The following is a 115,343-nucleotide window of genomic DNA, read 5'->3' on the forward strand; positions in this document are numbered from 1 at the left end:
ACAATGACTGCATCGTAAAATATTTTTTCTCCCTTCTCGCTAGTAACTAAATAAGTTCCGTCGTCTTGGGGTTCAATTTTTGAAACGCCGTTCTTGAATTTCATATTTTTGCGAAGACCAAAATGCTCTACATAATCTACGAAATATTTTTGTATAGGTTCATGGTTTGGATAATCCGCATACCAATCAGGCATAGGATAATCCCTGTATTCCATTCTATCTCGATGAGTATTTATATGTAATGATTTATAAATATTACTTATACCGTTGTCGTTTTTAAATCTCCAGTTACCTCCTACATCGCTTCCTTTTTCGTAACAGTCGTAAGGGATTCCTTTGTCCTGCAATGATTTACAAACAGTGATTCCACTAGAGCCGGCGCCAATAACGCAGACTTTCGGCAACTCTTGCATATAGTTCTCCGATCTTTTTATGAGGTTGATAAAACGAATTAGTAGTAGAAGTTTTTCGAACGCATAGTCAAGTCCGAAAATGGATTGAGTTAATAAATCGATATGTTTAGGTCGGACGTATGAAGACAGAAGAGAAAACAAATGTTCATTTTGATTACGACTATATCGTAGTAGGTTCAGGCTTTGGCGGAAGTGTTTCCGCAATGAGATTAAGCCAAAAAGGGTATTCTGTCTTAGTAATCGAGTCCGGCAAACGATGGACTGCTAAAGAATTTCCTAAAACGAATTGGTCTGTTCACAAATATTTATGGATGCCTAGATTAGGTTTTTACGGGATCCAAAGATTGAATCTTTTAAAAGATTTTTTTCTAGTTAGTGGTGCAGGAGTGGGCGGAGGTTCTTTGGTATATGCAAACACACTTTACGTTCCTTCTGAAAAAACATTAAATCATCCTACATATAAAAAGATCGGTGGCAAAGATGGAATGCTTCCTTTTTATAAAGTTGCTTCCAGAATGTTGGGAGTTGTTCAAAATCCACACTTAGATAAATCGGATGCTATTTTAAAAGAGATCGCGCAAGAAATGGGAAGAGGAGAGACTTTCTCACCAACTCCTGTTGGAGTATTCTTCGGTGAAAAACAAGGACAAACAGTAAAAGATCCTTTTTTCTTGGGTGAAGGTCCTGAAAGAACTACATGCAATCTTTGCGGAGGTTGTATGGTAGGATGTCGTTTTAATTCTAAAAACACATTAGATAAAAATTATCTATTTTTTGCGGAGAAGTTAGGGACTAAAGTCCTTCCTGAAACAAAAGTAACTGATCTAGTACCATTAAATGAATATGGAGAACCAGATCCGAATGCAAGTGGAGAATTTGGTTATCAACTTTCTACTAGGTCTACGACTGGTTGGTTCGGCTCTCCCAAAAGAAAATTTAAAGCTAAATCTGTTGTACTTTCTGCTGCAGTGATGGGAACTGTAGGTTTACTTTTGCGTTCTAGGGAAGCAGGACATATGAGACGTCTTTCTAATCGTTTAGGAGATGATGTTCGTACGAATAGTGAAACAGTTTTGGGAGTTACTAAGTTCGGAAAGGACGTGGATTTTTCTAGAGGAGTTGCAATCACTTCTTCTATTCATCCTGATGAACACACTCATATAGAGCCGGTTCGTTATTCAAGGGGTTCTGATTTTTTCGGGGCTCTGGCGAGTGTTCTAACTGATGGCGGAGGTTTCTTTCCTAGACCTCTTAAATATTTTTTCACAATGTTCACTCAGCCAATTTACTTTTTGAAAGCATCTTGGCCTTTCGGGTTTGCTAAAAATTCTCTCATTCTTCTCGTCATGCAGACCTTGGACAATAAGGTAAAGTTGGTTAGAACAAGAAGAATGTCCTGGCCTTTCGAAAAGTCCATGACATCTGCTATTAGTTCAGGGGAGAAGGTACCTTCTTATATTCCAATCGCAAATCAAACAGCAAGAAAGGTCGCTAAGAAGATAGGAGGAATTCCTAGAAGTTCTTTAAATGATGTTCTTCTGAATGCTCCTATCACAGGTCATATCATGGGCGGTTGCGTGATGGGCTCGGACCCAGAAGAAGGTGTGATCGATTTTGAAAATAAGGTTTACGGTTATAAAAATCTAAGAGTTTGCGATAGCTCTATGATCCCTGTGAATCTTGGAGTAAACCCTTCCCTTTCTATAACTGCAATGACTGAAAGAGCAATGTCAATGATCCCTCCAAAAGAAAATAAGTCTGTATCTAATTTTGAATTCGAGAAACAATTTGGGATCACATCTGTGGTCTTTCCTAAAATCTGATCCGAAAACGATAGACCTAGACTTCATGAAAGAAAATTCTCTCCGTATCGGGTATCACCGATCCGGAGAAGGATTTTGGGCTTATTAAAAGAAAGTTTAAAGGATTTTTTTCAAACCAAAAAAGATTGGATCTCTTTCGGGGGAGTGTTCCTTCTATTTTTAATTTTTTGGTCTTATAATTATTCCTTTCGATTTGCTCCACTTTTTACTCAGGCTTTAAAAGATAACCAGATCGGTTTAAGTCTATTTTACTTTTTATTCTTTGCCGCTGGTGCATTGGTTATCTATCCGATCGTTCTCGCGTTTTATGGAAGACTAAACGAATTCAAACCTTCTATTCCTTTGATCTTAGGTTTTGTAGTAGTCCTTGCGATTGTATGTTCTGCAAGGATCAGGGACTCTGAGTTATTCAGATGGGCTGGCTCTTCTTCCATAGAAATTGCAATGCTTACTATTAACTATGTGGGAACCATTCTTGCATATATTGTATTACCAATAGCTTGGATTATTGTACGCAAAAATTCTCCAGATCGATTTTTAGGTTTAAGTAAGTCTCCAAAGTTCGGAGAAGTATTATTCTTATTAGGATTGATGCTTCCTATAATCGCGATCGCATCCTTCTCTCTTTCTTTTCTCTCGGTATACCCTAGATTTGCAGGAAGACTATCAGATGGTTATTTGATCTATCCTCCTGCTTTGTGGATCATTCTATTCGAAATTTCTTATGCACTAGACTTTGCAGTTTTAGAAACTTTTTTCAGAGGGTTTATGGTTTTTCCTCTGGCTTCCAGAGTGGGAAGTAAACCTGCAGTTTTGGGAATGGCATTCATGTATGGCTTATTACATTTTACAAAACCCCAATATGAAGCATTAGGTTCTTTTTTTGGTGGTTTTATACTAGGAATGATCTCTTATAGGACTAAATCAGTATATGCAGGAATTTTGATACATATAGGGGTTGCTTTGGCAATGGAACTTGCCGCTACTTTACAGTTTTTATATTTTATGGAGTAAATATTCTCCGGTTCAGGTAGAAACCGGAGAAATCGAAATTTCAGATACGGATCGTGTATCCTATATTATAGAAGAAAATCACATGAACTATATGTTGCTGCTGGTAATGATCCACTAAGGCCCTTTTTACTGCAGGATCATCCGACAAAGAAGATATATAGTTAATGATCAAATCATTCTTATATCCGTAAGCTTTAGCAGGATCAATCGTTAATCCGTCATTTGAATTACTATCGGGATATGCTCCTATATTCGGAGTGTAGGTTGGATTATCGACCAGAGCAGGTGTTGCTCTATACATCATATTGGCTGCAAAGAAAAATTTTCCAAAATCAAATTGAAGTCTTGGGCTGATATCACTGATCCCTTTTTTTCGATCTGTGTTATCATTTACTTCTGCGTAACCTAAAACTAAACTAGGAGTGATCCTAAAAGTTTCTCCTTTAAAAAATTCATGAGAAACAGTTAGACGATAGTTATGTGTTCCTTGAAAAGTCCCACCGTAATCGTTTAACATTTTATTATTAATCGAGAACTGAGGATTAAGCCATTCCCAAAAAGGAGCCTTCCATCCGATCACCCAATATCCTCTCATTACATAAGTAGGATCGTTTTGGTTGATGAATAAAAACCCAGCGGAGAATGTACCAAGTTTGGTCTCATGATCATACATCGCTCTTGTGAATAGATAATCAAAGAGTCCGTTTTTTTCTTTCCTAGTCTTTACTTCATTTGGATCGAATTGTAAAGTTCCTGTGGCAAGAGACTTATCTAACAGATAAGTTTGATCAGGACCACCAGGAGTGGATTGTAATCTCATATCCGTATCGGTATTACTTCTATCAACCAAAGGGTTCATAACGGTAAGCCCAAGTTTAAATTGTTTAGGCAAACCTAGGATTTCCACACTGGTAGTTAGAAAATAAGCTTCGTAAAAATCTTTATAAGACTTTCCGTTCCTTCTTGCCTGTCTTTCTCCGAATAGATCGGAACCTTGGAAGGCTCCATCATTAGACAAAGACTGAGAAAGTAAGATAGAATGTTCCGGAAGTGAGTCCTTGGGAGAAGGAGCTTTGACCGCTCCTGTAGGAACACTTTCGTCGGAGGCAAATTCCGGAACGGTATCCGGAGCATCTTCCGAGATTTGTTTTATTTTATCCTTGCGGATTCTATATATGACTCCGTCTGGGTCGACCACCTCTATCTCGGTTTCTGTTTCTTTTTGAACGGAAACTTTTTTGAAAATACGACCCGCATTCATTTGGATCGTAACTGCTAAAATTGATTCGAGAGGTAAGGCGAGGATCAGTAGGAGGATTGAGGAAATACCTAAAATTCTTCCCATATAACCATTATCCAAAATTGGGGGAGTTTCTTCAATACACATACATTTGTAATCATTTATTTACTAATCCCTTAATTGATGTATAACATTCTTTATTTTCAGAATTGCCATGAACTTTTTCATTTCCTAAGAGTCCCACGAAGATTTGATCCTTAAACTATTTTGTATTTTTAACTAATAGAAAATTCGGTTTTCAGCAACGTAATAAAGATCTATCTTTGGAGAAAGAGCTTCTTTCAGGCAAAAATATGATCCAACTCAATCGACCTTCTTTATTCAAAAATTCTAATTTTTATTCAGGAGAATGGAGAACCTTCTCAAAGACAATCCCAGTATTTGATCCAGCAACAGGTGAGAAGATTGGAGAAGTTCCAGATCTTCCAAGAGAAGAAGTAAGAAAAGTTTTGGAGTTTGCAGAGAAATCCCAAAAAGAATGGGCTAAGACGATCGCTAAACAAAGAGCTAGATTTCTCAGGAACTGGGCAGATCTAATGATCCAAAATAAAGAAGACCTAGCAAAAATTATGACCTGGGAACAGGGAAAACCTTTGGCAGAATCCAGAGGTGAGATTGATTACGCTGCTTCTTATTTGGAATGGTTTTCAGAAGAAGCAAAACGTGCTTATGGAGATTTGATCCCCACTCACAGAAAAGAACTTAGATTGATGGCTTGGAAAGAGCCAGTAGGCGTTACTGGAATTTTAACACCATGGAATTTTCCTTCTTCCATGATCACTCGAAAAATAGGACCTGCACTTGCAGCAGGATGTGTCGTGATCTCTAAACCTTCTGAACTTACTCCATATTCTGCCATTGCGTTAGCTGTTCTTGCGGAAGAAGCAGGAATTCCCTCAGGAGTTTTCCAAGTTATTACTGGGCAACCTGAACCGATCGCAAACGAATTTTTAGAAAACAAAATTGTTCGTAAGATCAGTTTTACAGGTTCTACAAGAGTCGGAAAAATACTTTTGGAAAAATCAGCAAACCAAGTGAAAAGAATTTCTTTAGAATTAGGAGGTAATGCTCCATTTATAGTATTCGCGGATGCAAATATAAAAGAAGCAATACGTGGAGGAATTCTTTCAAAATTTCGTAATGCAGGACAAACCTGCGTATGCACGAACAGATTTTTGGTAGAAGAAAAGATCGCAGAAGAATTCGCTCACGGTTTAGCGGAAGAAGTTTCCAAATTCAAAGTAGGAAATGGTTTTGAAGAAGGAGTTAATATTGGCCCTTTAATTCATTCTGCCGCAGTTAAAAAAGTAGACTCTCATCTAAAGGACGCCATCGAAAAAGGAGGAAAACTTTTGGTGGGAGGGAAACCTCATTCTCTTGGTAGGAACTTCTACGAACCGAGCGTTCTCTCGGGAATTTCCGAAAAATCATTATGTTTTCAAGAAGAAACATTCGGTCCTCTTGCACCTATTAAAAGTTTCAAAACGGAAGAGGAAGCATTACAAATTGCAAACGCAAGCGACGTAGGTTTAGCATCTTACGTATATACAAACGATTCTGCCAGGATCTGGAGAATTTCAGAAGCATTAGAAGCTGGGATGGTGTCTGTAAACGAAGGTATTCTATCAACGGAGCAAGTACCTTTTGGAGGAGTAAAAGAGTCCGGTATGGGTAGAGAAGGTTCTAAATATGGGATAGAAGAATACCAGGAAATAAAATATATCTGCTGGGGCGGACAAGGTTAATCTTAAAAACTTCGAATTCTCATTGTTAGTTTTAGTAAAAAACTTTCGTCTTCTGAGTTCGGACTTCTTTTCGCATTTTTCTTGACGTAGTTGTCCTTCGGATCAATTTCTTAGGCTGCTATTTTATGGACCCTTTTTATTTTAACTTTTACTTCTTCGGATCCTTACTCGCTTCCTTATTTTCTTTGTACGTTTCCTTTTTCTTTCTGACCATCAAGGACAGAAGTAAGGCGGCATTTCATCTAGGTCTTTCGAGTTTATCAACAACCATATTTCATTTTGGTTACTTGGTAGCCTTTTGCTCTCCTGAAGACTGGACGATCTTTCATAGGTGGATCGTGATCCCATTCCCGATGGTGGGGTACACTCAGCTTTTTATCTTCTTCTTTTATTTCCCAACTCCTAAAAAAGAAAAGTTAGGACTGACTTTGTATGCGGTCTTGTATGCAGGAGTTATAACCTTAGCAATCTTCTATATTATGCTTTCTTTAAAGTCTACTCGAAGTTTCGTAATGGGTAGTCATTATTGGGATTTTGAAACTCATTTATTCTACAAAGTTTTTTCTCTTATAGTTTTCCTTTACAACTTCATCTTTTTGATCGCAGCGATTTGGAGAGCGATCGTTGAAAAAGGAGGGGAGAGAAGGTCCGTAATTTATATCACTCTTGCTTATCTGACAATTACACTTTTACCAGGCATTACAAATGCTTTAAGTAGAGAAGGTACTGTTTCTAGAGCAGTATATCAACAAACAGCGGACATTCTTCTTGTAGCAGGATTATTTTTAATTCTGATCGTTTATGTAAATGCAACCAAAGAAAGAACCACAATCTTAAGCAGGATTGTGGGAGTGAGTATGGCAACATTCCTTCTCGCTTTTCAGCTGGTGGGATTTGCAATATTAAACGGATATGATTCTTCTTTCGATCTAATCAAAAAAGAAGAAGCGAAACTGGTCGTATTACAGGGAGAAACTCCGAACGGATTCGCATATTTGACTTCTTATGATCCAAACGAAAATCAATTTCTAACTGAAAGAGGTTTTAAGGACCCAAGATTCGATTCTGAAGATAGATTAGAGATAAAATTCTTTTATATTTCTAAAAATCTTACGAGTTTAGGAAGGCTCCCAGCAAGTACAAGATTAGAAAGATCCAAAACTATTTTAGAAAATTCTCCCAAAGAATTTTATGCATACCAAGACGGACTGAAACAATTTTTAGAATCTAAGGGTAGTGATTCAGTTTCTGACGAAGATGTACGAGAATTTTTCAGATATCTGAACAAAAAATTAAAAGTAGTTCGAAGTAAATATTCTCATTTACCTTCTAAATCAGATGCTCCTGCAATTTATAAACTTTTAAAATCGGAAGAAGTTGGGCTCTCCGCAATTTTAGAAAAAGTCAAGGTAAAGGCAGAAGCTGATCTTAAGGCAGATATATCAGAGTCGGACTTGGATAAAACGATACTTCTACCCTTAACTCCGATCAGAGAAGTGGGAGAACGGATCTATAGAGGAACGAAATATTATAAAGTAGGAGATGATAAGCCGCAATACTATGTTTCCTACCTGGTTGTACATCCTACAAACGGGAATGTATACGAAGTAGGTTTTACTTACATATCCTTCAGAACATTCATACATGAACCTGCGTTAATCTTGGTTGTATGTTTACTTGCAATCATGTTGGTGATTAGTTTGGGATTCAGATTTTTCTTCCAAAATGCTCTAATCAAACCTATGGACGAAGTCGTCGTAGGTTTAACTGAAGTAAATTCAGGAAATTTGGATTATAGACTTGAACCAAGGGTAGAAGACGAGATTGGATTTATCGCAAGATCATTCAACAGAATGGCAAGGTCCATCCAAGCAGCACGAAAAAGATTAGAACAATACGCTAATGAGTTAGAGGAAAAAGTAAAAGAACGAACCAAGGAATTGGAACAAACCTTGGGAGAAGTACAAGAACTCAAACAACAACAGGATGGAGACTATTTCTTAACTTCTCTTTTGATCAAACCTTTAGGTGCAAACAAGGCAGTTCATGAAAACGTAAAGGTAGATTTTTTACTAGAACAAAAGAAAAAATTCACATTCAGAAGATATCATGATGAGATCGGTGGAGACTTAAACATCTCCAATCATATAGATTTATTGGGAAGATCTTATACTGTATTTTTGAACGCTGATGCAATGGGAAAATCCATGCAAGGTGCTGGCGGTGCTCTAGTTCTTGGATCTGTTTTTGAATCTATAATAGAAAGAACCAGACTTGCCGATAATATGAAAAATCAGTCTCCGGAACGTTGGTTGAAAAATGCGTTTACGGAACTTCATAAGGTTTTCGAAAGTTTCGACGGTTCCATGTTGGTTTCTTCGGTAATGGGTCTTGTAGACGACGAAGTTGGTATTTTATATTTTATTAATGCAGAACACCCTTGGACAGTTCTATACAGGGATGGAATTGCAAGCTTCATAGAAGATGAGTTGATGTTCCGAAAATTAGGAACCACTGGAATGGAAGGTCGTATTTTTATCAAAACCTTCCAATTAGAACCTGGAGATGTGATCATTGCTGGCTCCGACGGTAGAGACGATATTTTGATCGGGACAGACGCAGATGGGGGAAGGATTATCAATGATGACGAAAAACTTTTCCTAAGGATCGTGGAAGAAGGTAGAGGTGACCTAGGTGGAATTTATAATTGTATTACAGGTAGGGGACCTCTTACTGATGACCTTTCTCTTATCAGACTCTCTTTTAAAGAAGATGATTCAGATCAAAAAGTTCACGATGAGCAAAAACAAAAAATAAAAGAACTACTTAATAGAGCTAAGGAAACTTCTCAAAACAAAGATGTCTCAGAGGCTATTACTTATCTGGAAGAAGCGGAGAATTTAGACAGTCGCATTCCAGAAGTTAAGAAAAATTTCGTAAAATTGTTCTTAAAGCTCAAGGATTATTCCAAAGCAGCACATTACGCAGAAGACTACTTGAATATCAAACCTGTAGATAAGGAAATTTTGTATGTAGCTTCCTTTGCCGCAAGAAAGGCGGGGCAGTTAAAAAAGGCCTTAGACTTTGGAGAAAGATTGAGATTAAGAGAGCCGGATCATTTCAAAAATCTAATGAATCTGGCTCAAGTATATATCGCTTTAAAAAATTATGAAAGAGCAATGTCTATGGTCCAATCTGCTCTTCATATAGAACCTGAAAACGAAGCGGTGCTTAGGATCAGAGATGTTCTTAGGAAAAATTGGCGTCAGTAGTAGACTTATACTGCTGACTAATATCAACTTCTAAGCTTTGTCCCTTAGAATATGAAATTAAAATGTGAGTTTTTGCTCACTTTATAAAAAATAAGATCGATTCTATGCGCCTTCGGTTTGAATTTAGAGTATTCTTTGAATAAAACCAAACATTATTGGGGGCTCCAATGAATGATGAACGAACCATGGAAAAGATCGCCGCGTTAGGTCCTTTGACTATTAACCGGATCCGCATAGGATTAGTTTTTCTAATTTTAGCCTCTTTAGCTGCTTCTTGGGAACAAAGTTCCTTCGAACAAAATATGGCTTACCTAGGGGGAACGATCTCAATGGCGATCGTCTCTCTGGTGAATTTATTCTTTTCTTATCGAAATGGAAAGATCCCGAAATCGCTTGGGATGATCTCAGTCATTTTAGATATATTAATACTTGCGAGTGTTATGTTTTTCGCCGCTTCTACGGATAAGAACATGTCTTCGGGTATCATTAGACAAATTATATTATATGCGATTAATGTAATATTGATCGTTTATTCGGGATTACTCTTAACTCCAAGATTTGTAGTTATTGCAGGAATTGTATCGGCAGTTGCACAAGGTGCAGTAATATTAAATTGTTATCTTCATGGAGTTGTATTTTCAGAAGAGCCATTAGAAGTACTTTCTCCAGGATTTGCCTCCACCTCTGAACAAATTTTAAAACTAATTTTTCTGATCGTGATCGCTTTTATAGTGAGAAGTGTAATTAACATATTCGGACTTATGCGAGATGCGGAAGAAGAAAAATTAAACACCATCATTGTATCCGGAAATGAATTGAAAAAAAGTAAGGAAAGAATGGATTCTGCTGCAGTATCGCTAAGAGAAAAATCCAGATCTTTAAGAAACTTCTCTAATGAATTTTTCGATGTGATCAATAATCACGCGGCCTCTTTCGATGAGATAGGAAGTACTTTAAGCGAATTTTTATCCCAGATAGAAAGTGCTGCCTCAAGCGTTAAGGATCAATTCGGAAGAATAGAATTGCTCGTAAAAGAAAGCCAAAATTTAAGATCTTTGATCGATAAGATTTCGGGTTATTCTTCTGAGTTAAATGATCGTATCCATTCTGTTTTGAATACAGGAAAAGAAGTGACTGAATTTGTTTCAGGACTTTCTGAATCTTTGGAATCCCTTGGAGAATCTTTCCGTTCTGTGGGAGAGGTTACAGTAATCATGGCCGATGTTGCAGATCGTACCAATTTACTTTCTTTAAATGCTTCGATAGAAGCAGCAAGGGCAGGAGTTGCAGGAAGAGGTTTCGCAGTGGTTGCGACTGAAGTTTCTAAACTCGCAGAAAGCAGCGGTCAAAATGCTGCAAGGATCTCTAAAATAATAGGTGAGTCGAATGATTACGTAGACAAAGGAAGAAATCGAGCCTTGGTGACTTCAGAAAAAGTCAAAAACCAAGAGGATCAGTTTGCTGCGTTCTTAGGTAGATTCAATGAATTGAATGGACTTCTTGAAGACCAAATCAAAATAAACGACCAATTTTTAGCCAGTCTCTCCGAGTTACGTAAACTTTCTGCAGGAATTGAGACTTCTTCAAACGAACAAAACTCAGGGGCTTCTATGATACTGGGAGCGATATCTGAATTGCAGGGTTCAATGGATTCTTTATTGAGAAAGAGTGAACTTTTATCTGATACAATAAGGGTATTGGAAGAAGAAGCCGAGCTCCTCGGAAAAGAACATTGATCTATATCAGCTGAATGGTCGGATATATTAGGGACTTATTAAATAAAGGGCAACGTTAACTTTCTTTTGCAATAAATTTTCCACGAATAAAATCCGAAAAAGGATCGATTTATTGGCCCTTTTACCGTCTTGGATATTAGTTAATAAAAATGTTCCTAAGGCGGGTTTTTCTAATATGGTAGCACGTTCCGAAACGGAAAAAATTCTCGCTCAAGGTCCGATCACAATCAATCGAATCAGATTCGGACTGACATTACTCTATTTTGCTTCCATAGCCATGGGGTACAAGAGAAGTACCCTATTCCAAAACTCGCTCTATATTATAGGGACTTCCGTGATGGTGATGTATGTCACTTATACCTTCCTTAAAAATAGATTTGGAAGCGGGGTATCCCCCTTTTTGGGAAAAGTTTTTATAGTGGCCGATGTGGTCGTTCTTTGTTTGGTAATGATTGGCGCGACCACAGAGGACGCAAAGCTTGCTTCGAATGTTATCAAACAAGTAGTCCTATATACTATTAATGTTATTTATATAGTTTATGCGGGACTTTTACTTTCTCCTAGATTTGTATATCTGACTGGGTTCTTAACTATTCTTTGCCAAAGTTTAGTAACCGTGAATGCAGCTTATACCGGAGTAGTCTTTACGGAAGATAGTATTGTTTCCATAACTCCTGGTTATGCTGCAATGTCTGAACAGATCACCAAGATGTTATTCTTAATGACCACTGCATTTATTGTAGTAGCGGTAATCCGGATCTTTTTACAGTTAAAGAGTGTAGAAGAGGAAAAATCCCAAGCTATCGAAAAGTCCAAAGAAGATCTGGAACACGGCAGGATCAGAATGACTGAGTCCGCTGTTTCCTTAAAAGAGAATTCCAAAAAGTTAAAAGACTTCTCCGATGATTTTTCGGAAGTGATCAGCAATCATGCTGCTTCTTTCGAAGAGATCAGTTCCACAATGGAAGAATTTTTAGCTCAAACGGAACAATCGACAGAAACAGTTAAAGACCAATTCACAAAGATTGAAGGATTATTGGGAGAAAGTAGAAATCTTAATACTCTAATTGATCGTATCTCCGGACACTCCGACGATTTGAATCGTAATATGGATATAGTTTTAGATGCAGGAAAAGCAGTAAGTGAATTCGTAGATGGTCTTAGAACTTCTTTAGAATCTTTAGGAAGTTCCTTCCGCTCCGTGGGCGAAGTAAATCAGATCATGTCTGATGTTGCAGATAGGACCAACCTTCTATCCTTGAACGCATCTATCGAAGCGGCAAGAGCCGGTGCCGCAGGAAGAGGATTTGCAGTTGTCGCAACAGAAGTTTCTAAACTTGCAGAAAGTAGTTCTGAGAACGCAGATCGTATTTCTAAAATTATAAACGAAAGTACGAAATATGTACAAGACGGACAAAAATCTGCTCATACTGCAAATGAGAAAGTGAAAGAGCAAGATACTTTGTTCACAAACTTTTTAGATAGTTTTAAACAACTGAATCAATTATTGAGCGAACAGAAAACAGTGAACGAACGTTTTCTGAACAGTCTTTCAGTTTTAAGAAATTTATCTTCTGATATTGAAACTGGTTCAAAAGAACAATCCCTTGGAGCGAATGCAATCATGACATCAGTATCTTCTTTGCAAAGTTCTATGGATTCTTTGTTAAGAAAGAGTGAAATGTTAGCGGAAACTATTAAAATTCTGGAAACGGAAGCCCAAACATTGGCTTCGAAAGGTTAGTCGTACTTCCGATAAAATTTCCGAACTAGTTTGTATAGAAAAATCTTGAATTCTAAACACTAGGGATTAGAAAAGTCGCTCCATGATTTATTTTAACTCATGGGCGATCTCTTCGCTCATCTGTTCCATCTTTACCTTTATCATTTTTGCTTTTTTAGCTGCGTTAAAGAAGAAAGCGAATTATACTAGCGCGTTCTCTTATCTTTTTCTTTTCGTATTTTTGATCAATTTCGGGTTCTTTTTTTCTGCGATCTTTCCTTATCCAGAAGCTGCGTATCATAGAATTATCACTGGTCCTGCGGCAGCATTTGGTACAATCTTTCTTTGTATATTCGCTTACTTATATCCCAGAAACGATCATCCTAAAGAAGCTAAGTACGTGATTGGATCTCTTCTTGGGATCTCTTTAATTACGATCTCTTATTCTTACTTTCAAATCTTTACAAATAAGCCGTTATTTCATTTTGCAGGACAGATCTATAATTATCAGCAAAAGGTGGGTAATATTCTAGCAGTATCACTTCTTGCTTTTCTCTTGGTTATGATCTTTATCCAGGTCCGAAAAATTATCAGGGCAGATAAGGAAGAAAGAAAAGCATTAGTTCAGATGTCCTTGGGAATGGACGTCACATACTTAGTCCCAGTGGTTTCTAATCTTTTGTTTAGAGAAGGTGTGATCACTTTTAATGCATTCCAACAATTATACGTTGGTTTTATGATCTTAGGATATTTTACTCTGACTATATTATTCATTAATAATACAGTAGATAAAACTTCTTTTATGACTAAGATTATCGGGATTACTGTGGCGACTTGTTTGGTTTTTGCTCAGGCATTTTCTACAGTAGTGAACTTGAAAAATGAATCTTTATTTGATGAGATCAGTATTAAAGAAGCTCAAGCATTTTTGAATACTGGCAAATCAGAAGGTTCGTCGATTGCGTATGCAGTTTCTTTAGGGGATTCTTCAAATAAACCTAAGATTTTGATAAAATCTGCAGGTATAGAGCCTAATTTAAATCTGGCTCAAAAGGAAATTTTAGAAAATAGAAAGTCCGGGAATTTCCTGAAAAGAACTCCCACTACAAATCTTCCAAAAACAACTTCAGTAGATTACGTTCCTTCTCCAAATGATCTATTCTATTCTTATTATTTAAGAGACGAACTGGGAGAAAGAACTCTTCTTGTAGCGTTTCCCTATCTACATTACAGAAAGTTTTTGGATGAAACGAATAGTTGGTTGGTGTTCTTAACTCTTTCTCTTGTGTTCGTGATCTTAGTTTTGTTCCCATTCTTCTTCAATCGAAGTTTGGTACGTCCTCTGAACACTTTGATCCGAGGAGTGGGAGAAGTAAATTTAGGAAATCTTACAATCCGAATTCCAGTACTCGTCCAGGATGAGATAGGTTATCTTTCTGAATCTTTCAACAAGATGGTGGGAAGTATTCTGGAAGGAAGAACAAAGTTAGAAGAGTATGCAGACACTTTGGAAGAGAAGGTCGATGCTCGTACGAAAGAAGTTACCGAAAAAATGGAAGAGATCCAGTCGCTCAAGGTGCAGCAGGACGGAGATTATTTTTTAACTTCTCTATTAAGCAAACCTTTGATGACGAATTGGAATCGTTCTTCTTCGGTTACGACTAACTTTTACATAGAACAAAAGAAAAAATTCGTTTTTAAGAGTAAAGAATCGGAGATCGGAGGAGATATTTGTATCAGCGGAAATCTTCTATTCGGTTCTGAAAAAGAAAGATGGTCTGTGTTCTTAAACGGAGACGCGATGGGAAAATCCATGCAAGGAGCAGGAGGAGCCATCGTACTCGGAACGGCTATAAACAATATTATGGCTAGATCTGCGAGCCAAGGAAAGGTTTTAAATATTTCGCCAGAAGACTGGGTTAGAGAATCTTATCGAGAGTTGGATGATATTTTTAGAACGTTCGACGGAGTAATGATGGCTTCTGCTATTCTTGGTCTCATAAATGAAAAAACCGGAAAGATGTACTATTTTAATGCGGAACATCCTTGGGCAGTACTTCTTCGAGATGGAAAAGCATCTTTCTTAGAAAGAGAATTAACTCTTCGTAAACTAGGTTCTCCTTCTGAGATGAGTTTTAGAATTTTGGAATTCGATCTGATGCCTGGAGATATTCTTTATGTAGGCTCAGACGGAAGAGACGATATCAATTTAACCGAAGATGGTGTGAATTGGATCATGAACTCTGACGAAAATATGTTTCTCAAAACGGTTGAGGAATCAAAAGGAGATCTGGATAATTTAGTAGATCGTATCCATAGTTTGGGTGCATTATCAGACGACCTTTCTCTAATACGCATTGGATTCCATGAAAAACTTTCTCCGAATATTACTGAATCTAAAACTGGAATTCCTGAATCTATACTAAGAAAATATACCGAGGCCAAAGCCCTATTACAACAAAGAGAGATCGGAACTGCAGTAGTATTATTGGAAGAAGCATTACATTCTGTCCCTTCTTTCAAAGCAGCCGCAAGATTATTGGGACAAGTTTATTATGATAGAAAGGAGTATGATCCTTCTTCTCGATGGCTTGAAAAATATCTAGAGTTTGATTCAGATTCTCCCAATATCTGGTTCTTACTTTCTGTATGTTATAAACATTTAAAAGAATACTCTAAGTCTAGCCAAGCGGCGGAGAAGGTCCGTATCTCCCAACCTCATCGTCTTGCGAACTTGATCAACCTTACGGATAATTATAGATTATTAGGTCGCTTTAGAGAGGCGCGTTCGATCTTAGAAGCAGCAGAGTCCATAGATGGAGAAAGCCCTGGAGTCAGAAAGCTGGACGAACTATTGAAATCGAAGGGCTACTAAAACAAATTTAGATTGTGGAATCGGCCATTTCACAATGTTTTGTAAAAAAGACCCTATTAGAAACCGGCTCGACTCCCGTTTTCTAACATTCGAGGTGCCACAATGGCTAATTTATACTATGATAAAGATACGGACCTTTCCGTATTAAAAGGAAAGACCATCGCCGTAATCGGATACGGAAGCCAAGGTCACGCACAAGCTCAGAACATGAAAGATTCCGGACTGAAAGTTATTATCGGTCTAAAAGAAGGATCTAAATCCAAGAAAGAAGCTGAAGAAGCTGGTTTCGAAGTATTCTCCGTTTCTGAAGCAGCTAAAAAAGCAGACATTATCCAAATCCTTGCTCCAGACGAGATCCAAGGCGACATCTATAAAGCAGATATCGAGCCTAACCTGAAAGACGGAGATGCATTAGTTTTCTCTCATGGATTCAATATCCATTTCGAATTCATCCAACCTCCTAAAACTGTAGACGTTTACATGGTCGCTCCAAAAGGACCAGGACACTTGGTTCGTAGAGTATACGTAGAAGGTGGTGGTGTTCCTTGTTTGATCGCTGTAAACCAAGACGCAACTGGAACAGCAAAACAAAGAGCACTTGCTCACGCAGCCGGAGTAGGCGGAGGAAGAGCAGGGATCCTTGAAACTACTTTCAGAGAAGAAACTGAAACTGACCTTTTCGGAGAGCAAGTAGTTCTTTGCGGTGGTCTTTCTAATTTGATCATGGCTGGTTTCGAAACTCTTACTGAAGCTGGTTACGATCCTGAGATCGCTTACTTCGAATGTTTACACGAAGTTAAATTGATCACTGATCTGATCTACGAAGGTGGATTAGCTCGTATGCGTTATTCCATTTCCGGAACTGCAGAATACGGAGACTATGTTTCTGGACCTCGTATCATTGATGCTGGCGTTAAAGCACGTATGAAAGATGTTCTTGCTGATATCCAAAAAGCAAACGGCTCCAAGTTCGCAAAAGCTTGGATCGCAGAAACAAAAGCTGGTTATCCTGAGTTCAATAAAATGAGAGAGAAAAATGCAGGACACCCTATCGAAGACGTAGGTAAAAAATTACGCAGCATGATGAAATGGCTGAGTAAATAATAAAATCCTAATACTTGGATTTAAAGGGCCGGAATTTTCCGGCCTTTTTTATTTGGTAAACTTACTAATATCTTCTCGCCCCGTACGTAATTAAAAAGATCCCTAAAAACCCATAGTTGTTCGAAAACAGGAACGGATTGCCGGGAACATAATTGGAAATTTCTTGCTCAAAGTCTTAAAATCGTTCTAAGTTTGGAAAAAAAATCAGAAAATCATAGGTCATAAGTCCGGTACTCGCTCTAGGAAGGTATCTATCCTTAGGGCAAAAAAATAATGACAAAGCCTAGCTTTTTGCTATTTTGAGACACCCAAGCCAGGAGGCTCTGATTGAAATCCTTAATTTCCATAATCGGAATTTCCCTCTTTTTATTTTCTACAGATGTATTCGCACAGAAAAGGTTCGGCCTTATCTTCGGATCCAACTATAAAGGAAACAAAGCCGGAATCCCTGAATTAAATCTTTGTGAGGCTGACGCCAAATATCTACACGATGAGATCAAACGTGTAGGAAAATTCGATGAGATCAAAATTGTTTTGGGCCAAGATGTAACCAAAAACAATATACAGAAAGAAATTAAGGCTCTTGCTTCCAAAGCAAAAGCGGATGATACAGTATTTCTTTATTTCTCAGGTCACGGCGCTTTTCAAAGAGATGAAAAAGCAAAGAACGGAATGAGAAACCTGATCATCTGTTATGATAGGCCTCACCTTTCCGATGATGAGTTAAATGATTATCTAGAAGGTATCAAATCTCCTAAAACGGTTTTCGTTTTCGACTGCTGCTTCTCCGGAGGTATTGCTAAAAAAGGAAAGGCAACTAGAGGTTCTGCTAACGTTCCAATTCCAGAAGGAAGTGATGGAACAGTTAAACAAGACTCTCAGGACTTTTTCTTCCAAGATAAGGCGATCATTTCCAGCGCGGATGATAACCAAACTGCGATCGAAGTCGGCGGAACAATCAATCATGGGATCTTTACTTATAATTTCGGAAAGGCTCTTTCTAGTGGAGACTTAAACCAGGACAATGTGATCACTGCACTCGAAGCCTTCTTCGCTTCTAAAGATGAAACAGTAAATATGGCTAAAAAGTATGATCACGAACAAGTGCCTCAGATTTCGGGTAACGCGTCAGGTATCTTCTTAGCTGGAGAAAAAAAGCCTGATCCTCCAAAACCTGTAGAGCCTGTTAAACCTCCTGTAAATCCTACTCCTATTCCGGATGTTCAACCTCCTAAACCAGAGCCTGAAACTCCAGTTGTTACAAACGAAGAACCTCCAGTTGTTCCTACAAATCTGAAAGGTGACTTAGTTATTAAAACAACTATCATCCAAGATAGAGCTTATGCTGTGTCTGATCTTCCTCCAGAAATACGTATCACTTCTGGTAAGAAGAGAGTGGGAAATCGTTCTATCAGAGTACTTATCGACGATAAGGAAGTGGATAAGACGATCACTACTGAATCTTCCAATTATTGGGGAGCAGTCAAAAGAATGGGGAAACTCATTCCGGGTGCGACTTATACTTTAACTGTAAAAGGTGTACCAGCAGGTGTTCATAAGGTAACCATCCAAGCGGATGATTATCCAGAAGTCCAAAAGACCCAGGCAGTTCTTCCGAATAAGAGAAACGATCTGGAAGTAGTAACATCTATGACAGGTTACGGAGCGATCCGAGGAAAAGTATTCTACAGAACCTTGGATAACCCTGTGCTTAACCAGCCGATCTTTATGCCTACGATTACAAGCGTAAGCGGTATCCAAAAATTGAATACTGACCAAAACGGTAACTTCTGGTTTACAAATTTAAAACCGGGAGAGTATGAGATCAAGGCTACATTCGCAGAAGATCTAAACTTGAATAATGCTGATATTAAGGTGAGAGAGGGAGAAGTAACTGAAGTGGATATTATCCTGAATGTGAAACTTCCATCTACTAAAACCAAATATTAAGAACAGAATATTTAGTTTTCAGGAAGAGAGCCTCTCGAGAGATCGAGGGGCTTTTTTTGTTCCTGGTTTGGGTTTTAATCTTTTTGGAAACTATTCCATTGTTTGGAATTGATTCTTCTTTTGCGAATTTCGACTAGGATTTTCATTTGTCTTCTATCTAACAAATTCCCAGCTTTTAGACCGGATTCCGGTAAAGCAGTGTCGTTTGTAAGATTAGCAAAGGTTTTTCCGATTTTTGCAAAGGAACTCCGTAGATCCGGATCCATTTCGGGATATATCATAAATCGCCTCCGTGCGACCCCATTCGGGAAAAAAGGGAGAAAGTTCCGGGTTTCCATCCTTGGAAAGGAAGCTTTCTCCCAAACTGTACTTCGGGACTTTGCGAAAATACTTGAGATATTTTTTTTCTTGTACGAAAAGAAAGTGCGGAGTAAATTCGGTAAAATGCAGATCCGTCTGGAAAATAAGACTGGCAAAAGATCGGGAAGATTCGTCGTGTACGAGTACGGAACCGATCTATTCGGCTATGTCTACGTGGACAAATTTTTGGGCCGCGATAGAGGCAAAATGGTCTCCACATGGTTGATGCAAGATGTAGGTTCTTTGGTTCGTCTTTTGGACCATGAAATATACAAAAGAGAGACTGAAAACTACGAGAACGTTACTTTAGCGGTATGAACGCCCCTCATAGGGTCCGCCGACTTGGATCCCAAATTTCCCGCCTGGGAAGGATCATCCAAAAAGAAGAATCCACTCTTTCCCTATTATCCACTTTCAGAATACTTTCCTTCTTATTCTTTCTTTCTTGGATCGTTGGAGTTTATCTTCTCCGTACTTTATCTGATCTATATTATTTACCTTCGATCCTTATTTTAGCTGTATTCTATCGTTTATTATCAGCGTACCAAAAGAGAAGAGAGAAGATCAGAAGGTTACATGTCTGGACAGATTTCCTAACAGCACAGATCTCCAGGATCCAATTGGATGGAAAACATTATCCAAAATCTAAAAGAGAATATTATAAAAATCTGGTATTAGAGACAGGGCTTCCTTCTTGGACCAAAGATTTGGATTTTTTAGGGGAGAAGGGTGTCTTTTCCAGAATAGACACCACTATTATCCAAAAAGGAACTTCTAAATTTTTAGAATACTTCTTAGAAACTCCCGAAGAATCAAAGGTTATCGCGAGACAAACTGCAATCATTGGTCTTTCTAAAAGAGCGAAAGTTCTACAAAAGTTGCTCAGACAATTTAGATTATATGAGGCTTCCTTTCCGGCTAGAAGAGAAGGAGAAGAAGAAAAACTTCCTTCTTATATTCCTAAGATCGGAAATTTGCAGCCAGAACGTTCTGAAAAGAATAAGATAGATTTTCCATTTAATCTATTTGAAGAAGAGCCAAATGATTTTTGGAAATCTTCTTTTGGAAAAGTTTCAGATGTACTCAGAGTTTTATTTCCTATTTGGCTAACTCTTGTGTGGCTTTCAGTATTAGGAAGTCTTCTATTCGGACAGACCTGGGGATTCGGGATATTCATTCTTCATTCTGCATTTTTTGGATCTTATAGAAATAGATCCTTAAGAATGTTACAACCAATTGCAGAAGATTCTGAAACACTAGAGGAATTAGGAAAACTTCTACTCTACATACGTTCTTCTAATCTTTCCGGGACAAAAGGAGAGATCTTTTTATCCAATTGGAAGAAGAAGGATCTCAAAAACTCTTGGAAACAATTTCTAAAAATTTCCAATCTAGCTGCTTATACTCAATCGCCTTTAGCTCATGCATTATTAAATATTCTATTCTTCTTTGATCTTTGGATCTGGAGAAGGTATACATCTTGGTGGAATAAGGACGGTGCTTCTTTAAAGGCATCTATGTCGGACCTTGCTGAATTGGATGCCTTACTTCCACTTGCGAACTTGAGCTGGATAGAACCTGGATTTACTTTTCCTAAATTAGAAAAATCAAATACAACAATCCATGCGAAAGACTTAGTGCATCCATTGATCCCTGCCGACAAAAGAGTGTCGAATGATCTGGAGCCTATGCAACCAGGGAAACTTCTTCTTTTAACCGGATCGAATATGTCTGGAAAAACCACATACTTAAGAGCATTGGGAATTTCAGGAATATTTGCAATGGCAGGAGGACCTGTACCTGCTTCTGAATTTATAACTCCTATCTTAGAAGTACATTCCAGTATCAGAAACGAAGACTCTGTAGAAGAAGGGATCTCTTTCTTTTATGCGGAAGTCAGACGCCTCGGAAAAATATTACAAGAAGTGAAAAATTCCCAAAAAGGAAAATTAGTACTATTAGACGAGATCCTAAAAGGTACGAATTCTAGAGAAAGAACAATCGCCTGCAAAGGGATTTTGAAGAAGTTAAGACAGTACGGTGTGTTCGGAATTATTACAACTCATGATCTGGAATTAGCAGATTTACCTGAACTTTCTTTATTTCACTTCAGAGAAGAAATCGAGAATGGCAAGATGACTTTCGATTATAAGATCAGATCCGGTATAGTTCAATCCAGTAATGCTCTGGAAGTTTTAAGATTAGAAGGTTTGGACCTGGATTAAATCAGACTTGGGTTGGTAGCCAGTATCCCTGTTTTTTGTCTTGCCCGACAGGCTCTTTAAAATTCTAATCAATTGGAAAAGATGAAACGTTTACCAAGCAATCTTAAATTGATCGGCGGCTATGCCATCTACTTTGTTCTCATTCTAATCCTTTATAAGGCAGCTTTTCTTTGGGTGTATTCCTATAGATTAGAGGGCGCAGCAACCAAGGATGTTTTGTGGGCGATCTTGGTAGGACTTAGGTTCGATATCTCAGTGATCGGAATGATCTTAGGACCATTCGCTTTTCTTTCCTGTCTTCCATATATAAATCGATTCAAGTTTTTCAATTTTTTCTGGGGATATTTTCCAATCTTGATCAGTGTTTGGATGCTTTCACATTTGATCGCCGATATAGTTTATTTCGAGAATGCGAACAAACATATTGGTTACGAAGGTTTCGTATTTATTGGAAAGGATATGGGTGTGATCTTAAAATCAGCCTTTGAACAAAATCCTTTCTTAGCCGTAGTTGCTTCTCTTTTAATTTTGGTATTTTTACCGTTATCCACTTATCTTTTCTTAAAATTTAATCCTTACAAACACGAACCTGAGTCCTGGAAAAGGGACTCTATTCTTTCTTTTGTAGTTTTAGTATTAGCTGTTTTTGCGATCCGAGGAGGAGTTCAAGAAACTCCTTTAAGAGCTAGTAATGCAATTGTTTCAGGACATTCTTTCGTAAACAATATTGCATTGAATGGTGTATTCACTTCTATTATGGATTTGAAAAGTCAATCCATTCCGAATTATTTAAAATTAGAAACTAAAGAATCAGTTCGTATCGTAAGAGAAGAAATCTCTTACGATGGTGCTGAATTCGTCGGAAAAAAATATCCTTTATTAAGAAAACAGAAACAAACCAATAACGGAAAACCTCCGAATATAGTTTTAATCCTTCTTGAAAACTGGACCGGGAAATTTATAGATCCGATAAGCGATGGAAAAGTTTTCGGAAAAGAACTCACCCCTAATTTTAATAAACTTTTAAGAAAAGGAAGATTTTATACCAGATTTTTTGCCTCCGGTGGAAGAACAACGAATGGTATGATGTCCATCCTGACGGGATTACCGGATCGGCCTGGATTGACTGTTGTTCGCACTCATCAAGTACTGGGAAATTTTTCCGGGATAGGAAATATTTTCAAAGGTTTAGGATACGATACATTCTTCGTAACCGGCGGAGATTTAAGTTTTGATAATAAAGCCACTCTAATGCCTCATTGGGGATTCGATTCTGTTCTGGGCGAAAAAGAGATCGCTAAGTTGAACAGATTTAAGATCGGAGCCTGGGGTTATGATGATGCAGATGTACTTCAGGTGCTGCACGAAAAAATTTCAGAATCCAAAAAACCTTTCTTAGGAGTTTCTCTAACCTTATCTACACATTATCCTTATCGTGCTCCAGATCCTAAATTTAGGATCTTTAAAGAAGACGAGAGAGACTTTGAATATCTAAATGTGTATCATTATGCGGATTGGGCCCTTAGAGATTTTATGGATCGTGCTGAAAAATCTAAATACTTTGATAATACGATCTTTGTATTTGTAGCGGATCATACTCACCATCGTTATTTAGATTATTATGAAGACAGAAATATTCCATTTTTAATATATTCTCCAGGGAGAATTTTACCTGCTATCGATGATCGAGATGCTTCTCAATTGGATGTAATTCCTACTATTTTGAGCATGGTTGGTAAAGAGGCCTACTTCTCTGCTATGGGAAGAAATTTGCTCGCTCCTAAAAAAACAGAGTCTGCTTACTTTGCTTACGGGAATTTGATCGGTTGGATTGAGTCTGATCTATTCTATATCCATTTCGTGGATGGAAATCGTAACTTAAAGTATTCTGCGAAAGGTCCAAGGCAAGAAGTAAGTCTTTGTGATATTCAACCAAAGATCTGTGATTCACATTTTAATAAGGCTAGAGCATTCTTGAATCTTAGCCATGAATTGATGAATCAAAATTTGGTATTTCCAACTAAGGAAGAATTAGAACGAAAAGAATATTGATTATTTCTCTTTTTGTTTTTTATCAGATTCGGGACTGCCACCACCGAATAGACCGGTAACGCCGTCCCAAAGATCTCTTACATATTCTCCGATCACGGAACCGGCTACTCCACCAGCGTAAGGTCCGCCAAGAGGAATTAAATAAGGCCCTAATAAAGTCATACCTGTATACACACTTCCAAGCCAGATAGGATCTACATAAGGTATACTCTTTCCGAATGTTCCTGCGTAGATAATAGGGATCTGCAAACCTTTGCCTATATACTTTCCTCCAAGACGAAGATGTAATCTCATATCTATCTTTTGATCAAAGCCTACCGTACCCTTCCCATCCACATCCATTCCACTGTTCTCAATCTCCAGCTTCATGTTGGGGAAGTACATCTCATTGCCAGAAATTTTTACGTCAGATCTAAGAGCTTCGAATTTTAATTCTCTACCATCCACACCTTTGAATGTGATAATTTTACCGACGGTATTCAAAACTGGCACCATGAAGTTTGCGTAACCTACTAGCTCTCCATTTTTAATCGTGATATTCCCGATCCCTTTCATGTTTGCGAAAAGTTCGGTCACAGAATCTCTGGAATGATTTTTTATCTGCGTTTCAAAGGAGAACCAACTGGAAAGTTCGCCTTCCATAATTTTCTCGGATAGGTAAGGAAGAAGGACCTTATCCACCTGAAGTCTATGAGCATCTCCCTCTACTTCTATTTTTGGAATATCAGGATATATTTTAGCTTTTCCTAATATTTCTCCATTATAAATATATGCGTGGAAATTTGGGATAGAAAGAAGCGGATCCACATACTTTGCTTCCATTTTGATATGAGCAAATCTATGTTTGAACGCGAAGATATTATTCAATTCTCCGGTAAAATAGAAGATACCTGGAGGAGAATTTGGATCGAAAAGATCTTCTCTGACTTGGAATAGCTTTCCTAATTTTAAAAGATTATGATAGTCTCCATAATCTGCCTTGATATCGAACTGGCCTAAACTTCTGTTTTTCCAATTCACACTTCCTTTTGCAGTGGCCTTTGCCACTCCTTCCCAAACTGTTTCTATAAAGGGAAAAACTACTTTTTTATTGATCAAATCCAGATCAAAATCTACGTTCAATCTGATATTTCCGAAAAGAAGCCCGCCTTTATATGCAAGATCCTTAATTTGGTTTCTGACTTTAAATCTGAATATAGTACCTTCTTCTTTTACTACTTCTGTTCTTCCTGAAAGTTTTGTTTTAGAGAAGTCTCCAGCTGGAAAAATATTAAATATTCCTCTAAGCAATGAAAGTGAAAGTTCTTCCGTTTTTAAGATTGCGCTGAATTGTAATTTTTCCCAATTCACTGGGAAGTTTTGTAAGCCGCCCGTCATTTCTAGATCGATAGGTTGATCGTCTATACTTCCTTGGAATAAAAGATCCACATCCTTCCCATAAAATGAAACGGAGACCTGGGACTTTTTGAAATATACTATATATTTTTTATCGTGGCTTTGTTCGTTATATACTAATGTGAAATTATCTATTTCAATATTTTTCAAACTAATAGCAAGAAAGTCCTCAGTAGAAAATCCGATCCGAGAATTTACATCATCCAAAAGTTCTTTTACATTGCTCTTCTGTTCTGTTTCCTTCTTCTTTCCATTCAAATATTCTACTATATCAAAAGATCCATCCTTTCTTCTTTCTAGATGAAGGGAGCCGCCATTAATGGAAACATCTCGGATCTCTATCATTCTTTTGATCAAGCCAAACCACGAGATATCTATATCTACTTTGTCGCTGACTGCGATCAGTACATTGTCCTTTCTGATCTCAATTTGATTTAGTTCGATCCCCGGGAATGGAAGAAGATACAGATCCGAGTCTGCGACTTTGATATTAAGACCGGTTGAAATTCTGAGACGATCTAGTATAAATTCTTTATATACGTCTTTTCTTTGAACGAAAGGGATATAGACGATCAGTATGAATAATAATACAAAAAATCCGAGAGCAGAGATATAGCGGATCTTATTCTCTTCTAAATACCGATTGAGTACATCCCAGGAGCGCATTTTATTTTCCGTCCGGAAAATGACAATAGGACTTATGACCTTCGCCTAGATTTTTCCATTCCGGAGTTGTTTCGGAACAGATCTCTTTTGCAATTGGGCAACGAGTATGGAAATGACAACCTTTCGGCTTTTTTAATATACTTGGCACTTCTCCTTGGAGAGGAGTTTTTCGGATCTTACGATTTTCTACCTCGAATATAGCTCCGAATAATGCCTTTGTATAGGGATGAGAAGGTTTTTCTGCGATCTGTGATTTAGTTCCGATCTCTACGATCTTTCCCAAATACATAACTGCGATCTTATCTGAGATAGATTTAACGATTCCCAAATCATGAGAGATGAACAAATAAGAAAGTCCAAAGTCTGCTTTCAACTTTTGTAATAGAAGAAGAACTTGAGCTTGGTTGGATACATCCAGAGCAGAGACTGCTTCATCGAAAAGTATAAATTCAGGTTTTAGGATGAGTGCTCTTGCAATTGCGATCCTTTGTCTTTGCCCTCCCGAAAATTCATGAGGATATCTATTTAGGATGTCGGGAGAGAGCCCTACTTTTTCCAGAATATCGGAAGCTTCCTTTTCTGCTTGTTCGTCCGTATAATTTTCGTGGATAAACAATCCTTCCGTTAAAATATCTTTAATATTTCTTCTTGGGTTCAACGAGGAATAGGGATCTTGGAATACAATTTGGATTTGTTTTCTAAATGGCAAAAATTCTTTTTCTTTTATATCTAAAATCTCTTTTCCTTTGAAAAATATAGATCCTGAATCTGATTTTAGAAGTCTGAGTATCGCTCTACCTAATGTGGATTTGCCGCAGCCAGATTCTCCTACTAGGCTGAAGGTTTCTCCTTCTTCCATTTCTAAATTTACGTTTTCTACAGCTTTAATTACTGATTTTCTTCCACCGAAAAAACCTTCTTTTCCGTAACTTACATTCAGATCTTTGATCTCTAAAAGTTTCATCCCGCAAGCTCCTTCTTCTCGTTTAAGAAACATGCTGAAAGATGTGCGGACCCATTCGTATTTTTTAATATAGGTTTTATTGTATTACAGTGGGAGAAAACGAAATCACACCTGTCGGAATAATGACAACCTTTAGGATAATTTCCGGGAGAAGGTAATCTTCCCTCTATAGGTTTAAAAACTCCAGTCTGAGAAAAATGAGAAGGTAAAGAATCTAAAAGATCTTTTGTATAAGGGTGATTCGGCTCATCCAAAACTTGGTCCACTGTTCCGAGTTCAGCAATTCTTCCTGCATACAATACACAGATCCGATCAGCAATATGGCTGACTAAACCAAAATCATGTGAGATGAATAATACAGATAAGTTCATCTTTTCTTTGAGTCTTAGCAGAAGTTCCACCAACTGGGCTTGGACTGTAACATCCAAAGCAGAAGTAGGTTCATCCGCAATCAGAAGTTCCGGATCGCACATCAACGCCATCCCGATCCCAACCCTTTGTAAGATACCTCCGCTCAACTGATGAGGATAACAATTCATCCTTAATTTTATATCTGTAATTCCTACTGCCCCAAGAAGATATTCGGCTTTATCTTCCGCTTCTTTACGGGTCCCGAGTCCATGTGCTAAAAATCCTTCTGTCATTTGGTCTTTTATTTTGCTTAAAGGATTTAAAGCGGAGAAGGGTTCCTGGAATACGTATGAGATTTTTTTACCTCGGATCTTTCTTAAAGTTTCTGAGTCTGCTTGAAGAAGGTCTGTTCCTTGAAATATTACTTTTCCATTCGAATATCTAAAAGATTCGTTAGGAAGTAATTTTGTGACCGCCGCAGAACATACAGATTTTCCACAACCTGATTCTCCTACGAGTGCAAGAACTTCTCCTTTACGGATCTCGAAATTGATATCTTCCAATAATGGTACGAACTTTCCTTCTTTAGAAAGTTCTAGATTTAAATTAGATACTTGGAGAATAGCTTCCGAATTCATTCGTACGTTACCTTCTCCTTAGAATCAAAAGAATCACGGATACCTTCTCCTATAAAAGAAGAAAGAAGAATGGTCGCTGCCAAAGACAAAGAAGGAAATGCGATCAACCACCAAGCTCTAAGATTATCTCTTCCTTGGCTGATCATTTCTCCCCAAGAAGGATTTGGTGCTGGAATTCCGTAACCTAAAAAGTCCAGAGCGCTCAAAATAGAAATCGAGCTGATAAGGGCAAAAGGTAAGAAGGTCACAAGTGGAGTGATCGCATTCGGGAGAATATGATTTTTCATAATACTCCAAGAACTAGCGCCTAACGCTTTTGCTGCATCCACATATGTGAGAGACTTGGATCTATAAAATTCTCCTCTCATATATGTGCTGATCCCTATCCAGCTTAATGCGGAATAAGTGATCCCGAGTACAATAAATCCTCGGCCGAAAAAGGAACCCATGATAAGGATCAAATATAAGAATGGGATAGAGGATAATATTTCTATGATCCTTTGTGTGATGATATCTGTTCTTTTTCCATAATATCCTTGGATCCCGCCTACAATTGTTCCAAAGATAAATTCTATAATTACTAATATTAGTCCGAAACTCATAGAATTTCTGTACGCATAAAAGATACGAGTGAACACATCTCTTCCTCTATCATCAGTTCCTAACCAATGTTTTAGGCTAGGAGAAGAAGGTGGATTTTCGTCATTATCGATTGTTTCTAAATTGTCTTCGTTATATCCGTACGGAACTGGTGGAAATAAGATCCAGTTATCATCATCTTCTTGGAATTCTTCTCTCAATTTTAGTTTTTTGTAATTTACCGGAGAATATTCGGATCCTCCGAAATCCTTATCCGTATAACGGAAGAAGATAGGGAATTTCCAGGAATCATCATAAGAAACAATCCAAGGCTGATTATTTGCAAGTATTGGTGCAAATAAAGAAATGATATAAGAAGTCCCTAAAATCCAAAGAGAGATCCATGCCTTTGTATTGGATCTAAATTTTTCGAACCTTCTTTTAGCTAAAGAGTTCATGCTTCGAAATTGATCCTTGGGTCGATGATTACATAACAAAGATCTGAGATAATATTTCCGATTAATGATAGAAAACTTTGGATCAGTAGTAATCCCATCATCAGGTTTGTATCTCTTTCTGTGACCGCCTGGAAACCAAGTAACCCGATCCCATCTATGCTGAATACTAACTCGATAATCAAAGATCCTGCTAAAACCAAACTTAGATTAGAGCCGAAACCAGTGGCAATCGGGATCAGACTGTTCCTGAAAGCATGTTTGTAAATTGCATCTTTAAAAGATAAACCTTTGGAGATTGCAGTTCTAATATACTCTTTAGAGATTTGGTCTAAGAGAGAGTTTTTCATTAAAAGAGTGAGCATTGCAAAAGATCCGGAAACATAACAAAGTACCGGTAAGAACATATGCTCTGCTCTATCTATGATCTTTTCGAAAAAATCCAGGTCATCGTAATTATCAGAATATTCATGGCCTAGAGGAAATACGGAAAATACTTCTCCGGAAGAGAATAGATATAATAATAACATGGAAAGTGCGAATACAGGGATCGAGTATGCAATCAATATGATGATACTTGTTGCACTATCGAATGTTTGTCCACTTTGGATCGCTTTACGAATTCCTAATGGAATACATATCAAATAAGAAAGTAGAAACCCTGAAAGACCGAATGTAAGAGATACAGGAATTTTCTCAAAGATGAGTTCGTTTACAGGACGAGAATGTAATCTAGATTCTCCCAAATCTAAACTTGCCACATCCCATAACCAGTAAAGGTATGCAATTGGAAGAGGTTTGTCTAAACGAAGTTTTTGTTTTAGTATGTCTATCTCTTCGTTGTTGATTAAAGAAGACCTAGCTCCATCTTCATTGCCGTATCCTCTTAGCTTTGCGATCTCTCTTTCTAAGGGTCCGCCCGGAGCCAAATGGGATAAAATAAATACAAGGAATGTGATTCCGAGGATCGTGGGAATGATCAGAAAGATCCTTTTTAAAAAATAATTTCTCATTCTGATAAAAGTCCGTTATAAATCGAATCCCTCTTCGGGCATCGAACAATTTTCCATACCGTTTGCCAGGGATAAAGGTTTTTTCTCCGGCCTAAATCGGCAATTAACGGAAAGGTTTTAATTCCAGGTAACCTTTTCCTTTTACGGATTTTCCTTCGATATCTCCACCGACTTTAACTGCACCTTCCCAATAAATTAGTCCAGTGCTAGATCTTGCGTCGAATTCCTGCTCTTCGAATTTGGGCGAGATATTCAGGTTAAATCGTTCGGAAATTAATTTCCATCGTAATTTATAGGAATTTCCGGTTTGGTCACTTTTCCAGGTCTTATCTTCCGGAACAAATTTCAGATCGTTTTCATTTTCTAAAGATGTTACTTTTCCTTCAGGAGACCGATAGGTCCCGAAAGTTTCCACATCTCCAGATCTGTTCTTAAAATTGAAAGCCATGATATCGGAACCATCTTCCATTTGGATACAGATCCAGTCCCAGGAAATATCTTTGGAAGAAAGATCGAATGCTGCCTCGGTTCCTTCTGGACTACTCCATTCATGGTCCATCCAGCTTGTGCCGGATTTTACATGATATTCTTTTCCTTCTAGATAAAGAGAACCCTTGGTTTCTAAACGAGGAATGCTATAATAATTGGAGAAAAATTTAGGATTCTTTCTGCTCTTGAGAGACTTTCCGTTTTTGCCATGGGTAAGTATATTTTTTGATTTGGTGCTTAGTTCTAATTCTAAACCAAATCCAGAATCAGTTCTTGGAAAAGCAGAGATCCTAAAATCCGCGGGACCTGTAACTTCCATACGATAGTCACCGCTCCATAAATTGCTTTTGTCTTGGCCTGCTACTCCACCTAATTCTCTTTCGATGGTTTGTGAGATCTTATGTTTTTCATCTTCCAGATCAGAGATCGCAAAGTGAACTGGATACAATGCAACTTTCGGCCCGAGGTAAGCTCGGAAGAAACTTAACTCATATCCTAATTCTTTACCTTCTTCCGTATCCAAGATACCAATGAAATAACACCATTCTACTCTGTATCCTTTATGGAAAAAGTGGTCTTGGGGAAATTTAAAACTTTTACCTTGGCTTTCTTTTAGATCGGTTTTAGGAGCGGCGAATCCGTTTCCGCTCGAGATTAAAAGTATAGAAGAGAACAGAACTGAAACTAGGATCCCGGAGGTTCTATTTGGTCTTGCGACTCTATTTGTTAAAAATTGGAAGGGCATAAATCGTCCTTATTATTCTGTCGGACAAAGTCCTGAGAAATTAGACCCGACCATGGTTTCTTTTTCTTTTTAAGTATTCAATCGATTCGTTTTTTTTATTTTTAGATTCGGAGAAGATCCTAAAATTTGAAATAAGTGGGAAGATCTTCGGATCTGTTTTTAAACACGGGATTGATTTTATGGCGAATCCTAAACCCAGAAGCGAGAGACAAAAAGTCAAAAAATTCCTACAATACGTATTCGCGAGAATATTGGTAGGCGCCCTTTCTATTTTCCCTTACGTCCTTAGGGGAAAGATCCTATTTCATATCATTCGATTCCTGGCCAAAACGACAGGTGCGACCAAAAAAAGGATCGAAAGACATATACGGACTGCATTCCCTCAAATATCTGAATTAGAGATACAAGAGTACATTTTTCATAATCTCAGAAATCTTTCCCATATGGCTAATGAGTTCTGCGAAGAACCTAGAATGAACAAAAAGTTTATAGATAAATGGGTGACCTTCTTACCGGATAAAGAAACTCATACTCGCCTATTTGAGAAGGGTGGGATCTTAGTTTTAGGTCATTTGGGAAATTGGGAAACCATGGGAGTTTCCATTTGTTATACAGCTCCTAAAAACGATCTATACGTATTCGCAAAAAGACAATCCAATCCTTGGTCCAACGCTTGGATCGAAAAAAACAGAGCTTCTCAAAGAATTAAATTGGTTTATACGGATGAAAGTCCTAGAAAGGCTCTGACTTTGTTGAAGCAAGGAAAGTTAGTCGCCTTTATTTCGGACCAAGACGCAGGTATTACCGGCTCCTTCTTTCCTTTTTTGGGAAATATGGCTTCTACATTTTTAGGACCTGCAACATTCTCCAGAATGACTGACGTTCCAATCTTATTCTGCAGTAGTTGGTATGATAAAACCGGGAAATTATATTTTCATGTAGAAGAATTCGAAAGACCAGATCTGGATCCTAAAAAGGACCCAGAACTTTGGGAGAGAGAATTCACTTACAAGTGGGTAAAACGTTTAGAAGAAGAAGTTTATAAACATCCAGGTGATTATTTCTGGCTGCATAGACGTTGGCATACTAAACCAGAGAACAAAGAAGAGTTAGATAAGTTCTGGAAAGAATTTAAATCTTCTTCCCAAAGATCTAAAGTTTAATTAAAAAGCTGTCGGCTTAAGAGAATTTCTTTTTAGTTCTGCAGTTTCTAGATCTTCTTCCGAAGCACTGTATTGTAAACCTTGGGATGTGAATAATTCCACACAAACACCGCAGTCTTTTACTACTTCTCTAAAATGGATCTTGTTCTCTTCACTTGCTTCTGCCCAAAGATCTTTTAACTCTTTCGGATCTTTAGAAAGATCGAATAGACGTTCTTTGGAAGGATTGGAGTTCAGATTCATTATATAATGATAATTTCCCTTAATATAACTGATCCCAACTTTGTACAAAGAGATCTCATTATTATTAGTGATAATGATCCTGCGATCTCCATAAATATCTCTGAGTAAGGATTTACCTTCCAGATTTGCAGAATATTTTTTGACTGCTGGATTGTTTTCCAGATTTAAAATATCAATGAAGGTCGGAATTAGATCTGTATTTGCTACAGGTCTTTCTGTGTTTCTACGTATAGCTTGCAGATTCACTGATTCTTTTAAAGAATTCGGGATATAAACCAACATGGGGATGGCAACAGTTTCTACATAATTGCTATCTATATGTCCCAGGTAATCGTGTTCAAAAAGAGATTCGCCGTGATCAGAAGTAAAGATCACTACAGTATTCTCTAAGAAACCTTCTTTTTTAAGATAAGCGTAAACATCCTCTAAAAGGCCATCCATATGACGAACAGAGTTATCATATTGGTCCGGAACTGAATCTACTGCAAAAAAATTGGATTCTTCTGGGACTATGTATGGAAAGTGATTCGTATTGAAGTGTAAAACTCCCGCGAATCTTTTACCTGACTTCTTAAATCCAGTAAGATGCTTTTTGAATTCTTTTACAGTTTCTCTATCATCAATCCCGATATCGTTGAATACTTTTAAGCCGCTTTTTTCTTTATCCCAAAGGAAATCAATCCCTGAGTTTTTGAAAAATCCTTCGAAGTTATTCCACTGAAGATTATGGCTAGTAATATAGAATGTAGAAAGCCCTGCAGATTTTCCATACTCCCAGAACAATGGATAAGTATGAGTCATCGGAACGGGTTGAGAAGGAGAAACCCCAGTTAATATACTCGGAAAAGATAGAAGAGTGGAACTTGAATTTGAATACGCCTTTTTAAATAAGAAGTATTGGCTGCGGTCCGCGGTTTGGGCGAATTTAGACATGAAAGGAGTGGTGTTTCTTTCGTAACCGTATACTCCTAAACTTCCTTTTCTCAAACTTTCAGTTACTACGAATAGAACATTGAATCCAGGATTGGAACTTACTTGAGGAAGTCTCGGCTTGTTCCTGGATTGTAAACCGGCAGATCCTAGACTGTCTCCCGTTAGGTGGTTGTATAAGTTTCTCCAAACGAATGCGATCGTGTTAGTATCTGAAACATATACTTGGTCATTAAATCTAGTATTATTATGTAAGAATCCGCTGATCGCTAAAAATACGATTACAACTCCAATTCGTACAGGTGTTTGGAATCTGTATTTTAAAGGTTCCTTAATTGTAGTGAACCAAAGAGAAGCACCTAACACTGCAAAAGTTAGAAGTCCGAAAATCAAAGAGGATTTAGTAAATCCACCTGCTACGATCGTCCAGCTATTCAAAGGTTCGTGGAATATAAAAGAGAACACGAAGAAGTTAGGCATGATCCCGGTATACGCGTAGTATCCGTAAGAACCTAATAATGTTCCGACATAAAAAGATAAGATCAGAGAGAATACTATATAATACGCAATCTTAGATTTTTGTTGGTATAATATTCTGAGAAGGATGATCGCTGTAGAATATAAAATTACTGAATAGATGAATGAGAGAAAATAAAATCCCCACTGTAAAGGTTTGAATGTAGGTAATATCTCATCTCTAACGATGATGTCCGAAATTAATATTACTGCAGGCAGGACCCAGACAGAATAACGGGAGAATAGCTCTAGTATATTTTTTTTATTTATAGTTCCCATCTTTATCCAAAATTCCTAAGGATATGTAATTCGTCAATTACACCAATTATATCATACCTTCTCAATGACTAAAAAGAAAGTTATAAAAAATGAATATTAGACCGACGTTCAGTTGTGATTAAGATCGATTCTAAATCTTTCTTCTAAATTTTAAATAGAACGAATCCAATAAAAAAATATTAAGATCGAGTCTCAATCGAATACTTGGAGTTAGACGTGCATTGAAGAAGGATCGTTGAGTTTTTTGAAAGAGTATACAATGAGTGTATAAAAAGTTTTGAAAATACTTAGAAAGTTTTTTTGAAGAAGTTTTTTGCTAATTGTGCAAGTTGAAGTGAAGAAGGTTCATCTCTTTTTATTAACTCTGTTCGTTGCTGGCGACTCTAGTTACTGATCCTTTTCGCTATAAATTATTTCATCCTACAAATTGATCCTAGTCTCTTCTGCTACAGGTGCCCATAATTTTTGCGACATAACTAAACGGCTCATATTCTATAATTTAAAATAGGCAGTAAATTCGGCAGAGAACTAAGATTTTCGAAGTAAATCATAGATTTTCTATATTCTACAAAAATTCTGTATTCTGTACCGGCTCTGGTGGGAACCTTGTAATATAGCATCAACTATACTTTACAAATAGTCCAATATATAAAACTTTGGTACATTATATTGGTCACTCTCAATTTGGGTCAGTCCAATAGTAAAAGGTTCGATTTCGATGAGTCCATCCGATCTGGAAGCAAAATTAAAAGGCCTGAGCTTAGAAGATTCTTTGGCAAAAATTTCCCAGGAGTTTCCGGGACAAGCGGTGTTCTCCACCAGTTTCGGTCTGGAAGATCAGGTAGTAACTCACGCAATTTATTCCCAAAATTTGGACATTCGTATCTTTACTTTGGATACAGGAAGATTGTTCACAGAAACTTACGAGCTTCATAAGCGTACAAATGGAATGTATGGTAAACGTATCCAAACATTCTTCCCAGATGCACAAGCTGTAGAAGATCTTATCAATGAGAAGGGCCCTGATTCCTTCTACGATTCTATAGAAAATAGAAAAGAATGTTGTCATATTCGCAAAGTTGTCCCTTTGAACAGAGCTTTAGAGGGAGCAAAAATTTGGATCACCGGAATTCGTAACGATCAATCCGGTTCCAGAGAAAATTTAACCAAAGTGGAGTTGGATGCAGGACGGGATATTTTGAAATTCCATCCTATTCTGGATTGGTCTTGGGAGAAAGTACAACAGTACGTCCAAGATAAACATATTCCATACAATCCTCTTCATGATAAGGGATATCCCAGTATCGGATGCGCTCCTTGTACGAGAGCGGTCATGGCGGGCGAAGATTTTAGAGCCGGCCGTTGGTGGTGGGAGAATGAATCCACGAAAGAATGCGGATTGCATTGGGTGGATGGAAAACTGGTAAGAAAAAAAGGATCAGAAGTATGACGACTAGAACTCGATTGTCGCATCTCCAACAATTAGAGGCGGAATCCATTTATATACTTAGGGAAGTTGCCGCTCAATTTGAAAGACCTGCGCTTTTATTTTCAGGGGGGAAGGACTCGATCACTTTAGTGCATCTCGCACTCAAAGCATTCCGTCCAGGAAAATTCCCATTTCCTTTGGTACATATTGATACTGGCCATAACTTTCCGGAAGCATTACAATTTCGTGATGATCTTGCGAATCGTATCGGAGAAAAACTGATCGTTAGATACGTTCAGGATTCTATAGACCAAGGAAAAGCTGTAGAGGAAAAAGGAAAATTCCCGAGCAGGAACGCAATTCAAACAGTTACATTATTAGATACTATTGAAGAATTCAAATTTGATGCATGTATAGGCGGAGCAAGAAGGGACGAAGAAAAAGCACGCGCGAAAGAAAGAGTATTCTCCGTGCGCGATGAGTTCGGAAGCTGGGATCCTAAACTGCAAAGACCAGAACTTTGGAATATTTATAACGGAAAGATCCATGTAGGAGAGAACGTAAGAGTTTTCCCTATCAGTAACTGGACTGAGTTGGATGTTTGGGAATATATTAAATCTGAAAATATCCCACTTCCTTCATTATATTTTTCTCATAGAAGACAGATTGTCTGGAGGGAGAATGTAGTATTCCCTGTTTCAGAATTTGTTACCTTAGATTCTTCCGATAAGGTAGAAGAGAAAACTGTACGCTTTAGAACTGTGGGAGACATGACTTGCACTGCAGCGGTCGAATCTGAAGCAAATTCCTTAGACGATATTATTCGTGAGATCCAAACTTCCAGAACAACTGAAAGGGGATCCAGATTGGACGATAAACGTTCGGAAGCTGCAATGGAAGAACGTAAAAGAGGCGGTTACTTCTGATGGACTTATTACGTTTTATTACTGCAGGAAGTGTAGACGACGGAAAATCCACATTGATCGGTCGTCTTCTATACGATAGCAAATCGGTATTCCAAGATCAGTTAGAAGCGATTGAAAAAACAGGCCAAGTAAATGGTCAGATAAATTTAGCTCTTCTTACAGATGGACTTAAGGCAGAAAGAGAACAAGGTATCACAATTGATGTGGCCTATAAATATTTCTCCACTCCTAAAAGAAAGTTTATCATCGCAGATGCTCCTGGGCATATCCAATATACTCGAAACATGGTGACTGGCGCTTCTAATTCTGAGCTTGCAATTATTCTGATCGATTCCCGTAAGGGAGTGATCGAACAAACTTTCAGACATTCGTATATAGCTTCTCTATTAAAAATCCCTCATGTAGTTATCTGCGTGAATAAAATGGACTTAGTGGATTTTTCCAAAGAACGTTTTGAAGAGATCGTAGAAGATTATAAAAACTTTGCTTCCGATCTAGATTTTAAAGGATTGGAGTTCATACCAATTTCTGCTCTGAACGGGGATAATGTTGTAGATGTTTCTCCAAACATGACTTGGTGGAAAGGTAAAACTCTTCTGGGTTATTTAGAAGATCTAGAGATCGAAGTAGATGAGACAAAACACGAGCCTAGATTCCCAGTTCAATATGTGATCCGTCCTCAAACGGAAGAACATCATGATTATAGAGGATATGCAGGCCAGGTCAGAAGCGGCGTTTTCAAAAAGGGAGACGAGATAGCAGTTCTTCCGAGTGGATTACGCTCAAAGATCAAATCGATTCTAACTTACGAAAGAGAAGTAGAAGAAGCTTTTGCTCCAATGTCTGTTACAATTCTTTTGGAAGACGAAATAGATATTAGCCGCGGTGATATGATCGTAACCGATAAACACCAACCGGTTGTTTCTCAAGATCTGGAAGCTGAACTTTGTTGGATGGATGCCAAGTCTTTAGTTCCTGGAAATAAATATCTTTTAAGACAAACTACAGGTTCAGTAAAATCTGCGGTTAAAGAAATTTCCTTTAGGATCGATATTCAAACTCACGAAAAATTAGAATCTTCTCAACTAGCTCTGAACGAGATCGGAAGGATCAAGATCAGAACTGCGAAACCAATCGCATTCGATAATTATTCTGAAAATCGTGGAACAGGAAGTTTCGTTTTGGTAGATGAAGGTACAAATAATACCGTAGGCGCCGGAATGATCGTTGGAACCTACTGATCTAATTTGATGAATACCGAAGTGGGAAAAGTATATTTGGTGGGTGCAGGTCCCGGAAATCCGGAACTAATGACCTTAAAAGCCCTGAGAATATTAGAAAAAGCGGAAGTAATTCTGTACGACGCTTTATTAGATTCTTCCTTTTTGGAATATTTTCCTTCTTCTGCACTTGTTCATTATGTTGGAAAAAGGGCAGGGCAACACTCCGCTACTCAAGAAGAGATCCAAGAACTGATCGTTCGATATTCTCTCCAAGGTAAAACCGTAGTACGTTTGAAAGGAGGGGATCCTTTTGTATTCGGTAGAGGCGGAGAAGAATTACTCACTTTAAGAAAACATAAAATTCCTTACGAGATCATTCCTGGCGTGAGCGCATTGAGTGCTGGATCTTCTGGTGCAGGTTTTCCTTTGACTCATAGAGGATTGTCTAGACAGGTTTTGATCATGGACGGTCATACTGTTCTGCAAGAAGATACAGATTGGAAATGGTTTGCAGAGTTCAAAGGTACAATCGCTCTATTTATGGGAACTTCTTCCATCGTACAAATCTCTAAAAATTTGATCGATAACGGAGCTTCTTCTCTTGTTCCAGTAGCTTTGGTAGAAAATGCAAGTTTGAAAAACCAAAAGACAACTGTGACCAGCTTAGGCAGAATTATAGAAGAAGGTTTATCCAAACAAAGTTCCGGACCTGGAATTATTTATATAGGCCCTGTTGTTCATCTGATTGGAGAAAATCCTGAAATAGATATCCAAGGATTTGCTTCCCAGGGAGAAGAAGTATGAATCAACTTCTTCCAGTTTTTATAAAATTAGAAAATAAAAAGGTGTTAGTAGTGGGCGGAGGAAATGTCGCTCTCGAAAAACTTCAACATCTAAAAGATACTGGCTGTATACTTACAGTTATCTCTAAAGAATTCAAATCGGAAACGGTTCGTTTGCTTTCTTCCATCAAAGATACAAAAATAGAAACAAGAGAAGTTAACGTTTCTGATCTGGATGGTTTCGATCTAGTATATTCTGCTACGAACGATAGACAGACCAATCGTGATTTGGTGGAATACGCCAAACAAAAAAAGATCTGGATCAATTGTGCAGACGATCCTTCTCTTTGTGATTTTTATTCTTCTGCATATTTTGATAGGGGACCGATCCGAGTGGCGGTTTCTACCCAAGGAGGGTTTGCTGGACTTGCAGGGACCATCCGCACCATTCTTGAGGAGATCCTTCCTAAGGATCATGACCAAGAGTTAGAAAATTTATTAGAAATCCGTAATTTAAGTAAGAGTAAACTGGGAGATCCAGAAAAAAGAAAAGCGGCTCTCAAATTTCTTCTTGGAGAGTTTAAAGAGAAATATCTCTCCACGGATACGAAATCATAGGAAGCTAATCCAAAAGGACGAATACGATCGATGTCAGAACAAAAAGAACTTAGCGAAGTCGAGCATATTAAAACCGCCTCTAAGGGACTAAGAGGAAAGATCGGTACAGCTATCGAAACAGGTGCAGATGGTTTCGAAGAAGACGATAAACAATTGATCAAATTCCACGGGATGTACCAACAAAAGGACAGAGACCGTAGAAAAGATGAAGCTGGAGAATTTATAGAGAACCCAACCTCTTTTATGATCCGAGGTAGGATCCCAGGTGGAAGACTTACTTCGGACCAATATATGGTTTGGGACGATATGGCGGATCAATTTGGTGGTGGGGCATTACGTTTAACTACTAGACAATCTATCCAAATGCATACGATCCTTCTTAAGGATCTAAGACCGATCATGCAAGCAGTCCATAAGGTGAATCTTTCCACCATGGGAGCATGCGGTGACGTTGTGCGTAACGTGACTCAAGCTTTGAATCCTTGGGGAAACAAAGAGCTCGACCAATTGGATCCAATTGCTCAGTTAATGTCTGATCATTTTAAATATAAGAGTAATGCATACGCTGAACTTTGGTTAGGTGAAAGCCAGCTTAATAAAGAGGACGAACCAGATCCGATTTATGGAACTACTTATCTTCCTAGAAAGTTCAAGATTGCAGTTACTCTTGCAGGAAATAACTCAGTCGATATTTATACTAACGATATGGGATTTGCAGCCACTTTAGACGCGAATGGTAAGATAGACGGTTATTTCGCTTTTGCGGGTGGCGGACTCGGAATGACTCACAATAAACCTGAGACATATCCTAGAGCTGCTGACTTACTTGGTTGGTTCCCTGAAAAAGATCTGATTGCAGTTGCAGAAGGTATCGTAACTTCTCATAGAGATTTTGGAGATCGTACAAATCGTAAACATGCTCGTTTGAAATATGTTTTAGCGGAGAAGGGTGTGGAATGGTTCCGCGCCGAAGTAGAACGTAGATCTGGTGCAAAATTTGATATCGATCGTAAACTTCCTAAATGGGAAACTCCAAACTATCTTGGATGGACAGAAAGAACAGACGGAACTCTTGCATTAGGATTCCATACTCTTTCTGGAAGGATCAAAGACTTTCCTGAAAAACCATTAAAGACTGCTTTGAAAGATATTATTTCTAGTTTTAAACTGAGCGTGCAGGTAACTGCGGATCAAGACTTAGTTTTGATGGGGATCAAAAAAGAAGATAAAGAGAAATTAGAATCTAAATTAAAAGAATATAATATTAATCCGGCTTCTCCTAAACCTTTGTATGACCGTGCACTTGCTTGTCCTGCACTTCCTACCTGCGGTTTAGCATTGACCGAGTCTGAAAGGACTTTCCCTCTACTATTGGAATCTATCCAAAAAGTACTCGATAAATTGGATCTGAATGATCGAGCTCCTATTGTGAGAATGACTGGATGTCCTAACGGTTGTGCAAGACCTTATTCTGCAGAAATCGGGATCGTAGGCCAACAGGCTGGAGGAAAATATTCCTTATTCTTTGGAGGAAATCCAGAAGGAACTAAAGTTGGCGATTATGTTGCTAAGAAGGTTCCATTTGCAGACATTCCTGTCCAACTTGAGAAAGCATTTGAAGTTTGGAAAAAAGAAGGAAATCCGAATGAAAGATTCGGAGACTTCGCTGCTCGATATTCCTTAGACAAGTTCAGGGAATTGCTAGGGGCAATGTAGTTTCAGTTTTTTGGTTAGATCCTATCAGAAAATTATTACGTAATAGTTTTCTGATAGGAACTAAAAAAACATTTCTAGAGTTTCGAACTTCCATTTCCAAACTTTTTGGGAAGAAAATCCTGCAAGTAAAACTCCTGATCCGTACTGCAAAGCAGAAGTAATAGATCCCAATTTATCCGAAGTATTATCCATTAAAGAAAAACTAATATCTCCTTCTTCATTCATAGAAAGAACATAAGCTAATTCTCCTTCTAAGGGTCGAAAGAAGAATGGAAGTGCAGCAATTGCCTTTTTTAACATTGGATAATTTTGTATCTTATCGATTGCGATATGTCTGGGAGAAGATAACGCGATCCAAAAATTTCTCTGAGAGTCTGAACTGATCAGCGCCGGGCTTCCAGGAAGACTTGTAATCAAGAACTGATCCTTGCCCGCCTTCTTCCCTTTTAACCAAATACGAGAAACACGATGCCTATACTTTTCTCCAAAGACCAGAAAGTCCTCGGAAGAAGATAAACTGATCCCAGTTGGATGATAAAGATCTTCCAAAACTGTTTTTACTTCTTGGGTTTTTGGCTCGTAAGAAAGAATTCTACCATTAGGTTTAGATTCTAATTCTTCCAAATAAGAATCTTCGTAAGAAAACTTTCTGCTGGCTTCAGTGAAATAAACTGTTCCATCGGATCCGATATCCAGACCGTATAGATTGGTTAATGGATTTCCTTCCGAATCTTCTCGAAGCAGTACATTCTCATTTCCTTTGGAATCATAAAATGCGAGTCCAAGTCCTGAAACGCAGGCTACTAAATTTTCTTTTCCATCAAATACTATCCCCAATACTCTTCCGGAAGTTTTAGCGAATAGTTCCGTTTGCCCATCAGTCTTGATCTTGTATATATTCCCATCAGAAGAACCTGTATAAATAGATCCTTTAGAATCAACTGCAAGGCCGAAAGGTTTTTCTATTGGAGACTTTTCGTTTACTACATTAGAGATAAATAATATATCTCTTTCTTCTTGGCGGATAATATCATCGGAATCATAATCTGTTGGATCTGTTTTTGTCCAACCGAACAGAATAAGGATCCCAAAAATTAAGAGGACGAGAATAGAAGGAATAAGTATCCTAATTGCTGGATTAGAAATAGATCTATGGAGCATCAGACATGACCCTTAAAAATGGGCCTTTGTCTCAAACTATTTCTTAACACTTCAAAATGTAAATGAAATCCGGTGGCTCTTCCGCTCATTCCGACTTCTCCGATCAATTGTCCTTTTTTGACCCTTGTACCAGGAGCTACCAATAATTTGCTTAAATGTCCGTACTTGGTTTCGTAACCCAATCCGTGTTTTAAAACGATTAAGCTTCCGTAGCCGCCTCTTGTTCCTGAAAAGGAAACTTCTCCTTCTGCGGACGCATACACTGGCGTTCCTTCCTCAGCTGCTAGATCAATTCCACCGTGGAAAGTATCCTTTTTAGTAAAGGGATCTTTTCTTCTTCCGAACTTGGAACTTACTCTTCCTTCTTCCGCTAATGGATCTGAGAATACTAATCCATAAAAAAAGTTCTTCTCTTCTTTAGGCAGTCCTCTTCCTGGAACGAACCAGGATTTTCTTAGGTCATCATAGTATAAGAATTTAGAAGAGATCCGAAAACGGGCCGCGACTTTTTTGCGAGTAGATTCGTCTGGAGAATGTTCTTCAGAATCGTAAACTCCTCTCATGTTCGGGATCAAAAGTTCCATCCCAGGATAGATGTCTTGGGGGGATGCTAATTCGTTTACAGAGGAAAGAGTGTCCAAGTCCATTCCGGTCCTGGCCATGATCTTAAAAAAAGTATCCTTGGGTCCTACTTTGTAGACTAGAAACCTAAGATGTACCAGATCTTTTTGATCTAAGTTGGAAACTGAAATTTGAAGGTTATATTTTATCTCTTCTCTGACTCGGATGATCTTAGTATCTGAATATTCTAAACTTTTTAAGGGAAGGCGATCGTAAACCGCTTGGACCTCGTTTAGAGAGACTAGTATGAGTGCGGATAATAAAATGAAATGTCTTTTGAAGGAAGGCATATCTTTTCTCTAGTCGGCAGATTATAAAAAAACAATGACGCAAAAAATCCCCCATAAATGATTGGAAGGGCCCCTTGGAATGGATTTAGAAAAGGAAGATCAAAAACCCGCACCCGGCAGAGACGTTCTACTTATGGGTCTGATCCAGGTTTTAGTACTGTTCATCGGTATGTATTCCTATATGAGGATCACCCGATTCCAAGTGGAGAGCACCTTATCTCTCAAAACCCCCAAACAAAATTTTGTTAAAGCAAAAGAAGTCGTAAACACAGTTCCTTCCAAAGTGGTTTGGAACGAACCCGCCTCCGCAGAAAAAGCAGTTAGAGAATATACTGAGTTCGTAGTTACTAAGCGCCCTTGGTTATTGTCTTTGGACAGGATTATCTGGGGATTATGTTTTCTAGTTCCTTCTTACTTTTTTATTCGAAAGATAGCTAAAATAGAAACTGCAGAATTTACTGATTCAGTAAATGGCAAGGAAATATTAGCAGGTTTTGCAACTGGGTTCGCTACATTCTGTTTTGTGAATGTAGCTAGTAGTCTGATCTTCTTTATTATAGGTAAACCCCAATCAAATTATTTGGAAATCATCCTTACTAAAAATCTTTTCTTAAATTGGAAATTATTGGGATGGACCTTACTTGCAATTGCATTCGGAGCAGGGGTTTTTGAGGAATTTTTCTTTAGAGGGTTTTTGCTAAAATACTTTAAAGAAAAAAACTTAGGCTCTATGGGGCTTATCATCACTTCTTTTATTTTTGGAGTGGTACATTTTAACGGAGGATCTTATGTGGCTCCGATCCTTCTTATATTTGTGGGATTTTCATTCGGAATTTCTTATTTAAAAACCGGTAATATATGGGTGCCAGTGACTGCACATATCACTTATAATGCATCTATGCTTTTAGCCGGATTTCTACTTGGTGATCGGATCTCTTAATGAACATGCAAAAAAGTTTTCAACATAAAACCCTAAAACTTCTATTCGTATTTTTCTTTTTGTCTTCATTCTCCTCTATATACGCCGGAGAAGTTTTCGAATTAGAAGGTGATCCGGGTGAGAATGACACAAGACTTCTCTCCGCGTTAAATCGTTTAACTTATGATAGAATATTATCCAACCAAAACACAAAAGGTTTTGCTTTCAGATATACTTCTAAATGGTATTCTCCCTTACAGCTGGATGTATTCGTATTAGGACTCGCTAAAAGAGAGAAGATGAGTTTGATCAGGATCGAATCTCCTAAAAAAGGAGCCGAAAGAGTTTTTAGGAATTTTCTACAAGAAGAGCTTACTAAAAAAGAATTAACCGGCGGGCTCACAAATTATACTGATGTTTCGGAAGACGCAAAATTCGAACCATATCGTAAAAGTTATTTTTGGAGTGAGTCTTTAGCCATTGTCCAACCAGCTGCATCCGTTTTTTATAACTCTTACAAATCTCCTGTCTATGGAGGTTCTGATAGACTCAAAAGTATGTTTGGTTATATAGGTTTGGATCTTTTGCTCGCAGGGATAGGGTATTATTACGCAACTACCACCATGGAAAAAAATAGCGCACTTGAAACTTACTTTTTAAAGCCTACTCCTTCTGGAAACGTTTTGGATTCTCCAGGAGCACCTGTGTTTATCGGTTTATTGGTGCTTCCTAGATTGTATAGAATGATCGGCGGTTGGCAAGATACTTACACTCATAATCGGATCATGGAGATTTCGGTTTCTAAATCGTTTTAAGGATTTGTTATGATCGGAAATATCCTCACAGAATTCCGACAAAGATCAATTGTATCTTATTTTACAATTAAGGGCAGAAGGTCTTTATATCTATATTGTGTTCTGACAGGGATTGTTTCCGGTTTAGGTGCCCTTCTTTTTTCTAGGGCGCTTGCTTGGGCAGAATATATTTCTTTAGAATCTATATCAGGTTTACATAATACACATTCAGGTGGAGAATATTTTGTTTCTCTGGAACCTATCGGCTTAATTTATTTAGGAAGATGGGTTCTTTTAGTTCTTCCTATCTTAGGAGGGCTGATCGCGGGTTTAGTTATATGGAAATTCTCTCCTGATTCTGCAGGCACTGGAACAGATTCATTAATAGATTCTTTTCATAATAAAGAAGGTAAGGTAGATCCGAAAGTTCCTTTAATCAAGTCGATCGCTACCATTTTTACATTATCCTCCGGCGGAAGTGGAGGGAAAGAAGGTCCCATCTCTCTAATTGGTGCGGGATTCGGTTCCTTAGTCGCAAATCTTACTAAAGCAGGAGCAAGAGCAAGGCGTACATTATTGCTCGCAGGAACTGCAGGTGGACTTGGTGCAATCTTTCATGCTCCATTAGGGGGAGCGTTAACTTCCGTAGAGATGATGTACAGAGAAGATATAGAAAGTGATACATTGGTTCCATGTATCATATCATCTGTGACCGCATTCTTAACATATTCTTCCTTTAATGGATTTGGTTCTGTTTATAAGGTTCCTGAGATAGGATTTATTGAATATAAGGAACTCATCTTTTATTTATTTTTAGGGATCCTGTGTTATATGAATGGAGCCTTTTTAATTAAGGCATTTCAATTTATACAAGAATGGTCCAAGTCATTAAAACTTCCTATGTGGATCAAGCCAGCGTTAGGTGGAATTCCTGTAGGTATCATTGGTTATTTTTTACCAGAAGTTCTCGGAACTGGAGCAGGTGTATTACAAGATGTATTAGAAGGAAGTTTTAAATTTCCGAATTATACCTCTTATCTAAATCAGGATCTACAGATTATATTCTTCTTCTTACTTCTCGCGCTTTTAAAAATTATCACAACTTCATTTACGATTGGAAGTGGGGGATCTGCAGGAATGTTTGGTCCTTCTTTATTTATAGGTGGAATGTTAGGAGCAGCACTTGGAACATTTGCGAAATTAGTTTTAGGTTATCAAGTCTCAGTCGCTTCTTTCGTGCTCGTTGGAATGGGAGCTTTTTATGCAGGAATCGCGAGTGCTCCGATCGCAGGAATGGTGATGATCTGCGAGATCATAGGAAGTTATTCACTTCTTCCCCCTTTGATGATTGTTTCGATCATCAGTTTTGTTCTTTCGCATAAATTGAATTTATATAAAAGCCAGAAGAACACTCGCTTTCAATCTCCTGCTCATGACTGGGATATGAACAGAGATTTGTTAGAAGGTATCCTCATCCAAGATATTCGGGGCAAGCTCAGAAATATTGCGGAGGTCAAAACTTCTGCCCTTCTTTCTAAGTTGGAAGAAGAAGCACTCAAGATCAATGCAAGCGATTATATTGTATTGGAAGAGAATGGAAACTATTTCGGGATGATTTCCTTACGTACAAGCCGCTTATTTTTAGAGGGTAGGGACCTCACTCAGAACTTAATCCTTGTGAAAGATGTGACCGATACTTCCATTCTTCCGATTTCTTCCAGTACAAACCTAGCAACCGCGTTCAAAACTCTCTTGGATATGGGGATGGATAAGATTCCTGTGGAAGAGAATGGAAAATATTTGGGATATTTACGTTATGCTGACATCATTTCGATATATTTTGAAAAGACTAGGTCCACAAAGCCTGTTCCAGGCGCTTAAACTAAGTTTTTAGATCCTTCTTCAAAACCTAAAAATATATGTAGCGTTCATTCTTTTACAATAATCGGTGTTTATCTTCTAATTTTATCTATTTTTGATACTTTATGCCATAAAATGACCAATGGCTCATTTTTTGATTTTAGTGGACAATTTTAAGCTTTCCGCTAAGATACGGAAAATTTTTAAAAAATAACTGATGTGTAATAAAGAGATCAGCCAATTCTAGATGGGTTAGAGTAAGTTATGGAATTGGTTCAAAGCAGGAAGGAAAATGCGAAACAGAGTTTCTAGTCAAAAAATTATCTCCGGGTCGAGGATTATCCTCGCAGTTTTGGGGATATTAGGGGTCGGCACTTCGGAGCTGACTGCCGGTAGTTACGGGGATATTTATGGTGCCCATGCGGGTGCAGCCGGGATGGCGGGTGCAGTTACTGCTACAGTGAACAACTCATCTGCGGTTTTCTATAATGTTGCCGGTTTGGGAAGATTGAATGAAGCAGATTTGTTCATCGCTCAATGGGATCAAAAGGAAAAAGAGAAAGAAGCAGCAGCCAATGGAGAAGTTCCTAAGGATGCAAATGGGAATCCTATTCCTCAGGAAGGTCCTTTACTTAACACCGAACCTCAAACAGAGGAAGGTGGAGTCCCTCCTAAATGGTATAAAAAAGCTTGGTTTAATTTCAGAGATGGCTTTGCGAATATGGGAAAGGGGATGTTCACATATCAGCCTCTTCTCCGCCCGAACCGTCCTTATCATGAAGTGTCTTTTTTAGGAACTTACGCGAACCCTACATTAAAGAATAACGCGCCTAAGAACGAGAACACTAAAAACCCTGACGACAGTTATGTTGGTTTGGGTTTTACAATGAACCTAAACGAAATTTTCGATATAGGTAGAACGATCCGTTTCGGATTGAACGCTATCGTTCCTGCTTCCGGGAACTTGATGGTTGTGAACGATCAGAACCCTACTGTTCCTAGATACCTTCAATCAGGAAAAAGTAATGAACGTCCTACCATCATGGCTGGGGTCGGTGTGGAACTTTGGAAAGATCGTCTTTTTGCCGGCGTTGGTATCACTGCACTTGCAGGCGGTTCCGGTGCAATCTTGTTAAAAGACGTTCCGATCTCTCCAGATCCGGTACAGGCAAACTCACAAGTAGTTCTAACTTTAAAACCGATCATCAATCCAACTTATGGACTTCAATTTACTTATGGTAAATGGAGTGCTGGGGTTTCCTATAAAAGAGAAACTTATTTGTCTGCGGACCCGATTCCTGCTCGCGCTCAGACTACTCTTTTAGGGATCCAATTGGATTTCGATCTTGCTTTGTTGGATCAGTACAACCCAAGAGTTTGGTCTTACGGTATTGGATTCAGACCTTCAGAAAAACTTTTATTAAATGTGGATGTGAACAGAGAGATCTGGAGTTTGTATAAACTTTCTAGAATTAAGGAAAAATATTCCGAGCCTCTAGATTTTCATGACACTACAAACGTTCGTATGGGAGCAGAGTATGCTTTCCGTCCTTTCTTGAAGTTCAGAGCAGGTCTTGGAAAAAGACCTACCCCTGTTCCTCATTATGCGGGAGCAAACAACTGGATGGATAATGATCGTATGATCTACTCCATTGGTGTTTCCTATATTTTCAATGGAAGAAACTTTGCATTCTTGAAAGACAGATTGAAAAACCCTGTGATTTTCGATTTGGCTCTCACGAACCAACAGCTAAGAAGTGTGGAAGTTAATAAATATCTTCCAACAGAAAGAAATCCAAACTATAATTACGGCGGATATATCTGGTCCGTAAACTTCTCTGTAAGCTTATTCTTCTAACCTTTTTCCCTTTCCTGGGAAAATGAAATAACATCTGTTATCTAATAGCTCCATCTGAGGCGGAATTCGAAAACCGCCTCGGTTCTTTTTCTTGACCGAATGATCGCTACAGAGATAGTCGAAACTCGGTAATAGAGATGGAAAAGAATATAATTGAACTGATCACTCCCGTATTTTTCGTTTTGATAGTAGTAGAACTACTATATTCAGTGTTTGGAGACAAACCGTTCTATCGTTTTAAGGACTCTATCAATAATCTTTCGGCTGGGATCTTCATGCAGATCTTTACCGTGTTCATCACTTTGGCATTGATGGCAGTGTATTCCTGGGTATATGCAAAATTTGGAATATTGAATATTTCAAATGATTCCTGGATAGGCTGGGTCTTTTGTTTCGTTCTCGCGGACTTTTTCTATTATTGGTATCATAGATTCGGACACGAGATCAATATTTTCTGGGCTTCTCATGTGGCTCACCACCAAAGTGAAGATTATAATTTTACAGTGGCTTTAAGACAAGGGGTCACTCAAAATACATTCTCACTTCCTTTTTATCTTCCTTTAGCATTGATGGGATTCCCGCCTATCATGTTCCTTCTTTGTATCCAGATCAATTTTGCTTATCAATTCTGGCTTCATACTAGAGCGATCCCTAAATTAGGGATTTTTGAATGGGTATTCAACACTCCTTCTCAACATAGAGTACATCACGGAAGAGATCCTAAATATATAGATAAAAATTACGCGGGTACACTTGCTATTTGGGATAGAATGTTCGGATCTTATAAAGAGGAAGAAGAAGAGCCAATCTTTGGAATAGTAAAACCAATGCAGACCTGGAGTCCTGTTTGGACACAATTCCATTATTTTGAAGAGTTATTCCATCTTTCTTTGAAAACCAAAAGCTGGAAGGATAAATTTTTAGTTTGGATCAAACCTCCAGGTTGGAAGCCAAAAGATCTGGGAGAATCAGTGGTTCCTCCTGAGATCGATAGATCTACTTACGAAAAATTTAATACTCATATTCCTTATACATTATTAGCATATTCTATCACTCAGTTCTTTTTCGGACTAGGTGCTTCGATGGTTTATCTGGAATTCAAAAAAGAATTACCTTTGTTTGAAATGTGCGCTTTAGGTTTTTATGTTCTTTGGACTCTTTGGAATATAGGTGCGATCTTCGAGCTGAAAACTTCTGGTTTCGTTTCTGAGCTGATCCGTCTGGCTTCTATTGCTGCATTAACTTATGTATATCCTTTCGATTTTACTCATGTCGAAAAATTGACTGCTGTTCTACCTGTAGAGACTTTACAATATCTTCCTGAGTTAATGAAGCAGGTTGCATTGATCTCATTCTTTGTATTGGGAGGCTTTTTGGTTTCTCAAAAAAGGTTTTTCAGTATCAAAGGATATACGCCTAAAACAGTTTAGTTCCGGATTTTTGAGCTAGTTTTTAGAGTTAAAAGCGCCTTTTCATCGAAGGCGCTTTTTTTATGGCCGTGAAAATAAATTGACGAACTATGTTTGGACAAGTATCCACATAGAACCTATGATTTCTCGTTTTTCTTCCTCGGTTCTTGCGGCATCCTTTCTGATTTTGTTAGGGACTAATTTTTACGCCCAAGAATCGGATCCATCGGCAAGTGATACACCTACAGCCATTACGGAAGAGGAGAAGGCTTCTAAGTCTCCTGTTTCCGTTTCTTATGCAAGAATTGATTCTGTTCTATTGTATTCCGACTTAGTCTATGTCACAAGGCAATCTGAGGTCAAACTTCCCGCAGGAGTTTCAGAAGTTTTATTGGGAGAAGTCCCAATTGCTTCCTTAGATAAGAGTGTGATCATCACATTCACTGATCCGAATAAAAAATTTAAGATCAAAGGGATCCGAGTCTCTGAAAAAGCCTCCAGAAGAAAAAAATCCCAAGAAGCAGAAGAGTTAGAAAAAAGAAAAGAAGGTCTACTCTTAGCTTTAAGCACAAAGTCTAGAGAAGTCCAAGATCTTTTGGATTGGGAAGCTTCTATCAAATCAATTAAACCTGCAATCCGAGAACAAGACGGAGTAGTGGAGAAGATTGATTCAGAAAATTTTTCTTCCTTTCGTAAAACATATGCTGAACTAGCTGAAGATAATACAAAACTTAGATTAGCTAAGCTAGAAGAATTAGATCGTATCCGAGAAGAATTTTATATTGTAACTACTAAGATCGCTCATCTTGCAGAAGGGGATACTCTTCGTAGGAAAGAGATTCGATTGGATGTGGAATCTGATTCCGCAAATGTATTTCCTTTTGAATATAAATATTTGATCCGAGGAGCGAACTGGTATCCTCGTTACACATTGGAGTTAAATTCAAACGGGCAGGAAGCGGAGTTAGGTTGGCACGCATTAGTTCGTAACGAAACTGGAGAAGATTGGAAAAACGTTCGATTAGAATTTTCCACCGCAAATCCAAACCAAGACATAGACTTGCCCGAGTATAGAGAATACAGGATAGCTTCTAAAGAAGTAGCAGTATATTCAGGAGACGAAGATTATTCTCCTGCTGATAAGGAGTATGACGCTCCTTCTAAACCTTCTGCAAATGCTGGTAGCAATGTATTCCAAAGTAAAAAGGAATCCAAGAAAAAAGCTCCTGCACCAAAAGTTTCTCAAAGAAGTAAAGCAGAAGATAGAATTGATGATGTCCAATATCAGGAAAAGAATGATAGTCCTTTAATGCAATCCCGCGCATTGATAGAAGGAAATTATAAAGATAGATCCAATTCAATTCGTGTAGAAGAGAATATGAATAGGCTCCAAGGAGAACTTGCGAGCCAAAAATATTCATTCGACCAAGGCTCTTACGAAGAATCCATTCGATATGGAAAAGAAGCACTCCGCAGATTTTCAGGTTTAAGAGAAAGTTCCAGAAAAGAACTGAAAGAACTCGAAAACGAAGTGCAAAATCTTCTAAATAGATCTTCTCAATTGAGCTCAGATAAAAAATATTCTAACCAATTGATCGCTCCAGGTATTTCTTCCGAAGGATTTGATTTCAGGTATATTGCTCAATCTAGAGAGAAAATTCCTTCTGATAGAACATTGAATCGAGTATTTCTTCGTAAAAGGAATATCACAGTTCGTCCTGGTTATGAAACTTCTCCTCTTACAAACGATGGAGTTTTTTTGAATGTGGTTTCTTCTAACACGGAAAGAGAACCTTTGCTTGCGGGGCCTCTGGAAATTTACTCTGGAGAAAATCTTTTAGGAACTACTACTGTCTCTACTTTGAAACCAGGCCAAGAGATCAAAATGGAGCTTGGACCTGATAGAGATATCAAGGTGGAAAGAAAACAAGAGAAACTGGATGATAAGTCCGGGATCATTTCTCGCAAAAAGAATATCCGCTATAGAGTTACCATATCCATCAAAAACAATAAACGTAGAGCGGTTCCAGTTCGGTTGATTGATCGTATTCCTTATACGAATGATGATAGTGTAAAAGTAGAATGGTCTGCGGGCGCTGACACTCCTAAATCCAAAACGGAAGATGGAATTCTGACCTATGAATTCGAAATTGGTGCGAACTCCCGCAAAACAATTCAGTTTGAATACACGGTCTCCTATCCAGCAGACAATATTCTGAGAGAAACTCCTGGTTCGGATTCTTATTGAGGCTTATCATGAAAAATTATAAAAATTTAATGTATTCTTCTTTTGTTCGATTCTCTGTGATTTTTATCTTAGTTTCTTTTCCAGTGTTTGGAAAGGAATTGAACCTTCCTATTAAAGAGGTAACTGTTCATCAGGGGACAGCCCAGATTTTAAGATCCGGAAGAGTACAACTCGAACCTGGAACAAACAAGATCGAGATCTCTTATTTGCCAGTTTCTCTTTTAGAAGAAACATTAACAGCGGCGGTAACTTCTCCTCAGGTAGAGGTCACAGGTTCCAGAACTTGGAAAGAAGAAGGTACTGCTGCTTCTAATCCAGAAGTCGCTCTTCTTCAGAAAAAAGTTCAGCAATTAGAAAAGGACCTAGAAAGTTTATTAGCAAAAGAGAATGATCTAAAAGCAGAAAAGGATCTACTCGCAGAGATGCGCCGAAAGGTTTCCGATGTTGTGGGCCGCAATCTTCTGTATGGAAGGATAGAAGGAGATGGAAAAAACTGGGGGACTTATCTCAAAAAAACCAGAGATGAGGCTGTTTCTATTTTTGCTTCTTGGGAAAAATTAGAAAAATCGAAACGTAAGGTCCAAACTGAATTAGAAGAAGCTCGGGCCCAACTTTCACTCCTATTATCCCAAGCAGAAAAAAGTACACGCACTACTTGGGTCCAAATCGTAAACACAAGTTCTGAAGTAAAGAGTGTAGAGCTTCGTTTGAGTTATTTGGTGCCAAATGCAGATTGGAGACCTACTTATATTTTAACAGCGGATGATTCTTTAACCAAAGCAAAATTGGAGTATATAGTGGAGATCCGACAAGAATCTGGAGAAGATTGGAAAGGAGTTCAACTTTTACTTTCAACTACCAGACCAGATCTATCACTTCGGAGGGACAGACTTCGTCCATTAAGATTATTTGATGTAGAAGTGGATTCCAAACAAGAAATTCTCACTAATCAAACTCAGGCTGTAGGCGCTGCTCAAATGCCTAATGAAGAATCCAATATTCCTTCTACAGAAGAACCTTCTCCATCTAGTGAAAGGGGGAGCGGGTTTTTGTTCAGGCTTCCTAAAACAATCACGCTTGCTTCTCAAAAAGAATCCAGAAAATTCGAGATGTTATCTTTTAGTGCGCCCATCCAAGTAAAAACTGTGGCTTCTCCTAGATACAAACCGTTTCCTTTATTAGAAGCAGAGTTCCAAAATATGGGAGAATTTCCGATCCTTCCTGGAGAAGTTTCTTTATTCAGAAGTTCGGGACTTGTTGGAAGGACAAAAGTTTCTTATGTTTCTCCTAAAGAAAATCTTTCTGTTTCTTTAGGCACCGAAGGTAGTTTAAGACTTTCTTATAGAAAGGATTGGAACCAAACAAAAGAGGGACTTATCTCTACTCAAAAAGTAATGGAGAAAAAGGTTTATCTAAGTCTAGAAAATTTCGGCAAAGAAAGTAAAACTGTGATCGTAAGAGAACAGATCCCCATTTCTGAATCTGCGAGTGTAAAGGTAGAGGTGAATCAGGAGGCAAGCACTCCGGGTTCTAAGGAATATCGTGCTAACTCTGGAATTATAGAATGGAGTTTGGTGATCCCGCCTTCTGGGAAAAAAGAGATCAAGTTAGAATATAAAGTGACTTATCCGAATCACCAAAACTTGGATTTTTTAAGATCCTTCTAAGATCTTACTCAGTCAGATTTTTTTCTCCACTTTTGTCTACGGAATTTGGGATACCTTTTGTGTCCCAAAGTTCTAATTCCAAATTTAAAGGAAGATGTGCTGGCGCAGAAATCTGAAATTCTCCTTCTCCCTTTCTTGTTTGAAAACAGATCTGTTCCGTTCTTAGTACTCTTTCTGGTTCAGCAGCTCTTTGCGGATTCCAGTTTTGTATTTTGGAAGAAGAGGGACTTCTTCTTTTCAAATTTAAGATCACACACTGATTATCAGAATCGGAATTCTCGAAAACGAATTTTACTCTATAAAAATTCTCTTCTGCATCTGTTTGATTTTTTTCAATATCCGCAATCCTTATCTTAGGTTTACGTTTTTCGGGTTCTAATTCTGTGCGTTTAGGAAGAGGTTCTTGTTTTAAAAGATCTTCCATTGCGAGAAAGAAGTCGCTATCTTCTCCCACATTATAATATTTTCCATTTCCTGTTTTTGCCAAAGATTGCATGATTCTTTTTTCGTCGGGTTTCAATCCGAGACCAAAGATATGCATTTTAAAATTTACACCTTTTTGTTGTAAGACTTGTAGTTCTTTTTCTGGATTTCCATAACAGCTTTCGATTCCATCAGTTACTAGGATTAAGTCAGTTGGAGATTTTCTACGAGCGATATAATCTCCGGCGATCCGAATAGATTCTGCAAGTGGAGTTGCTCCGGAAGGAGTGAGACCAAAAAGTTTATTCTGAAAACCTGGACGATTTCCTTTTTCTAATGGTTGATAAAGTCTGGAGGATTGGCAACCAGGTAGACGGTTTCCATAAGCAATAAAACCTACTTCAGTTTCTTCGGGAAGTTTATTTACATAATGGCGAACATACTTTTTTGCAAGATGAACCTTTTGATAGATCCCAAGATATTCATTCATAGAACCACTTGCATCTAAGATGAATAGTTTTGATGTTTCAGGTTGTCCCGGAACTGCTAGCTCAGGCGATGTATCCGAAATGATAAAAGAAGGACCGAGAAGTAAAGATATGAGAAGAATATACTTTGGTATTTCCTTATTAATAATGGATATATATCTGAAATTTTGGAAAGAGAACATGAGAGATTCGAATACTATATTCCTTATCGGATAAAAATAAAAACACCTTAGCAATCTGATGCTTCCATTTATGTCTTATTTGTTCGATGCTGGTTTATTTTTTATTCCAATAAACGAATTGAGGATAAGATTCCATTTCTCCAAAACGGATCTTAAAACAAGAAACAGATCCATATTCTAAAACTAATCGAAATGAATTTTCTAAAGGAAAACCTAATACGATTGATGACAAACATCTGATAGGTCCGCCGTGACTCACCCAGATGGTTTTGTATTCTGATATTTCCCCTTCTTCTTTTTTGAGATTTTCCCAAGTCCTTGCTTCTTGCAGACCTTCTTCCCAAGATTTTAAGATCCTCGTTTTTAGTTCGGAATAAGTTTCTCCTCCTGGAGGTCTTCTGTTTACATAATCTTCCATCCAAGGATCTGTTTCGGATCTAGGTAGGTCTTCCCACAAACGTCCTTCCCAATTGCCGAAATCTAATTCTTGTATATTTGAGTCTACTTTCCATGCAGGGGCGATTGATTTTGATTCTAGATGTTTGCTGATATATTCAGCCAGACTATAACATCTGAATAATGGACTCGTGCGGATAGAATGTACTTTTTCAGGAAGAAGTTTCAAAACATTCTCCGCTTCCTTTTCAAAACTGGAAGGAAGCCCTAGATCCGATTTACCATAGCAGGTTCCAGGTTCTACTTCAGGAGTAGTATGTCTGACTAAAAAGATTTCCATGCGGCGACGATCCCGATCAGATACAATAGTTCAGTGACTTGTTGGACTGCACCTAAACAATCTCCCGTATATCCACCTAACCATTTTTTATAAAAACTTCTGAGATATAAATATCCGAACATTTGTAAAAGAAATGGATATAATAAAAAGCCAAAAACTCTATCCGAAGGAAGATACTCATTATGAAAGAACGCAAGCCAAGGAGCTAATCCCCAAATCCCAGCAATAATTACATTAGAAGTTTTTAAAGTTTGAATGATCGGTTTTGCCTTAGATAACTGGTCTTCTCTCACGTAAGAAAGTGTTTTTGCGGTAAATAAGGCCCAAAATCTACTGGAGGAATGAGATGAGAGTATCGTGATGAAGAGTACTTCGATAGAAAATTCTTCTAAAGATTTATAACAAACAAATTTAAGAAGAAGTACGAGTATGATCCCTATAGTCCCGAAGGCACCGATCCTACTGTCCTTCATGATCTCTAGGATCTTCTCTTTGGTCCATCCTCCACCGAATCCGTCGCATACATCTGTAAATCCGTCTTCGTGAAAAGCACCTGTGACCAAAACAGAAACTGCCATTGCCAAAACGATACTGATCTCCCAAGTTAATGAAAGATCTGCGACCCATAGAACGAACCATGTTGCAGCTCCAACAATCCATCCAACTAAAGGAAAATATCTGGAAGAAGAATTGAGATACTCGTCTGAATGTTCCACCCAAGATGGAACGATGATACGAGTATTATAACGAACGGAGGAAAGAAAAATGATCAGTTCTTTGCGGATAAATCCAAACATGCAAAGACGAATTTATTCGTTCCTCCGATTCGGGCAGCGAGAATTTACTCTTCGCTTAATCTTTTTTTTCGGAAACGCCAGCTGATTCGAAGCTTGCCATTTCTCTTAGAAATGCCAATGCAGATTCCAAGATAGGATATGCAAGTGCGCATCCGGTTCCTTCTCCCAGGCGAAGCCCAAGATCTAAGATAGGGTCTGCGTCAAAAAACTCCAGGATCAGTCTATGACCTTGTTCAGAAGACTTATGAGCGAAGACTGCGTTACGAACGATCTTGGGTTCAATTCTGGAAGCGGTCAAGAATGCAGAACTAGCAATAAAACCATCTACAAGGATTAAACGATTTTCTTTATAAGAAGAAAGCATTGCTCCGCAGATCATCGCGATCTCAAAACCTCCAAACTTAGAGAGGACTTCAATGGGATCTTTTGGATTTACTTTATGTTTTGCTCTGCATTCGGCCAGGATTTGTTTTTTACGTGCTAAGGACTGATCGTCCAAACCTGTTCCTCTTCCTGTAAGGTCTTCCGCGGATCGATCTAAAAATACGGAAGCAAGTAGAGAAGCGCTGGAAGTATTTCCGATCCCCATTTCTCCAAAGCCGATCACATTACAATCTTTTGGGACTTTGGTGGCTGCGATCTCTCCACCTATACGGATGGCTTCTTCACATTCTTCTCTTGTCATTGCTGCTTCGTTAAGAATGTTTCTGGTTCCAGCTGCTATCTTTGCAGGTATAAAATCAGGATGAGATTGTTCAAAGTTGCCTGAAACTCCAGCGTCTACCACAAGCAATTTGATCCCATGTTGTTTGCAAAATACATTGATCGCCGCTCCTCCATTCAAAAAGTTTAATACCATTTGATAGGTAACTTCTTTTGGAAAAGCGGAAACTCCTGAGTCTGCAAGCCCATGATCTCCTGCGAATACTAATAAATGAGGATTTGATAAAACTGGATCTACTGTGTTTTGGATCGTTCCTATGCGATAGGCAAGATCTTCTAATTTTCCCAAGGCGCCTAACGGCTTTGTCTTGGTATCTATCTTATTGCGTAAATATTTATCTAAGTCCAATTGGTGTACTTCTTTTGGGCGGATCATATTGTTTTCACTTTTAAAAATTTTAAATTGTTAAACAGAAATAAGATCAGAAGATCTTTCTTTCAGTTAAAGGTTAAGGGGTTACAGATTTTGCAATGACTCCGTCTATATCTGGATTTGCGTGAGCCGCATCGATAGGCAGAGAGGTCAAAATTGTTTTAGCTGCTGATATTTTAATATAAGTAAATCCATTCGTTTGGATCTCGTTTTTTAACGTTCCATTACAACCAGAACCAGAGTTTCCAAAATTAGGATCTGCTAAATCGAAACCGTCTCCACCCCCACCTCCGTTTACAATATCCGTATCGAAAACTTCGGAGACAGTCATTGGATTAGAGTCTTGGTTATAGACGAACGGAGTGATTCCCGCGAATCGATTCCAGTATATAGGATTTCCTACAAAAGTATTTGGATCTGAGTTGGTATAGGTTGGATCCCATCCGCACCAATTCGTTAAGTCATTGCCTACCTCTACTATTAGAGGCTCCATAAAAACATTATCGAAGGAGTTCGAGTTATTTTGAACTCCAACGAAGAAAGGGTTTTCATAAACTATAAAATCGATACCGCTTGCAGGAAGTACCTTTACTCCTGACCATCTAAGTATAATTGAAGATCCGATTCCGGAAGCTTCTAAACTATACACGTCAAGAGAACCGTTAAAGTTTCCTTCTCCGCGAATACCGTCCACTGAACAATCCGAATCTTTAAATCCAATACCATTGCTTGTCGGAGCTGAAATGATCTCGTCCGCTACAAAAATCCCACGACCTGATTCGGGAGTTCTTTGATCGCAAGCACTTAAGAATCCGGGCCCTCCTATTCCTAAAGCAAGAAGGGCCTCCATACCGGAAGAACTTTTAGAATCATCACAACTGATAAAACTTAAAGAGAAACAAGTAAACATTACATAAATTTGAATGATATTCTTAAGTCTGAACATTTACATTTTCCTCCCGTTATCCGACTTATATCAGTTTTGAGATTCGAGTCTGCTCCAAGGAGCCGGATCAAAGCCGCTATTCAAACCACAACCTGCATTGATATCATTCGTATCGGAATAAAAATCTAGATCATCATCTTTTGCTGATGCTAATGTTGTTTGAGTGGAAACATCTGAAAGATCTGGACAAACATATGTTTTACCGTCTTTAACCATCCATCTTAGCCACGCATAATTTCCTTGGGAAAAGGAAGAAGCAGAAGTAAAACGAACATAAACTACTTTTTTATTCGTGTCGATTTCCTGAATTTCTCCGTATAAGTAGCTGTTGCCAAATGTTTCGTCGAACATAGTTTGCGCTACGAGTGAAAGAGAAATATTATATGTTCCAACAACTACGTTTCCAGCTGCGGTAAAGGTCCCACCTGGATAATCTGGAGTTCCATTATAATAATTATAGTTACCTGCGAGTGGGTTTAATCCTGCTACAGCTACTAAGGCAAGAACGTTTTGATTGTCTGACTTGCTGGATTCGCCCAGATCAAAACAATTAGCGAATACGAATAGCGAACATACTGCAAACGTTAGAGCAGCCATTCTTTTGAATTTTCTCATTTTTCTCTCCTGATTTCTGCCGGATGTCGCAGAAAAAGAAAATATAAGCAATATAACGTTAGTCGATCATTGATCTTATAAAGATCAGAACAATTTGGTATTTGCTGTGTTTTCTTTTTCCGTTCGAGAGCCCCGACATTTTAGCTTTCGGGGCCCCATCGCAGAAAGCGCGGATGCGCTAAAGAGCGAGATTTACGATACCCCCCAACCTCGAGGTTAAAGTATCGCGGGGAAGATCTGGCTTATTCCGTTTAAAACGGACATCACAGTTGCGGGTCAGCGCGGGATTTACACCCGACTTCCTCCCTGAAAGCGTAATTCCAGGTTTTGGTTTAGCACTTCCGCTGGCAAGGGAAAAAGTATTAGGATACAAAAGTCATCTATTCCTTGCAATATCAGGATAAATCAGCGATATTTAAAGCATAAGAACAAATAGGAAGGATTCGGTACATAATTTCATATCGATGAGACATTCTACTTCGCAAAAAATTCGGGAAAGATCTTTCATAGACCGAAAATAAAAGAGAGAGTTCTAATAAAACTTCCAAAGAGGAATCCGATGAAAATTACCCGATCCACTTTTCTGAAAGCCGGAATTTTAACTACCGCTGCTTTGTTAGGAAGTCGTAAGGGAAATTTATCCGCTCAGAATACAAATTCTGGAAAAAAAGTAATCATACTTGGCGGCGGACTCTCCGGACTTTATTCAGCATACATCTTAGGAAAAACAGGAAGTAAAGTAACTCTGATAGAAGCCACTGATAGGGTGGGGGGAAGAGTTAGATCCATACAAGATCCTTCCGGTCATGTTGTGGATCTAGGAGCTGAATGGGTCTCTTCTGAAGATAAAACAGTTCGCAGTTTAGTTAGAGAATTAGGATTAAAATTACAATCTTCTCCTTTGGCTCCGGATCTGTTTTTAGGAACTTATAAAAAAGCAGGTACCTGGGAACTTTCTTCAAAATCGCAAGAGATCTTAAGTAAATTAGTATCACAAAATTCTAAATTAGATACTGCACAACAGCAAGCATTAGATCGTATTAGCATTTATAATTATCTAGTATACCAAGGAGTTAGTCCTGAAGATCTAACTTTACTTGGTCATAAACTTTCTCTTCATTATGGAGATAGTATCCGAGTTCTGTCCGCTGAAAAAGTTTTAAGCGATCTTGCACAATTTCCTCAAAGGAATAGCAAGATAGAAGGTGGAATGGAAAACATCGCCAAAACCTTGGTGATGAATATAGAAAACACTGAGTTTGTTTTTTCAGATCCAGTTCTTTCTGTAGATCAGGATTCCACTGGAGTTACGGTCACTACTGCTTCTGGAAGAAAATTTAACGGTTCTACTTGTATCTGCACTTTACCTGCGAATCAAATCTCTAATGTAAAATGGAATCCAGGTCTTGATAAAGAAAAACTTTTGGCAGCTTTAAGAGTTCGTTATTCTCAAATTTATAAATTGTTTTTGGTATTAAAAGAATCTCCTTGGGAATCTTCTCCATTTGCAGTTCATTCTGATGCTGCGGCTCAATTTTTATATGATGCAGGAACCAAGTCTGATACTTCAGATAAGGTTTTAGGAGTGATCGCAAACGGGGACAGATTCTCTGTATTTGATTCTGCCAACCAAGACCAAAAGGTAGAATATATTCGTCTTACTCTGGAGCGCTTGGGTTTGAAGAAGGATCTGCAAATCCAAAGATTCTATTTTACGGAAAGTAAAAAGGATTACGTGCCGAACGGGATCGCAGAATTCCCGCCAGGAAGTTTTGGATCAGAGATCATTTTAAGAAAACCATATGATCGTATCTTCTTTGCGGGAGAACATACCGGCGAAATTACCGGAACAGTGGAGGCCGCTCTAAGCTCTGCGATCAAAGCGGTGAATTTAGTTTAGTTTTTCCCATGCGTTCCTATTTCTGTTTCGATCCAACTAGTTGCATCTTGTAGAACTTTTTCGATCCCATCTTCCGTTATTGCCCAATGAGAAAGTTTCGGATATAGTTTCATTCTAGAATTTGCATATTTGGATGCTATCTTTCTGCCGATTCGAGGAGGAGTCACTCTGTCTTTTCCGGTTGTCGCCACAAATACGGGACATAGGACTTTCTTAAAGTTTGCTCGAGTAGGTTGAGAAAAGGCTAAGAATGGCAAGAAAGTCTGGAATGCAATTTTACCGGATTCAGGAACGTAAGTTGGATAAAGTTCTTTCTGTTTCGATTCACTTAAAGTATTATAAATTCCGTATGCGAATTTGTTCTTACTTAATAGATTCGTTCTGCTCCAAAAAAAAGGAGTTATTAGAATTTCCCAAATCGTTTTTAGACCAGTCCAGGAAAGCCCGCTAATTTGTTTAGGCTGAACTGGAGTGATTAATATCAAAGCCTTCGCATTGACTCGAGAAGCCAGAAGTTGCGCGAGCAATCCTCCTAAAGAATGCCCGAGTAAGAGTGGCTCTTTCCAACCTAATTGTTTTAATGTATCCTCTAAAAAATCTAAGTAATCCGAAATTCCTAATTTGGAAAGCTTTCGCAGATCTGCTCCAGGCTCATGTAAAGGCAGGTCAATCGATTTGCAGGTATAACCTTCGTTCTCTAAAATTTCTTGTACTTGTGATAAATGGATTCCTCTACACCACATTCCATGGATGAGAAGTATGTTTCCTTTCGTTTGCATTCTTTTTCTCCCAAGGAAGGAATATAACTCGGAAGAGAAGAAGAGACGACCCGGTTCTTGCGATTTAAATCTGTTTTTATATTATAGGAAAATAATTTGGATCTTCTAAAATGAAAAACCCGAATATCATTCTATCTCTAAAATAATATCCGGGTCTTATGGAGAAAAGAAAACTATTATGGATTAGTCTTCGATTACACTCATTGCGTATTCAGAGATTGCATCCCTTCTTTGTTCTGCAAAGTCTTTGTGGAACCAAAGGTTTTGGATCTTAGAAGCTTCTTTTTTGTTTCCGATGGTGATCTTAGTCATACACTCATCTACAGCAAATTTCATTGCTTCTTTTCCAGTTTCTCCGAGTCCTTTATTCCGTTTTTTGCGAACGATCTGGCCGCCGGATTTTTCCACTCGTTTGACTAGAGCATCGTAATCTTTATCGTCGATACAAAAGACAGTTTCTGCTTTTTTGGAGTCTCCCATTTTCACATCTACCTCGTATAGAGGAGCACTGGAAATATGGATGAGTCCTAATTCAAAAAGTTCTGGCCAATACTCGTAAAAGAAAGAAAGCATTAAGGAGCGGATTGCGTACCCGTCGAAGTCCGCATCCGTAATGATACTTATTTTTTCGTAATTCAGTTCATCTATCGACTTTACTTTTTGGTCTAGAGGAAGTCCAAGGATCGCTACTATATTTTTTAACTCTTCGTTCGCGATCGCTTTTGCAAGAGAGACACCCTTACAGTTCATTGGCTTTCCTCTTAAAGGGAACAAACCATGAAGTTTAGGATTTCTTGCAGGACGAAGACCAGCGATTGCAGAATCTCCCTCAGCTACGAATAATACCCTTCCTGCATCTCCAGATTTTCCTGTAGGAGGCATGAGTTTAGGAATATTCATCTTACTTGCTTTTTTGAGGCCGCGTTGTGCGTCTTCGAAAGCTTTCAGCTGAGTTCTTTTCTCCATTTGGAGTTTAACTTCTTCCAGTAAGCCGGTTTTTTTAATGAACTTATCTAAGTGTTTATCTACTGCATTACGAATATCTTCATTCAAGTCATTGATTAGATAAGACTTATCTTGAGATTTGAAACGAGGATTTAATAACCTCATGTTCACATACATATGGAAGCAGTTTCTTACGTCGTTACGAGTACAGCTTGTTTTGAGTTTTTTCTCTAAGGAAACGATCTGGCTTTTTTTACGAACTTCGTCGCATAGTCTGTTTTCCAGATACTCAATTGCAGAACCACCTTGAGGAGCAAAGATTGAGTTCACCCAAGTTAGGTTTTTGTTCTGACCGATTACTAAGTATGCTTCTAGATGTAATTGGGATCCAGCAGCAGGCGCATTATAGTCCATTTTGTAGTAAGTAAGATCTGAATGGGAGAATATCTCATCCAAACCTTTTTTGAACTTATACTTTTCCTTCTTACCTTTATGAACAAATTGAACTTCCAATCCTGGGTTGGTCATCGCAATGTCCTGCAGATATTGTTTCATCAAATCTACATTGAAGGAAGTATCTATATTATTAAAATACTTTGGATTTAGTTCGAATTCGACAGCGGTTCCATGATCTTCTTTAGAAGCTTTTTCTATCGCTTCGATCATGTTTGTTTTTTTGCTGATCGGACCTAATTTTTCGATCTGGTCTTTTGTAAGAAGAGGACAATCATCGAATTTTCCATGCTCATCAAAGTATAAGAAAGCTCTTTCAGTATCTTCTTTAGAAAGTTTATAAGAACGGATCTGCTTCTTTGCATCTTCGTGAATAGTGAATAGTTTTTTGAAAGTGCTACCATCGTTAGTAGTTTTTACTTTAAAGTAAGAAGAAACCATTCTTACCAAAGAAATACCCACACCATTCTGACCGGCCACATGATCCTGTTTTACATGGTCGTCAAAGTTCTCTCCATACATCAAATGCAGATATACACCTTCTGCATTTTTTGCTGGGATACCTCTTCCGTTATCAGCAACTGTTACAGTTTTTTTATCGGAAGAAAGTTGGATGATCAGTTTGGACATCTTATCCTTTTCAGGGATAGCCTTGTCCTTTTGGTTCTTGCGGTATTCGTCTACCGCGTTCATACAAGCCTCGTCCAAACATTTTAATTTGGCAGGAACATCTTCCAATTCCTCATGAACGATCTCGTATAAATTGCCGCTGTTCTTACGGAAAAAATGCTGCTCGAATGTGGAAGCAGAGTTTTGCCCCAACCACATTCCGGTCCTCATCCTTACGTGTTCTACGTTGGAGAGTTTTTTGAAGTTCCGTTCCCCTCCGGTCGCGGGCTTCTTTTCGGTTTTGGTTTTAGCAGTACTCATTCCTTGTCCCATTTATCCTTCAGTTCGGATAATTCTCCGACCATGAATTCTGTTAATTTTTTATCTTCTTTCACAAGCCCTTGGTATCTGGAAAGGGCAGATTTTGCCTCTACGATAGCTTCTTCACATTTGCGAACTTCTTCTAAAGTCATTCTATAAATTGGGATGGAAGCTAACCATTCGTAGTACACGAATTTTGCTTTTTGGAGTTTATCTTCGAAATCCTTTTTGGATTTAATACCGATTACTTTTTCGTTCCACTTTTCTTTGATGAAGCGGATCAATTCGGAGTTTCTTTCAATCTTCTCTTGTTCCAAACCTGCAAGACGTTTGAACCTGCGGATCAAGTGGGTCTTTCTGAAATCACAGAAACGTTTGATGATCTCTTCTGGTCCGAAGTTTTTCAAACGGCCATCATAAGTGATCACGTTATTTGCAAGAGTTTGGGTATCTTCTTTAGAGATAACTGCCGAGATCTCTTTCGCGCTAGGTTTTTCACCTTTCTTATAATTCAGTTCTATACGGAAAGTTTGGCTGGAATGGTCCACATAGTCTTTGAGCCAAGAATCTTTTCTTTCCAGAATATCATCTAGAAGATTGATTACCTTCTCTCTATTCCAGTTCATAGGAGCATCTGTAAGATAGAGAGTATCCCCTTCCCAAGTAAAACCGAAGGTAGTGGTCATTGTGATATTGCCCGCTTCGGTCTTAGCCATTTTCACTTCGCCCTTATAATCCTTGTACCAAGGTTTTAAAGGAAGAGGCTTTTTTGTTTTGAGATAATTGATCTGAGAGTTGATGATCGCAGAAAGTTTATGGCCTGGGATAAAACAACGGAAACCAGTTGCAATTCCCATAATATTATTCAGAAGAACGATTGGAACTTTTCCAACGAAGTGAATTGGTTCGTCTTCTGTTTCATCATAATTTTTAACGTAATCTATATCAGGTAAACTTTCGAAAAATCCCAGATCTTTTACGAAGTCGGAAAGTTTTACCTCAGTGTATCGAGGAGAAGCGATCGCACTTGGATCCAAAACGTCACCGAAAGTACCTTCTCCAGCAACTAATGGCCGGTTGTTTGCGAATGTAAAATCCTGAGCCATCTGAGAAAGAGCATCTTGGATGGATCTATCTCCGTGCGGGTGATATCCCATCGCAAGTCCCGCTACTTTTACAGTCTTAGTAAAACGGTTCCTTGCGTCCGAATTCCACATTGCCCAAAGAATTCTTCTTTGAACGGGCTTTAACCCATCGATTTCATGAGGAATTGCCCTAGAATCGCAGACATATCGAGAGTATTTTCTCTGATCGTCGTTGACTTGGTCCTCAAATGGTATTTTTGGGAAGCTTTCTTTGCCTGGTTTATTGGAATCTTTCATGGGACTTTTATTGCCAAAGGATTTTAGGACGGTTTTACTGTCAACCTTTTAACGTACTACCTGAATTCGTACATACTTTTTAGGAAGAAATCGACTCAAGTTGCAGTAATTCTTACTTTCTCGTTGGGAAACACCGATAAGGAAAGAAAATTTCCCGGTTTTTCCTTGAAGATTCGGATGAAAACGGAAAGTTTTTCAAGAAATCCTCTTTTTCCGGCTGTATTTTTTTGGAACTGAAGTCTCGATCTTATCTCAGAGTAACATTCTTCTTACTAGGTTTGACCTATTTGTTTTTTTCTTTGTCCTGTTCTCTTTTGACGGAATGGACTGAAGAAAAACCTTTAGTATCCGACCTCCCGAGTATTCGGATCTATTCTAATATTAGTTCGATCCATCCAAGTTCGGAATCTTTCCGAAATCAACCTGGCCACCTAAGATATTTAGTATTACAGACCCAAGCATCTAAGGAAAAAATTTGGACTGGCGAAGTTGATCTTTGGGAAACCAAGGAAGATTTCCATACTTCTCTTCCGAAAGGGATCGTTTTTCCTAAATTAAGTTTTAGAGCTTCCTTATTCTCTGGCGTGGCTAGATTAGAAGATGGAGAATATTCTAATCCTAAACAAGTTTCATTTTATCCGCAAGGCGCTCTTTCTTGGAGTTGGGAAGGAGAAGGTCTCAAATCCGGACCGCAAGTTTCTTCTCCTAAACAACTTAATCTTTCAGATTGGGGAATCCTATATAATTTTTCCCAATCAGGAATTGTATGGGTCGCCAAAGAATACAGAAGTTTAGGTAAAAATGTAGAATTGAATTGGGAAAATGTTCGTAATAGCCGGACCAGTTTGAGCACTGATTATACAAGCCCAGGTGGCAGAAGTTTTCCATACGCAGACTACGATTATAGGAACCAAATCTTCCAGTATGTAAATTTGATAGAAGGTAGACTTCCTGTTTGGACATTCAGAGAAGAAGGTGAATATCGTTGGGCTTGGGGAATTCTTCCTGAAGATCTATTATCTTCTAAGAATGTATCCCAATGGAAACAGAAGAGAAAGGATGAACTCGTATCCATGCATTTTTATGATGCTGCGAATAATATTCCGTTTACTGCCTTGGCCGATTTGAAGAACTATCCAATCATCCTCTTAAAAGATTACGACAATGCCAGAAAATAAGGAAGTTAGAACCAGGTTCGCACCATCACCTACCGGTTTTCTTCATGTGGGCGGAGCTAGAACCGCTTTATTCAATTACTTATACGCCAAATCCCAAGGCGGAAAATTTTTACTAAGGGTAGAAGATACGGATCAAGCCAGATCCACCGAAGAATCTTTTAAAACCATCCTTGAATCCCTAAAATGGTTAGGAATAGAATGGGATGAAGGTCCTCATGTAGGAGGTCCTTACGGTCCTTATGTACAATCCGAAAGGATCTCAATCTATAAAGAACATACTGAAAAGTTAATCTCTGAAGGAAAAGCCTACCGCTGCTTCTGTACCCAAGAAGAACTAGAAGCGAAGAAAAAACAGGCTGAGGCAATGGGAGTTCCGTACGTATACGACGGACTTCATGCGAACATGAGCGAATCAGAAGTTCAGGAAAAACTGAAAGCAGGAACTCCGTATTCTGTTCGTTTTAAAACTCCTTCTAAAACTTTGATCTTCGATGATATCATCCAAGGAAAAGTGAAGTTCGAAACAAAATTGATCGGTGACTTCATCATTGTAAAATCAGACGGGTTCCCTTCTTATAACTACGCTGTGGTTGTAGATGATGGTCTCATGAAAATTTCTCATGTGATCCGTGGAGTGGGGCACCTTTCTAATACACCTCGTCAAATTCTTATCTATGAGGCTTTGGGATTTCCTGTTCCTGAGTTTGCTCACGCTTCTGAGATCGTGGGAATGGACGGTAAAAAATTATCCAAACGTGCGGGAGCTACTTCTATATTAGCATTTCGTGATTTAGGTTATCTTCCTGAGACATTCTTAAATTATATGGCTCTACTTGGTTGGACTTCTCCAGATGGTCAGGAATATCTGCCAGGCGATATTCTTCCTAAAACATTCGATGTACATCGTTGTTCTAAATCACCATCTACTTTTGATGTATTCAGAAAACCAAAAGGTGGGGATGAAGAAGTAGCGACTAACTTCTCCAGCCTAGATCAAATCGCAGAAGCGATGAATCCTAAGTCCAAATTGAATTGGCTTTCGAATAAATATATTAGAGAACTTCCGATCCAAAAGGTCGCAGATAGTCTTGCTCCATTTCTGGAAAACAGAACGGATATTCCGGCAGAATACAGAGATCCAAAAAACAAGGAATTACATTCCCTAGTGGATAGCGTTAGGGTTTATCTAGATAATTTACGCCAGGCACCTGACTATATCGCAGAATTTTTCGTATCCGATCTGAAAGTAGAGGATGGAGAAGCGAAAGAGATTTTGGCCCAAGAATTTTCTCCAAAAGTGGTTAGTACATTTTACGAATTATTAAAAAAGTCGGACCCTAAAACCGATGAAGATTATAAGGCTTTAATGACCCAAGCGGGAGAGCAGACCGGCCAAAAGGGAAAGACCCTATTTATGCCGATCCGAGTCTCCGCTACAGGAAAAGCTCACGGACTCGAGTTACCTATCCTATTCCCTCTCTTAGGGAAGGAAAAGCTACTCAAACGAATAGAGAAAATCTCGGTACAAGTAGGAATTTCTTTACCTTAGGATTTTTTCAGGGGATTTTTGTTGCAAAACCCCCCTTTCGGTCTGTATTAATATACAAGAGGACTTCTCAGATAAGAAATGAGGGATACGGCCGATTCACTTTTGGTTAGGCATCATTCGGGTTCGTACGTTATGTTCCTGCCTCCTGACTTAGCTAGCATTCGGGAGTTCAGAAGAGCACTTCGTCAATCCCTAGAAGAGAATACCTTTATCTCTAAAGATATCCAGCAGATTGAGCTCGCCGCAGACGAGGCACTCACAAACTCTATCTCCGCAAATTATAATTCTAGTTCTGAAGAAACGATCATCTGTAGATGGATCGTAGATAATTCTAAATTTACCTTATGGATCGTGGACTATGGTTCCGGTCTTAAAAAAGAAAAAATAGAAGAGCAGGTCGCAGAAGTTAAACCTTCTTCTCTCCAAGAATTCTTGAAAAAAGTAAAAACCTACCAAGAAGGTAAATGTGAGGTGCTTCCGAATAGAGGAAAACTTACCCAGCATAGAAACTTGGGTAAAGGTTTACTCATCATGCAATCTTTAATGGACTCAGTGAAGATCATGTATCACTGCAAAGAAGGAAAAATTTCCTCTGATCCTACTGATTCCAGTATCCGTGGCTCTATTATCGAATTAGCATTCGATTCTAAAAAACACTCGCTTTGACTTTAAACGAATACGCTCAATTTCTTTTAAGTTCTCCCAATTTAGAAGATAAATTATATTCTCCTGAAAAAATGCCGGAAGATATTCTTTGGGCAAATTTTGTTCCTAAAGATAGGCCAGAAAGATCTTCTAAGATAATTTTCTCAGATAAAAAATCAAAAATGCCTCGGGTAGAACATTTGAATTCCGAGGAGAATAGAATACTTTCTCTTCATCATTTTGCAAATCATGAGCTTATGGCAGTTGAGATATTTGCCTGGGCCATATTAAAATTTCAGAATGCCCCTTCTTCTGTTCGTAAAAGTTTATACAAAACGATTTTGGAAGAACAAAAACATCTTAGGCTTTATTTGGATTCTATCAGAGAATGGGGAATGGATCTAGGAGATCGTCCTCTCAATTATATTTTCTGGAAACAAACTCCTAATATGCAAACTGTCCAAAAGTTTTTTGCAGTCATGGCTTTAACTTTCGAAGGAGCCAATTTGGATTTTTCTATGATCTACCAAAAGGCTTTCGAAAAATTCGGAGATCAAAAAAGAGCAGATATCATGCAGATTGTTCATGATGATGAGATCAGGCATGTAAAAAGGGGAGTTAAGGTAGTATTCTCAGACGGGATATCCCAAGACCAACAATGGGAGAAGTATCTGGAATATTTGACTCACCCATTCACTCCCAGAAGGGCAAAGGGATTCTTATACTTTCCTGAACTCAGGACCAAGGCAGGATTATCTACTGAGTTTGCAGAGGCTTTGGGAGCTTATTCAGACGAATACGATGGTACTACAAATGCAAGGATCGTAAAAAATGTGTTCGGTATGGAGGCTAGTTAGGAGCTAGGAAATCGATAGACATCTGCTTTTCTTGGAAAGAAGCTGTAGTACAGAATATGTTTCGTTTCGTTTCTTTTTTCCGAGTACTGATCCTTTTTTCAGTATTCATTCTTCTCATCGCTTGTAATTCAAAAACACCATCCGATTCCAAGATCATTTCCTTAACCATTCCAGAGTCCGAAGAAAAAAGCCCGGACGTGGTCCTTAAAAAATTGGGAAATCTGGACGAGGATCCTGACCTGGAAGTTTTCTCCTTGGTCCGTAACGGAACCGAAGAGATTCTCGCAGTTTTTAAAAAACAAAACGGAGAATGGGCACTCCAGTCCAAGATAGGTTTTAATCTTTTGAACATCGGGCCGTTCATCCATGATCCTAAAACTTCTTCTTGGAAAGCAGGAGAAGATGAAAATGCAAAAGAATCCGGTTATGTAATTAAAAGAATTCTAATGGAAGAACTTCCTGGAGATTCTTTCAATTCTCTCTTTTTAGAAGTCTTAAGTGAAGAACCTCCTTTAGGTCTTTTTTCGGTCCCTTATGTGATCCGTAAGGGTGAGAAAATTTTAGATGGACTCGCTTCTTTAAAAGATCACCAGTTTTTAGCAAAATCAAAACGTATCGATTTTTCTTATAATAAAGAAGAAAAAAATCTTACCATCTTTCCGAACAATCGCACTTACGCTCAGAATTTTAATTTCAACGGATGGGAATTAGTCCCAGATGTTCCGAGTGTTGCTGCTCCAGGTTTATTAAGTATAGAAGCTCCTTCTGAGTGGAAAAAGGATGTAGCATCCGAAGTAGTGATCTGGTTTAAGAACAGAGGATCTTATTCAGGAACTACTTATATTACTCTTTCTTTTCCTCAGGGTGGAAAAGTGGAAATAGATTCTGGTAAAGAAGGATTAAGATATTATTCTCCTGGATCTTCTGTATATTCTTTCGAGAAAAAATATATCAACTCCAAAGTTCCTTTATTAGAAATTACGAAAGAAGGTTGGGCAAGAAATCATAAGTACGGAGTTCGTTTCAAATACACTCCAGCAGAAGATGGTGTTCCTAATTTACTGATCCGTTCTAGTTCTAAATCTTATAGAGATACGATCAATCTTCCGACCGATTATAGTTCTGTAAAAACGGAGATAGATCAGCAAGGTTTCAAAAGTTATCCTCTACCTTTGGTTCCTAGAGGAAAGTCCAAATAATAATCGGATAATATAGTGAGTAGTTTCGAAGAACATAAACTTAAACATGCCAAGATAGAGGTGGTTCGAGCTCAGGTGGAAAGATTCCGCAAATTTTACGCGGACTATTTTCATCTAGAAGAAACGATTTCTATGGTAGAGTATTTTTTCGAAACCATTTACAACCTGGATGGCAAAGAAGCTTGGATGCATCTTGCCTTGGACACATACCAAAAAGTAAAAGGTATGATGAAAGAAACCACCAGGGCTAACCTAGAAACTCTGATCGAGTTAAACAATCTAACAGATCATCTCGATTCAGAAATGGCTCAGTTACTTATCCAAAGAGATTGGGATGGCAAAAAACTTTCTAGAGAAGAATACGACGATCTATATAAAGCGTACGGTCATAAAGAAGAAAGAGAAAAGCAGTTAGAGATCGTTCTTCATAATCTTAGGACATTCTATGAATTAGCGCATAAACCTATCTCTGCTTATCTAATCCGACCTGCTAGATTTATGGCAGGTCTATTAGGTGTTTCTCTTTTATTCGATTCAGTGGAGAAGGCATATAACGCAGTTTTACCCGTATCCCCTGAAATTTTTGTTTCCTTTATCGAGCAAGTAGAGAGAAGAGAGTCGCAATATCTAGAGTCTGCCTTCTTAAATGGAAAGCAACCTAAGGAGCCGTCTGCTTGAACGGAAGATCACGTTTTTCGAGATACAGAAAGCCTGTCGAAGCCGGAGATGAGAACCGGGACAGATGGCTTTTAACGTATGCGGATATGATCACACTTCTTCTTGGACTTTTTATTATTTTATATTCTATTTCCCAAGTAGACCAAAACAAATTAAAACAAGTTGCCGACTTGGTTAGAGGTGGATTTGGTTTAGGAGAATCTTTTTTTGAAGGCTCTAATATCACATTAGAAGAGGACCCTTTATTACAACCAAGGACCCAAATGTTTCGCTTCTGGGAAAGGATCTCTTATGCTTTAAAAAAGCTGAAAGAGAAAACGAAATTATTCATAGGCATTAACGAAACAGAAGAGATCCGTATCCAAGTATTCGCGCCATCCTTGGGAGAGGGTGAATTTCATCCTGATGAGGACACCGACTTTACTTTCAAAAAAGTAGCAGAGGTCGCGCAAGGTATGGATGTGGACATCACATTAAGAGTCCAGGTTCCTTACGCGGAACAAGCAGGCCAAGGTTTCAGAAATATCTGGGAATATAATGCTCATCGTGCAGGTTTGATCGCAGAGACGTTGGCTGAAAAGTATGGGATCTCCAGAGAAAGACTTTCAGTCCAAGCATATCATGGATTTAGAAAGTTAGGACCGGAAGAAGGTCCAAGCCCAGAAGTAAAAGCTTCTCAAGAAAGAATAGAAATCATCATTCGTAAACGAGGTAAGGAAGAATAAGGAATGGTATCTAAAATAAATAAAACTTTAATTCCTTTCGGATTGGTCCTCATATTGATGGGAGCATTCTTCTCATTTGGTTGTTCCAAAAAGAAAAAAGCTCCAGCTGCAGTGGAATCTATTTGGAAAATAGATCAGGACGGAGTGGAGAATTCAAGCGGGTTCGCATGGGTTTCCAAGTATTGTGAGAAGGTTAGACAATGTGCTGATGGCGACATGAAGACCTTAAATCCTGACTCTGAAGCAATTTTGGAAAAAAGATTAAGAAAGGATTTTTGTTTAGAAAAATTTAAAGAATCCAAAGTGTATACATTGGCTGCACAAGAACCTAAATTGGTTATAAGCAGGACTATTTCTTGTTTGAAAGCAGCAACGGAAGCAGATTGCTCTTTGATCAAAAAAGGAGTATCTGAACTTTCAGAAGATTGTAAATGGTTACAAAATCTTCAAAACTCTAAAGAGTAAAAAAATAAAGGTCTTATAAAAGACCCGGGTTTTTAACCCAACCGTGGACTAAAGATACGATCTGAATTTTCGGAGGCAAACCTTGCTCAGAGGTATCAAAAGACTAAATCGATACGAGAAAAGATTGCTCAGGATAGCAAAGCTGGGCGGTAAACTCGTAAAAATCAACCAAGCAGGTTTTTCTAGAAGAACCAACGAAGGTTTCCGTTTTCCGATCTATAGTTTGGAAATAGGGACCAAAGAAGGTCTAGAAAAACATCCTGTTGGTATTACTGCAGGTGTCCATGGATTGGAAACCATTGGTATCCAGATCTTAATTGATTTTTTAGAATATATTATTAATCCAAAATCCACTGGTTTTTTGCCTGAATTAAAAAAAGGTAAATTAGGATTAATTGTTATTCCAATTGTAAATCCCGGGGGAGTAGCCGCAAAAACCAGATCAAATCCTGGCGGAGTGGACCTAATGAGGAACTCAGGGATAGATGCAGAGAAACCACTTCCATTCTTTGGAGGCCAAAAGTTCTCTAATAAACTTCCTTATTTTAGAGGACATGGATTGGAGCCAGAGTCCAGAACACTTTCCAGAACTGTTTTCGAACGGTTCTTTCATGTACAAGATTCTATTCTGCCTGTTCTAGATCTACATTCCGGCTTTGGGACTGTGGACAATGTTTGGTGGCCATATGCTTATACTCATAGGCCTTGCACAGATACTGCTTTGTATGAAAAGATAGCTTCTCACTTTAAAGATCATTGTGGTCATATTAATTTTTCTTATGGTCCTCAGAGTGCGAGTTATACGACTCATGGAGATCTTTGGGATAAATTTTACGATCATTACCAAGAATTATATTCTGAACAAGAGAATTGGAATTCTAAATTTCTACCTTTAACATTAGAAGTAGGTACTTGGTCCGATATCAAAGAAGAGCCTATGAAATTATTTTCCAAAAAGGGAATATTTAGGCCGGCCGAACATAATAAGAGTGAAGTTCTTACTCGATACAGAGGATTCTTAAGAGATTTTGTGCGCCTAGGTTTAACTAAGCCAAAAGACTGGACAGAAGCTCAGTAATTTTCCGAGTATTCTGGAAACATTAAGAAGAAGGTCGCAGTTTTTCTAAAATTTCCTTGGGAGTTTCGTAAATTCCTTGGCTTTTATAGATCCAGGCAAGTCGATCTAACTCTTTTAAATGTCCCAATACTTTAGAATCTTCTAAACTAGGATTTTTCTTTTTTAGTTTTTTCAGTTCAGTAAAGAAGGAAACATTATCTCGGTTTCTATTTAAAAGATGTCCTGATAATCCTATACAAGGACATGCTTTATTATTATCGATCCACATCCCGCATTCTTTGGATAAAAATTCAGACAGTTTCTTTTTGGATCTAGAAAGTTTTTGGCGGAAGTTTTCGGAACTGATACTTAAAATTTCTGCCCCTTCTTCGCTGCTCATGCCGTAAACGGAAGACAGAACAAATACTATCCTATCAGCGGAATTCAATTTTAATAAAACTGCATGTACACAACCGAATCTGATCTCTTCTTCTAAAATTTTGTCTTCTACTTGGTCTTCTAAAGAAATTGAATTCGGTTTAGAAAGATATTCTTGTCGTATTCTACTTAAATAGACAATGTTCTTAGGCCTTTTGATTGTAAGAAGATGATTGCTCGCGATAGAATAAACCCAAGTAGTAAACTTACTCTCGAATCTAAATCCAGAAAGTTTATTAGAAATTTTGAACAAGATCTCTTGGGTTGCGTCTTCTGCTTCTTGAGGATCCCATAACATTCTTAAAGAAAGATTAAAGATATAGTCTTGGATCTTTTCCAAAAGATCTTCCATCGCTCTAGGTCTGCCCTCTAGAGCGATTCGGATCGTATCCGTAAACTCGTCTTGTATCGTTACGGATTTTTCCATTCTAAGCTTTGATCCCTTTTTTCCTAAGATAATGTTCCAAATTTCTGGCGGCTTCTGATCTCACCTTTCCTTGGACTAAAGGTGACCATCCTAAAAGAACTCCAGGAGCGCCTAAAGCCATTCTGGTCCATTTCCAGAGAGGAAATCTATCCTTTTGTTTAACTACTTTTCCGTTTTTAAATTGGAATTCGGATTTGATATGGTTTTCGACCTTTCGTCCTGTTTTTGAAAACAGATATGTTGCCACCCAGTATGCTGTTCCTGTGTCAGCGCCAGCGTTTGCTTCTACTAGTTCAATAGTTGCATTCGGATCCATTCTTTCTAAGAGCATTGACCACATACCAGATACGGCTCCACCTTTTAATTTAGGAAATACTGGATCTGAAAATTCAACGTCTTGTGAATAAAAGTCCGCAATACTTGCAGAGTTTCTAGAATGAAAACTTTTATAAAAGTCTCTGATTTTTTCTTCGTTTGGATGCATGTAAATATCCTTTTTTGATTTCGCATAATAGGATCGAATTTGCAGATCCAGTGTGACTGGATTTTGGAAGAATTTTTAGAAATAGATAAAAAAAGGCCCGCAAAAGCGGGCCTGAAAATTATTCGGACAAGCGGATTAAACTCGTCCGAGGCAAGGCGAATAGAAAACGCCGTAATGGCGTTGATGTAAACTCCAGTTAACGTATATGAGTTAAGTGATAACTCATACTGGAGAGTAACATTTCAATAATATACTAATTAGGATCGAAAATCGTTCGGAATTATATACATGAACGTTTTTTGTTTGCACCTAATTGAATTATGAAAAAATGTTTTTTAACGCATGATCCGAATTTCGTTTTTTCTTCTCGTTCTTATTTCGAGTTTCGGTTCCATCTTCGCCAAAGAACTTCCGTTCATTCTAAAAGCAAACGAACATAATAAAAACATTACGCCCGAACTTTATTTTTGGGAAAAAACCTATACCGAAAATATTCCTCCTCCATCGAATCAAAATAATGGATGGAAAAAAATTAGATCAAACGCTCTAAATTTCAATTTTTCTAAAAGATCGTATTGGTTAAAATTCCGAATTAGATTTCGCGAAGAAATTCGTGAAAATCTTTACTTCGTACTTCGTTGGAAGGCCCATGATTTAGCAGAATTGTATACCCCAAATGGGGTAACTCCTATACAAAGAGTCGGAGATACATTATCAAAAAGTAATTGGCCTGTGAAGAATGTTCTTTATCCAACCTTACTCTTGCAAGGGGAGCCAGGAGAAGAAAAAGAATTTATAGTTCGGATCAAATCAGAATCCATTATGTCATTCCCAATTGATATCATGGATGAGGCTGGTGTCCGAGCGAATCTTGCTCTTGAAACAGGAGTATTTTCTCTTTCTGCCTGCTTATATGGGATGCTAATCCTCGTTGCTTTATTGTATTATAGAGCAACAGAATATAAAGAATTTCTACTATATACTTGCTACGCTTTTTGTATGGGAGCCTCATACGATGTAAATTACGGAAATGCGATAGAGCTTTTTTGGGAAGATTCCCCCCTTTGGACCGAAAAAGTGAATTATTTTTTCTTTAATTTGGGAGGTATTTTCGGATTCCAATTCATTAGAAAGTTTTTGGAAACAGAAACATTTCTGCCTTGGGTGGACCGGATCTTATTCTTTTTTTCAGTTATTCTGGGTCTGACACTTCCACTCATTTTTACGATGGATACGATTGCGTATCTGACTTTGACCAATGAAATTATATATTCTATTTCTATTCCTATGATATTGATCGCGGGAATTTATTTGAGAAGAAGGGGAAATCGTAAATTAAATCTGTTTTTGGTTTCTTGGGGATTATATCTTACTTTCGGTTATATTAGTATTTTTTACTATATTGGGATTTTAGAATACGGATTTTTTACCGTATATGCAGTTCCTCTTTTCTTTCCAGCGGACCTTCTAATTCTTCTTTATAATATTATCCAAAAATATTCTCAGAATTTAGAAGAGAAGAATAGCCTAGTCGAAACTTTAAGCGGTTTTATAAATAAGCCTAGATACGCTCGTTCTAAGATTTCAGGCTTGGATGTGGATGAATCTCTGAATGCTTTGGAACATCTCATGAGCACGGAGAAATTATTCGCAGAGGAAGAAGTTACTATCCAGATGCTCGCTTCTAAGATCGGACTAAGCACTCACCAATTGTCAGAACTTCTGAATTCCAGGCTTGGGATGGGATTTGCTGCTTATTTAAATTCCAAAAGGATAGAAGAGGCTAAACTTCTTCTGAAAAACGATACTGAAGATAATATTTTAAATATTGCATTTGCAGTAGGTTTTGGTTCTAAAACTTCTTTTAATGTGGAGTTTAAGAAGGCGACAGGTCTTACTCCGAAACAATACAAAAGTTTCGTGCAAAAAGCGCTGCTATAATAGCGCGGATATTCTTTCGAGTCCTGATTGAAACAATTCAGTTTCAGAGATTAAACTGATCACTATATATCCTGAAGCTTCTTCGAATCCGAACATGGAACCTGGGTGAACGAGCACTTTCTCTTTTTCTAATAATCTAAAGGAGAATTCCTCGTCGTTTAAGAAGGATGGAGATTGTAACACAGCATACCATCCTCCTTTGGGAGATGTGTAAGTGATTCCTGGATGAGAAGAATAGTAACTTTCTAGAACCTGAAGATTTCTGTTTATTCTTCTAAGCACTTGGCTTTGGATCATATTTCTCCATTGGAATAATTCATGAAGTGCGAGTTGTATTGGAGTTCCTACAGAAAGATAAGTATCTGCAATGATCTCTAATCTTTCTTTGCATTCTTTTTTCCAGCTAGTGGGACCTCCGACATGGATCCAGGAAAGTTTCATTTGAGGAAGTGCAAGTATCTTAGAGACTCCATTTACTACAAATACGGGGATATCAGTATGAAAAAAGTCGATTTGATGAAGATTTTCTTTGTGAAGATAATCTGAGAATACTTCATCTAGAACCAATGCTATTCCTTTGGTTTTAGAAATGGCTTTTAGTTTTTCGAATTCACTCCCGGTGAGTAAATTTCCTGTTGGATTATTTGGGGAAACTAAGAATAGGATTTTAGTTTTATGAGTGATCTTAGAATTTAAATCTTCAAAATCTATTTTCCAATTTTCGTTTTGATCTAATTTGTAAGAATTAAATTCTGCTCCATCTAGTAGGGATAAAAATTCGAAAAGTGGATAACCGGGAGAAGGGATGAGAACTTCTTCTCCTGGATTACATAATAACTTTATTAAATAGGAATACGCTTCGGAGGAAGAAGATGTTAAAAATAGATCTTCTTCTGAGATTGTATGACCTTTCTCTTTATAATAACCGGCGATAGATTTTCTGGCGATCAAAGTTCCTTTCGGATCAGGATCATATTCCAGACTTTCCGGTTTTTCCAGTGAATGTAGTATAGCTTCTCTTGGATAAACAAGTCCTACTTTTGTAGGATTGGAAATAGTAAGATCGATCCAATCTTCTCCTGATTTTTTAAAAGATTCTAAAAGAGAATATAGATCATTCTCTCCTGGAACGAATTCGAATCTATCGCTAAAGCGAGGAATGTTTCCCTGATCCATACGTTTTTCTTAATGTATAAATCTGTTCCAAAGATACAGAAGAAGTGAAAGTCCGATGCTGATCAGAATGGAAGTTGCAAAAGGAAAATAGAATTTGAAATTTTCTCTTTCGATCTTGAAGTCTCCAGGTAGATTACCAAGAGAAGAAATAAATGGAAGTTTGGAGCCGAAAAGGATGATGGCTCCAATAATCAGGAAGAATGCCCCGATCCAAAGAAATGTTTTACCTAGCGGTTCCATATTAGATCCACTGGAAACAAGAACTGGCGGAGAGGGGGGGATTCGAACCCCCGGTAGGTGTTACCCTACGCTTGCTTTCCAAGCAAGTACCATAAACCGCTCGGACACCTCTCCGGTTCTTGGTTGCGATTACGATGTTTTTCCAGGGAGCGGTCCGGTCAAGGAGATTCGACCCAAAAGTTCCGAGCATAGACTTAGGACTTCTTCTCTGAAATAAATTGGGCAGCTCTTTTGGAGAAGGCCATGATCGTATAGCTTGGATCCACAGAAACCGCAGTGGGAAACACACTGGAATCGCTTACATATAAATTCGAAATTCCATGTACCTTATGTTTCCAATCCACAACTGAAGTTTTGGGATCCAATCCCATTCTGCATCCTCCTGCAGGATGAGGAGCAGCCATCGCCATAGAAGCAGGAGTTAATGGAAGTGAATTTACAACGCTTACTTCTTCCGGTTTAGTTAATACGGTTCTTTTCAGATCTGGAAGAATAACTTTGTATGCGCCTGCTTTAAAGTTCAGGATGACCTGTTTGCGAATACAATCTTTGAGTATTTCTTTAGTAAGTGGTCCGAAACTGTATTGAACTTCTCTTTTACCACCTGACTTAATTTCTATTCTTCCTAATTCAGAATCTGGATCGTCTATCCAACCTATTGTTCCTCCTAGTCTAGGAAGTTCTTTCATGATCTCGAAATGTTCTTCTCCGAATCCTGGGACAAGTGCGCCTATCGCACCTGGCTGTAATTGGTTTGCCATAATGAGATATCCGCCTTCTCTATATATTCCTCCCGCATAACGTGCCAGTCTAAATTCTTCTACACCATAAGCAGAAGGAATATTTCTCCATTGTATAATAGATTCTTTATAGAGAGCGTGAACAAATGGAGAAGGATTGATTGCTAAAAATTCTCCTAATGCCGGTAACTTTCTTTTCAATCCGTTTTTAAGAAGGAAGGTAGAACTTCCAAATCCTCCTGCTGCGACTACAACTGTGTCCGCTTTAAAACGTAATTTCACGTCGGATTCTTTTTGAGAAGGTCTGTCTATTACAACTGCCTCTAGTCCGACAACCTTATCCCCTTCAAATTCCAATTCTAACGCTTTAGTGTCTGCGTAAAGATCTGCTCCTAATGCCATTGCCATTGGAATATGAGTGATTAGTTGGCTTTGTTTTGCTCCGAACATACAACCTTGCATACAATGCCCGGACTTTTGGCAGTTCTTACGTGCTTGCGGGACTGGATTTCCTTCCCAACCTAATTCTTTGGAAGCTTTACGAACCAATTGGTTCATTCTATTATAATTTTCTTCTTTGGCAGGATGGACATTCAGTGTGTCGTCTAACTCTTTCCAAAAAGGTTCTAGATCTTCTGCCCCGTGACCTAATACCCCAAATTTGTCCTTCCAAAGCTCTAATCTATCTTTAGGAGTTCTATAACTATCAGCCCAGTAGTGAACAGAGGCGCCGCCCACATTTTTTCCATAAACTATGTTTACTGTTCCATCAGCTGTGGTGGCCATATTTCTTTCTGCAGAAACTTTTCCGGCCATATTCAATTCATGATTATCGAATGATCCAGTGTGGTAGTAACCTCCTTCTTCAATTAAGGTTACCTTCTTCCCCGCCTTAGCTAGTTCATAAGCTACAGTTGCGCCACCACAACCTGTTCCGATGACTAAAACTTCTGTGCGGATCTCTTTGGATTCGCCTAAATTTTTCCATTCGTATATTTTACCCGACATCGGAACCTCCTACTAGTTTGCGATAATAGATCCTGGACTCGCTTAATTTTTCAGGAGGATTCATAAAAGGTCCGTCATACGAAATCGTTTTAAAAGTAGATTCATGTCCATAATACATTAAGAAAATTGGCATTCTTAAATTTGCCCAAACAGCTCTTACAGTGTCTGAGTCAGAATGATTTAATTCGGATAAAAACTTTCTTCTGGATTCTAAGGAAAGTTTTGAGAATCGAGAAAACTTCCAATGAAAGAATGGAAGATATTCTAAAACCATGATTAAAGTTTTAAAATCATCTGATAAGAATGGATCTACGAAATAAAATTCTTCATCTAATCTTTCCAATACCTTTGCTTCTTTATACGTTGGAGCGTTAGCAGCTGGTAAGATGACTTCTGATAATGCTGCTAAGGTTTCTAATTCTGATTCAGAGAAGAACAGTGTCTTAGGTAGTTGTTTGGAAGATCTGTTTAAGATACAAATCGATCCCCCAAGTACTAGAGCTCCTGAACCGGCGAGTCCCAGTCTCAAAAATGTTCTGCGAGATAAACGCGGGGCTGAATTTGCCATTGCAGTGTTTTCCTTCGATTCTTGGACTTGTCAATCCTATCCTACCCGGTTCTATACAGAAAACCAACTTGACGTTCCAAACGTTCGATAATCCTTAGTAATCATGGCAGATAAGAATGACAAAGTTCCGGAAAACGTTCCGGGCAAATTCTATATTGATAATAGCTGTGTGCCTTGTAACGATTGCTTGGAAGAGGCACCTAAACTTTTGAAATATACCGACGATGAGTCTAAGGTATATTTCCATAAACAGCCTGCCACTCCTGAAGAAGCGGTTGCCGCTCGCAAAGCTATGGAAATCTGTCCAGTAGAAGCGATCGGAGACGACGGAGAATAAACAAGCCTGAAGTTTTTCGGGCTTATATAGATCGGAAAACTCCTCCTATTAATCGAATTACGTTTTTCTAATTCACTTTCCTCTTTTTAATTCTTTTAAAAGAGATAAAACTCACGCGAAAAATGGTTCCTCATTCGGAACCGATTCCCCAAAAGTAGATCACTCGTTCTAGGACAAAAGGTTTAGTTCTGGGTGAAATTTAAAATCTTAGATCAGTTTACGTTGTAGAAAGAAATCCTTTAGATTTTAGGGTTTTTGGACCTTTTTTATTCGCAATGTACTCGTATAAGTCGTCTTTATATGTATTAGTTAGTAGAGCAAGTTCTTGCAGTTTATGGAAGAAAGACAGGGTCAGGAAAAAATCAAATTGGATCAAGACCAAGATTTGTACCAGATCTTAATCGAAACCAGTCGAGAACTGATCTGTTTACACGACCCAGAAGGGATCTATATTTATGTAAATCCTGCTATTGAAATTCTTACTGGTTTTAAACCGGAAGAAATGTTGGGTCGTAATCCTTATGATTTTATCCATCCTGACGACAGAGAACGAATTCTAACAGATTCTCATAATCCTGCAAAAGAGGGAAGACCTACAGTCGCCACTCAATACCGTTTTTTAAAGAAGAATGGTGACTATGTTTGGTTCCAAACCTTGACCCAGCCAATTAAAAATAAAGAAGGCAAGGTCACTCATTTAAATACAACTTCTAGAGATGTTACCGATCAAGTACGACTAACGGAGAGTTTGCAGCAGGAAAAAAAATTTTCATCTATCATGGCTGAACTCGCAAAAGTAGGAGCTTGGGAATCCAATATTGAAACAGGCAATTTGTATTGGTCTTCTGAAATTTATAGGATCTTGGAAAGAGATCCTTCTCTCGGAATTGATAGAGATACTGTTTATCAAAAATATTCTTATGCAGAGGACATGGAAAAGTTAAGGGAGAATAACTTACGAGTCTATCAAAAAGGAGAGACTTACTCTGTAGAACATAGGATGGTCACAGAAACTGGAAGAGTGATTTGGGTTCGCACACAAGGTAAGCCTGCATATTCTGAAGGAAGGATCGTAGGAGTATACGGTGCGATGCAGGACATCACTCTTTCTAAATTGGTAGAAGAAGAGATCCGCTTAAGTGAGAAAAAATTTTCGGAAGCATTTCATAGTTCCGGTAATGGGATCATTCTATTAGATAAGAACGGGCACTTTTTAGAACTCAATCAATCCTTCGCTAAGATGATAGGATACGAACCTGATGAACTTCTTTTTAAATCTTTCCAAGACGTTACTTATCCTGAAGATCTAAATATAGGTGCGGAAGCATTTCGTAAAATTATCGATGGAGAGAGAGACAGTGCTCAATTCGCAAAAAGATATATCCACAGAAAAGGACATATAGTCTGGGTGTTTATCACTGGAGTTGCAGTTAGAAAAGATTCTGGAGAACTGATGTTTATCGTATCTCAGATCCAAGATATCTCTCGCAAACGGATCTTAGAAAATATCCTAAGAGAAAAAAATGCAAGACTCAGATCAGTAGGTACTCATTTAAAAGAAAGGATCTCACAGCTAGAAGAATTTAACCAGATTGTGTCCCATAATATGAGATCTCCGATCGGGAATATCTCCACACTGGTAAAGTTTTTAGAAGAGGCGGAAACGGAAGAAGAGAGAGTCGAGTACATGGACTATCTCAAGACAACCTCTGACCAATTACTTACAACATTAAACGAAATCGTTGAAGTTATTAAAATAAGACAAAGTCCAAAGGTTGTTTCAGAAGAAATTCTATTCGAATCTGTATTTTCTAGAGTAAAGGCCATGTTTTTAGGCCAAATATTGGAATGTGATGCCGAAATCATTGCAGATTTTTCGGAATCTCCTTCAATTGTCTACCCCCCAGTCTATTTGGAGAGTATATTCTTAAACCTACTTTCTAATTCTTTGAAATATAGATGCGAATCCCCTCATCCGGTGATCCGATTTAGGACATATTGGTCTCACGGAAATCATGTTTTGGAAGTGCAGGATAACGGTTTAGGAATTGACTTAAATAAACATGGGGATCAAATTTTTAAATTACACAAAAGATTTCACCGAAACACGGACGGAAGAGGTTTGGGTCTGTTTATGACCAAAAACCAAATCGAATCTTTGGGTGGAGAAATCCATGTGGAAAGTACTCCTGGACAGGGTACGAAATTTATCATTCACCTTTCAAAAGCAAATGAATTCGCTATCTAAAAAACAGAAACTTTTACTCGTAGATGACGACGCGATCTTTGTTGAGATCGCTAAAAGAACTATCGAAAAGACCGGTGCTGTCGAAAGTTTAAAAGTATTTCCAGACGGAGAAGGTGCGATCAGCTTTTTAAGAGAGCACCAAAGCGAGCCGGATATCATTCCCGACTTTATATTTTTAGATATTAATATGCCTTTTATGGATGGCTGGCAGTTTTTGGATGAGTATGCAAACTTCGTGAATACCCTCAGCAAAAAACCAGAAATTTATATGGTTAGCTCTTCCGTAGATGATTCCGATCTAAGAAGAGCCAAAGAAATTCCATTAGTAAAAGATTATATAATCAAGCCTGTGTCTTTGGATTCATTTAAAAAAATCTTAACGAACCAAGCTTAATTTATTCTCCACCACCTAAGGAAAATGCTCTTTTTCCTTCGAATTTATACAAATTGTCCGTTTGGATACTGTCCAATCCTGCTTCTGAAATTCTAAGTAATAGTTTTGCGATTTGTTCAGATTGTATCTTAATAAAACCATCTCCTGATTCAGCATCTGGGGTTTCTGGATTTACGAATCTACATCTCCAATGATCTGTTAAAAAAGTTTCAGGAGCACCATTGGGATAAACTTTTACACCTCTATTCGTGATCATTCTGAGTTTTAGATCTCCGGAGATTGCGCTTAGTTTTTTAGCAAGTTCTTCAGAAGTTCCCGGTGCCCAATCTAAAAATACATCCACACCCACTAGTTCTTTTTGAAGAGCTTTTCTTTTGTATTCTGGGATATGGATCGCCTTTGCTTTTCCAAAAGAGATTGGTTTGAACTTTTCTGGAAGATGTCCTAGGTTTCCGATGACTGCTTCTCCAAATTCTTTTGTACCAACTTTGATACGGCTTACACCTGCTTTATAAATATCTCCAGTGTGAATTCCTTCTTCGATAGTGAGTAACCAAGCGTTTTGGATTTTAGCTGCGATATCAGGTTGTCCTAAATGTACTAACATCATAACCGCTGCGTTAATAAGTCCGCTTGGGTTTGCGATATTTTTTCCTGCGATGTCAGGAGCAGAACCGTGGATTGCTTCGAACATAGAGACAACTTCTCCAATGTTTGCGGATCCAGCCATACCAACAGAACCTGCAACCTGAGCGACTATATCAGAGATGATATCTCCATATAAATTTAATGTTACAACAACATCGTAAACCTGAGGTCTTTCTGCTAAGTGAGCAGCTCCAATATCTATGATCTCACTGGCCGCTTCTAGATCAGGATATTCTTTTGCAATTTCTTTGAAGATATCATGGAACAATCCATCTGATTGTTTCATGATATTGTCTTTTACCATTGCGGTTACTTTTTTTCTGCCATATGCTTTTGCGTATTCAAAAGCGTAACGGATGATCTTTTCAGAACCTGGTCTTGAAATTAATTTTAAACATTGAACAGTGTCTGAAGTTTGTTTGTGTTCTATCCCAGTATAAAGGTCTTCTTCATTTTCTCTTACAATAACAACGTCTAACTTATGATGTTTTGTATCTACATAAGGATAAAGTGAAATACAAGGTCTAACGTTTGCGAATAAACCTAAAGTAGTTCGAACGGTTACGTTCAAACTTTTGTAACCACCTCCTTGAGGAGTAGTGATTGGAGCTTTAAAAAATACTTTTGTGTCGCGTAGAATGTCCCAAGACGCAGGTTCTATTCCCGCACTATGGCCTTTTTTGTAGACTTGCTCTCCGATATCTATAAAGACAGGTTCGATACTTGCGCCAGCCGCTTCTAAGATCTTGAGAGTGGCGTCCATAATTTCCGGACCGATCCCATCTCCCTTAGCGACAGCGATTTTTTTCTTCGAGCTCATACTGACCTCCGATGTAGGAGTTCCTACAAATCGTTTTTGAGATAATCTACAGTCTTATTTCAATCGATGAGGTGCTCTGCGTCAATCTGGATTAGCTCCAAGGATAGAATTCCAACAGATCTCCTTCTTCCAGGTTTTCTGTTTCTGAGAATTGGACTCCGAGACCGTCTGAAAAAATTCCTGCACGAATATCTCCGCTTCCGTTAAACTTCTTTTCAGATAAAAAGGTTTGGACTTTGGTCTCATATGAAACCGGAAAGAACTCAGTCAGTTTATTTTTCTTTTTTCTTTCTCCGGCAAAAGGCAAACAGATTGGTTTCTCTGAAGAAAGTCCTAAAAATTTTCGTATATATGCTTCTACAAAAATCCTAAAACAAACCTGAACGCTAAAAGGATTCCCAGGCAGGCCAAAGACTGCCTGCTTATTCTTCTTACCAAACCAAATTGGTTTTCCAGGTTTGATCCTTACCTTATGAAAAACTTCCTTCACTCCAGAAGTTTCCAAAATTTTAGGAACTAAGTCTAGGTTTCCCATGGAAACTCCGCCGGAGAGAATGAGAAGATCAGAATCCAAACCTTCTTTCACTGCTTTTTCGAGAAGAATGGGATCATCACCCGCGCGAGTAACAGATAAAGGGCTTATACCATATTTTTGTAATAGAGATCTGATAGAATAAGAATTAGAATCTCTGATCTGCCAAGGTTTTGGAATTTCGCCAGGACCTACGATCTCGTTTCCGGTGGAGATCACTCTTACTCTAGGAAGTTTAGAAGTTTGAATGGAATATTTTCCTAAGGAAGAAAGCAAAGAAAGAACAGAAGCGTTGATCAATGTTCCTTCGTTTAAGATTTCTTGGTTTATTTTTAGATCTTCTCCTTGAATTGCTATATTGGAGAAGGAGCTGGATTTTTCAGTCTTAAAGCGGACTTGTTTCTTTCCATTAGAAATTCCTAAATCTTCGGAATCTTCTATCTTTATAACCAGATCGAAACCTTCTGGGACCGGGGCTCCTGTCATGATGCGGATTGTTTCTTCTCCGCTTTCTAATCGGAATGATTCTCCTGCATGTAATTCTCTAGTATAGGAATAAATTCGATCTTCCGAAAAACCTTCTGATTTTAAAGCAAATCCATCCATAGTTGCCCTATGAAAAGGCGGATAATCTCTATCCGAATGGATCTTTTCTCTTAGCACTTTACCAAGAGAATTTTCTAGATTTGTATTTTCGGGAGAAGACACACTCGCAGAAGATTCTACGAGTGTGAGCGCCTCTTGGACGGAGATCAATGTCCTTCTCCTCTCATCATTTTTTTTGCATGGAATACTGCAGGAAGAATTGCCTGTAAACTTTCAGTAGCACCATTCGTGCTTCCTGGGACGGATACTATTAACGTTTTACCAATTTTGCCTGCAATAGATCTGGATAACATTGCAAAAGGAGTTCTGTCTTGGCCGAAAGATCTCATTGCTTCTGCGATTCCAGGAATTTCTTGCTCTAAGATCCCTTTTATTGCTTCAGGAGTATTATCTCTTGGCCCGAGTCCTGTTCCGCCTGTTGTAACGATAAGGTCTAATCCTAGTTTAGACCATTCTAATATTGTATTTCTTATTTGTTCAGGCTCATCAGGAAGGATTTCTGATTTAATAGTTTCTACATCATGTTCTTTTAATAGGCTTAAGATTGCTTTTCCGGAACCATCTTCTCTTTTTCCTTGGAAAGTAGAATCGGAACAAACCAGAATTCCTGCTTTGGAACCTGCTGCAAATTTTGTGATCTGAGAATCCGTTTTTCCACCCTTCTTCTCCAAAAGACGAATAGAAGAAATTTCTAGTTCTTTATCTATAGGTTTTAGTAAATCATAAATCACTAATGAAGCTACACTTACACCTGTAAGCGCCTCCATCTCTATGCCTGTTTTTCCGATCGATTTTGCAGTGGTTAAAATTCGGACTGCATTTTTATCGGAAATAATTTCGAATTCTATTTGGAATGAATCAATAGAAACAGGATGACAATGAGGAATTAGCTCCGAAGTTTTTTTAGAACCGAGAAGTGCAGCTGCCTTCGCTACTCCGAAAAGATCTCCCTTAGGAAGAGTATTTTCTTTGATCCTAATAATGGTTTCCGGTTTGCAGAATACAAAACCTTCTGCTTGGGCAGTTCTAAGAGTTGTTTTCTTTCCGGTAATATCGTTCATGCTTCCTCTTAGCGGGAATCCGCAGGAATCAATATAATTCTGCTAAGGAAAACTGCGAGTAGTTTTCCTTAGCAGTAGGAGATCCTACCTTCTTCTTTTAACCTTTGCAGTTCGATATAAAAGTTTACGATTTCTCCGAATATTAACAACGCTGGCGTCTTGATCTGGAATTCTTCTGCTTTGTCCAAACAAGTATCTAGATTTGCTAAAACCAGTCTTTGGTTAGGAAGGGTAGCGTTCTCTATGAATGCCATAGGAGTGGAGCCAGAGTTTCCGGAATCTAATAAATTATCACGGATACTTTCCAAACTGTTCAATCCCATATAGACCAAAACTGTTTTACCCTCTAAATTTAGGTCTTCGAAACTTTCTGGGTTTTTGCCAGTCTTCTTATGGCCAGATAAGAAAAGTATTTCTCTTGCATATTCTCTGTGAGTGAGTGGAATTCCCAAACTAGAAGCAGCTCCGGAAGCAGTTGTAACTCCAGCTAAAATTTCACATTCAATTCCGAGGGAAGCAAGATGTTCTATTTCTTCTCCGGCTCTTCCGTAAATAGAAGGATCACCACCTTTCAAACGAACTATATTAGAATATTGTTTAGCATATTCACCTAATTTTTGATTAATCTCTGTTTGAAGGCAGCTATGTTGTCCGATCCTTTTTCCTACGTATTCTAAGACCGCGGACTTTTTGCAGTATTTTAGAACTCCCGCAGAAACTAGATCATCATATAAAACTACATCTGCTTTTCTTAAAAGTTTTACTGCACGAACTGTAAGAAGGTCCGGATTTCCCGGACCGGCACCTACTATATATACTTTTCCTGCGGAAGAGTTCATGATCTTAACCCTGAGTTTCCGGGCTTTCGATCCCGATATAAACTGTTCCGTCTTCAATATGAACAGGAAATGTTTTTATGGAATATTCTTCTCCGCTGATACAAGCACCGGTTCTAAGAGAGAAAGATTTTTTATGCATTGGACATGCAACTTTAGGTTCTCCTTGAGAATCACCGATCATTCCTCTTGCTAAAACCATGTCTCCTGTATGAGGACATTTGTTTTCACACGCAAACCATTCGTTTCTAGAACTGAAATGAAAGATCGCGATTTGTTCTCCGTAAACTTTTGCGCAGACTCCGCCATCTTCCGGAAATTCACTGACTGTACTAACGGGTATCCAAACAGGTTCTTTTGTAGTTGTATTCATTTTTATCTCCTAGTTCGAAACCAATTCTTTTTTAGGCCAATCTACTGGACGTTTTTGTCCTCTTTCTTCGATGAATTTTATAGTTGGGTCGGCATCTTCGCTGTTTATGAAATGTTTATATCTTTTTTGTTTTTCAGGATCATCTACTACATCTTTCCATTCGCAAACATAGGTTCCAACAAGATTGTCCATTTCTTCTTCTAACATCTTGTTGATACCAAGTCTGTCATTGATGATCACATCTTTCAGATATTCTATTCCGCCTTCTAATTGTTCCAACCAAGCAGAAGTCCTTACAAGTTTATCCGCAGTTCTAATATAGAACATCATGAACCTGTCGATGTATTTAACGCAGGTTTCTTCATCCAAATCAGCAGCGAGAAGGATCGCGTGTTTAGGATTCACTCCTCCGTTTCCGCCAACATACAGGTTCCAACCTTTTTCAGTAGCGATGATACCGAAGTCTTTACCTCTTGCTTCTGCACATTCTCTGATACAACCAGAGACTGCTGATTTTAATTTATGAGGAGCTCTGATCCCTCTATATCTTTCTTCGATACGAATTGCAAATGCAGTACTATCTTGGACTCCGTATCTACACCATGTGGAACCCACACAACTTTTAACGGTTCGCATCGCTTTACCGTAGGCATGTCCGCTTTCGAAACCTTCTTCTACTAGATCTTTCCAGATATCAGGAAGTTGATCCATTCTTGCACCAAGTAGATCTATCCTTTGACCACCAGTGATCTTGCAGTATAAATCATACTTTTTCGCGATCTGACCGATCACGATTAACTTATCTGGAGTGATCTCTCCGCCAGGAATACGAGGAACAACAGAGTAAGTTCCACCTCTTTGGATGTTTGCAAGATACTTATCATTGGTATCTTGGATCTCTCTGTGTTTTTGGATCGGTTCGTTGTAAATACTTGCGATGATAGAAGCCACAGTAGGTTTACAAGACTCACATCCATTTCCCATTCCGTGAGTGCGGATCATCTCTTCGAAACTGCGGATACCTTTTACCTTTGCAATTTGGAACAACTCTTGTCTTGAATATTTAAAATGTTCACATACATGTTCAGTAACCACTTTACCTTGTGCGCGAAGTTCTTCCTTCAGGATGGAATTCATCTGAGGGATACAACCACCACAACCAGTTCCAGATTTGGTACATTCTTTCAATCCTTTCAGATCAGAACAAGCACCTGAACGGATCGCCCCTAAAAGATCCCCTTTAGAAACGTTATTACAAGAACAGATCTTTGCATCATCTGGAAGGGACCCGAATGCAGAACCTTCTTCTGATGGAGTTCCTACAATTAAGGATTCAGGTTCAGCAGGAAGTTCTACGTTATTTAAGTAAAGAGTGAGAAGGGTAGAATATGCATCTGCATCTCCTACAAGTATTCCTCCTTTCAGTTTTTTACCATCAGGAGAAAGAACTAATTTTTTATACACACCAGTGCGTGGATTCGTATAAGCGATAGGAAGATGTTCCGTTTGACCTAAAGCATCTCCGAAAGAAGCAACATCTACTCCGATCAATTTAAGTTTTGTAGAAAGATCCGAACCTGCATAAGATTTTGTTTTTTGTCCAGGACTACAAAGATTATAAGCGAGTATTTCCGCCATTTCATAACCTGGAGCCACAAGTCCGTAGATCATTCCTTTATGAAGTGCAACTTCTCCGATTGCATAAACTCCGTAGACATTTGTTCTTAGCTCGTCGTCTACGATTACCCCGCCTCTTTGTCCAACCTCTATTCCAGAATTTTTTGCCAGTTCATCTCTTGGCCGGATCCCTGCGGATACAATCAACATCTCCACATCTAAAACGGAACCATCTACGAATTCGAGACCTTGGAAACTAGAATCACCTAATGCTTGTTTGGTTTCTTTGTTTAAATGAATGCGAACGCCTAAGGATTCTATCTTAGATTTTAGAACGGAAGAAGCGGCCTCATCCAATTGCCTAGGCATCAAACGTGATGCGAATTCAACTACATGGCTTTCCTTTCCCATGTCTAATACTGCTTTAGCTGCTTCTAAACCTAATAAACCGCCACCAAGTACAGCAACTTTGGAAACTTGTTTAGCGTAAGACATGATCTTTTCTAGATCTTCAATTGTACGATAAACAAAAACTCCTTGTTTATCTACACCTTCAAAATTGGGAACAAAAGCAGAAGAACCTGTAGCAATTACCAATTCATCAAAAGGTAATTCAGTTCCGGCAGAAGTAGTTACTTTTCTAGAAACTGTATCAACTGAGATCGCAGGTTCAGAAAGTAATAAGCGGATCCCATTGGTTCTATACCAATCGGAAGGAGAAAGATAAAGAGAATCTGCGGATCTATTTGTAAAGTACTCGGAAAGATGAACTCGATCGTAAGCTCTTCTAGGTTCTTCACCTAAAATAGTTACTTCAAATTTTTCTGTTCCACCGTACTCAGCGATTTTTTCGGCGAATCTATGACCCACCATTCCATTTCCAAGAATTACTAACTTCCGTTTCATTTTATCTATCTCCTTTCCCTTTTAAGGAGCCGGCTTAAGCCGACTCCAATTCTAAGGATTCGTTTTTTCTATTTCTTTCCCAAACATAAGTGTTCATTAAGAACAGAAGGAAGGCAGATAACGCAACCACCACGGATAATACTACGAATCCAACGGAGAAGGTCCCGGAAATCGCTTTCAAACTTCCTAATAGATTCGGAACGAAAAATCCTCCCAAACCACCGAACGCTCCAATAAACCCAGTGATGATCCCGATCTCTTTGCTGAATCTAAGAGGAACGAGTTGGAATACTGAACCATTACCTAAACCTAAGAAGATCATTAAAGTGATGAAGGTAGGAAGTATGATACCTACAGAAGGCAACCAAGATACCGCGATTAGGCAAGAAGCAACTCCAGCGAATACTCCGAGTAGAACTGTTACTCCGCCAAATTTATCAGAAAGATATCCACCGATAGGGCGGACTAAACTTGCACCTAAGATACAATAAGAAGTATAAAATCCTGTGGTGACCTTATCCACACCGTATTGGTCATGGAAGAAGATAGGAAGGAAGCTTGCGATACCTACGAATCCACCAAACGTTACGCTATACAGCAAACAGAAGAATAAAGCATCTCTGGATTTGATTGGTACTAAATATTGTTTTAAAGGCTTTTTAGAAATTGTTCCAGGACAATCTTTTGCAAAGAATAAGAAGAATATGAAAGCAAAAGCTAAAGGAATAAGAGCAATACCGAAAACAGCATGCCATCCAAAATTTCTTGCAAGATCAGGAGCGAAGAATGTAGCGATCACAGATCCGCTGTTTCCAGCGCCTGCAATTCCCATCACTAAGCCTTGGTATTCTTTAGGATACCATCTACTAGCTAAAGGAAGAGCTACTGCAAAGCTTGCTCCTGCAGTTCCTAATAATAATCCAACAAGGATAACTTCAGGAAGAGTATGAGCAAATTTCCAGCCGAGCAATAGAGTGAGCATTGTGACGCCCATTCCACAAAGACCAACGATCTTTGATCCGTAACGATCTGAGAGTAGACCCATTGGGATCCTTAATAATGTTCCTCCTAGTAAAGGAACAGAAACCAACATACCTTTTTGGGCAGGGCCTAATTTGAATTCTTCTGAAATAAAAACGCCTAAAGCGGCAAGCAGCATCCATACCATGAAGCTGAAGTCAAAGTATAGAAAGGAGCTCACGAGCGATGGAAAGTGACCTATGGATAGAAATTCACGAAATTTTTTCATTTAAAGCTCTCCGTTAACGAGCAGAAACGCTCACATAGATCTTATAGCAAAAGTCGTGCCAAGTTTCTGGATGAATTTTTGAAAAAGATTATATTAAGAGTTAATCATATAAAAATTTAGATTAAGCCCTTCTTTTTCGAACACATGATAAAATTCTACTATCGATAGATTTAAGAATAGAGAACAATATTGCTAGAAATTACGCATATATTGTACATGATGCTTAATATAAGTGCGTATAATTTAGATTCGCTGAATTTCTATTCGGATATAATACGAGTTTGGTTGAATCGGTTATAAAATTTATTAATTGGCATGAAAATTGCTATAAATCAGTTGTGAATACAGAAAATGGATTTCGAAGCACCTGTTCTTACTGCGGAGTTGGATGCGGTGTATTGATTCAAAAAGAAAACGAGACCAGTTTTACAGTCCAAGGAGATCCGGATCATCCTGCAAATAAAGGAATGCTCTGCTCCAAAGGGATGAATTTGCACCATACTGTTTTGGATACGAGCGACAGGCTTTTGCATCCAATGGCAAGAAATCCTAAAACGGGAGAATTGCAAAAGACAGACTGGGATTCCGCGCTGGGAGAGATTGCTTCCCGTTTTAAAAATCTGATCAAAGAATATGGACCTGATTCTGTAGGCTTTTATGTTTCCGGACAATTATTGACGGAAGAATATTATGTGGTGAATAAACTCACCAAAGGTTTTTTAAATACAAATAATATAGATACGAACTCCAGACTTTGCATGAGTTCTGCGGTTGTAGGTTATAAAATGTCTTTAGGAGAGGACAGCGTTCCTATCTCTTATGATGATATAGAAATTGCAGATTGTTTTTTGATCGCGGGCGCTAATCCTGCATGGTGCCATCCAATCCTTTTTAGAAGGATAGAAGCTAGAAAAAGTTCAGACCCGAATGTTAAGATCATCGTGGTCGATCCTAGAAAAACAGAAAGTTGTGAGAATGCAGACTTACATCTTCAGATCATACCAGGTACCGATGTATTATTATTTAATGCAATTGCGAGAAGTCTGATAGAGACAAATTCCTTAGATCCTAATTTTATCAATTCGCATACAGAAGGTTTCGAAGATCTAAAAGAAAAAGTTTTTTCTATTAGCATGAAAGAATACGCGGACTCTTGCGGAGTTCCAGAAGAGTCAATTCGAGAAGCAGCAAGTCTGATCTCGAATTCCAAAGGATTTTTAACTCTTTGGGCAATGGGTTTAAACCAAAGTGTGGTTGGAGTAAATAAAAATTTAGCATTAATTAATTTGAATTTGATCACAGGTAAGATAGGTAAACCTGGATCCGGTCCATTCTCCTTAACAGGACAACCAAATGCTATGGGAGGAAGAGAAGTAGGCGGGCTATGTAACCTTCTGCCAGCTCATAGAAATCTTGCAGATGAAAATCATAGAAAGGAAGTCGCAGATTTTTGGGGAGTGGAATCTATTCGGGACAAGCCGGGATATTCAGCAACAGAGATGTTTGAAAATCTCAAAAACGGAAAGATGAAAGCGATTTGGATCGTTTGTACAAATCCCACAGTAAGTCTTCCGGATGCAAGGACAGTAGAGGCCGGACTTAGAAATGCGGAGTTAGTAGTCGTACAAGATATTTCAAATCGTCATGAGTCTATTCCATTTGCTCATTATGTTCTTCCTGCTGCGGGTTGGACAGAGAAACAAGGTACCATGACTAACTCAGATAGGAGAATAACGTATCTACCTAAAATTTTCAATCCTCCTGGAGATGCAAAGGCGGATACTTGGATATTAACAGAGTTTGCGGAGAAGATGGGATTTGGTCCTTCTTTCAATTATAAAAATGAAGAAGAAGTTTTTCTAGAACATTGTCTTCTTACTAAGGGTACAAATTTGGATATTGGAGGTCTGGATTATTCTATCTTACAAAAAAGAAGATCCGTGCAATGGCCTTTCCCTTCCAAAGATCATGAAGGAACTCCAAGATTATTTTCTGACGGAAAGTTTTATCGTCCAGGTGGAAAAGCAAAAATACATTCGGTAGACCCAGAAGATACCTCCGAAAAAACGAACGAGAACTTTCCTTTAATTCTTACCACTGGCAGGATCAGAGACCAATGGCATACAATGACCCGTACTGGAAAGGTAAGAAAACTCAAAGAACATAAAAAAGAACCTTATCTAGAAATCCATCCGATAGATGCAAAAGAAAGAGAGATTATAGAAGCTCAGATCGTAGAAGTTAAAAACGAAAGAGGAAGTGTTAGAGTCAGAGCTACGATCACAGAAAGTATCCGACAAGGTACTGTATTCTTGCCTATGCATTGGGGAAGAAAGAATGGAAACGATGAAGCAAGAGCAAATAATCTTACAAGCTCTAAGTTTGATCCATTCTCCAAACAACCTGGTTTTAAAATTTCAGCAGTAGAAGTTCTTCCATATAAAAAACCTAAGGAAAAAATTCTTATCATAGGTGGAGGAAACGGAACTCTTGCATTCCTCAGAAAGTTCAGAGCCATTTCTCCCGATGATGAGATCACAGTATTATGCAAAGAAGAGCATCCGTTTTATAATAGAATTTTATTGCCTGATCTGATCAGCGGTGATAAACAATTCTCCCAATTATCTGCGGTCAGCGAAGAAGAAATAGAATCCTGGAATATAGAAGTTAAGTCATCTATTTCTGTTTCAGAGATCCTTCCGGAAGGAAAGAAGGTCAGAGATACCCAAGGCAATTTATATTCTTATAATAAACTGATCATTGCTACAGGAAGTAGACCTTCTATCCCTAAATATATTCCAGAAAAGATGTTGGGGATTTTTAGTCTTCGTTCCAAAAACGATGCAGATCGAATCAAAGGTTTTTTCGTTCCGAACACTCATGCATTGATCGTAGGCGGGGGCTTACTCGGTTTAGAACTGGCAGCTGCATTAAGAACCTTGCATGTAAACGTAACTGTTCTTGTAAGAACGGATCGATTGATGTCCAAACAATTGGATGAGATCTCAGGGGAAATTTTAAGAAAAGAAGTAGAAGCAAGAGGAATTCAGATCTTATTCGATACTGAAATTTCTAAAGTGTATGGATCAGAAAGACTAGAAAGTGTTAAGTTCAGAGATGGTTCCAGCATTCGTCCGGATGGAATTGTATTTGCAGTCGGTACAGTGCCGAATTTAGAATTAGCTAAAGATGCAGGGATCAATTGTAAGTCTGGAATATTAGTGAACGACTTCTTACAATCAAGTGATCCGGATATTTACGCGATAGGAGAAGTCGCAGAACATTCTACTGGAATGTATGGAACTGTTGCTGCCACGGAAGAACAGGCCGAGTTTGCAGCATGGCATATGTATGGATATAAGATTGGTTCTTACTCAGGATCTATGCATTCAAATCTTTTGAAGATACCTGGTTTAGAATTAGTATCTTTGAGATTGCCTGATGTTCCAATGGATGAGGCAGGTCCTGAATACGAAGAGATCGTATTCTTTGATAAAAGAAAGGGCCGTTATAAAAAATGTATTATCAAAGGAGATCGTTTGGTAGGAGCGATCTTGGTAGGGGATAAGTCTGAGTTTTCAGAATTTAAGGCGATGATCTCTTCAGGTATCGAGTTAGGAGATAAGAGAGATAGACTTTTAACTGGATCTTCTCCGCTGAAACCTCCAATAGGGGCATTGGTATGTTCTTGTAATGGAGTAGGAAAGGGTAATATAGAAGAAGAGATCCGAAATGGAGTTTGTGATCTTAAAACACTTTCTGAAAAGACAGGGGCGGGGACAGGTTGTGGAAGTTGTAAACCTGAGATAATGAAAATTTTAAGAGAGTCCGGAGCGGTTGCCCCGGTTTAAAGAACTTTCAAAGAATAGGCAAAGGATTAGATTACTCTATATCCAGATCTATATCGGGTTTTTCCGCTATAAAATCATCTTGGGAGTAGATCACTTCCAAAACATCGTCCATCCAATCAGGGGAGCCGTCGAACAAAGTGTCCTTTGTTCTGTATTTTTCTATGATACGGCTATGCTTAATGATCTGCTCTTTGGTCACTGCGTTCATATTATTAGCTTCGGTCGAAACGGTGGTTATATTTCGCCTACGTTGGAAAAATAGAGAAAGATATTTCCAAAAAGTACAAGAAAAATTTGTTATAATCCTGATTTTTTTCTCCGACAAGAACGCCGGTCAAGATGGCTCTTTATATAAAACGAATGTTAGGTTGTTGTATATTAGAAGATAATAATAAAAAACCCGGTGGTCTTTTTAGGGACACCGGGTCTATAAAAGGAAAGATCAGTTCTATTAGAACAGTTCGTTTCCTTTAAAGAAGAAGCTGATCTCTAATGCAGCGTTATCATCTGAGTCAGAGCCGTGCACGGCATTTGCTTCTTTACTTTCTGCAAATAGTGCTCTGATAGTGCCTGCAGCAGCTTCTTTAGGATCTGTAGCTCCAATTACGTCTCTCCAATGTTGAACTGCATTATCTCTTTCTAAAGCAGCTGCAACGATCGGTCCAGAAGACATATAGCTGCAAAGATCGTTATAGAAAGGGCGAGCAGAATGCACTTTATAGAATTGTTTTGCGTCTTCTAGAGAAAGTTTAAGATATTTAAGTCCTAAAATTTTGAATCCTTCTTTTTCGATTCTTTGTAGGATATCGCCGACATGTTTGTTTTTCACTCCGTCGGGTTTGATCATGATAAATGTTCTAGCCATTTTTATTCCTTAGTTACTTGTTGTATAATTTTTTAAGTAATGCTTTGCTAACGTGATCCGGTACTTGAGCGGATACGTCTCTTCCATGCCTTGCTACTTCTTTTACGATTGTAGAAGATACGAAAGAATAGTCGTTTGAGGACATTAGGAAGATTGACTCTACCTCAGGAGCAAGTTTTCTGTTCATTAGAGAAATCGCATATTCATAGTCAAAGTCAGTGACCGCTCTTAGTCCTCTAATGATACTTTTAGCTCCTCTCTTTTTACAATAATCTACTGTTAGTCCTTCGAAAGTGTCTATTTCCAGATTTTCCCAACCTTTGGTTGCTTCTCTGATGAATTCGATTCTTTCTTCGATGGAGAAAAGAAAACTTTTATTGGAGTTTACCGCGACACCTATGATCACTTTATCAAATAGACCTATGGACCTTTGGAGAATGTCCAAATGTCCTCTAGTTAAAGGATCGAAGGAGCCAGGATAAACAGCAATTCTTGTCATTTTTTTCTCAGCCTTGCAGCTTCTTTCGCAGGAAGTCCGTATAGGTTAATAAAACCTTCGGCATCTTTTTGGTTATACAGTTCTTCTTTTTCGAAAGTTGCCATCTCTGGATTATAAAGTGAAACGGAGGATTTTCTTCCTACGATTATGCAATTTCCTTTATATAGTTTTACTTTTACAGTTCCGGTTACGAATCTTTGAGTTTCGGAGATGAATGCTCTGACTGCAGCCATTCTGGAAGAGAACCAATGTCCGTTATAGATTAGCTCAGCAAATTCTGCGGATAATTTATCCTTATGATGCTGCGTATCTCTGTCGATTGTGATGGATTCCAAGTCTCTATGTGCATGGAATAGGATTGTTCCACCTGGAGTTTCATAAACTCCTCTAGATTTAATTCCTACAAGTCTGTTCTCTACGATATCCACTCTTCCAATTCCGTGTTTTCCACCGATCGTATTTAGAGTGTCCACCACTTCGTACGGATCCATTTTTTTGCCGTTCACTGCTACACAATTTCCTTCAACAAAGTCGAGTTCTACGTATTCAGCAGAATCCGGCGCCTTCTCCGGAGAAACAGTAAGAAGGAACATATCCTCATTCGGTTCTCTATAAGGATCTTCTAATATTCCACCTTCGTAAGAAATATGCATTAGGTTCCTGTCCATTGAATATGGTTTGGAAGCAGTTACAGGTACTGGGATACCTTTTGATTTTGCGTATTCTATTAGATCGGCTCTTCCTCCAAAGGACCAGGTCCTCCAAGGAGCTATAATTTCTTTTTCTGGAGCTAATGATTTGAATGCCAACTCGAAACGAACTTGGTCGTTCCCTTTTCCTGTTGCACCGTGAGCGAAAGCATCTGCTCCTTCTTTTTTACCAACTTCTGCCATTGCTTTTGCGATCAATGGACGCGCTAAGGAAGTTCCAAGTAAATATCTCATCTCATAGATCGCATTTCCTTGGATTGCAGGATAGATAAAGTCCCTTGCGAATTCTAAACGAAGATCTTCTATATAAACTTTGGAGGCTCCGGTCTTAATACCTTTTTCTTCCAGGCCTGTGAGCTCTTCTTTTTGGCCCACGTCAGCGGTAAATGCTACCACTTCGCAACCGTAGGTTTCCTTAAGCCAGGTAAGAATTACGGATGTGTCCAATCCGCCTGAATATGCTAATACGATTTTCTTTATGTTCTTTTGAGCCGCCATTCTAAGGATAGGGAAATCGCTGGACCCCTCCCGACAAGTCCGATTTTGGTTGGAATTCCTACATAAGAATCGATCTGGAAGGATTTGTTATAATTTTCCGGGCCAGTTTAACTTCTCCGCTAAAGCCCTAAGGATCAGGATCAAAGCATAGGTATCCATCTTACAATAAGCGATCAGGTCGGACTCGACACTTCTTCTTTCCTGATCCGAAACATTCTCAGTTTTGATCCTTAAAAATTCGGAGTTAGCGATATGACCCGCGTTGATCGTAAGTTCTTTGTAATTTGCTCCAGTAAGAACAGGAAGGACAACCTTTAAAGAAGTGGTTCCCTCTTGGGCAGGATGATAATAATCGTAATCCCAAAATGGTTTTGCTAGATCCAAAAAATCAGGCTCTATGGATTGAAACCACTCTTTATATTTTGGATAAGCTTGGACTGATTCTTTCAAACAACGTTTTTCGAAACTATCATTGAAAGCAAGAATGGTCCCTCCCGGTTTAATTTGAGAAGAAAGTGATTCCAAGATCCCAAGCCTTGGATCTTTTTCATGATCATCTATATAAGTATATTCTTCCGGTTTTTCTTTTAGATCTTTTCGGATTACATGCAAAGAATATAAAAAAGGCACATGTTGGAATGGATGTGTATCCTTATAAACAGGAACAGGCGGATTGATCGTTTCGAAATCCAAACAATATAAAGGAAACTTTAACTTATTTAGAAAAGCCAGAAGTGAATCTGTATCTAAATATTCTTTTCCAGTCTTTATAGCTTCTACTTGGATCTTTTGGCGATGAGTGAATTCAGAATCTGGTTCTACTTCAGATAGGTTTCGGATCCCTTGGTTCCAAAGAGTAAGAGTGAGATCTTTTCCTTCTCTTAAAGTAAATAGATCTCCTGGAGGAGAATCTGAATAACAAGATTCTGGATGTATACAATTTCTGGGATGATCACAATGTTTGGAAGAAGTGATAGAAGGAATTTTATCTTTTTCTAATACTTCTAGAAGCTGATAAGCTTTTTCTTTGATCCCTTCTATATTCGCCAGAGTTTCCTTGCTACAATCCTTTTTATGAAATAATCGATTCGGATCTATTTCTGCACCGGTATAAGAATATTCAGAACTTATTGTCCATACTTGGGTAGAGCTTACCTTATATCCTGCTTCTTCCAAAACCATTCTAATAAAAGAAAGTTCAGAGATATGTGTCCTTTTAGCGGAGGAAGACGCCTTGATGATAATTACCTGCCAACCTTCTTCATTAGGAATTAGAAAGTCTGCTCTTGTATCAAAAAATTTTGTTCTGACACAAGCACCTTTGACAGGTTGTTTTGAATCTAGATAAGATCTGGTTTTTGAATCCTTATATCCTGCATGTTTTGCGTCTGGAAAAAGACTGCCTGCAATATCTTTGAGTAAGGCTTTTTGTTTTGGGGAAATGAACTGATTGGAAATGTCGAATTCATGATTCGGCTCTTTTAGAAATTTCCAAAATTGTAATTCACAGTACTGTCCTGTTTGAAAAGCGGATCTTCCTAAAAGGGGAAGTTCCTTTTCTCTGTAAGGAGCCAGAACATCGAATAGAAGTTTTCGTCTGAGTGTTTCTGGAAAGAGAAAAGACAACCGCCGAATAGAGGTTCTTAGTAATTTAGGAACCGAATCCATGGCGGAGTCTTTTCTTGTCCGAAGGGAGAATTCCCTAGATCGGAAAGTTTAAGCCAAAAGTACCTTAATGTCTTTCGGGCTGGATGCGCTGTAAATTTTGTTCTCAGAAGTTCCCAAGTTTGCTTGGGTTAATTTTTGAGAAACAACGCTAGGTCCAAAATCGATACCAACTAACTTAGGAGTTTTAACGAAAGTAGTGGTTGCTTTATCCCAATAAAGAGCTTTGATCAGAACTTCTTTGAATAGAGGTAAGCTGATATCTGCTTCGTTTTGGTAATTTCTTCCATCAAAGATAGAATAAACTGGGATCTTTAGATCAGAACCTTTATAACTGAAACCAATTCTTTCCATATCTTTTGGAACAGTTTTTTCAGACTCGTCCATGATAGGGCAATGGAAAGGTGCAGTTGTTCTTAAGTAGACGAATTTTACCTTTTTCTCATCCATCTCCGCTTTAAACTTTTTGCGGAAAGCAAGAAGAGCTTCTGGATTTCCAGAAACGATATTTGAATCAGGAGTATTAAATAGAGAAACGTAAATCGCTTTAGTTCCGCTGAGTCCGAGTTCTGCGTTTGTCTGTTGAACTCTTTCAGAAAGTTCAGCCGCGCTATAGCCGATAACTGCAACCATTGGAGCAGGTTGTTTGTCTCCGATCTCTTCGTTTCCTTTTAGGACTTCTTCAGAAGGATTAAAAATTCCGTAAAGTTCCTGAGCTCTATATCCAAGATATAGAACGAATTTCAAAAATTTAACGTATTCTTTATAGAAGTCAGCGCCTTCTTTTCCTAAAGCGATCAATACTGCAGGAATGATCCCTTGGCTATGACCAGTTGCTCCCGCAGCGTTTGCGATAAGTTCAGAAGTAGCGAAACCTTTATTAACTAAAGAGACGTAATTTGCTGTTTGTGTGAGGAAGATACCTACGATGGAAACCGTAGCGCTGCAGAGATAATTTTCATCTGGAGCAGATTCTGGATTTTTGATCCAAGATTCGAAATCATATCCTTGAGAGATGATGTCTTTTCTTAAGCTAGGAACTTCTTCCGCTAGAGCTTTGAAAGCTGTATCAAACAATTCTTTTAAAGAAGGATCTGTTTCGTAAAGTTTGGAAAGTTCCTTCAACCAAGGAGAACCTTGGCCCCCAAATTGCAAAAATAGTTTATTGCCTTGAGCTTTTGCTTCGTTCAAAAAGTTTGCTACTGCCATACAATGCCTTTTATAAGTCGTTAGAAGATGCTTTTCTTTCCAGCCTTGGGTTCGCAATTCTTTTTTAAAGAGCTTTTTCGTCCTGAATAGCGTTCGTAAAGAACGACCGTTCCATTATACATCTGTTTATTCCCATGAAATCTCTCAAAACCTTGCGGTTCGGTCTTTCTCCGGGAAAATGATTGACCTAGTCGGGTCCGCATGAGGTTATCTTTCCGAAACCCTTCTAATTAGAAATATCTTCCAATCTCCGGTGGACCCGGACAGAAAACAATATGATAAAAGTAAGGAACCTTTCCAAATTTTACGGAGAGAAATTAGCCATTGATCGTCTGAATTTCGAACTCAAAGAGGGAGAAATTGTAGGCTTACTTGGCCTTAATGGTGCAGGAAAAACAACCACGATCCGGATACTCACTGGTTACCTAATGGCAACTGATGGATTATGCGAGTTCAACGGACTGAACACATTCGAACATCCAATCGATGTAAAGAAGAAGATCGGTTATCTTCCGGAGACCCCTCCTTTGTATCCTGAATTAACTGTGAGTGAATATCTGACTTTCGCAGCTAGGATTAAACAGATCTCAGAAGAAGATGTTCCTTTGGAACTGAATCGAGTTTTAGGTCTTACTGATCTTACTCAAGTAAAAGACAAAGTAATAGAAACTCTTTCTCTAGGATTCAGAAAGAGAGTTGGGATTGCTCAGGCTATTTTAGGAAATCCTGAAATTATCATCATGGACGAACCTATTTCAGGTCTGGACCCAAAACAAATAGTAGAAATACGTAATCTAATTCATGGTTTGAAAGAAAAACATACAATTCTTCTTTCGAGTCATATCCTTCCTGAAGTTTACAAAACATGTAATAGATTCCTTTTCTTACATAAGGGAAGATTGGTATACCAATGTGATCGCCAGGAATTAGAAAGAGAGATGGAAAATCTTTCTGGTCTCGAAGTGACTTTATCCGGAAAATCCAGATCGGAAACTGAATCCTATTTAAGCGGTGTTGCGAGCAAGTCTGGTGCAACATTCAAATTCGTAGGAGAAGATTCAGTAGGTTCTACTTTCTTGATCAACACTTCTTCCGAAAGGAAGTTTAAAGAAGAATTATATTCCGGAATTTCTTCTTCCGGTATCCTGCCTGAATTTATTCGTAAGCAGGATGTGACCTTAGAACAAATCTTTATGAACAAGGTTTAATTCATGTTTCGAAATATTAAATGGATCTTCTGGAAAGAAGTCAGGGTTTTTTTTGGTACCTATTTGGCTCCTTTGGTTTTAGGCGGAACTGCGTTCTTAAATTCATTATTCGTATTGATCCTGAATTTTAACTCAGGAACAAATTATACTGAAACCACAATCATCACCTTCATCTCTTTTATGAGCACAATGTTGATCGCTATGTTGATCGTTGCAATGGGCTCTATCACTGAAGAAAAAAACAGAGGAACGTTGGAGTTCCTATTTACTTCACCGATCTCAGATATGGAGATTGTAGTAGGTAAGTTTTTATTCGGAACATTTGTGTGCGCGATTATCTCTATCGCAGTGGATGGACTCTTTCCTCTATTCCTTTATTTCTTCTGGAAAGCTCCTTTATACATAGTTGCTTCCGGAACTATTGGAGTGTTTTTACTCGGGTTATTCACTTTTGCAGTAGGCTTGTTCGGATCCAGTTTGGGAAAAAATCAAATGATCTCTCTTTTGATCTCAATCGCGATCTTGTTAACTCTATGGGTAATCGGATACTTCTCCCATTTATTCGATGCTGCTACTCGAAGTGTTTTGTTCCACTTGCATATATTCACTCACTTTATTAGTTTTTCGAAAGGAGTGCTCCCTTTGAGCAGTACTGTTTTCTTTATCAGCGGAACGATCTTTTTTTTGTATCTGACCGTAAAAGTTTTGGAATCTAGGAGATGGAGAGGATGAAATCAAATCTAATTTCCAGAATTCTTTCCTGGGCATCTATTGTATTTTTACTACTCTTCTTTCCTGTTTATGAATCTTTTTCGAGCGCAGGGCTAAGATGGGCGACTTCAATTATCGTTCTTTCTGTAATTGCTGGATCCGGATTTTTATCTTATATAGGTTCCAAAAAAGAAGATAAAGAAATCAACTTACTCATTTCTTCCGGACTCGGGATTATATCTCTGGGGATTTATTTCCTTAGAGTTTATCTAGAAGATCTTTCTTTGCAAAAAGGCGGGACCGCTCCTGTTTGGATCTCGAACTTCAGAGAATTCCTTTTAGTCTTCTTAGTTCTTTTTGTATTAGGAAGTGTATTCTTAGGAATATTGAGAGAATGGGAAAGAAGTTCTTTTGAGAACCAATCCAGTCTTAAAGGAAGAAAACAAAGCCTTGTTCGGGACTTTTTCCTTGGAACAGGGATACTTCTTCTTATTTTAATATTAGCAAATTATATTTCCGTAATGAGAAATCATAATTTCGATCTAAGCTCCAAGGGAGTTCATTCCTTCTCCATCGAAGCTAAAAAGATCTTAAAAGAAATTCCAGAAGGGGCGGAAGTAGACGTAATTGCCTTCTATCCACGCCCTCTGGATAGCACTGCAAGAAATGCGGATGGAAGTTCTTCTCTCGCTCTCAAAAGGATCCGTCCAGATCTTGAAATTTTCCTTAGCCAGATGATTTCTATTCATCCTGGATTCAAAGTAAAGTTTATCAACGCAGATGTTGAATTGGACGAGGTCGCAGAATTTGGACAAGTCTCTAATGGTAATATTTTGATACGTTATCGTAAAGCTGGTGCAATAGCGGGGCCGTATCCTGAGCAAAAGGTCGGAGTAAAAGACAAATCTGAATTAGAAGATTTGGAAAGAAGATTGGTCCAGGCTTTTATGAATGTTACCACTAAAGAAAGAAAGGTTTATTTCACAGAAGCGAATGGAGAAAGATATTCTCAAACATTCCAAAATCTTCCGAACGAAAAATTGGTCCGTTTTACAGACGCATTATCCTTTTTGAATTTTAAATCTACTGGGATTGGTTTCCAAAACAATTGGCCTTCTAAGATCCCGGACGATGCAGAATTTTTAGTCATCGCTGGACCTACTGTTCCATTCTCCCCTGAAGCAAGAGCTTCTATCTTAGATTTTGTTTTTAAGAAGAAGGGAAAACTTTTCATTACGATTGAACAAAGAGGCGGAGAAAGCTTCGATTGGCTCTTAGAAGCAGCTGGATATTCTTTCTCAAAAGGAAATCTTTCCCAAAGCCCAGGTAGGGCCCCTGGCTTGATCCTTACAAAAGCATTTAGAGATCATGCGATCGAAGAGTCACTTTCTAAAAAAGATACAGGTATCGTATTTCCTTACGGTGGATATTTCGAGCAGAAACCTTCTTCAAATCCTGCTGATGCAAAGTTAGATGCTTCTATTCTTTTAGAAACTGGCGGAGATGTTTATATAGATAAGAATGGAAATGGAAAACAAGAGAAGGAAGAAGAGAAAAAAAATCTTCCGATCGCTTTGGTATTAAAAACCAAATCGGCTGCTCCTGTCATTCCGCCTGCAGATCCGAATTCACCTCCTACTACCTTGCCTGAAACAAAATCAGAAGATGAAGGAAGGATCGTGATCTATTCAGGAACTTCTTGGATCACGAACCAATATATTCCATATGAAGCGAACTACGAATTAGCTGGAGCCTCCGTAACTTGGATGTACCAAGACATTAGTCTCCCCGCAATCGCTCCTAAAAAAGAAGAGATTGAGACCGTTTCTTTAACAGACGGACAGAAAAGAGCAGTTTGGATCTTGGGAATGTTCTTATTCCCTGGACTCATTGCTGGTCTTGGCTCTATCTATGTGATCAAACGCAAAAAGGCCGGACAGAAAGATGCGAAATAAACTCTATCTTCTCGGTGCAGTAGTTGTTTTACTATTTCTGGCCTTCTTCTTATTAGAAAAAACTAAAGAAGATGTAACAGAGATTGAATACTGGAAACTTTCTTTAGATCGTATCGAATACTATCCTCCCAGCGAACAATGGGTAGAAAGAACCGGAGATAAATTTTATTCTAAGCCCTTTACAATCTACGTGAAAGAAGGGATCAAGAAAGGAGAAAAATTTTTCACAGTATTAAACAAAGATACTGAAACCGGAAAAGATATAGAGTACGAAGGCGGTTATAATTCTGAAAACACAGTCAGAGATTTCGGGACTTTTAGAGTAAAAGGAACGGAAGAAATTATAGAAGGAATTCAAATTAAAGAATCCTTACAGCTCGGAGAAGATTCTCCTAAGTTAGTTTTCTATTCCGGTAATACTGTTAAAACTCTTAGGATCGGAAAAAAACATTCTTTAGGTTCTACCAGAGTGATCTTGCACGAAGGACAGATCCGTAATATTCTAACCTCTTCTTCCTATCTATTTGATAGATTCCAAAAAGGTCCTCAAGACTTCCGTCAGAAAAGTCTCCTGACATTGAATAAGGAATATGTAAAAGAAATTTCTTATATAGATGAGAATGGGACTTCTATCCGTATCGATAATACTCCGTACGAATCCAATAGCACCAAAAAGAATTTTTGGCGCAGACTTTCAGGAGAGATTATCTTATTAGAACCAAAGTTTGGAGAAGATCTATATAGATTCATGACAGGCTTAAAGGTAGATACTTTTCCAGATGATGAGAATGGTGCTGGTTTTGGTATAGGAAATATTTTAGCTCCTGGTGCGGAGAAGTCTGAATTTTCTTTAGCGAGCGTGAAAGTTTTGATTTCCGACGGGAACGAGATCGTATACCGTTTTCATAAGGAAACAACTATAGGGGATAAAAAATTAACTCCTGTTATCCGAATTATGAATTCTAATTTTAAAGAACCTCCGGTTTATGTAATAGCGAATGCATTTACTCAAATCCAAGCAGCGGCAAAAACAATTAAAGATGCAAAGGCGATTGTAAAACCTGCTAAGGATAAACCAAGAAATACTTCTCGGAAAAAATAATGTTTTTGATCACTTCGAACTCAGAACTCACTGAAGTAGAAAAGTCCAAACTTTCACTCTTAGAGAAAATTTTCAAAGCTCCTACGGAAGCCTTTGATCTGTATCTTAGAAATGCTTCATTAGGCAGAAAAGAATTATTAAGATTACATTATGCGCTATGGGTGCTTGCTCCAATTTCTAAGATTGCAGGTAACCTGATTAAAATTATTTTAGATTTGGTCTTTGGAGATGAGGTGGATTTTAATCCATTCTCCGGGGTGATCACATCTCTTATCATCTATCCTGTTTTACTTTTGGTAGTTTCACAGTATGATGTTGTCCGAGTTTTTTATAGAAAAGTAGATCGCACAAAAGGGGAAAATTATCCCGCAGCGGATGTTCTGACTCTGGCATTTTTAGCATTCTCTGCTTCTTCTGTATTTTGGATCTTACCAGGCCCGATCAATTTAGGACTGATAGGAATTGCATTTTTGTATTCTGTCTATCTTTCTTATATTGGAATGAAACGAGTCAGTGGTCTATACTCTAAAGAAATTCTAATATTTTTTCTTTTCGGAAGTGCATATCTTTTAAGTATTTCTTTAGTCTTTGTATTCATCTATAATATCATTAGGACATTATTAAATTGAAAATCCATCTAATAGGGATAGGCGGGATCGCAATGGGAAACCTGGCTTCTATGTTAAGAAGTTTAGGTCATGAAGTTTCCGGCTCTGATGCTGGAGTATATCCTCCAATGTCTGATAAATTGAAAGAGTGGGGGATCCCTTACTCAGAAGGATTTGATGCAGAAAGAGTTAAAGGCAAAGATCTAATTGTAGTCGGAAACGCTATCTCCAGAGGAAATCCAGAGGTAGAAGAAGTCCTAAATTCAGGATTGGAATATGTTTCCATGTCCGCTGCTTTAGAAAAATACATTCTCGCAGGAAAAAAAGTCGTTGTTGTCGCAGGAACTCATGGAAAAACCACGACCACATTCTTAATACATCACTTACTGAAAGAGACTGGATTGAATCCAGGATTATTCGTGGGAGGAATTCGGAAGGACGGATTTCCCGGTTTCGAATTTACAAACGGAAATTATTTCGTAATCGAAGGAGATGAATACGATACTGCATTCTTCGACAAAGCATCTAAGTTTTTACATTATAGACCTACGTATGCAGTATTGAATGCATTAGATTTTGATCATGCAGATATTTTTAAGGATATTGGCGAGATCGAAACAATGTTCTCCAGATTGCTCAGGCTTGTGCCTGGGAATGGAAAAGTGTATTACTGGGCAGGCGCTTCTAATCTAAAAAGGATTTGTGGAGAAGTTTCCAAATTTATAAAATCAGAAGCATTCGAATTTAACAAAAAGGATTCAATTCTCACTTGGAAGAAAGGAGAATTATACTCTGGAGAAAGACTTCTCCGCCCAGGATTTTTCGGAAATCATAATTATAGAAACGCAGAAGTTGCTCTCAGAGTCTGCGAAGAAATATTAAAAAAAGAGAATGTTCCTAAGGCTAAAGAAAAACTTTTGGATGCCTTGGAATCCTTCCCTGGTGTAAAACGAAGGCAAGAGATATTATTCGACTCTACGAAAAGTATCCTGATCGAGGATTTTGCCCATCATCCTGTTGCGGTAGAAGAGACTATCCGCTCAGTTAAGCAGAGATTTCCAGGTTTTAAAATTATCAGCTTATTCGAACCAAGAAGTGCCACTTCTCACCGAAACATTTTCCAAAAGGAATACTCTTTTGCGTTTAAGGGTTCGGCTGTGACCATGATTACCGAAATTTATAATCTGAAAAAAGTCTCTAAAGATAGCCGTTTGGACGTGAAAAAGCTGATCCTGAAACTTCCAAAACATTCTGGTACCCTTCCATTTTACTGCAAGGATCCTAAGGATCTGGTCCAGAAAGTTCGGAAAATCCTTCCCCAATTCGAGAAGGATAAAATCCTGATCCTAGCCATGTCCAATGGGGCTTTCGGCGGAATTTATCCTTCATTGAAGGAATTGGTCGGATCTAGAAAATGAATCTATCGGAAGAATTAGACAAAATTTTTGAAGAAGCAAATCGTTTGATCGGAACTTCCGTCGATGAAGCGGATCTAGACAAAAATAAGAACGAGTATCTGGGCAAAAAAGGTAAACTTACCTCAGTACTTAAGAACCTTGCTTCTCTTTCTATCGAAGAAAAGAAAACTGTAGGCCAAAAAGCAAATGATCTTTCTAAAAGTTTAGAAGATATCGTTTCCAAGACCAGAGAAAATCTAAAGACCAAAGGTTTTAAAGAACAATCCGAAAAAGAATGGTTCGATGTTCTTCGTCCTTTGGGAGAAACTGAGCCAGGTACATTACATCCTATTACAAAAATACAATATGAGATCGAAGACATTTTCACTTCGATGGGTTTTGAGATCTGGGATGGACCAGAAGTAGAAACTGATTTTAATAATTTCGGTGCCTTAAATTTTACAGACGATCACCCTGCTAGAGATATGCAGGATACTTTCTATTTAGAAAACGGAAACCTTCTCCGCACACATACATCCGCGATCCAAGTTCGTGCATTAAGAAAATTGAAACCTCCTTTCAAGATCATTGGACCTGGCCGCGTATTCCGTTATGAAGAAGTGGACGCTTCTCACGAAACTTCTTTCTATCAAATTGAAGGTATGGTTGTAGGGAAAGATATCTCCGCAGGAAATATGCTCTACACGATGGAAGTCCTACTTTCCAAAGTTTTTGAGAAGGAAGTAAAAACCAGACTTAGACCTGGATTTTTCCCATTCGTAGAACCAGCATTCGAGTTGGATATCAACTGTCAGGTTTGCGGAGGAAGCGGTTGTTCCGTATGTAAACAATCCGGTTGGTTGGAACTAATGCCTTGTGGTTTGGTTCACCCGAACGTTTTCAAACTGAATGGTTTAGATCCTAAAGAATGGACTGGATTTGCATTCGGACTTGGACTTGATAGATTGGTAATGATGAAATACGGAATACATGATATCCGTTATTTGCATTCAGGCAATCTAAGATTCTTAAAACAATTCTAATATGATTATCACTCCGATCCAGACCAGATGGAACGATTTGGATCCCTTCGCTCATGTAAATAATGCGAGATATATGTCCTATTTTGAAATAGGAAGAGTGGATTATTGCTCCAAAAAGTTTAATACAAAAGATATTTATGATGTTCCGTTCTTACTTGCGAGAATGGAAGTCGATATGTTCAAAGCTGTCGAACTATTTCACCCGATAGAAGTTTGGACCTGTGTTTCTAAAATAGGAAATAAATCTTGGGATTTTACATCTTTGATCCGCCATAGTGAGACCAAGGATATTTTTACTAAGGCAAAAACAGTCCAAGTATCTTATGATCATAGGAACAAAACTTCAATTCCGATCCCAGATTGGATCCGTAAAATTTTGGAAGAGGACTTGGAGATATTCAAATCCAACTTCGATAAAGCGGATTGAATTCTCCATTTATAATCCTTTCTCAAACTTAGATTATCAATCTTCTCCCATGGGAAGCTCCAAAGGTTTTCCTGTTTCTGCTAAACTTTTAATAGAAGATAAAACTCTCGCCCATCCTCCATCTGCAGAACGCTCATAAGAAGGATCTCCTTCTTTGATTTGATCGTTCACTAATTTCAATCTGGTCAATTTACCATAAGGTTCCAAAGTATAAACTGTTCTGGATTCAAAGTTTTTATAATGTTCTCCATATACAGAACCTACTAAGAGAGTCATAGATAGAATTTTATTCGGAACAATTTCTAAAATTTTTCCTTCTACATGAACTGTTTTATCTCCTGAAAGTCCGGGACCAACGTATGCGTAATTACTTCCTGTTTTGAAATCAGATTCGATTCCACATCCATGGAAAATTTTGCTACTTTCTTCTTTAGAAACTAAAATATTCCAAACTAGTTCCGGTTTAGCTGCTATATAAATTTCAGATTTGATTTCCATATTGTCTCCCAAGTTCGATCCGTTTGATCTTCTTCTCAATTTGTAGGAAGAAGAATAGCAGAGCACTAAACAAAAAGATTGTAAAAACGCGACAAACGAGGAGAATTTGGAAGAAATAAATCCAGGGTCGCATCTTGAAAACAGACTTAAACAAACCTAGAGGGATCATCAAATCCATTGCAGGAGAGAATTGGAGTTTAACCAGAAGTGCTCCATCTCATGGTTTAAGTTTTTTCGTAGAACATTATTGGTCTGTTCGATGGGACATGAGAGAAGCAGGAGCAATGGTACAAGAAAACCTTCCTCATCCTTCTGTTCATTTGGTTTTTGAAAAAGAGAATACCAAAATTTTTGGAGTGGTTAGCGGAAGATTCGCGCAAAGGTTAGAAGGAGAAGGTCGTGTATTCGGGATCAAATTTAAGCCCGGCGCATTCTACCCGTTTTATAAACGATCAGTTTCTGAAATCACTGATAAAACAATTCTAATCGAGAAAGTTTTTGGAACTCCAACAGAACCTTTAGAAAGAGAAGTATTTGAATTAGAGTCTGAATCTGATCTCGTTCAATTTGCAGAAAACTTTTTATATAAAAGACTTCCCGAGGAAGACGAAACGATTACTTGGATCAACGAGTTAACCGAAAAAGTTTCTAACGATAGATCTATCTTGAAAGTAGAAGATATGGTCAAACTTTCTGGAATGAATAAACGATCTTTGCAAAGAATATTTAATCAATACGTTGGAGTCAGTCCTAAATGGGTAATCAATCGTTATCGAATGTTCGAGATCTTAGATAGGATTACCAAAGACACTGATTGGGTCGAGTTAGCATTGGAGCTCGGGTATTTTGACCAGGCACATTTTATAAAAGATTTCAAAAGAATGGTGGGTAAAAGTCCGGAAGAATATTCCAAAAGTATTCCTGAATCTTAAGTTGATCTGTAACCTGGGGGATACGTTGGAATTCTCACAGCAGCAATAAATTCTTTACAAAATCTAAAAATTCTCCATCGTTTGCTTCCTTTTGGATGGCCCGATGAAACGATACCTCTTCTTAACAATTTTATTATCCTTTTTCTCTTTTCCTGTATGGTCTCAATCAGCAAATCTTTGGCAGACAATTGTAGGAGGAGAACAATACAGCGGAATGTCTGCTAAAGATTGTCCCGAAGATCTGCCTGGTAGCTTCGTGATATTAAAAGATGGGAGTTCTGTTATCATCGGATCAGCAAACGATTGCAGCAGACTTGATACAAATTCTCTCGCAGAAAAAAGAAAATATTCTAACGCATGGGCAACTAAGATAGATGGGAATGGAAATCCGGTTTGGTGGAGATACTTGTTCACTGGCAAGCCGGTTGATCTTGGAGGATACACTCAATTCGTTTTGAATCATGAAAGTGTATATTCTAAACTTTCCAGAGAAACTTCGGACGGCGGATTTGTGACGATTGGAACTATGGGTTCTGTCGAAAAGAAACAACTCGTATTTATGAAATACGATACAGATGGTAAACTGGTTTGGGATAAATATCTTTTGCCAAAAGATTTTTGTGATTCTTTCTGCGGAGAAACAGATGTAGGAGTTTACCATCTACATGAACTTTCTAACGGAAAATGGACTGCAATTGTTTCTGTTCAATCTCGTATCGAAAAAGAAACGGTAGAAGGTAATAAGACTACAATTTCCAGTACGATCGAAACCGCATATTTGTTTGTTCGTTTTTCTAAAGACGGTGATCTGAAGTTTGTAAAACAACTAAAAGATATCAAAAACTTCCCGGAAACTAGTTTAGGATTTTCTGATGGAGGAGTCTTACTTGCAGAGAATACAAGCATCCAATCCGGAAAAGAATCTCAAAAAGATGTGATCTTGCATAGGATAGACGAAGATGGAAAATCGGTTTGGAAAAAGCAATATGGTAAATCAGGCATAGAAGAGTGGGCATCCAGGATCATTCCTGTTTCTGATGGAAACCTTCTTCTTGCTGGAGCAGTAACCCCAAGTCCAAGAAATACTCAGACCTGGCTTATGAAGTTAAACCAAAATGGAGATGTAATCTCGGAAACAGTTCAGAAGATAGAAGGACTTGGATTTCTGGCCGATATCATAGAAACTCCCGAAAGAGATTTTATGGCACTTTCTGCAGATGGAGAAGGTCCGTTACGTCTGGTAAAATTTTCTTCCGATGGAAAAAAACTTTGGGAGAAAAAACAAACCAAAAGACTTTATTTGGCTCATCGTATCTTAAATGTTCCAGATGGATTTATCATAGAGGCATATACAAAAGGAAAGCCCGCTGTCTATATAGATGCATTATTGATCAGAACTGATAAGGAAGGAAATCTTTCTAAGGACGCAGTTCGGAAGAATTTTCCGAATTAGGATAAAAGTGCAAAAAGGAATTTTAATCACTCAGTGTTTACAAAATGATTTTGTAGAGCCCATCCAAAAGTATGATCCTGTCCCAAATTTATTGCATGTGGGTTATGGGGAAGCACTTCGACTTATGGGGGAAAATCCGGAAGAAGGACCGGTGCTTTCTTTTATGGAATGGGCGTATTCCGAACCTGAGAGTAATTTAGAAATTATTCATATTCGCGATTGGCATCATGCAAATGATCCAAACCAAAAAGAACATTTAGATCAGTTCGGAGCTCATTGTATCCAAGGATCTCACGGTTCCGATTTTGTTTTTAAGAATCTTGCAGAAAGATCTTCAAGGAATACTAAAATAGTAAATGCTTCTGGCCTGAATGATTTTTATAGAACAAATCTGGAAGAAGTTTTATCTCCATTTGCTGATAAGGAAATCAATGTAGGATTAACTGGAGTTTGGACTGAGGCAAAAATTTCCTTTTTAGCCTACGAATTAAAAACAAGATATCCTAAGTTTAGAATTGGGATCTGCAGCGCATTGACTGCGAGTTCTTCCAGGCATATGCATTATGTTTCTCTCGATCAGCTAAAAAGCCTTTTGGGATTAAAAGTGTATTCTTCTTTAGGGACTTTTTCCGAATTCTTAACTGGATCAGTTCCAGTGATTTCACACCACTCATTTCGTGAAGAGTCTGTAAAATTTGAATTTAATGAAACTTTAAACTTACAAGAAGAAGATCGAAACATTCTATATTACCTTTTTAGAGATTGTCGTTCTGTTTCTTTTCAATGTTTGGATGGAGGCTTTTCTGGAAACGTAGTACTAAGAGCCAAAAGTATAGATCAGCTTGGACATTCTCAAGTTCCGACAGTAATCAAAATTGGTGAAAGGGATCCAATTGCAAAAGAAAGAACTTCTTTCGAGAGGATTGAGGAGGTTTTAGGAAATAATGCTCCTAAGATTGTGGATTTTGCTGAAATTGGAAACAGAGGTGCTATTAAATATAGATACGCAGCGATGTTGGATGGCAAAACTCAAGTCTTTCAAGACATGTTTGAAAATACGGATAAAGATTCTGAATTGTTCCCGATCATAGAGACTGTTTTCCAAAAACAACTCGGTCGTTTGTATGACGCTGCCGAACCAGAAAAATTGAATCTACTTGAATATTATGATTTTAATCCAAAATATTCTTCAGGAATAAGAAGAAGAGTAGAGAAACTTTTATCAAAGCCAGCTAACGAAGAAACGATAGAACTTCCTTACGGGAAGAAAGTATTTAACGTATGTAATTTTTACGAAAAGGATCTTCAGAAACTAAAAGAATATGGATCTGTTCCTCATTATATATCTTATATACATGGGGATTTAAACGGCATGAACATTATCATCGATCCACAAAAAAACGTATGGTTGATAGATTTTTTTCACACACATCGAGGGCATGTGATCCGAGATTTAGTAAAATTAGAAAACGATGTACTCTATATATTTACTAAGATACAGGAATCTGAATTAGAGGAAGCGTTTGTTTTGTCCGACCTGATCTTGTCTCAAGCAGATTTAGGAGTTCCTCTTAAAGAAGAAGATGAAAATCGTTTTAGTTCTGAAAAAATCCGTAAAGCTTATAGAACTATTTGTAGATTAAGATCTTTTTATCCAAATTTAATTCGTTTCGATCGAGATCCATATCAAGTCTATGTTTCTCTTTTGAGATATGCGATGCATACTTTAACTTTTGATGAATCTTCCGAACTACAAAAAATTTGGGCTCTATATACCGGTTGTATCTGCGCTCAAAGAGTGAAAAATTTTATACTTTCTTCTAAACGACTCAGAATAGATAAACTAGATCTGGGAGAAACTAAGGGAAAACTTGGGCTTACTATTCTTCCTGGCAGAAGGGACCGAGACCGAGATCTTGCTGAAGATATCCAAGCTTTAAAAGAAGAAGGAATGAATACTGTTATTTCTCTTTTGACTCCGAATGAATATGTAGAGTATGGGGTTCCAGAATTAAAATCTGTTTATTCGCAGAATGGGTTAGATCCGATTTTCTTTCCTATTCTAGACCAAAGAATTCCGGATCGTTCATCTTTAGAAAGATTGCTTGATCAGATGGATAAGAGTTTATCAGAACGAAAAAATATACTTATACATTGTGTTGGTGGTTTGGGTAGATCGGGCACAGTCGCAGCAGCTTATTTAATTTTGAAATTGGGGTACACTCCTGATCAGGCGATTAGAACAGTAAGAAAAGTGCGAACTGAAAGAGCGATTGAATCTAGAGAACAAGAAGAATTCTTACGAGGACTTAAGAGTTCAGTTTAAGAAGAGAAATGTAGAAACTAATATCAGGTTATTCAACGCAGTTAACCTGGCATTCTGCTCCTGCTTTTTTTAAGATCTTAACTATATTCGGATTTTCGTAACGATTCTTTTGGACCGCCCAGTCCATAGGAGTCCAACCAATATTATCTTTTTCGTTCACTCTCGCACCTGCT

General features: G+C 38.3%; 94 protein-coding genes, 1 tRNA gene and 1 riboswitch (2 of these 96 only partly in view). Of the genes, 52 read left to right on the forward strand and 43 right to left on the reverse strand.

Annotation, left to right across the window (positions count from 1 at the left end):
• Positions 1-413, reverse strand: partial view of a flavin-containing monooxygenase gene (locus EHQ52_RS08105; protein ID WP_135614694.1) — the beginning only. It extends 1,024 nt beyond the left edge of the window; 413 of the gene's 1,437 nt are visible here — the first part of the coding sequence; it begins with the start codon at positions 411-413; the stop codon falls past the left edge of the window.
• A 119-nt stretch (positions 414-532) separates the two neighbouring features.
• Here EHQ52_RS08105 and EHQ52_RS08110 point away from each other — a divergent pair, with 119 nt between their 5' ends.
• Together EHQ52_RS08110 and EHQ52_RS08115 are read left to right on the forward strand one after the other, a co-directional pair.
• Positions 533-2,236, forward strand: coding sequence for a GMC family oxidoreductase (locus EHQ52_RS08110; RefSeq protein ID WP_135614695.1), 1,704 nt, complete (start codon positions 533-535; stop codon positions 2,234-2,236).
• 75 nt (positions 2,237-2,311) lie between these two features.
• Entirely contained in the window at positions 2,312-3,250 is a 939-nt protein-coding gene (locus tag EHQ52_RS08115) for a CPBP family intramembrane glutamic endopeptidase (protein WP_135614696.1), read from the forward strand.
• A 40-nt stretch (positions 3,251-3,290) separates the two neighbouring features.
• Here EHQ52_RS08115 and EHQ52_RS08120 read toward each other — a convergent pair whose 3' ends face one another.
• Positions 3,291-4,595, reverse strand: coding sequence for a hypothetical protein (locus EHQ52_RS08120; RefSeq protein WP_135614697.1), 1,305 nt, complete (start codon positions 4,593-4,595; stop codon positions 3,291-3,293).
• 248 nt (positions 4,596-4,843) lie between these two features.
• On the opposite strand from EHQ52_RS08120, the gene EHQ52_RS08125 reads away from it, so the two are divergent.
• The 7 genes from EHQ52_RS08125 to EHQ52_RS08155 all read left to right on the forward strand — a co-directional run bounded on the left by EHQ52_RS08125 (position 4,844) and on the right by EHQ52_RS08155 (position 18,955).
• A complete protein-coding gene (locus tag EHQ52_RS08125; RefSeq protein WP_208653501.1) occupies positions 4,844-6,295 on the forward strand; it encodes an NAD-dependent succinate-semialdehyde dehydrogenase in 1,452 nt (483 codons plus the stop codon).
• A 125-nt stretch (positions 6,296-6,420) separates the two neighbouring features.
• Complete coding sequence (locus tag EHQ52_RS08130; protein ID WP_135614699.1) at positions 6,421-9,567, forward strand: SpoIIE family protein phosphatase; 3,147 nt, start codon at positions 6,421-6,423, stop codon at positions 9,565-9,567.
• A gap of 167 nt (positions 9,568-9,734) precedes the next feature.
• Positions 9,735-11,303 (forward strand): methyl-accepting chemotaxis protein, encoded by a 1,569-nt coding sequence (locus EHQ52_RS08135; protein WP_135614700.1) that lies wholly within the window; start codon positions 9,735-9,737, stop codon positions 11,301-11,303.
• Positions 11,304-11,478: 175 nt separating this feature from the next.
• Positions 11,479-13,047, forward strand: a complete 1,569-nt coding sequence (locus EHQ52_RS08140; protein WP_135615688.1) for a methyl-accepting chemotaxis protein — start codon at positions 11,479-11,481, stop codon at positions 13,045-13,047.
• Between the two features lie 82 nt (positions 13,048-13,129).
• Positions 13,130-15,901 (forward strand): SpoIIE family protein phosphatase, encoded by a 2,772-nt coding sequence (locus tag EHQ52_RS08145; protein WP_135614701.1) that lies wholly within the window; start codon positions 13,130-13,132, stop codon positions 15,899-15,901.
• Positions 15,902-16,003: 102 nt separating this feature from the next.
• Complete coding sequence (ilvC, locus tag EHQ52_RS08150; protein ID WP_135614702.1) at positions 16,004-17,005, forward strand: ketol-acid reductoisomerase; 1,002 nt, start codon at positions 16,004-16,006, stop codon at positions 17,003-17,005.
• A 327-nt stretch (positions 17,006-17,332) separates the two neighbouring features.
• On the forward strand, positions 17,333-18,955 hold the full coding sequence (locus tag EHQ52_RS08155; RefSeq protein WP_135614703.1) for a caspase family protein: 1,623 nt from the start codon (positions 17,333-17,335) through the stop codon (positions 18,953-18,955).
• Between the two features lie 74 nt (positions 18,956-19,029).
• Here the strand turns inward: EHQ52_RS08155 and EHQ52_RS08160 are convergent, their stop codons facing one another.
• Complete coding sequence (locus EHQ52_RS08160) at positions 19,030-19,236, reverse strand: hypothetical protein (RefSeq protein ID WP_086447697.1); 207 nt, start codon at positions 19,234-19,236, stop codon at positions 19,030-19,032.
• Positions 19,237-19,399: 163 nt separating this feature from the next.
• Here EHQ52_RS08160 and EHQ52_RS08165 point away from each other — a divergent pair, with 163 nt between their 5' ends.
• The 3 genes from EHQ52_RS08165 (at position 19,400) to EHQ52_RS08175 (ending at position 23,592) form a co-directional block, all read left to right on the forward strand.
• Positions 19,400-19,633: a hypothetical protein gene (locus tag EHQ52_RS08165; protein WP_135614704.1), complete on the forward strand. Its 234-nt coding sequence runs from the start codon at positions 19,400-19,402 to the stop codon at positions 19,631-19,633.
• Positions 19,630-21,540, forward strand: a complete 1,911-nt coding sequence (locus EHQ52_RS08170; RefSeq protein ID WP_135614705.1) for a MutS family DNA mismatch repair protein — start codon at positions 19,630-19,632, stop codon at positions 21,538-21,540. The genes EHQ52_RS08165 and EHQ52_RS08170 overlap by 4 nt, the downstream gene beginning before the upstream one ends.
• Before the next feature lie 81 nt (positions 21,541-21,621).
• Positions 21,622-23,592, forward strand: a complete 1,971-nt coding sequence (locus EHQ52_RS08175) for an LTA synthase family protein (RefSeq protein ID WP_135614706.1) — start codon at positions 21,622-21,624, stop codon at positions 23,590-23,592.
• On the opposite strand, the gene EHQ52_RS08180 is transcribed toward EHQ52_RS08175, so the two are convergent.
• From EHQ52_RS08180 to EHQ52_RS08205, 6 genes are all read right to left on the reverse strand, one after another.
• Positions 23,593-25,653: an AsmA family protein gene (locus tag EHQ52_RS08180; RefSeq protein WP_135614707.1), complete on the reverse strand. Its 2,061-nt coding sequence runs from the start codon at positions 25,651-25,653 to the stop codon at positions 23,593-23,595. It lies immediately after the preceding gene.
• Between the two features lies 1 nt (position 25,654).
• Positions 25,655-26,617, reverse strand: a complete 963-nt coding sequence (locus EHQ52_RS08185; protein ID WP_135614708.1) for an ABC transporter ATP-binding protein — start codon at positions 26,615-26,617, stop codon at positions 25,655-25,657.
• Positions 26,614-27,606: an ABC transporter ATP-binding protein gene (locus EHQ52_RS08190; RefSeq protein WP_135614709.1), complete on the reverse strand. Its 993-nt coding sequence runs from the start codon at positions 27,604-27,606 to the stop codon at positions 26,614-26,616. The genes EHQ52_RS08185 and EHQ52_RS08190 overlap by 4 nt, the downstream gene beginning before the upstream one ends.
• Positions 27,603-28,643 carry an ABC transporter permease subunit gene (locus EHQ52_RS08195; RefSeq protein WP_135614710.1) on the reverse strand — a complete coding sequence of 347 codons (1,041 nt, stop codon included), beginning with the start codon at positions 28,641-28,643 and terminating at the stop codon, positions 27,603-27,605. The genes EHQ52_RS08190 and EHQ52_RS08195 overlap by 4 nt, the downstream gene beginning before the upstream one ends.
• On the reverse strand, positions 28,640-29,653 hold the full coding sequence (locus tag EHQ52_RS08200) for an ABC transporter permease subunit (protein WP_135614711.1): 1,014 nt from the start codon (positions 29,651-29,653) through the stop codon (positions 28,640-28,642). The genes EHQ52_RS08195 and EHQ52_RS08200 overlap by 4 nt, the downstream gene beginning before the upstream one ends.
• A gap of 103 nt (positions 29,654-29,756) precedes the next feature.
• Positions 29,757-30,887, reverse strand: a complete 1,131-nt coding sequence (locus tag EHQ52_RS08205; protein ID WP_135614712.1) for a lipocalin-like domain-containing protein — start codon at positions 30,885-30,887, stop codon at positions 29,757-29,759.
• A gap of 179 nt (positions 30,888-31,066) precedes the next feature.
• On the opposite strand from EHQ52_RS08205, the gene EHQ52_RS08210 reads away from it, so the two are divergent.
• Complete coding sequence (locus EHQ52_RS08210) at positions 31,067-32,050, forward strand: lysophospholipid acyltransferase family protein (RefSeq protein WP_135614713.1); 984 nt, start codon at positions 31,067-31,069, stop codon at positions 32,048-32,050.
• On the opposite strand, the gene EHQ52_RS08215 is transcribed toward EHQ52_RS08210, so the two are convergent.
• Positions 32,051-34,018 (reverse strand): phosphoethanolamine transferase, encoded by a 1,968-nt coding sequence (locus EHQ52_RS08215; protein ID WP_135614714.1) that lies wholly within the window; start codon positions 34,016-34,018, stop codon positions 32,051-32,053.
• 718 nt (positions 34,019-34,736) lie between these two features.
• Here EHQ52_RS08215 and EHQ52_RS08220 point away from each other — a divergent pair.
• Genes EHQ52_RS08220 through EHQ52_RS08245 form a run of 6 tightly spaced genes read left to right on the forward strand, consistent with a single transcriptional unit; the run spans position 34,737 to position 40,712 of the window.
• A complete protein-coding gene (locus tag EHQ52_RS08220; RefSeq protein WP_135614715.1) occupies positions 34,737-35,468 on the forward strand; it encodes a phosphoadenylyl-sulfate reductase in 732 nt (243 codons plus the stop codon).
• On the forward strand, positions 35,465-36,373 hold the full coding sequence (gene cysD, locus EHQ52_RS08225) for a sulfate adenylyltransferase subunit CysD (protein ID WP_100704992.1): 909 nt from the start codon (positions 35,465-35,467) through the stop codon (positions 36,371-36,373). The genes EHQ52_RS08220 and cysD overlap by 4 nt, the downstream gene beginning before the upstream one ends.
• Complete coding sequence (locus EHQ52_RS08230; protein WP_135614716.1) at positions 36,373-37,614, forward strand: sulfate adenylyltransferase subunit 1; 1,242 nt, start codon at positions 36,373-36,375, stop codon at positions 37,612-37,614. Before cysD ends, EHQ52_RS08230 begins: the two co-directional genes overlap by 1 nt.
• Before the next feature lie 9 nt (positions 37,615-37,623).
• Positions 37,624-38,400, forward strand: coding sequence for a uroporphyrinogen-III C-methyltransferase (gene cobA / locus EHQ52_RS08235; RefSeq protein ID WP_135615689.1), 777 nt, complete (start codon positions 37,624-37,626; stop codon positions 38,398-38,400).
• Positions 38,397-38,996 (forward strand): precorrin-2 dehydrogenase/sirohydrochlorin ferrochelatase family protein, encoded by a 600-nt coding sequence (locus tag EHQ52_RS08240; RefSeq protein WP_135614717.1) that lies wholly within the window; start codon positions 38,397-38,399, stop codon positions 38,994-38,996. The genes cobA (EHQ52_RS08235) and EHQ52_RS08240 overlap by 4 nt, the downstream gene beginning before the upstream one ends.
• Positions 38,997-39,026: 30 nt before the next feature.
• On the forward strand, positions 39,027-40,712 hold the full coding sequence (locus EHQ52_RS08245) for an NADPH-dependent assimilatory sulfite reductase hemoprotein subunit (RefSeq protein ID WP_135614718.1): 1,686 nt from the start codon (positions 39,027-39,029) through the stop codon (positions 40,710-40,712).
• Positions 40,713-40,772: 60 nt separating this feature from the next.
• Here EHQ52_RS08245 and EHQ52_RS08250 read toward each other — a convergent pair whose 3' ends face one another.
• Together EHQ52_RS08250 and EHQ52_RS08255 are read right to left on the reverse strand one after the other, a co-directional pair.
• Positions 40,773-41,873 (reverse strand): SMP-30/gluconolactonase/LRE family protein, encoded by a 1,101-nt coding sequence (locus EHQ52_RS08250; RefSeq protein WP_135614719.1) that lies wholly within the window; start codon positions 41,871-41,873, stop codon positions 40,773-40,775.
• Positions 41,873-42,784, reverse strand: coding sequence for a peptidoglycan DD-metalloendopeptidase family protein (locus tag EHQ52_RS08255; protein WP_135614720.1), 912 nt, complete (start codon positions 42,782-42,784; stop codon positions 41,873-41,875). The genes EHQ52_RS08250 and EHQ52_RS08255 overlap by 1 nt, the downstream gene beginning before the upstream one ends.
• 79 nt (positions 42,785-42,863) lie before the next feature.
• Here EHQ52_RS08255 and EHQ52_RS08260 point away from each other — a divergent pair, with 79 nt between their 5' ends.
• The 7 genes from EHQ52_RS08260 (at position 42,864) to EHQ52_RS08290 (ending at position 53,539) form a co-directional block, all read left to right on the forward strand.
• Positions 42,864-43,724 carry a CPBP family intramembrane glutamic endopeptidase gene (locus EHQ52_RS08260; RefSeq protein WP_135614721.1) on the forward strand — a complete coding sequence of 287 codons (861 nt, stop codon included), beginning with the start codon at positions 42,864-42,866 and terminating at the stop codon, positions 43,722-43,724.
• Positions 43,724-44,518, forward strand: coding sequence for a hypothetical protein (locus EHQ52_RS08265; RefSeq protein WP_135614722.1), 795 nt, complete (start codon positions 43,724-43,726; stop codon positions 44,516-44,518). Before EHQ52_RS08260 ends, EHQ52_RS08265 begins: the two co-directional genes overlap by 1 nt.
• Before the next feature lie 9 nt (positions 44,519-44,527).
• On the forward strand, positions 44,528-46,378 hold the full coding sequence (locus tag EHQ52_RS08270) for a chloride channel protein (RefSeq protein WP_135614723.1): 1,851 nt from the start codon (positions 44,528-44,530) through the stop codon (positions 46,376-46,378).
• 271 nt (positions 46,379-46,649) lie between these two features.
• Positions 46,650-48,215 (forward strand): OmpP1/FadL family transporter, encoded by a 1,566-nt coding sequence (locus EHQ52_RS08275; protein ID WP_135614724.1) that lies wholly within the window; start codon positions 46,650-46,652, stop codon positions 48,213-48,215.
• Between the two features lie 137 nt (positions 48,216-48,352).
• Positions 48,353-49,645, forward strand: coding sequence for a sterol desaturase family protein (locus EHQ52_RS08280; protein ID WP_135614725.1), 1,293 nt, complete (start codon positions 48,353-48,355; stop codon positions 49,643-49,645).
• A gap of 118 nt (positions 49,646-49,763) precedes the next feature.
• Positions 49,764-51,872 carry a mucoidy inhibitor MuiA family protein gene (locus EHQ52_RS08285; RefSeq protein WP_135614726.1) on the forward strand — a complete coding sequence of 703 codons (2,109 nt, stop codon included), beginning with the start codon at positions 49,764-49,766 and terminating at the stop codon, positions 51,870-51,872.
• 8 nt (positions 51,873-51,880) lie between these two features.
• A complete protein-coding gene (locus EHQ52_RS08290) occupies positions 51,881-53,539 on the forward strand; it encodes a mucoidy inhibitor MuiA family protein (protein ID WP_135614727.1) in 1,659 nt (552 codons plus the stop codon).
• A 4-nt stretch (positions 53,540-53,543) separates the two neighbouring features.
• Here the strand turns inward: EHQ52_RS08290 and EHQ52_RS08295 are convergent, their stop codons facing one another.
• The 6 genes from EHQ52_RS08295 to EHQ52_RS08320 form a co-directional block, all read right to left on the reverse strand.
• Positions 53,544-54,632, reverse strand: coding sequence for a vWA domain-containing protein (locus tag EHQ52_RS08295; RefSeq protein ID WP_135614728.1), 1,089 nt, complete (start codon positions 54,630-54,632; stop codon positions 53,544-53,546).
• Between the two features lie 94 nt (positions 54,633-54,726).
• The gene (locus EHQ52_RS08300) at positions 54,727-55,368 is read right to left on the reverse strand and encodes a histidine phosphatase family protein (protein WP_135614729.1); all 642 of its coding nucleotides are present in this window, start codon (positions 55,366-55,368) and stop codon (positions 54,727-54,729) included.
• Entirely contained in the window at positions 55,353-56,165 is an 813-nt protein-coding gene (locus EHQ52_RS08305; RefSeq protein ID WP_135614730.1) for an adenosylcobinamide-GDP ribazoletransferase, read from the reverse strand. Before EHQ52_RS08305 ends, EHQ52_RS08300 begins: the two co-directional genes overlap by 16 nt.
• A 55-nt stretch (positions 56,166-56,220) precedes the next feature.
• Positions 56,221-57,264, reverse strand: a complete 1,044-nt coding sequence (gene cobT, locus EHQ52_RS08310; protein WP_135614731.1) for a nicotinate-nucleotide--dimethylbenzimidazole phosphoribosyltransferase — start codon at positions 57,262-57,264, stop codon at positions 56,221-56,223.
• 73 nt (positions 57,265-57,337) lie between these two features.
• Positions 57,338-58,207, reverse strand: a complete 870-nt coding sequence (locus EHQ52_RS08315; RefSeq protein WP_135614732.1) for an LIC_13355 family lipoprotein — start codon at positions 58,205-58,207, stop codon at positions 57,338-57,340.
• Positions 58,208-58,237: 30 nt separating this feature from the next.
• Positions 58,238-58,822, reverse strand: coding sequence for an LIC13354 family exoprotein (locus tag EHQ52_RS08320; RefSeq protein WP_135614733.1), 585 nt, complete (start codon positions 58,820-58,822; stop codon positions 58,238-58,240).
• 193 nt (positions 58,823-59,015) lie between these two features.
• Positions 59,016-59,142: riboswitch (adenosylcobalamin (AdoCbl) riboswitch) on the reverse strand.
• Between the two features lie 239 nt (positions 59,143-59,381).
• On the opposite strand from EHQ52_RS08320, the gene EHQ52_RS08325 reads away from it, so the two are divergent.
• Positions 59,382-60,722 carry a flavin monoamine oxidase family protein gene (locus EHQ52_RS08325; RefSeq protein ID WP_135614734.1) on the forward strand — a complete coding sequence of 447 codons (1,341 nt, stop codon included), beginning with the start codon at positions 59,382-59,384 and terminating at the stop codon, positions 60,720-60,722.
• On the opposite strand, the gene EHQ52_RS08330 is transcribed toward EHQ52_RS08325, so the two are convergent.
• The 3 genes from EHQ52_RS08330 to EHQ52_RS08340 all read right to left on the reverse strand — a co-directional run bounded on the left by EHQ52_RS08330 (position 60,719) and on the right by EHQ52_RS08340 (position 65,211).
• Positions 60,719-61,501, reverse strand: coding sequence for an alpha/beta fold hydrolase (locus tag EHQ52_RS08330; RefSeq protein WP_135614735.1), 783 nt, complete (start codon positions 61,499-61,501; stop codon positions 60,719-60,721). The two genes, EHQ52_RS08325 and EHQ52_RS08330, sit on opposite strands and share 4 nt — an antisense overlap.
• 183 nt (positions 61,502-61,684) lie before the next feature.
• Positions 61,685-63,829: a toprim domain-containing protein gene (locus tag EHQ52_RS08335; RefSeq protein ID WP_135614736.1), complete on the reverse strand. Its 2,145-nt coding sequence runs from the start codon at positions 63,827-63,829 to the stop codon at positions 61,685-61,687.
• Entirely contained in the window at positions 63,826-65,211 is a 1,386-nt protein-coding gene (locus EHQ52_RS08340; protein WP_135614737.1) for a DNA gyrase subunit A, read from the reverse strand. The genes EHQ52_RS08335 and EHQ52_RS08340 overlap by 4 nt, the downstream gene beginning before the upstream one ends.
• A 227-nt stretch (positions 65,212-65,438) precedes the next feature.
• On the opposite strand from EHQ52_RS08340, the gene EHQ52_RS08345 reads away from it, so the two are divergent.
• The 9 genes from EHQ52_RS08345 (at position 65,439) to EHQ52_RS08385 (ending at position 73,585) form a co-directional block, all read left to right on the forward strand.
• A complete protein-coding gene (locus EHQ52_RS08345; protein WP_135614738.1) occupies positions 65,439-66,389 on the forward strand; it encodes an LIC_13346 family putative lipoprotein in 951 nt (316 codons plus the stop codon).
• Positions 66,376-67,938: a glutamate--tRNA ligase gene (gltX, locus tag EHQ52_RS08350; RefSeq protein WP_135614739.1), complete on the forward strand. Its 1,563-nt coding sequence runs from the start codon at positions 66,376-66,378 to the stop codon at positions 67,936-67,938. Before EHQ52_RS08345 ends, gltX begins: the two co-directional genes overlap by 14 nt.
• A 78-nt stretch (positions 67,939-68,016) precedes the next feature.
• Positions 68,017-68,604 carry an ATP-binding protein gene (locus EHQ52_RS08355; protein WP_208653462.1) on the forward strand — a complete coding sequence of 196 codons (588 nt, stop codon included), beginning with the start codon at positions 68,017-68,019 and terminating at the stop codon, positions 68,602-68,604.
• The gene (locus EHQ52_RS08360) at positions 68,601-69,440 is read left to right on the forward strand and encodes a DUF455 family protein (RefSeq protein WP_135614740.1); all 840 of its coding nucleotides are present in this window, start codon (positions 68,601-68,603) and stop codon (positions 69,438-69,440) included. The genes EHQ52_RS08355 and EHQ52_RS08360 overlap by 4 nt, the downstream gene beginning before the upstream one ends.
• A 56-nt stretch (positions 69,441-69,496) precedes the next feature.
• Positions 69,497-70,639 carry an LIC13341 family surface-exposed protein gene (locus EHQ52_RS08365; protein WP_135614741.1) on the forward strand — a complete coding sequence of 381 codons (1,143 nt, stop codon included), beginning with the start codon at positions 69,497-69,499 and terminating at the stop codon, positions 70,637-70,639.
• A 15-nt stretch (positions 70,640-70,654) separates the two neighbouring features.
• Positions 70,655-71,317, forward strand: a complete 663-nt coding sequence (locus tag EHQ52_RS08370; RefSeq protein WP_135614742.1) for an FFLEELY motif protein — start codon at positions 70,655-70,657, stop codon at positions 71,315-71,317.
• A complete protein-coding gene (locus tag EHQ52_RS08375) occupies positions 71,314-72,042 on the forward strand; it encodes a flagellar motor protein MotB (RefSeq protein ID WP_135614743.1) in 729 nt (242 codons plus the stop codon). Before EHQ52_RS08370 ends, EHQ52_RS08375 begins: the two co-directional genes overlap by 4 nt.
• 3 nt (positions 72,043-72,045) lie before the next feature.
• Positions 72,046-72,507 (forward strand): LA_2478/LA_2722/LA_4182 family protein, encoded by a 462-nt coding sequence (locus tag EHQ52_RS08380; protein WP_135614744.1) that lies wholly within the window; start codon positions 72,046-72,048, stop codon positions 72,505-72,507.
• A gap of 82 nt (positions 72,508-72,589) precedes the next feature.
• Positions 72,590-73,585: a M14 family zinc carboxypeptidase gene (locus EHQ52_RS08385; protein WP_135614745.1), complete on the forward strand. Its 996-nt coding sequence runs from the start codon at positions 72,590-72,592 to the stop codon at positions 73,583-73,585.
• Positions 73,586-73,607: 22 nt separating this feature from the next.
• Here the strand turns inward: EHQ52_RS08385 and EHQ52_RS08390 are convergent, their stop codons facing one another.
• Together EHQ52_RS08390 and EHQ52_RS08395 are read right to left on the reverse strand one after the other, a co-directional pair.
• A complete protein-coding gene (locus EHQ52_RS08390) occupies positions 73,608-74,429 on the reverse strand; it encodes an RNA polymerase sigma factor (protein ID WP_135614746.1) in 822 nt (273 codons plus the stop codon).
• A 1-nt stretch (position 74,430) separates the two neighbouring features.
• Positions 74,431-74,913 (reverse strand): nuclear transport factor 2 family protein, encoded by a 483-nt coding sequence (locus EHQ52_RS08395; protein ID WP_135614747.1) that lies wholly within the window; start codon positions 74,911-74,913, stop codon positions 74,431-74,433.
• A 342-nt stretch (positions 74,914-75,255) separates the two neighbouring features.
• On the opposite strand from EHQ52_RS08395, the gene EHQ52_RS08400 reads away from it, so the two are divergent.
• A complete protein-coding gene (locus EHQ52_RS08400; protein WP_135614748.1) occupies positions 75,256-76,854 on the forward strand; it encodes a 7TM diverse intracellular signaling domain-containing protein in 1,599 nt (532 codons plus the stop codon).
• Here the strand turns inward: EHQ52_RS08400 and EHQ52_RS08405 are convergent.
• The 5 genes from EHQ52_RS08405 to EHQ52_RS08425 all read right to left on the reverse strand — a co-directional run bounded on the left by EHQ52_RS08405 (position 76,849) and on the right by EHQ52_RS08425 (position 80,586).
• On the reverse strand, positions 76,849-78,030 hold the full coding sequence (locus EHQ52_RS08405) for a pyridoxal phosphate-dependent aminotransferase (RefSeq protein WP_135614749.1): 1,182 nt from the start codon (positions 78,028-78,030) through the stop codon (positions 76,849-76,851). The genes EHQ52_RS08400 and EHQ52_RS08405 overlap by 6 nt on opposite strands.
• A gap of 9 nt (positions 78,031-78,039) precedes the next feature.
• Positions 78,040-78,270, reverse strand: coding sequence for a DUF2905 domain-containing protein (locus EHQ52_RS08410; protein ID WP_135614750.1), 231 nt, complete (start codon positions 78,268-78,270; stop codon positions 78,040-78,042).
• A gap of 24 nt (positions 78,271-78,294) precedes the next feature.
• Positions 78,295-78,384: transfer RNA gene (locus EHQ52_RS08415), tRNA-Ser, on the reverse strand.
• 80 nt (positions 78,385-78,464) lie between these two features.
• Positions 78,465-80,018 carry an FAD-dependent oxidoreductase gene (locus EHQ52_RS08420; protein WP_135614751.1) on the reverse strand — a complete coding sequence of 518 codons (1,554 nt, stop codon included), beginning with the start codon at positions 80,016-80,018 and terminating at the stop codon, positions 78,465-78,467.
• Positions 80,008-80,586 (reverse strand): gluconate 2-dehydrogenase subunit 3 family protein, encoded by a 579-nt coding sequence (locus EHQ52_RS08425; protein ID WP_135614752.1) that lies wholly within the window; start codon positions 80,584-80,586, stop codon positions 80,008-80,010. Before EHQ52_RS08425 ends, EHQ52_RS08420 begins: the two co-directional genes overlap by 11 nt.
• A 103-nt stretch (positions 80,587-80,689) precedes the next feature.
• Here EHQ52_RS08425 and EHQ52_RS08430 point away from each other — a divergent pair, with 103 nt between their 5' ends.
• From EHQ52_RS08430 to EHQ52_RS08440, 3 genes are all read left to right on the forward strand, one after another.
• Complete coding sequence (locus EHQ52_RS08430; protein WP_135614753.1) at positions 80,690-80,923, forward strand: ferredoxin; 234 nt, start codon at positions 80,690-80,692, stop codon at positions 80,921-80,923.
• A 334-nt stretch (positions 80,924-81,257) separates the two neighbouring features.
• Positions 81,258-83,171: a PAS domain S-box protein gene (locus EHQ52_RS08435; protein ID WP_135614754.1), complete on the forward strand. Its 1,914-nt coding sequence runs from the start codon at positions 81,258-81,260 to the stop codon at positions 83,169-83,171.
• On the forward strand, positions 83,155-83,565 hold the full coding sequence (locus tag EHQ52_RS08440; protein WP_135614755.1) for a response regulator: 411 nt from the start codon (positions 83,155-83,157) through the stop codon (positions 83,563-83,565). Before EHQ52_RS08435 ends, EHQ52_RS08440 begins: the two co-directional genes overlap by 17 nt.
• 1 nt (position 83,566) lies before the next feature.
• Here EHQ52_RS08440 and EHQ52_RS08445 read toward each other — a convergent pair whose 3' ends face one another.
• From EHQ52_RS08445 to EHQ52_RS08475, 7 genes are all read right to left on the reverse strand, one after another.
• Positions 83,567-85,033 carry an NADP-dependent isocitrate dehydrogenase gene (locus EHQ52_RS08445; RefSeq protein WP_135614756.1) on the reverse strand — a complete coding sequence of 489 codons (1,467 nt, stop codon included), beginning with the start codon at positions 85,031-85,033 and terminating at the stop codon, positions 83,567-83,569.
• A 91-nt stretch (positions 85,034-85,124) separates the two neighbouring features.
• Positions 85,125-86,321, reverse strand: a complete 1,197-nt coding sequence (locus EHQ52_RS08450) for a molybdopterin molybdotransferase MoeA (protein WP_135614757.1) — start codon at positions 86,319-86,321, stop codon at positions 85,125-85,127.
• Entirely contained in the window at positions 86,318-87,232 is a 915-nt protein-coding gene (gene moaCB / locus EHQ52_RS08455; RefSeq protein WP_135614758.1) for a bifunctional molybdenum cofactor biosynthesis protein MoaC/MoaB, read from the reverse strand. The genes EHQ52_RS08450 and moaCB overlap by 4 nt, the downstream gene beginning before the upstream one ends.
• A gap of 68 nt (positions 87,233-87,300) precedes the next feature.
• A complete protein-coding gene (gene cobA, locus EHQ52_RS08460; protein ID WP_135614759.1) occupies positions 87,301-88,071 on the reverse strand; it encodes a uroporphyrinogen-III C-methyltransferase in 771 nt (256 codons plus the stop codon).
• 4 nt (positions 88,072-88,075) lie between these two features.
• Positions 88,076-88,441 carry a nitrite reductase small subunit NirD gene (gene nirD / locus EHQ52_RS08465; protein WP_135614760.1) on the reverse strand — a complete coding sequence of 122 codons (366 nt, stop codon included), beginning with the start codon at positions 88,439-88,441 and terminating at the stop codon, positions 88,076-88,078.
• 9 nt (positions 88,442-88,450) lie between these two features.
• Positions 88,451-90,964, reverse strand: a complete 2,514-nt coding sequence (gene nirB, locus EHQ52_RS08470; RefSeq protein WP_135614761.1) for a nitrite reductase large subunit NirB — start codon at positions 90,962-90,964, stop codon at positions 88,451-88,453.
• A 34-nt stretch (positions 90,965-90,998) separates the two neighbouring features.
• Entirely contained in the window at positions 90,999-92,213 is a 1,215-nt protein-coding gene (locus EHQ52_RS08475; protein ID WP_135614762.1) for a nitrate/nitrite transporter, read from the reverse strand.
• Between the two features lie 338 nt (positions 92,214-92,551).
• Here EHQ52_RS08475 and EHQ52_RS08480 point away from each other — a divergent pair, with 338 nt between their 5' ends.
• Complete coding sequence (locus EHQ52_RS08480) at positions 92,552-96,064, forward strand: nitrate reductase (protein WP_135615691.1); 3,513 nt, start codon at positions 92,552-92,554, stop codon at positions 96,062-96,064.
• A gap of 31 nt (positions 96,065-96,095) precedes the next feature.
• On the opposite strand, the gene EHQ52_RS20060 is transcribed toward EHQ52_RS08480, so the two are convergent.
• The 6 genes from EHQ52_RS20060 to EHQ52_RS08505 all read right to left on the reverse strand — a co-directional run bounded on the left by EHQ52_RS20060 (position 96,096) and on the right by EHQ52_RS08505 (position 101,510).
• Positions 96,096-96,272: a hypothetical protein gene (locus EHQ52_RS20060; RefSeq protein WP_165780219.1), complete on the reverse strand. Its 177-nt coding sequence runs from the start codon at positions 96,270-96,272 to the stop codon at positions 96,096-96,098.
• Between the two features lie 243 nt (positions 96,273-96,515).
• Positions 96,516-96,929: a nucleoside-diphosphate kinase gene (locus tag EHQ52_RS08485; RefSeq protein ID WP_008593886.1), complete on the reverse strand. Its 414-nt coding sequence runs from the start codon at positions 96,927-96,929 to the stop codon at positions 96,516-96,518.
• A 13-nt stretch (positions 96,930-96,942) separates the two neighbouring features.
• Positions 96,943-97,428, reverse strand: a complete 486-nt coding sequence (gene coaD, locus EHQ52_RS08490; protein ID WP_135614763.1) for a pantetheine-phosphate adenylyltransferase — start codon at positions 97,426-97,428, stop codon at positions 96,943-96,945.
• Entirely contained in the window at positions 97,425-98,636 is a 1,212-nt protein-coding gene (locus EHQ52_RS08495) for an argininosuccinate synthase (RefSeq protein ID WP_135614764.1), read from the reverse strand. The genes coaD and EHQ52_RS08495 overlap by 4 nt, the downstream gene beginning before the upstream one ends.
• 87 nt (positions 98,637-98,723) lie before the next feature.
• Complete coding sequence (locus EHQ52_RS08500; protein ID WP_135614765.1) at positions 98,724-100,304, reverse strand: DUF2779 domain-containing protein; 1,581 nt, start codon at positions 100,302-100,304, stop codon at positions 98,724-98,726.
• A gap of 48 nt (positions 100,305-100,352) precedes the next feature.
• On the reverse strand, positions 100,353-101,510 hold the full coding sequence (locus EHQ52_RS08505) for an ACP S-malonyltransferase (RefSeq protein ID WP_135614766.1): 1,158 nt from the start codon (positions 101,508-101,510) through the stop codon (positions 100,353-100,355).
• Between the two features lie 275 nt (positions 101,511-101,785).
• Between EHQ52_RS08505 and EHQ52_RS08510 the strand changes: the two genes are divergently transcribed.
• The 8 genes from EHQ52_RS08510 to EHQ52_RS08545 are packed head-to-tail and all read left to right on the forward strand — an operon-like array spanning position 101,786 to position 109,961.
• Positions 101,786-102,718 (forward strand): ABC transporter ATP-binding protein, encoded by a 933-nt coding sequence (locus tag EHQ52_RS08510; protein ID WP_135614767.1) that lies wholly within the window; start codon positions 101,786-101,788, stop codon positions 102,716-102,718.
• 3 nt (positions 102,719-102,721) lie between these two features.
• Complete coding sequence (locus EHQ52_RS08515) at positions 102,722-103,450, forward strand: ABC transporter permease (protein WP_135614768.1); 729 nt, start codon at positions 102,722-102,724, stop codon at positions 103,448-103,450.
• On the forward strand, positions 103,447-105,384 hold the full coding sequence (locus EHQ52_RS08520) for a motility-associated ABC transporter substrate-binding family protein (protein WP_135614769.1): 1,938 nt from the start codon (positions 103,447-103,449) through the stop codon (positions 105,382-105,384). The genes EHQ52_RS08515 and EHQ52_RS08520 overlap by 4 nt, the downstream gene beginning before the upstream one ends.
• Positions 105,374-106,486 carry a DUF4340 domain-containing protein gene (locus EHQ52_RS08525; protein WP_135614770.1) on the forward strand — a complete coding sequence of 371 codons (1,113 nt, stop codon included), beginning with the start codon at positions 105,374-105,376 and terminating at the stop codon, positions 106,484-106,486. The genes EHQ52_RS08520 and EHQ52_RS08525 overlap by 11 nt, the downstream gene beginning before the upstream one ends.
• Positions 106,486-107,115, forward strand: coding sequence for a hypothetical protein (locus tag EHQ52_RS08530; RefSeq protein ID WP_135614771.1), 630 nt, complete (start codon positions 106,486-106,488; stop codon positions 107,113-107,115). The genes EHQ52_RS08525 and EHQ52_RS08530 overlap by 1 nt, the downstream gene beginning before the upstream one ends.
• Positions 107,112-108,512 carry a UDP-N-acetylmuramate--L-alanine ligase gene (locus EHQ52_RS08535; protein ID WP_135614772.1) on the forward strand — a complete coding sequence of 467 codons (1,401 nt, stop codon included), beginning with the start codon at positions 107,112-107,114 and terminating at the stop codon, positions 108,510-108,512. Before EHQ52_RS08530 ends, EHQ52_RS08535 begins: the two co-directional genes overlap by 4 nt.
• Complete coding sequence (gene pheS / locus EHQ52_RS08540) at positions 108,509-109,534, forward strand: phenylalanine--tRNA ligase subunit alpha (RefSeq protein ID WP_135614773.1); 1,026 nt, start codon at positions 108,509-108,511, stop codon at positions 109,532-109,534. The genes EHQ52_RS08535 and pheS overlap by 4 nt, the downstream gene beginning before the upstream one ends.
• A 1-nt stretch (position 109,535) precedes the next feature.
• Positions 109,536-109,961 carry an acyl-CoA thioesterase gene (locus EHQ52_RS08545; protein ID WP_135614774.1) on the forward strand — a complete coding sequence of 142 codons (426 nt, stop codon included), beginning with the start codon at positions 109,536-109,538 and terminating at the stop codon, positions 109,959-109,961.
• A 36-nt stretch (positions 109,962-109,997) separates the two neighbouring features.
• On the opposite strand, the gene EHQ52_RS08550 is transcribed toward EHQ52_RS08545, so the two are convergent.
• Positions 109,998-110,459 (reverse strand): SRPBCC domain-containing protein, encoded by a 462-nt coding sequence (locus tag EHQ52_RS08550; protein ID WP_244244825.1) that lies wholly within the window; start codon positions 110,457-110,459, stop codon positions 109,998-110,000.
• Positions 110,460-110,593: 134 nt separating this feature from the next.
• Here EHQ52_RS08550 and EHQ52_RS08555 point away from each other — a divergent pair, with 134 nt between their 5' ends.
• From EHQ52_RS08555 to EHQ52_RS08565, 3 genes are all read left to right on the forward strand, one after another.
• Positions 110,594-111,391: a helix-turn-helix domain-containing protein gene (locus EHQ52_RS08555; protein WP_135614775.1), complete on the forward strand. Its 798-nt coding sequence runs from the start codon at positions 110,594-110,596 to the stop codon at positions 111,389-111,391.
• Between the two features lie 103 nt (positions 111,392-111,494).
• Positions 111,495-112,844 (forward strand): hypothetical protein, encoded by a 1,350-nt coding sequence (locus EHQ52_RS08560; protein WP_135614776.1) that lies wholly within the window; start codon positions 111,495-111,497, stop codon positions 112,842-112,844.
• A 7-nt stretch (positions 112,845-112,851) separates the two neighbouring features.
• A complete protein-coding gene (locus tag EHQ52_RS08565) occupies positions 112,852-115,170 on the forward strand; it encodes a phosphatase domain-containing protein (protein WP_208653463.1) in 2,319 nt (772 codons plus the stop codon).
• A gap of 28 nt (positions 115,171-115,198) precedes the next feature.
• On the opposite strand, the gene EHQ52_RS08570 is transcribed toward EHQ52_RS08565, so the two are convergent.
• Positions 115,199-115,343, reverse strand: partial view of an ankyrin repeat domain-containing protein gene (locus EHQ52_RS08570; protein WP_244244826.1) — the 3' portion only. It continues 2,186 nt past the right edge of the window; the window shows 145 of its 2,331 coding nt (coding positions 2,187-2,331); its start codon lies beyond the right edge, outside the window; it ends in the stop codon at positions 115,199-115,201.

This window comes from Leptospira koniambonensis, assembly GCF_004769555.1.
GTDB lineage: Bacteria > Spirochaetota > Leptospiria > Leptospirales > Leptospiraceae > Leptospira_B > Leptospira_B koniambonensis.

Bases quoted from the DNA above. Each gene is read 5' to 3' on its own strand.
- EHQ52_RS08110 (WP_135614695.1), top strand. From the start codon at position 533: ATGAAGACAGAAGAGAAAACAAATGTTCATTTTGATTACGACTATATC.
- EHQ52_RS08120 (WP_135614697.1), bottom strand. From the start codon at position 4,595: ATGGGAAGAATTTTAGGTATTTCCTCAATCCTCCTACTGATCCTCGCC.
- EHQ52_RS08125 (WP_208653501.1), top strand. From the start codon at position 4,844: ATGATCCAACTCAATCGACCTTCTTTATTCAAAAATTCTAATTTTTAT.
- EHQ52_RS08130 (WP_135614699.1), top strand. From the start codon at position 6,421: ATGGACCCTTTTTATTTTAACTTTTACTTCTTCGGATCCTTACTCGCT.
- EHQ52_RS08135 (WP_135614700.1), top strand. From the start codon at position 9,735: ATGAATGATGAACGAACCATGGAAAAGATCGCCGCGTTAGGTCCTTTG.
- EHQ52_RS08140 (WP_135615688.1), top strand. From the start codon at position 11,479: ATGGTAGCACGTTCCGAAACGGAAAAAATTCTCGCTCAAGGTCCGATC.
- EHQ52_RS08145 (WP_135614701.1), top strand. From the start codon at position 13,130: ATGATTTATTTTAACTCATGGGCGATCTCTTCGCTCATCTGTTCCATC.
- ilvC (WP_135614702.1), top strand. From the start codon at position 16,004: ATGGCTAATTTATACTATGATAAAGATACGGACCTTTCCGTATTAAAA.
- EHQ52_RS08160 (WP_086447697.1), bottom strand. From the start codon at position 19,236: ATGATATATCCCGAAATGGATCCGGATCTACGGAGTTCCTTTGCAAAA.
- EHQ52_RS08165 (WP_135614704.1), top strand. From the start codon at position 19,400: ATGCAGATCCGTCTGGAAAATAAGACTGGCAAAAGATCGGGAAGATTC.
- EHQ52_RS08170 (WP_135614705.1), top strand. From the start codon at position 19,630: ATGAACGCCCCTCATAGGGTCCGCCGACTTGGATCCCAAATTTCCCGC.
- EHQ52_RS08175 (WP_135614706.1), top strand. From the start codon at position 21,622: ATGAAACGTTTACCAAGCAATCTTAAATTGATCGGCGGCTATGCCATC.
- EHQ52_RS08180 (WP_135614707.1), bottom strand. From the start codon at position 25,653: ATGCGCTCCTGGGATGTACTCAATCGGTATTTAGAAGAGAATAAGATC.
- EHQ52_RS08185 (WP_135614708.1), bottom strand. From the start codon at position 26,617: ATGAAACTTTTAGAGATCAAAGATCTGAATGTAAGTTACGGAAAAGAA.
- EHQ52_RS08190 (WP_135614709.1), bottom strand. From the start codon at position 27,606: ATGAATTCGGAAGCTATTCTCCAAGTATCTAATTTAAATCTAGAACTT.
- EHQ52_RS08195 (WP_135614710.1), bottom strand. From the start codon at position 28,643: ATGAACTCTTTAGCTAAAAGAAGGTTCGAAAAATTTAGATCCAATACA.
- EHQ52_RS08200 (WP_135614711.1), bottom strand. From the start codon at position 29,653: ATGAGAAATTATTTTTTAAAAAGGATCTTTCTGATCATTCCCACGATC.
- EHQ52_RS08205 (WP_135614712.1), bottom strand. From the start codon at position 30,887: ATGCCCTTCCAATTTTTAACAAATAGAGTCGCAAGACCAAATAGAACC.
- EHQ52_RS08210 (WP_135614713.1), top strand. From the start codon at position 31,067: ATGGCGAATCCTAAACCCAGAAGCGAGAGACAAAAAGTCAAAAAATTC.
- EHQ52_RS08215 (WP_135614714.1), bottom strand. From the start codon at position 34,018: ATGGGAACTATAAATAAAAAAAATATACTAGAGCTATTCTCCCGTTAT.
- EHQ52_RS08220 (WP_135614715.1), top strand. From the start codon at position 34,737: ATGAGTCCATCCGATCTGGAAGCAAAATTAAAAGGCCTGAGCTTAGAA.
- cysD (WP_100704992.1), top strand. From the start codon at position 35,465: ATGACGACTAGAACTCGATTGTCGCATCTCCAACAATTAGAGGCGGAA.
- EHQ52_RS08230 (WP_135614716.1), top strand. From the start codon at position 36,373: ATGGACTTATTACGTTTTATTACTGCAGGAAGTGTAGACGACGGAAAA.
- cobA (WP_135615689.1), top strand. From the start codon at position 37,624: ATGAATACCGAAGTGGGAAAAGTATATTTGGTGGGTGCAGGTCCCGGA.
- EHQ52_RS08240 (WP_135614717.1), top strand. From the start codon at position 38,397: ATGAATCAACTTCTTCCAGTTTTTATAAAATTAGAAAATAAAAAGGTG.
- EHQ52_RS08245 (WP_135614718.1), top strand. From the start codon at position 39,027: ATGTCAGAACAAAAAGAACTTAGCGAAGTCGAGCATATTAAAACCGCC.
- EHQ52_RS08250 (WP_135614719.1), bottom strand. From the start codon at position 41,873: ATGCTCCATAGATCTATTTCTAATCCAGCAATTAGGATACTTATTCCT.
- EHQ52_RS08255 (WP_135614720.1), bottom strand. From the start codon at position 42,784: ATGCCTTCCTTCAAAAGACATTTCATTTTATTATCCGCACTCATACTA.
- EHQ52_RS08260 (WP_135614721.1), top strand. From the start codon at position 42,864: ATGGATTTAGAAAAGGAAGATCAAAAACCCGCACCCGGCAGAGACGTT.
- EHQ52_RS08265 (WP_135614722.1), top strand. From the start codon at position 43,724: ATGAACATGCAAAAAAGTTTTCAACATAAAACCCTAAAACTTCTATTC.
- EHQ52_RS08270 (WP_135614723.1), top strand. From the start codon at position 44,528: ATGATCGGAAATATCCTCACAGAATTCCGACAAAGATCAATTGTATCT.
- EHQ52_RS08275 (WP_135614724.1), top strand. From the start codon at position 46,650: ATGCGAAACAGAGTTTCTAGTCAAAAAATTATCTCCGGGTCGAGGATT.
- EHQ52_RS08280 (WP_135614725.1), top strand. From the start codon at position 48,353: ATGGAAAAGAATATAATTGAACTGATCACTCCCGTATTTTTCGTTTTG.
- EHQ52_RS08285 (WP_135614726.1), top strand. From the start codon at position 49,764: ATGATTTCTCGTTTTTCTTCCTCGGTTCTTGCGGCATCCTTTCTGATT.
- EHQ52_RS08290 (WP_135614727.1), top strand. From the start codon at position 51,881: ATGAAAAATTATAAAAATTTAATGTATTCTTCTTTTGTTCGATTCTCT.
- EHQ52_RS08295 (WP_135614728.1), bottom strand. From the start codon at position 54,632: ATGTTCTCTTTCCAAAATTTCAGATATATATCCATTATTAATAAGGAA.
- EHQ52_RS08300 (WP_135614729.1), bottom strand. From the start codon at position 55,368: ATGGAAATCTTTTTAGTCAGACATACTACTCCTGAAGTAGAACCTGGA.
- EHQ52_RS08305 (WP_135614730.1), bottom strand. From the start codon at position 56,165: ATGTTTGGATTTATCCGCAAAGAACTGATCATTTTTCTTTCCTCCGTT.
- cobT (WP_135614731.1), bottom strand. From the start codon at position 57,264: ATGATCCGCCCAAAAGAAGTACACCAATTGGACTTAGATAAATATTTA.
- EHQ52_RS08315 (WP_135614732.1), bottom strand. From the start codon at position 58,207: ATGTTCAGACTTAAGAATATCATTCAAATTTATGTAATGTTTACTTGT.
- EHQ52_RS08320 (WP_135614733.1), bottom strand. From the start codon at position 58,822: ATGAGAAAATTCAAAAGAATGGCTGCTCTAACGTTTGCAGTATGTTCG.
- EHQ52_RS08325 (WP_135614734.1), top strand. From the start codon at position 59,382: ATGAAAATTACCCGATCCACTTTTCTGAAAGCCGGAATTTTAACTACC.
- EHQ52_RS08330 (WP_135614735.1), bottom strand. From the start codon at position 61,501: ATGCAAACGAAAGGAAACATACTTCTCATCCATGGAATGTGGTGTAGA.
- EHQ52_RS08335 (WP_135614736.1), bottom strand. From the start codon at position 63,829: ATGAGTACTGCTAAAACCAAAACCGAAAAGAAGCCCGCGACCGGAGGG.
- EHQ52_RS08340 (WP_135614737.1), bottom strand. From the start codon at position 65,211: ATGAAAGATTCCAATAAACCAGGCAAAGAAAGCTTCCCAAAAATACCA.
- gltX (WP_135614739.1), top strand. From the start codon at position 66,376: ATGCCAGAAAATAAGGAAGTTAGAACCAGGTTCGCACCATCACCTACC.
- EHQ52_RS08355 (WP_208653462.1), top strand. From the start codon at position 68,017: ATGAGGGATACGGCCGATTCACTTTTGGTTAGGCATCATTCGGGTTCG.
- EHQ52_RS08365 (WP_135614741.1), top strand. From the start codon at position 69,497: ATGTTTCGTTTCGTTTCTTTTTTCCGAGTACTGATCCTTTTTTCAGTA.
- EHQ52_RS08380 (WP_135614744.1), top strand. From the start codon at position 72,046: ATGGTATCTAAAATAAATAAAACTTTAATTCCTTTCGGATTGGTCCTC.
- EHQ52_RS08390 (WP_135614746.1), bottom strand. From the start codon at position 74,429: ATGGAAAAATCCGTAACGATACAAGACGAGTTTACGGATACGATCCGA.
- EHQ52_RS08395 (WP_135614747.1), bottom strand. From the start codon at position 74,913: ATGCATCCAAACGAAGAAAAAATCAGAGACTTTTATAAAAGTTTTCAT.
- EHQ52_RS08400 (WP_135614748.1), top strand. From the start codon at position 75,256: ATGATCCGAATTTCGTTTTTTCTTCTCGTTCTTATTTCGAGTTTCGGT.
- EHQ52_RS08405 (WP_135614749.1), bottom strand. From the start codon at position 78,030: ATGGATCAGGGAAACATTCCTCGCTTTAGCGATAGATTCGAATTCGTT.
- EHQ52_RS08410 (WP_135614750.1), bottom strand. From the start codon at position 78,270: ATGGAACCGCTAGGTAAAACATTTCTTTGGATCGGGGCATTCTTCCTG.
- EHQ52_RS08420 (WP_135614751.1), bottom strand. From the start codon at position 80,018: ATGTCGGGTAAAATATACGAATGGAAAAATTTAGGCGAATCCAAAGAG.
- EHQ52_RS08425 (WP_135614752.1), bottom strand. From the start codon at position 80,586: ATGGCAAATTCAGCCCCGCGTTTATCTCGCAGAACATTTTTGAGACTG.
- EHQ52_RS08430 (WP_135614753.1), top strand. From the start codon at position 80,690: ATGGCAGATAAGAATGACAAAGTTCCGGAAAACGTTCCGGGCAAATTC.
- EHQ52_RS08435 (WP_135614754.1), top strand. From the start codon at position 81,258: ATGGAAGAAAGACAGGGTCAGGAAAAAATCAAATTGGATCAAGACCAA.
- EHQ52_RS08440 (WP_135614755.1), top strand. From the start codon at position 83,155: ATGAATTCGCTATCTAAAAAACAGAAACTTTTACTCGTAGATGACGAC.
- EHQ52_RS08445 (WP_135614756.1), bottom strand. From the start codon at position 85,033: ATGAGCTCGAAGAAAAAAATCGCTGTCGCTAAGGGAGATGGGATCGGT.
- moaCB (WP_135614758.1), bottom strand. From the start codon at position 87,232: ATGAACGATATTACCGGAAAGAAAACAACTCTTAGAACTGCCCAAGCA.
- cobA (WP_135614759.1), bottom strand. From the start codon at position 88,071: ATGAACTCTTCCGCAGGAAAAGTATATATAGTAGGTGCCGGTCCGGGA.
- nirD (WP_135614760.1), bottom strand. From the start codon at position 88,441: ATGAATACAACTACAAAAGAACCTGTTTGGATACCCGTTAGTACAGTC.
- nirB (WP_135614761.1), bottom strand. From the start codon at position 90,964: ATGAAACGGAAGTTAGTAATTCTTGGAAATGGAATGGTGGGTCATAGA.
- EHQ52_RS08475 (WP_135614762.1), bottom strand. From the start codon at position 92,213: ATGAAAAAATTTCGTGAATTTCTATCCATAGGTCACTTTCCATCGCTC.
- EHQ52_RS20060 (WP_165780219.1), bottom strand. From the start codon at position 96,272: ATGAACGCAGTGACCAAAGAGCAGATCATTAAGCATAGCCGTATCATA.
- EHQ52_RS08485 (WP_008593886.1), bottom strand. From the start codon at position 96,929: ATGGCTAGAACATTTATCATGATCAAACCCGACGGAGTGAAAAACAAA.
- coaD (WP_135614763.1), bottom strand. From the start codon at position 97,428: ATGACAAGAATTGCTGTTTATCCTGGCTCCTTCGATCCTTTAACTAGA.
- EHQ52_RS08495 (WP_135614764.1), bottom strand. From the start codon at position 98,636: ATGGCGGCTCAAAAGAACATAAAGAAAATCGTATTAGCATATTCAGGC.
- EHQ52_RS08500 (WP_135614765.1), bottom strand. From the start codon at position 100,304: ATGGATTCGGTTCCTAAATTACTAAGAACCTCTATTCGGCGGTTGTCT.
- EHQ52_RS08505 (WP_135614766.1), bottom strand. From the start codon at position 101,510: ATGGCAGTAGCAAACTTTTTGAACGAAGCAAAAGCTCAAGGCAATAAA.
- EHQ52_RS08510 (WP_135614767.1), top strand. From the start codon at position 101,786: ATGATAAAAGTAAGGAACCTTTCCAAATTTTACGGAGAGAAATTAGCC.
- EHQ52_RS08515 (WP_135614768.1), top strand. From the start codon at position 102,722: ATGTTTCGAAATATTAAATGGATCTTCTGGAAAGAAGTCAGGGTTTTT.
- EHQ52_RS08520 (WP_135614769.1), top strand. From the start codon at position 103,447: ATGAAATCAAATCTAATTTCCAGAATTCTTTCCTGGGCATCTATTGTA.
- EHQ52_RS08525 (WP_135614770.1), top strand. From the start codon at position 105,374: ATGCGAAATAAACTCTATCTTCTCGGTGCAGTAGTTGTTTTACTATTT.
- EHQ52_RS08530 (WP_135614771.1), top strand. From the start codon at position 106,486: ATGTTTTTGATCACTTCGAACTCAGAACTCACTGAAGTAGAAAAGTCC.
- pheS (WP_135614773.1), top strand. From the start codon at position 108,509: ATGAATCTATCGGAAGAATTAGACAAAATTTTTGAAGAAGCAAATCGT.
- EHQ52_RS08545 (WP_135614774.1), top strand. From the start codon at position 109,536: ATGATTATCACTCCGATCCAGACCAGATGGAACGATTTGGATCCCTTC.
- EHQ52_RS08550 (WP_244244825.1), bottom strand. From the start codon at position 110,459: ATGGAAATCAAATCTGAAATTTATATAGCAGCTAAACCGGAACTAGTT.
- EHQ52_RS08560 (WP_135614776.1), top strand. From the start codon at position 111,495: ATGAAACGATACCTCTTCTTAACAATTTTATTATCCTTTTTCTCTTTT.